Here is a 113931-nt window from a genome sequence, read left to right as displayed (position 1 = left end):
ATCGACAAATCGTTCGTCGACACGATCGCCCAGGACGCGGCGTCGAGCATCGTGGCACCGCATATCATCGACATGGCGCACGCATTGGGCGTGGAAATCGTTGCGGAAGGGATTGAGCGTACCGAGCAGGTCGAGTATCTCGTGCGGCGGGGCGTTCAGTACGGACAGGGCTGGCTGTTTGCGAAACCCATGCGCCGCTCGGAACTGATCGCGTGGCTCGAAGCGCGCCGCGCGTCGCATGCGCCGGCGCAGCCTGCGATCCAGTAGGGCGCACCCGGCAGCGCCGGGTGCGGGGCGAGGCAATTACTGTTTGATGCCTTCGGCCTGGATATTCAGCGTGGTCTTCATGTTGAAGCCGTACGCCTTGCCGAAGTCGATGCCGAAATCGTCGCGATTGAACGTCGCGGTCGATTCGGTGCCGCACACTTCACGCTTGAGCATCGGGTGCTGGATGCACTTGAACGATTCGATCTTGAGGTTGACCGGCTTTGTGATGCCGTGCATCGTCAGCGTGCCGATCACTTCGACCGGCTTGTCGCCTTCGAAACGGATCTGCGTGCCCTTGTAGACGGCGGTGGGGTACTTCGCGGTGTCGAAGAACTTGTCGCCGACCAGTTCCTCGTTGAGCTTGTCGTTGCCGATGCCGACCGAGGTCAGGTCGATCGTCGCGTCGACCGTGCCGGTCTTCGCCGCGCGATCGAGCACGACGGTGCCGCTGGCTTTCTGGAACTTGCCGCGCCAGATCGACAGGCCGCCGAAGTGGTCGGCCTCGAAGCTCGGCGACGTGTGTGTCGGATCGAGCTGGTAGGTTTCGGCGGCGGCCATCGCGTTGAACGACAATGCAGCGGCGAGCGCGCCGGCGGCGAACAGGAAGGATTTCTTCAAGGTGGACTCCAGAGGTCTAAGGGTAATGCGGTGCCGTGGCGTTGTAGGTTATTTCTTCGCCGCGACCAGATGAAATTTGATGACGACTTCGTCGGCAACCACCGACGTGTCTTTCCATTCGCCGGTGCCGACGTCGAACTGCGTGCGCTTGATCGGCAGCGAGCCGTCGAAGGTTTGCGTAGCGCCCTGGCTCGCGATCGAGACCGGCACGACGACCGTTTGCGATTTGCCCTTGATCGTCAGCTTGCCGGTCACCTTGTACTGGTTGCCGCCGGCCGGCGCGATCGAGCTCGATACGAAGGTCGCGCTCGGGAAGGCGCCGCTGTCGAACCATTCCTTGCCTTGCGCCTGTTTGTTGTAGTCGTCGGCGCCGAGGTCGTAGCTCGCGGTGTCGATCGAGACGCTCGCGTTGCCCGCGGCCGGCTTCGCCGGATCGAAATTCAGTTGCGCGGAGAACTTCCTGAACTTGCCGTCGACGGGCACGTTCATCTGTTTGGTCGTGGCGATGACGCTGCTCTTCGCGAGGTCGACATCGGCGTGCGCGAAGTTCGCACCGAACAGCGCAAGCGCCGTGAAGGAGGCGAGCGTCGCGCGGCGAGCGGAGTGATAAATGGGTGTCTTCATGATGGTACGCATCCTATCCGAGCCGCACGGTGTGATTGCAAACCGCGAGGAATTTGATTGCCAACAAGTTGTAGCCAATCGACAAGGGCTGTGGCTTTCATCATGCCGTCATGTCGTTATGCGCGGGCCTTCAGAAACGGCACCATGCGCGCGAGCAATCCGTCGCGATCGACGAACTGATGCTTGAGCGCCGCGAGCACATGCATGATCACGAGCGCAAGCAGCGTGTAATTGAGCAGCACGTGCACCGTGCGCAGCGTGGCCTTCAGTGCCGAATCGGGACCGATGATCGTCGGCAGCGGCACGATGCCCAGATACACGACCTGAATGCCGGCCGCCGAGCTATAGAAGTAGCCGGAGAGCGGAATCGCGAGCATCAGCAGATACAGCAGGCCATGCACCAGATGCGCGGCGGCCTTCTGCCACGCGGGCGTCGCGGCATCGAGCGCGGGCGCGCGGTGCGTGGCGCGCCACAGCACGCGCAGCAGCGCGAGCGCGAACACGGTCACGCCGATCCACTTGTGCCACGAGAAGTACTTGAGCTTCGTCGGCGTGAAGCCGGGGATGTCGGTCATGATCCAGCCGATATAGACGCCGCAGATCATCAGTGCCGCAATCAGCCAGTGCAGGGCGATTGCCGCGCCGTGATAGCGCGCGGGAGCTGAAGCATGTATTTGCATGTGTTCTATCCGTTGCTCGCGAGAAGCCGCGTGTGAATGCGAATAGTAGGGATGTCAATTAAAGCTGACTAGGCGGGTGGACGGGAACAGATTGTTGTCGCGTTGTTGTTAATTGTGTTGAAAGACATGCGGACTGTGACGGACCGGTCGCTGTGGTAACTTGTGGCCCCGAACAACAAGCTTGCGCGCGCTTTGCGCGGCCGCCGGCATCACCCACTATCTGAACCTAAGCTGTGAATTCCGTTTTTCTTTCCTGGGGCATTGCTGCGCTCGCCACGGCCGGCGTCATCACGCGGCCGTTCAAATGGCCCGAAGCCGTGTGGGCCGTCGCCGGCGCGGTGCTGCTCGTCGCGCTCGGCCTGTTGCCGTTGCATCTTGCGATCGAAGCGATCGGCAAGGGCAGCGACGTCTATCTGTTCCTGTTCGGCATGATGCTGCTGTCCGAAGTCGGGCGCCGCGAGGGGCTGTTCGACTGGGTCGCGGTGCTCGCGGTCAATCATGCGCGCAGCTCGCCACGCAAGCTGTTCGTGCTCGTGTATCTGGTCGGCGTGGTGATCACCGCGTTTCTTTCCAATGACGCAACCGCCGTGGTACTGACACCCGCCGTGTTCGCGGCGGCGAAGAAAGCGAAAACGCCGCCGCTGCCGCTGCTGTTCGTCTGCGCGTTCGTCGCCAATGCGGCGAGCTTCGTGCTGCCGATTTCGAATCCGGCCAACATCGTGCTGTACGGCAATCACACGCCGCCGCTCGGACCCTGGATGCTGCGCTTCACGCTGCCGTCGGTGCTGTCGATCGTCGCGACCTTCGTGATGCTGCGCTGGACGCAGCGCGACGCGCTGGCCGGCGTCTGCGCGGCGAATCTCGAGGCGGTCGAGCTGTCGGAGAGCGGGCGCGTCGCGCTCGCGGGCATCACGGTAACGGCCGGCGCGTTGCTGACGGTCTCCGCCCGCCACATCCAGCTCGGCTTGCCGACCGCGATCCTCAGCACGTTGACCGCGGTCGTCGTGCTGCTCAAGGAGCGCAAATCGCCGCTGCCGATGATTCGCGAAATCTCGTGGAACGTGTTTCCACTCGTCGCCGGGCTGTTCGTGCTGGTCGAGATGCTCGATCACACCGGCGTGATCGGCACGCTCGCGGGCGCGCTGCGGCGCGCGACCGAACGCAACGAAATGACCGCGGCGGGGTGGGCCGGCGCGAGCATCGCGTTCCTCAGCAATCTGATGAACAACCTGCCGGCCGGGCTGATCGCGAGGTCGACCGTCATGCAGGCGCAGAGCCCCGAGCGCGTGATCGACGCGCTGCTGATCGGCGTCGACCTCGGGCCGAACCTGTCGATCACCGGCTCGCTCGCGACGATCCTGTGGCTCAACGCGATTCGCCGCGAAGGCGAAGACGTCAGCTTCATGAAGTTCCTGAAGGTCGGCGTGCTGGTGATGGTGCCCGCGCTCGTGCTGGCGCTTGGGGCACGGATTCTAACGGGCTGAGCGGTTGCCTGACACCGCCGTGGTCATCGCAAGCTTGCGGCGGCAGAGGCGTGAACCGTCGCGCCTGCGAGCCTGTCCAGTTGCGCGCCGAGCGAGCGCAGTCTCGCTTCGAGCCGGTCGACGCGTTCGAGTTGCGCGGGCACCATCGACAAACGGTCGAGCGCATGCAGCCGACGATGCCAGTACGACAGCGGAAAACGGTCGCGCGCGGAAAGCGCATTGAAAACCACTTCCAGGTGGGCAATTTCCTTGTCGATATCTTGGTAACTCATTACGAAGGTCCAGGAAAAGAAGAGTAGGAATGGCCGCACGAACCCCAAAAGAACAGCAAGCTCTGTTCCAACCCGCCTATATGTAGTCAATATCAGCCGTGGCGGCGCAAAGCGCCGCGTCGTGCGCGCGCCAGGCACGGTGTGCGATGGTAAGAATCGGCGGTTCGATGCAAGCCTTACGCGCGGCGCCCTACACGCCGCGGCGGCGCGCTACCTTTCAACGGGACAACGGGAATTCACCAGGCGTGCGTGCGAATCGCATGTCCTATGCTGAGTCAACGGCGCGGCAGGGCGCCGATGGCGCGCAGTCAATGCGGTGCGGCGACAATCGTCGAGGCGGCCACTGGAACGGTGAGGGGCGGTGCCGACACATACATGGGATTGATCTGCACCGGGTAGTAGACCGGCCGCGGCGGCGGCGCGTAGATCACGGCGGCCGGCAGATACACGACGACTCTCGCGTAGGCAGCGGAAGAACAGGCAAGACCGAAGGCGGTGAAAGTTGAGGCGCAGGCGGTGCGGATAGTCATTTGGGACTCCTGAGACGTTGAGAGCCGACGGATGGCAGACCGAACGATACGCAGCACACGCGCAAAGCGGAATCGCAAACTCATTTCATTCGATGTCACGATAGAGCGGCGCTGCGGGCGCCATGACATCACTCGACATGATTTCCGAATTGCGATCGCGCGGCATCTGACCAAGAATTCGGCCTGTCATCGAAACGGATCGCGGCACCCAGGCAGGCGACGCTCGATGATTCAAGCGAAGGAGTCAGTCATGAAGAAGTTGCTCGCCACCATGCTGCTGTGCTGTGCGTCCACCGTCACGTTCGCTCAGGCTGCCGCGCCGCAAGGTGTCAGCCAGCAGCGCATGGAGCGCATGGAGCAGCAGTTGCAAACGCGCTTTTCAAGCGCGAACATCACGCACGACGGCAAGCTCACCCGTGACCAGGCGGCGGCCGGCATGCCGATGGTCGCGCGTCATTTCGACGAGATCGACACACAGAAGGCCGGCTACATCACGCTGTCGCAGATCGAGGCGTTCATGCAGGAACACGCGGCGGCGCGCTGAGCGGCGCGGATATCGAGGAGCTTTCGCATGGAACGCGCGCCCAGGATCATCGTGCTCGACGACGAAGCCGAGTTGCGCAACATGCTGCTGCGTTTTCTGCGCGGTCATGGCTTCGACATGCGCGCGGCCGAGGACAGCAAGCGTCTTTACCGCTATCTGGAGCGCGAGCCGTTCGATCTGCTGATACTCGATCTGATGATCGGTGAAGAGGACGGCCTCGAAATCTGCGCGAAGCTGCGCGCGCAAGGGCACACCTTGCCGATCCTGATGCTGACCGCGAAGGGCGATCCGCTCGATCGCGTGACCGGCCTCGAAACCGGCGCCGACGACTACCTTGCGAAGCCATTCCTGCCGCGCGAGCTGGTGGCGCGGATCAATGCGCTGCTACGCCGCCAGAAGATGGCCGCGGGCGACGTCACGGTGACGTCGCAGCGCGTACGTTTCGGCGACTTCACGCTCGACGTCGGTAAGCAGGAACTGTCGCGCGCGGGCGAGACGCTCGAGATTCATTCGGCGCAGATGCTGCTGCTGGTCGCACTCGCGTCGTCGCCGAATCGCGCGGTGAGCCGCGACAACCTGCTCGCGCGTGCGCGAGGCCGCGACCATGACGCGCTCGATCGCAGCATCGACGTGCAGGTGCTGCGGCTGCGGCAGATCGTCGAGGACGATCCGGCGAAGCCGCGTTTCATCCGCACCGTGTGGGGCGTCGGCTATATGCTCGTCGCCGACGTCGAATCATGACGCGCTCGCTGTCGCGCATTCTGCTGCCGCGCACGCTGCTCGCGCGCAACATCGCACTGTTGATCGCGCTCGTGATGCTGAGCCAGATCTGCTCGATCGTCGTGCTGCTGCATTACGTGCAGCGGCCACGCGTCGAGCGCGCGGCGGCCGTGTTCGCGACTTATGTCACCACGCTGGACAACCTGCTCTCGGCGACCCCGCCCTCGGTGCGCGCCGCGCTGACTGCGCGCCTCGACGCGCGCGAGCAGTTGCCGCCGCAAGCGACCGACACGCCGCCGCAAGATCTGTTGCGCGCGTATCGCACCTATCAGCGTGACGTGTTTCTCGACAGCCTGCAGAAGCACCTGCCCGCCGACATGCCCGCGCGCTGGCAGACCGACGGCGCGCAGCGGCTGTGGATTCGCATGCATGCGCCGGCTGCGGGTTCCGATGCCGCGGCGGACTCCACGCCCGGCGCGCCATACTGGATCGCGCTGCCGATTCCCGAGGACGCGCAGGGCAGCGGCCTCGAAGCGGCGATCTTTCTGTCGTTGGGTCTCGGCGTGCTCGCGGCTCTCGCCGGCTACGCGATCCAACTGCATCTGAACGAGCCGTTGCATGAGCTCACGCAAGCAGCGCGCCGCGTGAGCGCCGGCGACATGCCGGCGCCGCTGCCGACCGACGGCCCCGCCGAAATCGCCGCGGTGGGGAGCGCTTTCAATCAGATGACGCGCGCGTTACAGGAAGCGGAGTCGACGCGCGCACTGATGCTCGCGGGTATCTCGCACGACATCCGCACGCCGCTGACGAAGCTGCGCCTGTCGATGGCGATGGCCATGCCGCAGGGGGCCGACAGCAGCTTCGTGATCGCCGCCGAGTCGTATCTGGACCAGATCGAGACGATCCTGCAGCAGTTCATGGATTACGCGGGCAGCGGCGAGCGCGAGGAGGCGCAGCCCGGCGATCTGAACGCGCTGATCGAACGGCTCGCGGGCGACTTCGCGGGGCTCGGGCACGAGTTCGAACTGTCGCTGGGCAGCTTGCCGGCCGTCCGCTATCGGCCGATCAGCATGATGCGGCTGCTGATGAACCTGATGCAGAACGCGATCGTCTACGGCGGCACCGGGCTTGCGGTGCGCACGTGGGCGACGCAAGACGCGGTGACGGTCGCGGTGTGCGATCGGGGCAAAGGGTTGACGGCGGTGGAGCTGGAGAAGCTGAAGGCGCCGTTCCAGCGCGGCCGCAATGCGCGTGCGCACAGCGGCGGAACGGGGTTGGGGCTGTCGATCGTCGAGCGGATCGCGCGGCTGCACGGCGGCGGCCTGCAGTTTCATGCCCGCGAGGGCGGCGGCCTCGAAGCGTGGGTCGTATTGCCGGTCAAGGCGGCATAACTGCGTAACGGCGCGGTGTTCTTGCCGCTCACTCCCGATCGAGCCACGCGTCGAGCCCGACGCGAAACGCGACGCCCGCGATCACCGGCACCGTCAGCATCAGGATGATGCCGAAGTTAGGGATCTCGTCGCCGTACATGTACGCGTTGTACAGCACGACGCCCGACACGATCGCGAACGTCACGACGCCCACGGCGACCATCAGGAGATTGCGCACGGAGAGGGACAGCGTCTTGCGCTTCACCTTGTCCGTCGTGCTGTGAGCGCCGGGGGCTTCGTCGTGTTGGGCAGGCATGATGGTTCTCGTGGCAAATAATGCAGCGTCGGAAGCGCTCGCGTTGGACGACGCGACCGGCATCTTACCCGCACCCGCGCGGCTCATGCAGATCGAGCCGCGCCGTTGCGGGCACCCATCCTTACCGACAATATAAGCCATTCCAGGCCGCAATTTCGGGCATCGGTCCGTCAGTTGGACAACGACAGATACTGCGACGTCAGCGGCACCGGCGGGAACGGCTGCAAGCCGGTCTGCTTGTTGAAGCTGTAGCGCACGTACACGGCCGCGAGCCACTCGCGATATTCGTAGGCATTGCCGAGCGACGCGGTTGCCCCGACCGCCAGTTGCGGCGCGAGCTGATATTCGCCGACCGCGCTGATCGAATACGACACGCCGGTCTTGCTCTGGCCGGGGTAGACCTGGTTGCTCTGGAGGCCGTCAGGAGCCGTGGTGCTGCTCGCGAATGCCGCCGCGTTGGATTGCCGGGTCGGGTCGGTCGGGAAGTAGTTCGACGGATCTTCGCGGTAATGCTGCACGCCGATCGAACCCTTCACGTCGTACGTGAACAGCTCGTAGCGGCCGGACCATTCGACCGGCAGGTTCAGGATCACGTACTGCTGCGGACTGAAGTAGCCGCCCTGGCCGTACGTGAAGTACGACAGGTTGCGGTTGTAGCCCATCAGCGTCGTGTTCACGCCGAGCGTCAGCGTCATGTCTGCGTCCTTCAACAGACGCGTGTAGACCCCGCCGCCGCCCTTGATCGCGTTGTTGCTCGGCACGTTGTAGCCCATGTAGTGCTGGTACGCCGCGTTCACGTACAGACCGCTCGTGCCGTCGTCCCACGTGAGCGCGGCGCGCGCGCCGTTCGACGTCACGCCACCCCATTCGAGCCCGGCGCTCGCATCGCGCGCGCCCGCGTACGACAGCAGGCTGTCGGTCACCGCGCGGCGCGCGATCGCCAGCGAATACGAGACCTTGTCGGTGATGCCGCCGTCGTACTCGGCGCCGCCGACGATGTTGGTCTCGCGGAACCCGATCGGCGTGACGCCGATATCGCCGTTGATGCTGCGGCTCTCGTAACCGACCGACAGCCCCACGCCACTGGCGGTCTGGCTGCCGTAGTTGTTGTTGCCGGCGGTTACGTTCGTTTGCCCCGCGAAGGTCGACACGCCCGTGCCGAAGCGCGCTAGCGTCGAGGCGCTGTTCGACGCGGTGCCGGCGTCGAGGGTGACCGGCGTCGCGGTCACGACCACATGACCGTTGCCCGCCTTGATGCGCCCCTGGATCGGCGCCTCGATGTCGGTGAGCGACGACAGGCCGTCCTCGCCCACGCGATTGCGGAAAATCAGGCCACCCGACACGGTGCTCGACTGCTCGCGGTTGACCTGCGCAAGCTCTTCGGCGACGCCGAGCGTCTGCGCATTCGCGACGTTCGCCTGCGGATTGTTCGGCGCGTTGGTGCCGGGCGGGTAGTAGGCCTGCGCGTAGCCGGCCGGCGGCTGCGGGATGTACGGCTGCTGCGCGTAGGAGCCCTGATTCGGGTACGGCTGGTAAGGCTGCTGCTGCGGCGGGTACGGCTGATAGGGCTGATACGGCTGCGCATAACCCTGCTGTTGCGGATACGGCTGCTGCTGCTGAGCATAGACCGGCGCGGCCTGGCTCGTTTTCGCGGTGCTCTTCTTCGCGCTCTTCTTGGTGGTCGTGCGTGTCGAGCCGTACGGCAGCGGCGCCGTCGATGCGGCGTTGGCCTGCGCCTCGCGCGCGGCCGGCGACATCGGCCACGGCGTCGTCGCATAACCGTCCTGCGCGCCGTACGGCTGCTGTGCATACACCGGCTGCTGCGCATAAGGCTGCTGCGGGTAGGTTTGCTGCGGATACGCTTGCTGTTGCGCATACGGCTGCTGCTGCGCATAGCCCGCGTTGTACTGCTGCTGCGGCATCGGCTGCGCTGGCGCCTGGCCTTGCCCCGGATAAGGCTGCAACGGCGCGCCCGACTGGCTCGATCCGTAGGATTCCTGCCCGTAGCCACCGAAGTTGGTGTCGGAGCGGGGGGCGCCGTAGGGCGCGGGCTGCGCTGCGGGCGCGTTATAAGGCGCCGTGGCGGGTGCCGTATAAGGCGCGACATACGGCGCGGGCTGAGGGGGCGGCGAATAGTTCGGCACGGTCTGCGTCGGCGAGGAAGACTGCGTATTCAGGAACGGAAGCGCGGGACGCGCGGCGTTGTCGGCGTCGCTCGAAGTAGCGATCGCCTTTTTGCCTTCGAATGGATTGGTGCCCGGCAGCGGCGTCGCGCCGATCTGGCTCATCGCCGTTTCCCAGCCGCGCGGCACGTTGGGGCCGGCGTTGCGGGGCGCGTTCGCTGCCAGCGGCGTATTGGCCGCGACGAGCGAGCGTTGCAGATAGGTCGCCGCGAGCGACAGCTTGCCCTGGGCGCGGTACATGCGGCCCACGGTCGCGAGCACGCCCGGATCGTTGGGCGCGAGCGCGAGGGCCTGGTTAGCGAGCGTTTCGGCGTAGCTGAACTGCTTCGAGCCTGCCGCAGCCGAAATCGCCGCCTGCAGCAGGTTCAGGTCGTCGGGGCGGCGTTGCAGCGCGACGCGGAAGCTCGTGAGCGCGTTGCGGTCGTCGCCCGCGCTCGCATACATGCGGCCGAGCGCGGCCTGCAGGTCGGGGTTGTCGGGCATCGCGGCGAGCCACGGCGCGATCACGTCGTAGGCGCTCGCGAGATCGCCGCGCTGGCGCACCGCATCGGCCTGTCTGACGACGATTCCGATGTTCAGGTTGTTGAAGTCGGTGCGCTGTTGCGGCGTCAGCTGCATGCCCTGCAACTGGCGCATCACGGCGCCGAGTTCGGCCTGCTGGCCGGCCGCCGACAGAATGCCCGCGTATTGCAGCAGCAGATCGGTGTTGCCGGGCGCCGCGCTCATCGCGCCGCGCACGAGGCCGAGCGCGCGGGTCGGGTCGCCGGCCTGCTGGTACGCGGCGGCGATCACGCCGATCAGCTCGGGGTTGTTGCCGGCCACCGGCTCGGCGGCGCGCAGGGTCGCGATGGCCTGCTGCGTCTGACCGTTGTTCGCCATGCGCGTCGCGAGGTCGGCCTGCTGATGCACCCACAGCCGATGCTGCAACGTCGTCATCGCGTCGGTACGCTGCGCCGGCGCTATGCGGTCGAGCTGCGCGAGACCGGTCGACCAGTCCTGCGTTTCCGCCGACAGCAGCGCGCTCGCGTACAGGGCATCGGTCATGTCCGGATGCGTGGCGAGCAGGCCGTCCATCATGCTGCGCGCGTTCGCGATCGCGCCCTCGCGCACGTAGATGCGCGCGAGGTCGAGGCGCAGCCAGGGGTCGTCGGGCTTGTTGAGCAGCGCGTCCTCGAACAGGCTACGCGCGGTGCCGAGGTCGCCGCGCGCTTCGGCCGCGCGCGCCTGCGCCGCCTGCGCGTCGCCGCGCAAACGGTCGATACCGCCGACCTTGGCCCGTTGCTCCGCGTTCAGCTGATTGGCGAACTGCAGCGCCTCGTCGGCGCGCCCCTGCGCGGCGAGCGCGCCGACCAGGCCGCGAATCGCGTCGGGGTTGTCGGCCTGGCGGCGCAGCGCCATCCGGTACGCCTGCTCGGCGCCGACCGGGTCGCCGTTCGCGAGCAGCATTTCACCGAGCAGCACCTGCGCGGTCACGTCCGACGGATTCAGCGCGATTGCACGCTCGAACAGCGACTTCGCCTTCGCGAACTCGCCGTTGCTGCGCGCGCCGATCGCCTCGCTCGTGTAGGTCCAGTAGGTCGCGCTGTCGAGCGCGGTTTTCCAGCGCGCCGGATTGGGGCCGCGCGAGGCGCGCTCGAGGTAGTTGCGCGCCTCGGCGAAATGCTCCTGCTTCAGTTCGGCAATGCCCATGCCGCCCAGCGCGTCGGTGTCGTTAGGACTGCTCGCAAGCACCGACGAAAACCTGGCTCGCGCGGTCACGATGTCGTCGCGGTCGAGCGCGGCGAAGCCTTCGGCGATCACGCGGCCGCGCGCGTCGGCGGCGGCGTTTTCCTGCTCGCGGGCGCGCGCCGCGCTGTCCTGCCGCACCATCGATTCGAAGCGCGCCTTCACGGCGGCGTCGTCACCGGCGGTTTGCAGGTACGACTCGTAGAGCGCGGCGTCGGACGGCCGCGCGTCGAGCCACAGCAGCGCCTGGCGCCAGCTCTTTTTCGCCGCCGCGCCGACCGAAGTGTCGCCCGCGAGCTTCTGCAGCCGTGCAATGCCGTCGCGCCGGGTCACGTCGCGATAGGTCAGGTGCTGCGCGTAGGCGAGCGCGTAACGCGGGTCGTTCGGGTTGTCGCGCGCAAGCTGTTCAAGGCCGCGTCGCGCTTCGTCCCAGCCCTGCGGCGTCGCCGACAGCGCCTGGTAGTACTCCAGCTGCAACTCAGGCGTGGCGGGCTTGCCGGCGAGTGCGTGCTGATACTCCTCGACCGCGCTCGCGCTCTGGCCGGCCTGCGCGAGCCGGCGCGCGTCGGTGATCGTCTGATCGCGCGGGCTCGTTTCGCCGAGCCGGCGGCCGAGCTCATCGAGATTCGGGTAGTTCGGCGCGGCAGCCTTCAGGCGCGCGAGGTACTGCTGCGCGCCGGCGCCGTCCTTGCGGTCGGCGAGCACCATGCCCATGCCGAAGAGGGCGTCGGGCTGCTTCGGGTCGATGCTGAGCACCTTCAGCCACGCCTGCTCCGCGAGGTCGCCGCGCTGATGCGACTGCCAGTACTTGCCCTGATCGATCAACACGGTCAGCGGATCTTTGGTCGCCTGCGCGAGCGCGTCGGGTGCGGCCGTGGCCACGCAGAAGACCGCGCCGACGGACAGCGCGATGCGCAGCGACACCGCGAGAACGTTCAATCGCATGCGCTCCTCCAGGCGGGCACGAGACGGCCGGCTTCATCGAAGTGGTAGCGGCCATCGATAAACCCCGTGCCGAACAGACCCAACACACGATCGTAGTACACCGGTTCGCGGCCGGGCACGCTCGCGTCGAGCGCGGCGAGCCGCGTGCGCGCAAGGCCGAGACCGTGCTCGTCGCCCAGCGCCTTGAAGTACGGCGCGAGCGCGCCCCAGTAGCTGAGCGGGCCTTCGCCGCTCGACGCGCCGGTGGTGGACGACACCTTCTCCGGCGGGAAGCCGTTTTGCGCGACCTTCGCGCGCATGCCGCCGAGCGCGGCGAGCCAGGGCTTGGCGAGCGGATCGGCGGGCGACGCGAGGCCGGCCCACAGATAGACGCGGATTGCGTCGTAGCTGCCCACGTCGCCGTTCTTCGGATCGACGACGAACCGGCCGTTCTGCCAGGCCGCCCAGTCGGGCGCAAAGCCTTGCGGCGAGACGGTCCTGACGAACTGCCAGGCGTTGTCGGCAAGCTTGGCCCACGGGCCGTCCGGCACGTCGTGCGCGAGCGCGCGCAGCACCGGCAGCGGCAGATAGCTCGGATTCAGGCGCGTCACGTCGCCGATCCTGAAACCCTGTGCTCCGGGCAGCAACATCGGGCCGAGGCCGGGAAGGTTCACGATTTCGTCGCGCGCGATGCGCGCGGCGAGCGCTTCGCCGAGCTGCGTGTAGGCAGTGTCGTGCCACAGGCGGCCGGCCTGCAGCAGATCGTAGGCGATCCACAGATCGGAATCCGACGCCGAATTCGCATCGAGCACGCCGTACGACCCGTCCGGCTTCCTGCCCCATTGCCATGCCGGCAGCCGCAGGTTCTGCGCGTCGAACTGATTGCCCGCGAGATTCGCGCGGGTCCAGCCGAGCAGTTTGTCGAAGGTCGCGCGGTCGTTGGCGACCAGCGCGAAAAAGAGCGCGTAGGACTGGCCTTCCGAGGTGGTCTGCTGGGTCGGCGTCGAGTAATCGATCACCCGGCCGTCGGCCTGCACGAAGCGTTCGACGAAGCTGCGCCAGGCGCTCCACTCGCCGCATGCGGCGCCGTTCTGCGCGGCCTGGGCGGCGCCGCTCAAACCCGCAAGACTCGCCGACGCCGCCATGCCGATGCCGAGCGCCAGCGCAAAAGAGGTTCTTCTGTTGATCCGAAACCGCATACGAGTCATATCCGTTCCATCAGTCCTTCAGTCGACGCGCGGCGATCGCGCGCAGCGTCCTGTAGCACAGGCCCGCGAGGATCAGCGCGGCGAGCACGCCGCCGAACAGCAGCAGCAGCGGGTGCGACGACAGCGCCCAGCGCAGATACTCCTGCGGTGACAGACGGCCGACATAGTATGCGGTGCCGTTCGACGTGATGGTGACGTCACGGCCGTGAATCACGGCCATCGCGCCTTGAATCTTCGGCAGCACGTCGGCGTCGAGCAGCGCGGCGGACAGATCCGCGTCCGACTGGCCGGCCGCGCTGACCAGCGCGACCGCGCTGCGGCCTCGCTGCAGTGGTGACTCGAACCCGGTCAGCAGCGCCGCGCCGCTCGAGCTGACCATCGTCAGATCGGCGCGCGCGGGCGTGCGCTCGACGCCGCGCTCGCCGTGCCACCAGTCCTGCAGCTTGAACACGAGGTCGGTCAGCTGGAACGTGTGCGCGGCGCCGTCGCTCGCGAACGGCATCGACTTCGACCAGCGCTGCAGCAGCGGCTGCTTGCCGGGCGCGCCGAATACCAGCAGGTCCTTGTCCGCGAAGCGATCGATGTCGGCCGCATGCGTGACGCTCACACCGGTGACCGGAAAGCCGGTCGATTCGCCCATGCGGCCCATCGTCAGCAGATACAGGCTGTAGTCGCTCGGGTCGGCGTCGTCCGGCAGCACGACGGCGGTCTCGGAGAGGTCCGCCATCCGCGTGAACGGGAAGCCGCTGTTGGCGAACGCGGCCAGATCGGGCAGCGCCATGTAGTGCGGGAACGAGGACAGGTCGATGGTCGAGTTCGGATCGATCGCGCCGACCACGTTTTGCAGCATGCGGCCCGCGCATTGGCCAGTGTTCGGGATGTCGTAGTAGAAGTGCAGGCGCAGCTGCGTGCGCGGCGTCATCAGGAGGGGCGGGATACGGATGTTGCGGCGCGCCTCAGCGGTGCCTTCGGCCGTCACGAGGTTGAAGTAGCGGCTCAGCTCGAAGATCGAGGCCGCGCGCGCCGGAATCGGCAGCGCCTGGACGAAGCCGTTGTTCACGCTGATGTTCAGCGACGAGCGGTCACGCGCCGGCCGCACCGTGTACCGGTAGCGCAGGTCGATCGGCGCGCCGCGCGTGTGCCACATGAACAGATCGGGCGGCACGCGCATGTTGATGCGCACCGCGTCGGCGTCGTAGCCGAACACGGTCAGGTCTTTCGGATCGGCGAGTTCGCCGAAGCGAACGGCGCGGTCGGTCGACAGCCAGTTCGGCGCGTCGTACGGCACGCGCGGCGTGATCTCGTTGAGCGACGTAATCGTCGCGCTCGTACCGGACAGCGTGCTATGGCCGATACCGAGCGACTTCGCGGCAGTCTTCAGCTCGGCTTCATCGCGGCCGAGCACGAGCAGCAGCTTGCCGCGCGCGCTCGCGTCGCGCTCGACCACGGCGATGGTCGGGCCGGTGATCTCGGGAATCGTCACGCCGGCCGGATGCTGGTCGCTCGTCGCGAACACGACCGCGTTGCCCGTTAGCGGCGCGTTGTCGAGCTGCACGGGAAACACCGCGCCGCGATAGCCGGCGAGCGAGCCGAACCACGACGCGACGATGCCGGCCGCTTCCAGCGTGCCGTTGCCCGGCTTCTGCGCGAACACGAACGGCAGTTCGAGGCGGCGCACGTCGCGGCGGTCGAAGAACGGCTGCGGCAGCGCGGCCAGATCCGCCTTCGTCGCGAGCGCCGAGTAGGTCAGGTCGAGCGAGCTCGCGTTGCTGATCGTCGCCCACAGCGACGAGTTCGCGGGGTCTTCGCAGGCGGTCGTGTAATGGCCGATCAGCTGCAGGTTCAGGTGATTGAAGTCGGTGATGAAGCGCGGATCGATCGAGATTTCGCGCGCGACCAGCATGCCGGCCTGCTCGTGCGGCAGCGGCAGTGTCGCCGCGACTTCGCCGTTGACCAGCACCTTCAGCTGCGACAGGTTCGCCAGCAGCGCGGGCGAGTAGCTGTAGATCAGATGCAGCGTCGCACCGGTCACGACCTCGTCGCCGCGCACCGAGAACGCGATGCCGTTCTGGGCGTCGACGCCGCGCAATTGCAGTGGATCGAGCGCGCCGAAGTCGGCGAACGTCAGCGTCTGCCGGCGCCCGCCCGGCACCAGCAAGCCAGGCTCGGCGGTGGTCGGGGTGCGCACCCCGAGCTCCTTCACCGATGCCGCCGCGAGCGCGGGCGTCGGCGTGGCGAGCGCGCCCTGGGCGATCGCGTTCGGATCGAACGGCACGGCGGGGCTCGGCGCGGGCACGTTGCCGACGCCGGTCGCGACTTGCGCGGTCTGCGCCGCGCCAGCGGTTGCCGCCGCGTCCGAAGCAGGCTTGGCCGCCGGGGTGGCCGCCGGGGTGGCCGCTTCAGCCAGCGGTGCGAACGACGTCAGTGCGGTCTGCAGCGCGAGCCAGCAGGCGACGCCACGCATGACTCGCCCCGAGCGCGCGGAGCCCTGGCGGGCAAAAAAGCGCGATTGGGATCCAGTGCCGTTGCGCCCGTGAGCCGGGCGTTCGAGATTGTCCTTCGCCATCCTGTTGCCCATAGATCAGTCTTTGGTTTTTAGCTTCTTGACGTCCGCTGGACGGCTTTTGATCGAACTGCGCAAGTCGTCAGACAGATGCTCGAACAGACCCGCGATGCCGCGCACGCCGACCCGCAGCACGTGCGACAGACCGCGCAGCGGCGTGTCGGTCTCGCGACCTTCGGCCCAGCCGGTCCACGCATCCGCGCGGGCGAAGGTGGTCTTCACGAACTCGTACTCCTGCTCGCGCGACATCGACGAAAAGCGCAGCCCCACGCGTCCCGGCTCGGTAAAGCTGACGGTGGCGGGGAACGCGTACTCCTCGTCGCCGCGGAACAGCGACACGCTCACGCGCTCCTGCATCGGCACTTCGATGCTGCTGGGCAGCGCGACGCCGACGCCGCCTTCCGAGTAGTCGATCGTTTCGCACGCGAGCGTGCGGCCGGTCGAGAACTTCAGCATCACGGGCATCTTCATCGCGACGCGGGGCACTGCGCGGATCTGGCGGCGCTCGCTCGCGGCGGCCACGCTCGCGCCGAGGATCAGCATGTTGTAGCTGGTCCACGCGAGATTGAGCAGTGTGGTCTCGACGATGCTGCGCACGTGCCAGTTCATGTAGATGTGCACGAGGCCCGCGAGGAAGCCGAGCAGGTTCAGCAGCAGCAGGAACAGATACGGCCGCGAGATCGACCAGTCGAAGTAGCTCTTCTCGATCACGCCGCCCTTGGCCGTCACGTTGAACTTGCCGAGCTTCGGGTTGATCAGCGCGAGCAGCGTCGGCGCGGTGATATACGACGCGAGCACCGACTCATACACCTCGGCCCAGAACGAATGGCGGAACAGGCGCTGCATGCGCGAGTTCGTGATGCTCGCATGCATCATGTGCGGCAGCGCGTAGATCGCGATCGTGCTGGCGGCCGCTTCGATCACATGCGCGCCGAAGAACAGATACGACAGCGGCGCGGTCAGGAACACGAGACGCGGCACCCCGTAGAAGAAGTGCATCATCGCGTTCAGGTAACAAAGCCGCTGGCCGATCTTGAGCCCCTTGCCGGTCAGCGGATTGTCGATGCGAAAGATTTGCGTCATGCCGCGCGCCCAGCGGATGCGCTGGCCGATATGGCCCGACAGGCTTTCGGTCGCGAGGCCGGCGGCCTGCGGAATCGCCAGATACGCGGTGGTGTAGCCGAGGCGGTGCAGCTTCAGCGCGGTGTGCGCGTCCTCGGTGACGGTCTCCACCGCGATGCCGCCGATCTCTTCGACCATGCTCCGGCGCAGCAGCGCGCACGAGCCGCAGAAGAACGTCGCGTTCCACAGGTCGTTGCCGTCCTGCACGAGGCCGTAGAACAGCTCGCCTTCGTTCGGCACCTTGCGGAAAGTGCCGAGGTTGCGCTCGAACGGGTCGGCGGAGAAAAAGTGGTGTGGTGTCTGCAGCATCGACAGCAGCTTGTCGCGCAGGAACCAGCCGAGGCCGATCTGCAGGAACGAGCGGGTCGGGATGTGATCGCAGTCGAAGATCGCGAGGTACTCGCCGCTTGTGATCTTCATGGCCTCGTTGATGTTGCCGGCCTTCGCGTGGCGATTGTTCGTGCGGATCGTCCAGTTCACGCCGACTTCCTCGCAGAACGCCCTGAATTCGGGGCGCCGGCCGTCGTCGAGCACGTGGATCGACATCTTGTCAGCCGGGTAGTCGAGCGCGAGCGCCGCATAGATGGTCGGCTTCACGACGCTGAGCGGTTCGTTGTAGGTCGGGATGAACACGTCGACGCTCGGCCACTCGTCGCGATTGGCGGGCAGCGGCAGCGGCTTGCGCTTGAGCGGCCATGCGGTCTGGAAGTAGCCGAGCATCAGCACGAGCGTCGAGTAGAGCTCGGCGGACACGAGCAGCAGACCCCAGACGGCGTCGAGCGGATGTTCCCAGTACGTCGTTTCGGTCAGGCGCCAGTACATGTAGCGGCCCGACGCGACGATCGACAGCATGATCATCACCATCGTCGCGTAGCGGCCGGGCAGACGGCGAAACAGCAGCGCGAGCACGAAGCAGAGGGTCGCGAAGGTCAGCTGTTGATAGAACTCGAGCGGCACCGTGAACACGAAGTACAGCATGTACAGCGCGACCAGCGTGACGAGCCCGGTTACGATGCGGCTGTTCCAGAAGCCCGCTTCGATGAAGCGCTCGAACCGCGACGGCTCGCCGCCCTCGGGCTCGCGCGAGGAGGCTGGGAAGCTCAAGCGACGCTCCTTGGCTGGGCGGTGATTGCGTCGAGCGCCGCCGTGAGCCATTCGCCGCACGCGCGGAAATCGGCGGCGGCCTGGCTCAGTGGATCGTAATGGATCAGCGTGGTGTCGCAGGCGAGCGCTTCACTGACGCCTTCGTCGAGATGGATCACGCCGGGGAACACCTTGCCGGCGAGCATCTGGCGCAGCACCTTCAGGACGTCTTTCGTCAACTGGCGGGACTGGTCGATCTGGTTGACCACGTAGCCGACGCCGCCGAAGTCCGCGCGCGGCGCCGCGTAGGTTTCGATGAGCCGCTCCATCAGCGGAATGGCCGCGTACGACGCGGCATCGGCGAGCACGACGTTCAGCGCGAAGGTGGCCGCGCTCAGCGCGGCGCGCACGTAGGTCGACGAGCCGGGCGGCGTGTCGACGATCACGATGTCGGACGGGTCGAGCCGCAGGTTCTGCAGCGACTGCGCGAGCCACTGCGGATGCTGGTCGATAAGCGCCTCGAAGCGGCGGCGGTCGTCCTCGAGCAGGGCGCCGTACGGCAGCACGGTCACGCCGTCGATGCCGTCGTACATCGCCGTTTGCCACGGGTTGCCGGAGAGCGTCGCGCGCGACAGGCCGTCGATGCTGTCGAGCGGCACGCCGAAGTGCAGACGCAGCGCGTTCTGCGGATCGAGATCGAGCGCGATCACGCGCCGGCCGCTGCTGGCGAGCACGGAGGCGAGATTGGCGGCCAGGGTGGTCTTGCCGACCCCGCCTTTGGCGGACACCACGGCGACGATTTTCATGAGCGACGCGGACCGTTGGTGAGCCACGAGCCGAAGCCGCCGCGCGCGGCGCCGGCGGGTGCCTGGGCGCCCTGGGCCGGCGTGCCGCGCAGACGGTCGAAGACCGACTCGAGCGACGCGGTTGCCGGGGCGGGCGCGGCCGTTTGCGGCGACGCGGACGGGGACTGCGCCGCAAACATCTTGCCGAGGATCGACGGCGCCTCGGCCGGTTGCGCGGGCGGGGCGCGGAACTGAAATGCGGAAGAAGGGCTCACGGGCTGCACGGCAGGCGGGATCGGTGCCGACGCAGCAGCAGCCGGCGCAACCGGAAGACCCAGACCAGCCGGGTCTGAAGATGTCCCGCCCGCCGGCGCGCGCGCAGTCGCCGCGTCGGGCTCCTGGCCCGTGCCGAAGCGCGACGCGCCGCTCGGCGTCGCCGGCTGGGCGGCGGTCACCGGCACCGGCACCGGCGGAATGTCGCGCCGGTGCTGGCGCGTGAACAACGGCGCCTTGGCGCGTGTCACCGATGCCAGATCCTTCGGCGTCGTGTCCTCCTGGAGGGCGGCCCGCGGCGCCACGCTCATCGGCGGCTGCGCTTTCGCTTCGCGAAGCTGGCCGATTGCCGGTATGGCCGGTTGCGTCAGGTCGAGCGTCACGAGCAGCGGCCAACGGGTTCGCGCGCTGCGCGCGTCGTTTTCGCGGCCGATCTCCTGGTACGCGTTGGCGTCGCCGCCAAATTGCTCGAACAGCTTTTCGATGTCGCTCGATGAACTCATGATGCCGTCGTCTCTTCCAAACCCTGCATTGCCCCGAACCGACTTCTCGGGGTGCTATCTGCTTGAACTACCTTCCCCGACTCCGCGCGGCGAGCGCGGCGCCGCCGCTCAGGCGGGAAGTCGGCCGAGACGGAATTCGAGCGAGCTGTCCTCGCCGAACGCGCTCGTCTGCACGACCTTCAAACCCTGCGCACCCAATGCGCTCAACCACGTCTGATAGACGCCTTCGAGAAACGCCGGCGTCCAGGCGAGCGCCGATTCGCCGAACGCGGGCAGCGGCGCGCAAAAGTGAGTGATCCGCAGCGACTCAGTCTCGTCTGCGAGTGCGACGTAACCCCAATCCATCTGACGCCAGCAAGCATTCAACACCTGCTCGAGCTCGGCCGTCGACGCACAGGCGGGCAGCGGATGCGCGAGCGCGAAACGGCTGCCGACGCGATGCATCAGCTCACGCAGCTCGGCGCGTCCGATTTGCGCTTCGAACTCGCTCGCTAGTGCGCTCAGCATGCCGCGCCATTGCGGCGAGATTTGGCGTTCCAGCAGATAGTCGAGAATGGGGACCATGTTTTCCGGAAGGGGGCGCTGCCCGTTGCAGATCGGCAAACGTGGCAGTCATTGAATATCGGAGTGGTTCGGCAATCGCGCGCCGGCTATGGCATTTTTGCCGAGTTGTCTAGTGTGCCTGGCACACATCGTCATAAGTTTACTTAAGACATTAACTTTTAGCCACCTTCCATTCGTCATCCGAGACGCATATTGATGCGCATTGGAGACAAACGATTACGCAATTTTTGTTGCTTCAAAGAAATTGAAACGTTTGCCTTCGCTTGATGCCACAAAAAGCTTGCGCGGCTATAGGTCAATTAAGGGACAATTCCGGCTTGCTTTCAGCTTTATGTTTTTCATCTTGTATGCAACGGGCAGCGAATCGCGCGAAGTTTCGCGCTGCGCATTAATCGCGCGAATTGAATTGCGACAAGAACCGATGCAAAGCGCGCCGCTCGCGTGCCGTCGTTCGATTCAAACATTTTGCAATGCTCAATCCACTCACCATTCTGCTGGTCACAATTCTGGCGGATGCAATCGCGATGGCCGTGCTGTACTCGCTGAGGCGCGCGAAGATTCCGGGTGTCGGCTACTGGTTCGCCGCCAACGCGCTCGCGGTCGTCGCGCTCCTTGGCACTGCATTGCAGGGACATGCGTCGCCTTGGCTCACGCACGTCGCGGCCAACGTGCTATTCGCGCTCGCGCTGCTGCTCCTGCTCGAAGGCTGCCTGCGTTTCCTCGACCGCGAGACGCGGCCGTGGCCCGCCTATGTCGGGTTGGTGCCCGTGCTGGCCGGCATGATCTACTGGACCTTCGTCGCACCGAACTTCAATGCGCGGGTCGCGCTGGTGTCCGCGTATCACGCAAGCCTCTATGCGGCGCTCGGTCTGCTGATGCTGCGCGGACGCCCCGCCAACCGGCCGCGCTACAGCTTCTACTTTCTGGCGAGCGTGGCGCTGCTGCTGTGCGTCGGCCACTCGACGCGCGGCATCATGTACGGTTTTCACCTCCTCGAGCAGACAAACCTGACGCAGGTATCGGTGCCCAACATCGTGTTTCTGGCGCTCGGCATTCTCGCGCCGCCGTTCCTGTCGATCGGTGTCGTGATGCTCGCGCATGACCGCCTCGCGGAGCGCCTCGAGCGGCTCGCGAACGTCGACGATCTGACCGGCGCGCTGTCGCGTCGCGCGTTCCTCGAAATCGGTGGCGGGCTGCTGAATGCGTCGTTGCGCACCGGCATGCCGGTCGCGATTGCGATCGTCGACATCGATTCGTTCAAGGCCGTCAACGATACGCACGGCCACGCGGCCGGCGACGAGGTGCTCGCGCACTTCGCGGCGTTCGTCGCGCGCGAGCTTCGGATCGGCGACGTGTTCGGGCGACTCGGCGGCGAGGAGTTCGGCGTGCTGTGCCCGGCGACGACGGCCGCCGAAGCGGTCGTGCTGCTCGAGCGGTTGCGCACGCGCTTCGCGGCCGCCGCGCCGGGCGATCTGCCGCGCGGGCTGCGCTACACGTTCAGTGTCGGCGTCGATCAGCTGCGCAGCGGCGAATCGCTCGCGCAGATGATGGCGCGCGCCGACCGCGCGCTGTATGCGGCGAAAGCGGCGGGGCGCGATCGGGTGATGACCGCATAGTGGGACAAGAGCCCGTCTTTGCAGCAAGCAGGTGCCGAATTGTTACGTCACCCTGCGTTAGCCATAAATGTTTATCAAACGTTTGCCGATAACCACTGGCGGAGTGACTGGAATCCCAGCCTGATCAACCCTTTATGTCTGCTATCCCAACGCAGCACCCGTCCGAGCCGAGCTTGCGCGAGCGCTTTCACCAGCGCTCGCTCGACCATCAGCGGCCGCTTTCCGTCGTGACGATGGCCTTCACGGTGGTCACGTTCCTGTGCATGGTGGCGGCGCGCGAGCTGGTCGGCATTCCGGCCGCACCGCTCGGCTACCGGCTGCAGTGCGCGCTCGTGCTCGCGCTGCTGGTGCTGGCGATCCCGCTCGCGAAGTCGACGCGGCTGTTCGGCGCGATCGGCGTCGCGTACGAGCTGGTGCTGATTGGCGGGCTCGTGCTGAATGCGAGTGGCGTCGCGCATCCGTTGGCGTGGCTGTTGCCCGCGCTCGTCGTGATACCGATCTGCGCGGCGCCACTGTGGCTCACGCCCGTGCATTTCCTCATCGGGAACGCGCTGTTCTACGCGGCGGCCATCGCGCTGCTGCTTGGCCAAACTCATGCGCGCGAGGTCGACGCGGCCATGTGGACCTGGGTCATCGCGATCGGTGCGCCAACGGCAGCGGTGTTCCATTTCGGCTTCTACCGTTTCCGCCGCAATCACTTTCTGCTGGAGAGCCAGCTTGCGCAGCTCGCCGCGATCGAACGGCCGGACGGTCATCCGGCCGCGAGCCTGGGCGTCGCCGGGCACCGGCGCGGCGAAAGCTTCACGGCGTTGCTCGAGAGCGAGCCGCCGCTCGACGCGTTCGCGCCGCGCGCCCAGGGCGACGACTCGCGCGCGGGCGCGGCGCGTTATCGCTGGGAAGACTTCTCTCTGATCTCGCACTTCCAGCCGCTCTACAGCCTGTCGCATCGCAAGCAGGTCGGCTTCGAGGCGCTGCTGCGAGGCGAGCATGACGACGGCACGCTGGTGCCGCCAGTCGTGATGTTCGCGCCGAAGCTGTCGAGCGACGAAGGCGCGCTCGATCGCGCGAGCCATGCGGTGCATCTCGGCAATGCGCGCCGCGCGCTGCCCGGCGATGCCTGGCTGTTCCTGAACATTCTGCCGGCCACCTTCATTGCCGACGGCTATGCCGACCAGTTGACGAAGATCGTGCGCGCCGCGGGGCTCGAACCCGAGCGCGTGATTCTGGAGATTCTCGAATCGCATGGCGGCAGCGTCGACGATATGTCGCGCGCGGCGGCGCGCTATCGCCAGCACGGTTTTCTGATCGCCGTCGACGACTTCGGCGCGGGTCAATCGAATCTGGACCGGCTGCTGCGCATCCGCCCGGACCTCGTGAAGCTCGACGGCGAGCTGATTCGCGCGACTGCGCATGGCACACAGCAGCCGATCCTGCCGAAGCTCGTGTCGCTGCTGCACCAGGCGGGCATGCTGGTGGTCGTCGAAGGCGTCGAGACGGCCGAGGAGCTGATCCTCGCGGTCGAATCGAACGTCGATTTCGCACAGGGCTATCTGCTCGGCCGGCCCTCGACCGAGATCGCGCCGCCCGAGTCGGTGCACCGTCAAATCGACGAAGCGTTCGACGTGATTGCGCAGGGCCGCGCGCATCAGCATGCGCTGTTCGAATCCGAGGTGCAGCCGTACCGGCTCGCAACCCTGCACGCAGCCGACGGCTTGCGCGCCGGCACCGAGATGGACGACGCGTTCGCGCCGCTTGCCACCCTGGAGCGCTGCATCAGCTGCTTCATTCTCGACGACACGGGCCGGCAGATCGGTCACGAGGTGCGCGGGCCGGCGTGGTGCGAGGACACGGCGTCACTGCAGCCGGTCGCGAATCCGCGCGATGCGCGCTGGGATCATCGGCCGTACTTCCGCAATGCGGTGCTGCAGCCCGGCGAGGCGATCACCAGTCACCCTTATCTTTCGCTCGCGAGCGGGCGGCCCTGCATCGCTGTGACGCTGGCGCTGCAACTGGCGAGCGGGCGCTGTGTGATCGGGGTCGAGCTGGATTGGTCGGCAAGAGGGTTGCCGTGGCCGGCGGGCGAGTAGGGGAAGGGGGCGGGCATGGAGCTGATGCCTCGGCGTTTAGTCTTTTCGTTACACCACGCTATCGACGCCTTTAGGCCGAAAACGCCCTTAGCTCAGCGACAGGAACGTGCAGCGACTCGTCACGCGCAAAAACGTCGAGCAGGTATTCAACCGTTGCCCGTACACGCGGTGCCATCAATGCCCGGTGCGGGTACTGCAACACCATTTCGTAGCTCCCCGGATGGTGAACATCACCGAGGACGACCTTTAGCGTGCCGGCGCGCAGGTGCGGCCAGGCGTGGTGCACGCCGACCTGAGCGATTCCCATATCGGCGAGTGCGCCCTGAATCAATGCCTCCGGTGCGGACACAGTCAGCACCGCAGAGGCAGGTTCGACAGCGTCCAGGCTGCTGTCCGGGCCGACGAACGTCCACGGCGAAATGCGCCCGCCAAGGAACCGTCTCGCCAGCAACTGGTGACGCCCGAGGTCCGAAACGGCATGTGGCACGCCATACCGTTCGAGGTAACGCGGCGAAGCGACCAGGGCCATGTTCAGGCGGCACACCGGCCGCGAGACCAACGCGGAATCGGGAATCTGTCCTCCGCGCAGCGCAAGGTCATAGCCTTCCTGCACCAGGTCGATGCGTCGATCGTCGAAATCCACTTCGAACGAAAGCGCGGGATGGCGCGCCATCAGACCCGGCAGAGCAGGCATCAGCTGGTCGCGTCCGAAAGCCGCGCTCGTCGAGATGCGGACGCGCCCGCCCGGCTCCACGCGACGCGCCATCACTGTGTCCACAGCCGCATCGAGGGCGACCAGCGCAGCGCGCGCCTGAATAAGGAACGCTGCGCCTTCGGAGGTGAGCGTAAGCGTTCGCGTGGTGCGGTTCATCAACCGCACGCCGAGCGCGCGCTCGAGGCTCGCCACGTTCTTGCTGACCGCCGCGGACGATACCCCCAGCATTCTTGCGGCGGCCGCGAAGCTGCCGAGATCGGCAGCCCGGACGAACGAAAGGATGGCGCGAACGCGGTCTGCGGATTCCATGGCGGCGAGATACGGCAGTAAGGGAGGATCGACTTTCCGCTAGGCCTTTACCGGCCGATTATCAACCTGAAGTTATCAGTATAACGACCCGACTGGTGGTTCCGCAGGGGAATGGTCACGTCGATAATGGTTGCAGATTAACGAATGCGAAGAAACCAAATGCTCATTTCTATCGTCTACGACAGCGGATATGGCCACACGGCCAGACAGGCCGAAGCTGTGTCCGAGGGTGTCCGTAAAGTGCCAGGGGCGGCGGCGAATCTGATCGCCGTCGCCGATCGGCCGATTCCGTGGGACGCGCTGGAGCACAGCGACGCCATTATCTTCGGCTCACCGACTTACAACGGCACGCTCAGCGCAAAGCTCAAGCAGTTCTTCGAGGACGCGAACGGCCCGGCATGGAACGAACTGAAGTGGCGAAACAAGATCGCCGCGGGGTTCACGAACTCCGGAGCACAGAACGGCGACAAGCTCAACACGCTGATGTCGATGGCGTTGTTTGCCGCCCAGCACGCGATGATCTGGGTGGGACTCGACCTCAAGCCCGGCAACAGCCGGAGCACGAGCAGCCCGGATGAACTCAATCAGCTCGGCAGTTGGATTGGCGCCATGGCGCAGTCAAACGTGGATGAGGGCCCTGAAGTCGCGCCACGCGACAGCGATCTGAGAACGGCGGCGCGGCTAGGCGAGCGCGTGGCCGAGGTCGCGCGGCAGTTCGCGCCCCGATAGGGATTGCTCGCCGTTTCGTGCGCTCTCGCCGCCGGCCCTGCGGGCTGTGCCTGTATCTCCGCCCCAACCTGGAGGCAAACTCATGTCCGGTCACAATCTATCCGTTTCTGCCGTCACGCCCGAAGATGTCAGCGCGGTTTCGCCCGCACTCGCGGCGTATACGCAGGCTGCAATCGTCGATGATCTCTGGGCCCGTCCGCAACTGTCGAGGCGGGATCGCAGCGTCGTCACACTCGCAGCGTTGATCGCCCGCAACCAGACGATCGGCATCCAGCACTACGCGAACCAGGCGCTCGACCATGGCGTGAAGCCGGCCGAGGTTTCCGAGCTCATCACGCACCTCGCGTTCTACTCCGGATGGCCGAACGCGTTTGCGGCCATCATGGTAGTCAAGGGCGTTTTCGCCCAGCGTGGCATCGCAGCCGACGCGTTGCCCGCGGTCTCCCCCATGCTCTTGCCCCTCGATGAAGCCGCCGAGGCGACGCGCGCGGCGCACGTCGCGGCACAGTTCGGCGCGGTGTTCCCCGGCATGGTTCGCTATACGACGGAACTGCTGTTCCGCGAGCTGTGGCTGCGTCCGGATCTGACTGCGCGGGACCGGAGCCTCGTGACCGTCAGTGCACTGATCGCAGCGGGCCAGGTGGCGCAGGTTCCCTATCACCTGAACCGTGCAATGGACAATGGACTGACACAGGAGCAGGCCGCGGAAGTCGTCACGCATCTCGCGTTCTATGCCGGCTGGCCAAGTGTCTTCTCGGCCATGCCGGTCGTGAAGGACGTGTTTGAAAAGCGCTCCACCGTTGAGGACTGTCCTTCGCGGTAGGGGAGCATACGCCGCCGCGCATGCGGGGCATGACTGTGACTGCAGGAGGTTCAACGCTATGGGTATCTGGTCAATGAGCGAACTCGAGCGCATCGCCGCTTCGGATGACCTGCACGTTGCTCCGTTCCGGGAGGACGGTAAAACGTACGGCACACTGACGTGGATCTGGTCGGTGGTGCTGGACGGTGAACTCTACGCGCGCGCGTACAACGGGCCGAATTCCCGTTGGTATCAGGCGGCCATGCGACAGGGGGCTGGCCGCGTCACGGTGGCCGGCATGACCAGGGACGTGGCGTTTGAAGCGGTCGAGGGGGAGATCAGCGATCAGATCGACGAAGCCTACCGCAGCAGATACAGCAAGAGCTCGTACCTTGTGCCGATGATTAGCGAAGGTGCGCGTGCGGCGACAGTCAGGATTGCCCCGAAGGGTTGAGGAGGGTCTATGCAAAGGCGCACGCTGGGTCAGGGTTTCGAGGTCTCCGCACTTTCGCTGGGCTGCATGGGATATGGCAAAGCGAGAGATATTCCCGATCGGCCACAGATGATCGACCTGCTGCGCAAGGCGGTCGATCTGGGCATGGACTTCTTCGATACCGCCGAAGTTTACGGTCCGTGGACGAATGAAGAAATGGTCGGCGAAGCCTTCGCCGGCATACGGCAGAAGGTCAGAATTGCCACCAAATTCGGCTGGGACATCGACCAGGAAACGGGAGCACACCGCGGTGGAGTCAACAGCCAGCCAGCACAGATTCGCCGCGCCGTCGAGGGTAGTCTCAAGCGGCTCGGCACCGACTACATCGACCTGCTTTACCAGCATCGGGTCGATCCGCAGGTGCCGATGGAGGATGTTGCCGGCGTCGTGAAGGACCTGATCCAGGAAGGCAAGGTTCTGCACTTCGGCTTGTCGGAAGCCGGAGCGGATTCCATCCGGCGCGCCCATGCGGTGCAACCCGTGACGGCACTGCAGAGCGAATATTCGCTGTGGACGCGCGAGCCGGAGGTGGACATTGTTCCGACGCTGGAAGCGCTCGGCATTGGTCTGGTTGCGTTCAGCCCATTGGGAAAGGGATTCCTCACCGGAAAGATCGACGCAGCAACGACTTTTCGCAGCGATGACTTTCGCGGCCAGATTCCCAGGTTCGCGCCGCGGGCGCGCGAGGCCAATCGGGCACTCGTCGATCTGATACGCAGGGTTGGAGAACGCCACGGCGCAACGCCGGCGCAGGTTGCCCTCGCGTGGCTGCTTGCGCAAAAGCCGTGGATCGTCCCGTTGTTCGGTACGCGACAGCTTGAACGGTTTAGCGAGAACGTAGGCGCTCTGGACGTAACGGTTTCGGAGAGTGACCTCGTGGAAATTGAAGCCAGCGCGGCGGCAATCAGGATCGAAGGGGCGCGCTATCCCGAAGCTATGTTGAGACGTTCTGGACTTTGACAGGCTTCTAATTTGTTGGGCGAAGATATGTCGTTCGAATGTTCGAACTAACGGCTGTTCTGGAAGCTAAAGCGGATGCATAAACGGCAGCCCGCGGCGGCGAATGAACGGCACATTCTGGCCGAGATGATGGCATGGAGGCGCCACTTTCCCGCGGCCCCTGAACTGGTGCGCGGCTGGAATGCCGGGCTAGGTCTTCTGAAGAAGTGGACGTAGCCCTCGCAGATCGTTGAGTTTTTCAAGCCTCATTAGCTTGTCGATCAAGGTAGTGCTATTTGCTTTGCCCAGAACGGGTTCAATGAGGTCAGTCGCCTTCCGCGCCACCTCGCCCCGGTCCATGGGGTTGTCGGCCGTGCCGCGGACATGTGCTACGTGGTCCGTTAGCACCGTTCCATCGTTCAGTGCAATTTCGACGATCGCGTGCCTGGCCGGTTCAAGAGCCTCCAACTCATCGCTAGGAATAAGCTCGACCTTGGTGCGGACCCGCAAGACGTCGGGATCGCTCATCCGGGCCTTATCGTGCGCGGCCTGGAAGGAGACGGTCTTATCGAGCAGCATGATCGCTACGATGTGCTGTAAGCAGATATCGGGGATTTCGCGGTTGTCCACGATGCGAGCCTCGGTGTGCGCAACGCGTACGACGATAGATCTGACGCTCGCCGGGTCGACGTCACGCTTCCTGAAGATGTTATCCATTGCATCCAGTGGCGCCTGGATAGGGGAGCCGACCGACCACTTCTTTATGTTGGTTCTGGTAATTTCGTAGCGATTGCCGAGATCCTTGATCAGTTCGTCCTGGTTGGCGTTCGGCGCATAGGCAAGGAAGTAATTGTCGGTGCCGGAAAAGATGTCGTCGATTCCGGTAAAGCCGGAATGGACAAGAAGCGCCGACAGCACTCCGTTCTTCGCCGGCATTCCGGCGAAGACGAATGCTTTTTCCATGTGTTGGGTGTCGCGCGTCCAGGCCCCGATGCCGGCGGATTGCTGAGCCGTGTAATCGAGCAGCCATCGCATCTGCTGCGCGCCAAGTCCAGCAATGCAACCCGCTGCGGCGGCCGAGCCGAATATTTCGGCAATGGCATGCGTGCTCTTGTGGCTTTTGTTCCGAAAATCGAGTGCGCCGAAACTTATCGTCACGCGCGGACCGATGTCGTAGCCCAGCGTCACAGCCCGCAGGAAGCGATTGCCATCGCTACCGAACTGCTCGGCCATGGCAAATGCCGCCGGTACGATGGCGCAGCCAGGATGGGATTGCGAAAACTCATTGGAATCGTCGGTTTCATCCGACTGAGCGAGCATGGCGTTCACGAATGCCGCCTCGACCGGGCTGGCGGTAAGTGTCGAAGCAACGATGGTCGCCGCTCCTCTTCCTCCACCGGCGCGCGCGTATTGCAACGCGGCGCTTCCCGGAGCCAACAGCGAACCGGAAACCATCGCTGCGAAAGTGTCGAGAATGTGGTGTTTCGCTTTTTCGACCACATCGTCGGGAAGGGGGCGATTCCCCGCTTCTGCCAGATAAGCGCTGAGTTGGAGCATAACGGAAGAAGGCGCGTTGGCGGCTCGGACACCCTTCCGGATGGCGGCGGCGGCGAGGGCAATCCCTGCTTGCGCCACAAGCATCCGTCTCCCGATCGAGAAATTGCTATCGGCCGCCATCTGACAACTCCGCAATGATTGTGACTGCAGCATCGGCGCCCGCATTAGGGCTCTCCGCGGCTTGCGCATCCCATTTACGATCACTTGCAACTAGAGATTAACGTATGGGAGTTCGCGCGGCCAGAGCAGCCGGTGTCTGCTTCGGGGCCGACCTTTGCCTGATGCGATCAGCTCAGTTCGACCCGAAGTGGCCCTCCAATACGTCGTCAAGACGGTCTGTTTTCGGACGCCCGACAGACAGAGACAGGCTCGCGGCGCAAGGAAAGCATTCGCTTATCTCGACGATGCGATAATCCGGCGCAGTTTGAGTACTGCTTCGTGCCCAACAACCGTATCGCTTTGGTGCCTGTCAGTCGTTTGGAAGATAAATGGACAAATTCGACGCAATGCGCGTGTTTGTGCGCGTGGTGGAATCGGGAACCTTTACGAAAGCCTCCGAGACCCTCAACCTCCAGAAGGCGACCGTCACGCGGCTGGTTAAGATGCTGGAAGACGATCTAGCCACGAAACTGCTCAATCGCACGACCCGGCGCGTCACCGTGACGCCCGACGGCTCGGCCTATTACGACCGGGCTGTGCGCCTGCTGGCCGACCTCGAGGAACTGGAAAACTCCATGACCGGCGCCAGGTCCAATCCAAAAGGCCGACTGCGCATCAATCTTCCGCGTCCGCTGGCCCATTCGGTGGTCGTGCCTGCACTGCCCGATTTTCTCGCGAGATACCCGGATATCGACCTGGAGATCGGTGCCAGCGACACGCCCGTCGACCTGTTCGCGGACAACGTGGATTGCGCAATCCGCATCGGAACCGTAACCGATCAATCGCTGGTGGCGAGACGGATTGCTCTCAGCCATTTCGAACTCTGCGCATCGCCGGATTACTGGAAAAAGCACGGCAAGCCGCAGCACCCGAGCGAGATCGATCTTCACCATACGGTGATCCACATGATCTCGGCGAGAACGGCCAGACCATTCCCGATCATAGCCAGTCGCGGCAGCGAAACCGTCGATATTCAGGGCAGGAAAGCCTTCCTCTGCGACGATGTGTCGACCTGCACCGACCTTGCCAGAACCGGACTGGGCATCATCAGTGGCGGAACGTTCATGACCGCACCGCTGATTGCCTCGGGCGAACTGGAGAGCTGCCTCGCGCTTTGGCAGCTTCCGCCAATGCCGGTATCGATCGTCTATCCGCCGAATCGGCATATCAGCAACAAAGTGCGTGTTTTCGCGGACTGGGTCATCGAGCTATTTGCCCGGCATCCATCGCAGAAGTCGTCGTAATTCCGGTTCGATTCAGGGGGGTATTCGACAACAATCTTTTGATAAAGCAGGAGTTTCTCAGACGGGTCCAGGTTTTTAGACTGCTTTCGACGACGGGGCAACGCTCCGGTGTCCACATCCCACCCAGTTTTATGCGGAAGCAGATCATGAAAACGACAGACACAATGCCGGATCTACAATCGATGCGGCCGGCGAATTCGCAAATCCGTTTCACCCCCGCGCTGACCCGGGGCACGACCGCCGGCGTGGCCGCCGGCGTTATCGTGCTGGTCCCGGTTTTAATCCTGCAGCTGGCGCGAGGCATCGGCGTCATTCCGGAAATGCAGCTGGCGGCCAGCAGCCTGATTGGCATGGCCGCCTACGGAGGCACCACCGGCCTTATTCTGGGTACCCTGCTTCACTTCTTTGTATCGATCGTTCCGGCAATCGCCTACGCTCTGGTCGCGTCGCGCCTGCCGGTCGTGAACCGCCTGGCGTGGCTCGGCGGCCCGCTACTCGGCCTCATCGTATTTTTTTTCATGGGCTTCGTCGTGTTGCCGCACAGCGCGTTCATCACACCTCCATCGGTATCGCCGATGCCCTTCCTGCCCGCCCTGCTCATCCATATGTTCGGCCTCGGTCTGCCGATCGCACTGATCGTACGGCGCGGATGATTTCCGCCTGAATCGGGAAACGTCAAGCCTCCCATTCCATATCAGATAAGTAGCAATACCGAATTTATTCAACATCACTTTCGAGCGAGAAGGAAATACAAAATGATCGCCATTACTGGGGCCAATGGAAATCTTGGCCGACTGGTTGTCAAAGGTCTTCTGCAATCCGTCCCTGCCAGCCAGGTCGTCGCGGCAGTCCGGAGCCCTGAAAAGGCCGATGACTTGCGCGCCCTCGGCGCCCAGATACGCGAGGCAGACTACGATCGTCCCGAGACGCTGGTCGAGGCGTTCAAGGGTGTGGAGAAGCTGTTGCTTATCTCGGCGGTGCAGCCAGGGGAAAGATTCCGGCAACATCGGGCTGTGATCGACGCCGCCAGGCAAACGGGCGTCAAGCTGATTGCCTATACCAGCCTGCTACGCGCCGACACGTCCAATCTGATTCTTGCCGACGAGCACAACCGGACCGAAGCGTATTTGAAGACCACGGGCGTGAACTTCGTGGTGTTACGCAATGGTTGGTACCTCGAGAACCACACCAGCGGACTTGCCGCGGCGCTCGCCAATTCGGCAATCACCGGCAGCGCGGGGCAAGGCCGATTTGCCTCTGCATCTCGCGCCGATTATGCAGATGCGGCGGTGACGGTCCTCACTCAACCCGGTCATGCCAACCAGACTTATGAATTGGCGGGGGACGAGGCCTATTCGCTGGCGGAACTGGCCGAGGAAGTATCGAAGCAGGCGGGCCGAGCGATCGTGTATAACCACCTGTCCGCCGCCGATTATGAGGCCGCGCTGCTGGGCTTCGGTCTGCCGAAGATGATTGCCGATGTCGTCGTCGACGCTGACCTGAAGGCATCGGCAGGCGAACTGGATAGCGCCTCTCGCGATCTTTCCGGGCTTCTCAGACGGAGCACGACGACGCTGGCCCAGGCGGTAAAGGTGGCATTGAGGGGCTGATCTGGTACCGACGCCCGGCTGGAAAACAAAGTGCCCCGACAAGCGAATTGCCCCCACGAAGTTGGACACCGATCCAACTTTTGGGATTCCGTTCAAATGCGGGGTATTTTGTTTGATACCTGATAGTGCGCGCCGTGGTCGAATCGGCCCATTCCTAGGGTTACCTTGCGTGCCAATTCGGGCAGCCACTGACGGTGCATCCGACTCGCCAGCACGGCAGCGCGAGAGCGGCACCGCTCACGCGCCGGGCCCAGGATTGTCGGTAACACGTTGATTTCCCGTCAGTGGCACCTGAATGACGAGTGGCCGAAACTGCCAGGACCGCGCCCGATTGCTATCCGGCCGCCTGCTGCTCAGACTTCGTTCTGTTCGGCCATCTCCAATGCGCAATGAGGCCATTGGTGCCTGGGGGAGCCAGTGTGGTTCCGATTCGCCGCCGACTACCTCGGATATGTAGTTCTCGTTCGACGCCTAAACGCGCAGGGATCACGTCGAGTGACGTTGTGGCGCACGCACCAAGGCGAACGATGCCACGCTAGAGGTCTTCGCGAAATTGGGGACGCTCACGCGAGAGACGGATGCCCCCATGCGATCGCTCGGCGAAGGTCCTCCGCATACCGCTCCGGCTGCTCCCACGCTGCGAAGTGGCCGCCGTTCTCGTGCTCGATGAATTCCTGAACGTTGACGAACCGCGAAGCGAACTCGCGCGGTGCGAGCTTGATGTCGTGCGCAAACGCGCTGAGCACGGTGGGCGTCTGCACGTACGGCGCCGGCGGCACGAACTCGATATACGGCGCGAATGATGTCCCGATCGTGCCCGTAAACCAGTAGACGCTGATCCAGGTCAGAAGATCGTCCTCGGAAAATGAACCGTCCGACCAGCTCCGCAGCTTCTCGACGAGCCACGCGGCAAGACCCGCCGGTGAATCCATGAGTCCAGGCGCGACTGTATGGGGTTTCGTCGACTGCTGCGCGATGTATCCACCTTCTTTCCGGTTCCAGACCGCCACTGTCTCGAGGTAGCAGAGCTCGTCCGGGTCGAGTGTCGAGCGGTCCGCGAACACCGCGTGCAGCGGTGAGATGTTCGTCAGATGCAGGGCCGCAATCCGGTCCGGATGCATCACCGCGAGCTGTTCGGCGACGTCTGCCCCGAAGTCGCCGGCCGAGACGACGTACCGGTCGTGCCCGAGCGCTTGCATCGCGTTGGCAACGAGCGATGCCATGACAACGCTAGTCATTCCCGGCTTCGTCAGCTCGAATGCGAACGGGAAGCCAGGAAGAGCCGGTACGACGACATGCACGTCATCAAGCAGATGCAGCACGCGCTCAAACCGAAGCACCGAGTCAGGCCACCCGTGTAGCAGGATCACGACCGGAGCGTCGGGGATGGCAGCGCGTTGGTGCACGACTCGAAGTGCTCGATCGCCGGCGCCGACTACTTCCCACGGCAGGCTTAGGATGCGGGCCTCGTGAGTTCGCCAGTCGTAGCGATGACGCCAGGTCTCGAGCAGATTGGCGAGCAGGTCAGCATCGGTCCCGCGTTCCCAACCGACACCTTGCGGGAGTCGTGGCCGTCGCGTCGCCGCGAGTCGTCTGTGCAGGTCGTCAAGATCGGAGTCGGAAATGGGGCGAAGAGGATGGGACATGTGAACGGGCACCCACATGGAAAATGTGGGCGACGATACACAGGTGTCATGTGTACCGCAATACACATTTTTCTATTCGCATGTGCCATGGCCGAAAAAGACGATATGGTGAGCATGAATACTGAAACAGGACACTAGGTCCATCTGAAGCTCGAAAGGCTGTTCGACGGCCCGCGCGAGTCAATAGGGCGCCGGATGGCCGAGAGCATCGTCACACGGTGGACTACGATGGACAGTGAGGATCCGCTCCTCGTGCTGCTCCGCGCCGCGGGCGAACGCCGCGAAGCCGCTGAGACCTTGGCGACACCGACGCATTGAAGCACTGGATCGCAGCCACTATCCAGCGACTTGTAGACGCAACGTAGAACACGGTCGCACCGGTCGACATTGGCCGACTACTGCGTGATGCGGGAGGCCGGAGCCGACTCCAAGGAGCCATCCTGATGAGGTTGACGAAGGCGCGGTCCGGATCTTGGGAGTGCCGGTTGCAGAGAACGCATCGACTTGCCAGAGTTCAACGAACCTGTGACGTCCGTTCAGTCTTCTGCAGCGTAACGCTATGGACCTGTCGGGGTTCGAGCATCGCGCCTCATCTGACTCCAGCGAGACGTTCAGCTTGTTGGCGGATGCGAGCGAACATGCGCCGCCGGATGAGACCGCTAACTGGGCGGATGATGTACCAGTAGAGGGCAAGCTTGCGGCGAGTCTCAGAGGTCGGACAGAAGACGCGTGTTTCGGTACTCAAAAGAGTTTCACCCGTCGGCGTCGACTCCACTGTAAAGGCCATCACCAGCTGATAGACGTCCAACCTCTCAACAGCTTTGAAAGCTTCCAACGTCCGAACTTCGAGCAATCCGTAGTCGGCTTGCCAGAAGGCACCTGTCAGCCCAAACGCCAGGCTGCGGTCGCCGTCGCGGCCGAGGAAAGTAAAGTCTTCGAGATCCAACGGACGGGGCCGCGACAGACCAATCAATCGTGATGGAAGCTCTCTTAACCGGATGGCCAGTTGCACAATTGGATCATCCTGCGCCCGCTGGCGAGCGACACAGTCCAGAACAATGCTTGAGGGCGCGCGAGCGGTCGTCGCGTGCAGTTCGCGGAAGTCATAACGCGGAAGAACTTCATCGATCAACATCATTCGGTGTGCGCCAGTATGAAGATCCAGCAGGGTTACGGCAGTGCGTACGCTATGCCACGCTCCGCCGAAGTGCGCGCATTGGAAGCCGCGCGTCAACGATGCACTGGGGAGAATACCCTACGGTTGTCTCGTACGTGATCGATCGCCCGTCTAACCCGAGCGTTCCTGCCTGGCCGACTACTACCTTATGCCGTTGCCCGTAGTCGACCCATACGAGTCTTTCATGGGGACCCGAAAACGGACACTCCGGTGGGGCAAAGAGTCCATTGGAGCTGTCTTATTGAACATGCGCCGACGCGACTGCAAATGCTCCCTGGGGATACGACTCCAGTGGAGCGTCGTCCGCGCAGTAGGAGAACTCGCGATTCACACGCTCGCTGTCGCCGTAGATTTTGGACATAACTTGGCACATCCTCTTCGGATGAAGACTAACCACTCCGAACGGAGGCGCTCCACTTTGCACCTGCCGTCCCATAAGCCTAATAACCGGTGCTACGTGGTCTTTTGCAGACTCACCTGAAAAAGCGATTGCCCACGACAGTTCATAAAGTCGGTCGCGAGTCGCTAGTGGAATCGGTTTGTCGTCCGGGACCGTGGCAAGAAGTTCATTCATAAGAGACTCTATCCGCGAGAGTGCACCTGGCTGTCCACCGGCCGCTGCGACTTGTGCCGCGCCAGTGCCAATCGAGTTCTCGCTGGAAATCTGCTTGAATGCTTCGGCTGCATATCGTGCCGATTCGGGTCCAAAGCCTGCCAGAACGGTCATTGCATATGGCCGAATATCGCCGTCGACTTGTCCAGCGCCGTCGTCGTCGATTGTCGGCCGTGGAGAAAACGCTACTTGCGCCACGGCATCCACGACATTAGCGGGAGGAGGTTGCAAATAGGAGGCTAGCCTCAGCTCATGGCGGTCAAACCTGCCCTTGTCGAGGGCGCTTCTCGCGAACGCCGCGGCAACACGGTCATAAATCGCTGCTGGAGTACACACCCTCGCTCTAAGCTTCCCCGGACTCCCACGATACAGGTCCTCACTGAGCGACTGTTCAGCTCCAATGGCGAGCCAGTCGGGCGAGTGTGGCGCTACATGCTCCAGAGTTGAGGCGGCGATTTCGAAGTGTTCGTTTTCTTTGATATTCGGTGGAACGCATTGGGGATTTTTCCAGATGGGCATGGCAGGCATGGCCCTTAGCTTCCGGATTTCCGACTTCTGCGCGGCTGGCCCATGATGTCCAACCCAGATGCCTGCAAGGAACGTCAGTACGAATCCAACCAGCACATATCTGCGGCCCATTTCCCCGTTGCTCCGACTGTAATTGGTTTTTCGTTTTTTGCTGTTCGGTCTAGCGCAATTTAAGTTGTGACGGAGAGCAGAACTGCTTTCTGCCCCTAGGTTAGGTCACTCGGGTGCGCGAGGTAAACGGAATTGTCAACGATTCAGGTGCTGAAGTCGAGTGACCGCTTGTAGCCGACCTCTGCCCGAGGCGGTCGGCTCTGGTCGACCCACTACGGATCCTCGACCTTCTCTATACCGGACGTTCGCAGATTGCACCCAACGCCCTCGCAAGTACGATCAGTGTCGGCTAGCCCCGCCGGTCAATTGCTGCGAGCCGACAACGAAACATCTCGTCGAACGCTATAGCTTGGTCATGAGGCCAGGATGTGAGAGTTAAACACCGTAGCCGATGCAAGTTCGAGTTTCGTAGGAGCTTCAAATTCCGCTTCCATAAAATCAAACATGGCAGGCGAAACCTCAAACGAAAACGTTTCGCCCTTTTCGGAGTTCCTTGTCATAACCCGACTGCGGCGTATGTCATGCGGTGCGGTGACATAGTGAAGCTTGCTCGAAATGCCAGCGTCCCTGGCTTGTTCGGCAAACGCCGAACGATTTCTCGCCTTCATGAAACCGAGATCCAAAACAACGCTTCCGCCGTTTTTCGCTATTTGCTCAGCGGTGCGCCAGATTTGACGCTCGCAGCGCTGCACTCGCTCCATGATCCAGCTCAAATTAATCGGATCTGGAAGGTCTGGGCCATACAACTGGGCCATCCACTCGTCAATCGAGAAGCGCGTGCCCTCGGATGCGGCCGCGAGCGTACGCGCGTAAGAAGACTTGCCCGCGCCTTGCGGCCCAAAAACAATATGTATCTCTGCCATGAACCTGCCTTCCCCGTGTTATTCGCCCAGATGGCTCATGGCATGTTATGCGATGAGCTACAGCAGTAGGCCCACTTGATTGTCGATTGTCATCAATTCAGATGCATGAGTCCAACGTCGCGTGTTGGCCGCACAGCGTCCCACGACCGAGCGCGACAATCACATCGGGCGCGCACTTCATGCAAAAGGCATAAGTCGACCCGGCTCGGCCACTGAACCCCGCGCCACCTCAACGACTGCTTTCACGGTCAAACGGCTCTTTCGCGGCGGCGACGCTCCGGGGGGCGCAGAAATCGTCCGGGGACGAGTCCATCGGGAGCGGCCGAAAACGATGCGGTGATCATCGGGAGATCGGTTGAAACCGGGCCAGACAAATGCAGCTGGCTCCGTCATCAGATTTTCAGGCGCGAAACTTTGGTGCCCGAAAGCGACACGTCGCCCATCAGGCCAGCATTGGTCAGCACTATCGCTACGACGGGCGCGGTGGCCGTTGTCGTATCGATCTGTCCGTTTGCGCCGACCTTCAGCAACGCAACCGATCCTTCGCCTCCGACCGACCACCCTTTGGAATTGCGAAAACTGTTGAGCGCATCATGCGTCATGAACAGGAAGATGACGGCCTTCGATTGCGCGCCTGCCTGCAAGCCGAATGAGCCCGACACCGTGCTGTAGTAGCCAGCCGTTTTCCCGCCTACGAGCAATGCGCCTTCGCCGTATTCGCCGCCGGCGATGAAGCCGACCTTCAGCACGGACGGGAACACGAGAACCCCGTTTGCCTTGGCGACAAGTTCCTTCGAACCCTTGACCGTCTCGAACAGCCGCGACAGGGTCGCATGGACCTTGGCATCGATTTCCTGCCGTTTCGCTGCATTGGACTCGGCGCCAAAGGCGTTACTCAGGGTCACCGTGGAGCCCCCCAATGTAAAGCCCGCGACGGCGAGCACGGCCGTACCCTTCTGTATAAAGCTTCTTCTGCGCATGGTTGTCTCCATCGTGGTTCACGGTTGAACCGTGTTGCTGCAACGGTTGAAAGGATGTATTCCACCGACAATTGCCTTGTCGCGCCGACCGGCTGCAATGCCGGGCGCCACGACACCACAGACGACGCGTTACTGCTTTCAGACTGACACATTTCGATGACGGTGCGCTTGCCGAGGCCTGGACCCATGCATGCGCATGGCGTTAGCGGATCGGCTCTGCGAGATCCTCCTCCACGAACCGCAGGATGGCTTCCGCCAGCGCCTCACGCGGGTAGGCGTTCTGTGTCACGAAGAGCGCCCCGATCGTCGGATGCGTCCGGGCAACCGGTACCGCCAGTGCCCAGTGATCCGCATTGACGTAGGCGAGCAGCGTGCTACCGGGAACAACCTGATCGTAGAAGATGACCTGACTGTCGTTTCGCGAGTCGACGCGCGAGAGCTTGTTGTAGCTCGATTTCAGGATAGACGAGATGCGTTCCGGCTGTGGGAACGTCACGATCGAGTAGTAATGCAATTCGCCCGGAAGCGGGTGCTTCGCAAGCCATGCCTTCCGGGTCGCAGGTCTCAGGCTCTGCACGGCGCCACCATCACCCGAAGTGCAGGTCGCGCCCGGAACGTATCGCAGCAGGTCGGCCTGGTACTGCTCGGCATCATTGGCGAGCGGTGATCCTCCGATCGCGCCGGCGGCACTGACCACCGCCGCCACGCGGCTTCGGATCTCCGGATAGGTGACCAACGCTTCGAGCATGTCGGGAGCGCCCTTCGAATAGCCGATCAGGACGATGCGTGGCGCACCCTCGGGCGCTGGCATCGCCATGATCGCGTCGCGAATCTGGCGCGCGTTGTTGGCAGAGCTCGACAGCGCATCGACGTCGATCAGCGTTGCGTCGAAGCCGGTCTGGCGCAGGTGCGTCACGACGGTATCGGGCGGACTCAGCCACGGCTTGAAGCAGTCGTAGCCGATTCCCGGCACGACGGCCGCAATGAGATGCCGCCGGGACGGCCCCAGATCGACGGGCTTGCCGGTGCCGGCGGGCTCGCTGCCCACGCGGGTCAGCGCGTCCTCACAGGGCCGGTAATCGGGTAGCCCCGGACCGCGCGCTGCAAGCACCGCGCAATAGATTTCCCGGAAGCGTCCCCGCTTGTCCATGACCCCGGCCTGGGATGCAGGCATGAGAACTATCGGCGGGGTATCGGCCGAGTACGGGATAAGCGGCTTCGTCGCGCACGCGCCGATCAGAACACTCAGCGTCATCGTCGCTAGCGCGCTGCAGATCCGACGCCACCCATGGACGACGGCAACCTGCCGTCTTGATGCCACGAGCGACGGCATCCGCTTCGGGTCACTGACGTGCATCGCCGGTTGCTCCAGGTTGACGGGTTTCGGGCGCCTCCAGATAGGGTACCCAGTCGAGAAACTCCACATCCGACAGGCTGCGCGGCCGGGTCGCGAAGAACACGACGGCGCGCAATCCGTCCGTATAGTAGGTCGTGCCATCGAGCGTCGTATGGGGATGGGCCGGCGATGCCGCGCCAACGCCGTTCACGTATCCGAGCTTGTCAAGGCCACCCGAGTACATCAGGTCCTGGGTCAGGAAGTTGCGTGCCTCGTCGACGTTCTCGTGCAGGATGAGGTGTGTCTCGCCGCGTGGCGCAAAGCGCCCGCCGACGGGGCGACCAACCTGCGCGACGTAGACCAGTTGCCCCTGAAAGCGGATCGGGGCGAGCCATCCCCGTATCCAGGTTGCAGGCGCACCCGCCTGCGCCTGCTTGCGCATCACGAAGTCCGGTTCCCGCCCGAAGACCCGCTGCGCGTGGTCCGACTCGCGCGCGTCACGCCGATAGTCGCGCCGCACCAGCGCCGCCCCGATGTCCGTGAGCTGGCCGATGCCAACGGCGTTCAGGGGATCGGCCTGAACCGTCCCGCTCGAGTCTGTGGCACAGCATGGCAGACGTTCGAGTGCAGCACGCAGCGATGCCAGGTCCTGATAGTCGGTGACTGCGGTTTCGGGATACGGGAAAGGTATCGACGCGATACTCGGATCGATCGTGCCGCCGGGCACCTGCAGGAAGAGTGAAAAGGGGATCAGCGTCTGGTTTCCCAACAGATCGACGTTGACGAGCTTGATGCCCTGATCGGGGTTGGTGAACAGGATGCCTGAACGTGTCCCACCTGGCGGGATCGGGTTGCTGAATCCGAGGTTGCTGAAATAGTCGTCCATGCGCGTATTCGTTGCGCCGCCAAACAGCGTATGCATGGACCACGCAACTTCGTGAGGCGAAAAGTAGTCCGGGTCGGTACCCGAGCGCAACAGCCACAGCGCCTGCAACGTCCCGTTCTGCACTTCGATCCATAGCGGCTGGACTCCCGTCCTGTTGACGTCGACGCCATACAGCCGCTTGCTGTCTTCGCTGCCGAGCACAGTTGCGCTTACGCGCACGCCGCGACTGGTGGCGCTGACCTCACGCTGACGCAGCGGCCCATCGTCGGCTTCAGGCGGGGCGTGCCATGTCGCACAGCCGGCCAACGCAAGCATGAGGCATAGTGCACGCCCTGCATGGAGCAGTGCGCGATGCCGGATCTGCGAAACGCTCATGGCTTCGCTCCAGGCGTCACGTGCATGACCCTGTGCGGCGTGATCCATGGGAAGACCTCAATGTCCGAGAGCGATCTCGGCATTCGGTCGAATACCAGCACAACACGATAGCCATCGGTGTAATACGGATCGGTCGTCAGGTTCTTGCGCGGCGCGTCTTCCTGCGCGGCACCCACGCCCATCACGAGACCGATCTTGATGAGATTCTGCGAATACGCCATGTCTTCGGTCAGCGCAGTGCGTGCCTCATCCACGTCCGGGTCGATCTTGTGTGTGGTGAACGTTGAAGAGTGCCAGGTCAGACGGATACCGATATCGCGGCTGATCTGTCCGACCCAGACGAGCTTGTCGTGGTAACGCATGTTGCTGAGCCACAGGCGCATATGGTTGCGCTGGTGGATGTCACCCCGCGCCTTTTGCAATGCGAGGTCTTGTGCGCGCCCGAAGAGGAAAAGGTCGCTCACTGGTGCGTTGACATAGGGTTCGCCGGACAGCGCAGCGCTGATCATCCGCCGGATCGCGCCGGACCACTTCTGCTCCGTGAGGCTCCAGCCCCGCCGGACGAGTGCGGGAAGGGCGTCGTCGCGACTGCCGACGATCACCAGGTTGAGCGGGTCGCCATTCTTCGAGCCGTCCTCGTTTGTCGCGCAGCATGGCAGGGCTTCGAGCGCTGCACGGAAATTTGCGTCATCCGTGTAGTTCACGGTGGGCTCTTGCGGATCGGCAGTGCGTTTGAAAAGCTGGCTCCTCTCGTAGTCACCCTCAAACCCGGGTACGACTACAAAAACGGAAAACGTCCGGGCGCGCTCTTTTGCAACGAGGTCAATCTGTACGAGCTTCGCACCTTCGTTGAGATTGGTCAGGACAAATCCTGCGACTTTCTCTCCTGGACGGATCGGGTTATGAAAGGAGAGATTACGGAAGCGGCGGTCGAGGTCGGCCCGCTGGTCGTGTGTAGCAGCGCCAGCAAACCCCTCGGCTGCCTCCGACGCAGGAAAGAAGTTCGGATCTATGCCGGGCGACAGGAGAAAGTAGTTGCGGTCCTCGCGGTTTTCGACCTCGATCCAGACCGGCTGAATATTCCTGTCGGCAAGCGGAACGCCATAGGCCGCTGCGCTTTCTTCTGGCGACAGCACGGCTGTCGAAACCTGGATGCCGCCCTCGGTGCGTGTCACGGCGCGATTTCGATATCCGGGTACGGAGGCCGTTGACGAGACTGCGGTACAGCCCGCCAGTACACAGCCGACGAAGATGACAGCCAGCATCTGCATCACGATGCGGTTCATCAAGACACCTCTTCGCGGGGATCCTGCGGTCCAGTTGTATCCATGGGACAACTCGCGCGCCTCCCGATGCTGGAGGCGAACAGGCCGTTCGCAGCACGCGCAGGGGAATGCGCGAAATGTATTGCCAGTTTAGTTGATTGGGGGCCGCACCAGCCATGTTTCGTTTGGCGTCAGGTGAGCATCATTGACAGACGAAACGCCAGCATTCTGCGGACAATGAAAGTCCAAGACTTGCGCGGAGCAGCCGCTCGAAGGTCCATATGAAGGCGGTGGCGAATGACGCTTCCTGGCCGACCGCCGCCCGACGCGACGGCCCGTCGACGACCCCACCGGGCCGAACGATCACACCGAAAGCATGCCAGTCGAGCTGGCCGGCACACCGGGCTCAGGGCGGTCGTTGGGCGAGCGTTCATAACGGTATTGGGGAGTTGCATCTACTCCATCGCCCAGTCGCAAAACTGTGGCGCCAGTCGCACTTACTCTGGCGCCCTACGCCGCGGGTGTGATTGGGTGTGTCGGCTCGCGGCTGTTTCGGTTTCTCTTTCTAATACCCGCCTTTGACCTGCGCCGCCGTTGCCGCGCTGTTCCTGTACGACGCGGCAAGGTCCGCTGCCGCGCGGCTCAGCAAACCGGTGTCGGTGCCGACCGCGACGAAGCTCGCGCCGGCGGCCAGATATTCGGTGGCCAGCGCGGGATCAGGGGCGAGCACGCCCGCTGCCTTGCCCGCGCCGCGCACGGTATCGATGCCGTGGCGAATCGCGTCGCGCACGCGCACGTCGCCTGGCTGGCCGAGCAATCCCATCGACGCGCTCAGATCCGATGGCCCGAAAAACACGCCATCGACGCCCTCGACGCACGCGATGTCAGCGAGATTGTCGAGGCTCTGCACGGTCTCCGCCTGCACGATCACGCACAGTTCGGCGGCGGCGGTGTTCAGATAGTCGGGCACGCGATTCCACCGCGACGCACGCGCGAGTGCGCTGCCCACGCCGCGAACGCCCTGCGGCGGATAGCGCGTGGCCGCGACCGCGTCGAGTGCTTGCGCAGCCGTGTCGATCATCGGCAACAGCAGCGTTTGGGCGCCGATGTCGAGTAACTGCTTGATCAGCGCGGCGTCGCTCTTCACCGGCCGCACGACCGGATGCGACGGATACGCGGCGATCGCCTGCAATTGCGACAGCGTGCTGCGCACGTCGTTCGGCGCGTGCTCGTTATCGATCAGCAGCCAGTCGAAACCGGCGGTGGCAAGCAGTTCGGTCACGTAGGCGTCGGCGAGCGCGGCCCACAGGCCGAACTGCGGCTTGCCGTCGGCGAGCGCGCGTTTGAAGGGGTTGGTCGGCAAGGACATGTCGATGCTTTCAGACGAAATTCAAACCGATGCCGCCGAGCGGACCATAGTCGACGTGGAACGTGTCGCCCGCGCGTGCGCTAATCGGGCTCGTGAAAGAACCGCTCAGGATCACGTCGTTCGCGTTCAATGATTCGTCGTACGGAGCAATTTTGTTGGCGAGCCACGCGACGCCGGTGGCAGGATGATTGAGCACGGCCGCGGCGAGTCCGCTTTCCTCGATCGCGCCGTTCCTGTATAGCAGCGCGCCGACCCAGCGCAGGTCCACATCGAGCGGACGAACCGGCCGCCCGCCGAGCACGACGCCCGCGTTCGCGGCGAAGTCGGAGATCGTGTCGTAGACCTTGCGCGGCGCGCGCGTCTCGCGATCGAACTGCTCGATGCGCGCGTCGATGATCTCGACGGCCGGCGTCACGTACGCGGTTGCGTCGAGCACGTCGAATAGCGTGACGCCGGGGCCCTTCAGCGGTTTGCTCAACACGAACGCGAGTTCCACTTCGACGCGCGGCGCGATGAAGCGATCCGCGCGGATGTCCTGACCGCTCTCGATGAACATGCTGTCGAGCAGCGGCGCGTAATCGGGTTCGTCGATCTGCGACGAGCGCTGCATCGCGCGCGAAGTGAGGCCGATCTTCCTGCCCTTGATCACGTGGCCTTCGGCGAGCTTCAGCTTGACCCACTCGCGTTGAATCGCGTACCCGTCCTGAACGGTCATCTGCGGATACTGCGCGGAAAAATGGCGCAACTGCGTGCGGGTCTTTTCCGCGTGATCGAGTTGCGCCGCGAGGTCGCGAATGGTCTGGTCGTCCAGCATGACGTCAGCCCTTGAGCCGGGCGTGCAGATTGTTGTGCTTCCAGGTGCCCGCATCGCTGAACTCGTTGATTTCGAGCGACAACGCGAGCCCCTGCCGTTCGAACTCGGCGGCGAAGCGTTGCCTGATCAGCGCGAACAGCGCGTCGCCGGTCGCTTTCCTGACGGCCTCCGGGCGGCCCGCAGCGATCTTCAGGTTCGCGTGCAGGAACGCGGCGTCGGGGCGTCCGTCGGCGATGCAGTACTGTTCGCAGCGCAGCGCGCGCACGCGAATGCCGCCGAGCGGAAAGACGCGCTCGCCGTGATCGCGCTGCGCGTCGAGGCATTGCGCGAGGTCCTTGCACAGTTCGCCGAGGCGTTGCGGGTCCGCGAGATTGGCGCTGTATTCGAGTGTCAGGTGGGGCATGGCGAGTCCTTCGTGTGTGTCAGGCGGGTAGCGGCGCGACCGGGAAGATCGCGTTGATCTGGCCGGTGCCCGAGCTGCCGAAGTAGGGCGTGACGACCTCGACCTTGCCGTCGTAACGGTCCCAGCCGAGCGCGCCGAGCAGCATCGCGGTATCGTGCATGCCGCCTTCGCCCCAGCATTTCTCGTTGTAGAGCGGCAGCATCTCGCAGAAAGTCTTCCAGTCGCCCGCTTCCCACATGCGTACCACGCTGCGATCCATCTGTTCGAGGAACGGGCTCCAGACCTTGTGCATGAACTGCTCGGCGGTGCCGTTGTTCGCGAAGTGGTGGGACAGCGAGCCACTCGCGAGAATCGCGACCGTGCCGTCGTAGCGCTCTTCGATGGCCTTGCGCACCGCAAGGCCGAAGCGCGCGCTCGTCGCGAGGTCGTGCCACATGCACCAGCCCGCCACCGACACCGTCTTGAAGCGCTGATCGCCGTTCATGTAGCGCATCGGCACCAGCGTGCCATATTCGAGCTGGAGCGTGGTCTCGCTGTGCGCGCGGCTTTTCACGCCCATTTCGTTGGCGACATCCGCGATCAGCTGGCCGAGACCGACATTTCCCGGGTAGGCGTATGGCATGTTCCTGATGAAATGTGGCAGCTCGTTGCTCGTATACACACCTTCGAACTTCGGCGCGCAATTGATGTGGTATTCGCTATTCACGAGCCAATGCACGTCGAACACGACGATCGTATCGACGCCTAGTTCGCGACAGCGTCGGCCGATTTCATGGTGCCCGTCGATCGCGGCCTGACGGCAACCCTTGTGCGGACCTTCGAGTTCGGACAGATACAACGACGGCACGTGAGTGATTTTTGCTGCCAACGCGAGTTTGCCCATCGCGGTCTCCATGGTTCGCCAGGCGTTCGGCCTGCGGTCTAGACGCCCCAGCGCGGAATGTGATGCGAGCCGAGCGACACGCAGATGTTCTTTGGTTCAAGAAACACCTCATAGCTCCACGCCCCGCCTTCACGGCCCACGCCCGACGCCTTTGTGCCACCGAACGGCTGACGCAGATCGCGCACGTTCTGACTGTTGACGAAGCACATGCCGGCTTCGACGGCGGCCGCCACGCGCAGCGCGCGGCCCGTGTTCTCAGTCCAGATATAGCTCGACAGACCATACGAAATATCATTGGCCAGACGGATCGCCTCGGCTTCGTCGTCGAACGGAATCAGGCACGCGACCGGGCCGAAGATCTCCTCCTGCGCAATGCGCATGCGGTTGTCGACGTCGACGAATACGGTCGGCGTAACGAAGTTGCCGTGACGCAACGCATCGGGCAAATCGGGCGTGTCGAGCCCGCCGCACGCAAGCGTCGCGCCTTCCTTCGGCCCGAGTTCGATATAGCTGCGGACTTTCGCTAGATGCCCCTGGCTGATCATTGGGCCGACGATCGTGCTGTCCGCAAGCGGATCGCCAACCGTCAAACGCTTCGCACGCTCGATGAAGCGCTCGGCAAACCGCGCGTAAATGGAGCGCTGCACGAGGATGCGCGATCCCGCGGTGCAGCGCTCGCCATTGTTCGAAAAGATCATGAACACCGCGGCATCGAGCGCGCGTTCGAAGTCGGCATCGTCGAAGATCACGAACGGCGACTTGCCGCCGAGTTCCATCGAGAACTTCTTCAGGCCCGCGGTCTGCACGATGCGATTGCCGGTCGCGGTCGAACCGGTGAACGACACCGCGTGCACGTCGCGATGCGCGACGAGCGGCTCGCCCGCTTCCTTGCCGTAACCATGCACGACGTTCAGCACGCCGGCCGGAATGCCTGCCTCGAGCGCGAGCTTGCCGAGCATCGATGCAGTAAGCGGCGATAGCTCGCTCATCTTCAGCACGGCCGTGTTGCCGAACGCGAGGCAGGGCGCAACCTTCCACGTAGCCGTCATGAACGGCACGTTCCACGGCGAGATCAGCGCGCACACGCCGACCGGATGAAACAGCGTGTAGTTCAGATGCGAGTCGGTCGGGTACGTGTGGCCGTCGACGCGCGTGCACATCTCGGCGAAATAGCTGAAGTTGTCGGCCGCGCGCGGCAGGAGTTGTTTGCGCGTCTGCGAGATCGTCTGGCCGGTGTCCCGGGTTTCGACCTCGGAAATTTCCGGTTCGTGCCTCGTGATCAGCTCGCCGAGCTTGCGGATCAGCTTCGCGCGTTCCGCGGCGGGCCTGGCGGCCCAGGCAGGGAAGGCCTCTTTGGCCGCCTGCACGGCCGCGTCGACTTCCTTCGCGCCGCCGCGCGCGACTTCGCCGAGCACTTCCTGCGTGGCCGGATTGACGGTTTCGAAGTAGTCACTCGAGGTGCACGCCTCGCCGTTGATCAGATGGTCGATCGGCATTGCCTTGTCCTTTCCGTGTTCGCCGGGTTTTGCTGCCCATCAGGCGCGGCCGAAGTCCGCGTCCGATGCGATCGTGTTGACGAGACGGCCGAGGCCGTCGATTTCGCAGACGACTTCGTCGCCCGCGTTGACGTTGACGACGCCTTCGGGCGTGCCGGTCAGGATCACGTCGCCGGGCGCGAGCGTCATGAAGCCGCTCAGGTATTCGATCAGTGCGGGAATGCCCGTGACGAGATCGCGCGTATTGCCGCATTGCTGACGCGTGCCGTTCACGAACGTGCGCAGCTCGAGCTGCGTGACGTCGGCGATGTCGGCGGCGTCGACGAACCAGGGACCGAGCACCGTGCCGCCATCGCGATTCTTCACGCGCAGATTTGGGCGATAGTAGTTTTCGAGGTAATCGCGAATCGCGTAGTCGTTCGCGATCATGTAGCCGGCCACGTGCTGCATGGCGTTTTCACGCTTGACGTGCTGCGCGGTTCGCCCGATCACGACCGCGAGCTCGCACTCGTAGTGCATGAACGTAACGTCGGCAGGGCGGCGCGTCACGCCGCGATGGCCGAGCACCGTGCCTGGCCCCTTCAGAAACACCAGCGGTTCTTCCTGCTTGCTGAACTGCAATTCCTTTGCATGCTCCGCGTAGTTCAGGCCTAGCGCGAAGATGGTGCCGACTTCGATCGGCGCGAGCCAGACCACTTCGTCCTCTCGACGCACGCGGCCGTCGGCGAGACGCACACCCTGTTCGTGCGGATACGCTTCGTGAATCGCTCCCGCATAGGCGACGCGGCCGCGCATCATGACTGTTCTCCGTTGTGTCGATTCGCGCTGACGAACGATACGATCAAGGGCGGCAGCGTGCCGATCGACAGCGTGGCCGTGTCGCCCGCACGCGCGACCGGCGAACCGTACCGCTCACCGAGTGTCAGCACGTCGCCCGCGTTGAGCGTCATGAAGTCGGTGACGTCGGCGAGCAGTTGCGCGACGTTGCGGACCGACGATGCGGTGCTTGCCATGAATGGTTCGGCACCGTTCAGCGAGACCGCGATGTCGAGCCGATCCGGTGCTGCGATGTGGCACGCAGCGGCGAGCGCCGGTCCGATGACGCAGAAGCCGTCGCGTGCGCGCAGTCGCACGTTCGGGCGATACACGTTGGTATGCGGCACGCTCAGATCGCCAACGAGCGTATAGCCGGCAATATGGTCCGACGCGCGCTCGACGCTGACGCGCGTCGCGGTGCGGCCGATCACGATGCCGAGCGACGCGCCCACCTCGACGCCGGGCGCGTCATCCGGCACGACCACGCGAGCCCGGTGTCCTGCAAGCGTATTGCGCGGCTTCAGGTACAGCACCGGCGCTTTCGGCGGTGCCTTGTATGGCGCCCCATGCACCGCGTCGCCCAACGCCTCCAGGGCGGCGCGATCGTTCAGCAGGGTGCCGTACACGGCGCCGCTGACCGGTGCTCGGCACGCGACGCCGCTGGCAAGCAACGCGGCTGCGGTGTGCGCGTCCACGTCGCGCGGTAGCGGGTCGCCTTCCGGATGCAGCAGATGATCGGCAAGGGCAAACATAAGCGTACGGCCTCGTGGCGAAAGTCCGGCGGAAACACTAAGATGTTAGTAGTATCATGCTTGATATTATTGACGGTCAACAGGCTGTTGGTTGATCGCGGGTTTTCCCGTAAGCTTCGACAGCTGTTTTTTTCATTCCTCGCCAACATGTCCGCCGCGTCTACCCGAGTTTTGCACCGCAATCTGCCGATGCTGCTATTGCGCGCCCGCGAAAAAATGATGGAGCGCTTCCGTCCGTTGATCACCGCGCACGGACTCACCGAGCAGCAATGGCGCGTGATTCGCGCGCTCAACGAGCACGGCCCGATGGAGCCGCGCCACATCTCCGACATCTGCACGATTTCGAGCCCGAGTATGGCCGGCGTGCTCGCGCGCATGGAGAGCATGGAACTGGTGACAAAGGAGCGTTTCGCCGAGGATCAGCGGCGCGTACTCGTGTCGCTGACGGATACGAGCATCGAACTGGTGCGCGTGATTTCGAAGGATCTCGAGGCGCACTATCGCGAACTCGAGCGCAAGGTGGGACCGGAGATCGTCGAGCGCGTGTATCGCGCGGTCGACGATCTGCTGGCGGGGTTGTCGGAAGAGGATGAGTGAGCCGCTGACTTACCAGCCGTAAAACCGCTGCCATTCGACGCTGCTGCCGTCCGGCGCAACCGCGTGATACTCGGGAAACTGAGCGCCGGTCGCGCAAGCGTGGTTCGGCAGGATGCGCAGTTTCATGCCAATGGGGAAGCGGTCGGCGATGTCGTCGGCGGGCGTATCGGTTTGTGTGTCGGCCGGAACTGCGGCAAGAATCCCATGCTCCTGGTTGGCGCCGCTCACGACATAGCCCGGCAACAACGTGCCATTGAGCAAACACGGCTGCCCATAGCCGAAATCATGCGCCTGCCGCGAGGTGCCGCGATCGCGGCTTAGCGCCATCCAGCCCGCGTCGAGAATCGCCCAGCCTTTGTCTTCCTGATGACCGATCACGGTCGTGAGTACGCTGAGCGCGATGTCGTCGAGCGTGCAGACTCCCACGTTGTGCATGACCAGATCGAACAGCACGTAGACGCCGGCCCGCACCTCGGTGACGCCTTCGAGATGCCGCGCGGCGAGCGCGGTCGGCGTCGAGCCGACGCTGACCGCCGGGCACGCGATGCCCGCTTCGCGCAAGCGCTCGGCGGCGCGCACGCAACCCGCGCGCTCCTGCTCCGCGAGCGCGGCGAGCGCTTCGGGCGTATTCAACTCGTAGCTCGAACCCGCGTGGGTCATGACGCCGCCGACCTTCACCCCGTTCTCGTGCAGAATCCGCCCGACGTCGAGCAGCGTCTGCTGTTCGGGCTGGATGCCTGAGCGATGGCCGTCCGTATCGACTTCGATCCAGACCTCGAACGTTTCGCCGTGCTGGTCGCCAAACGCGGCGATTGCCGAGGCGGCGGTCGGATTGTCGACCACGAGCTTCAGATCGCAGCCCTGGCGGCGCAGCGCCAGCGCGCGCGGCAGTTTCGACGGAACCATGCCGACCGCGTACAGGATGTCGTCGATGCCGGCAGCGAAGAACGCCTCCGCTTCCTTCAGCGTCGACACCGTGATGCCGCGCGCGCCGGCGGCGATCTGCGCGCGCACGACGTCGATGCACTTGGTGGTCTTCACATGCGGCCGGAACGCGACGCCGAGCGCATTCATTTGCCCCTGCATCCGCGCGATGTTTTTCTGCATCCGCGCGACGTCGATCAACGCGGCCGGGGTTTCGATCTGTTCGAGTTTCATGCTTGCACCTGCGGAGCAAGGTGATGTTGGAGAGTCAGTGCCGACGATTGCCGCCAAAGGCAGCGAGCCACGGCACCAGCCGGTCGAGCGAGGCCGCTTCGATCTCAGGTGCGTGCGCGCCGTCGACGAGCGGCAGGCCGATGTGGTTGTGCCAGTAGGTCCGCAAACCGACGGCCGCGGTGCCGAACATGTCGTAGCTCGAACCGGCGACGAACGCGGCGCGCCGTGGCTCGACGCCGAGCTTGTCGAGCGCGAGGCGGTACGGTTGCGGGTCCGGCTTGTAGACGCCGGCTTCCTCGGCGGTCACGATCGCGTCCCAGTGCACGGGCAACAGCGCGGCCGCCTGCGAGCCGAGCCGCGTCGAGCAGTTGGTGACGACTGCGAGCTTGCAATGTGGCGCGAGCGCGCGCAACGCGTCGAGCGAACCGGGCCACGGCGTCAGGTTCAGCCAGTCCGCTTCGAGCGCGGTCGCGGCCGATTCGGGCAGACCGACTTGCGCGGCGGCCTTGCGCACCAGCTGTTCGTAGGGAACGTAGCGGCCGCAGCCGTAGGTCAGACGCAGATACGCGGCACGCCATGCACGGCCCGCTGCGTCGGAGCCCGCCGCGCGGTTCCATGAGGTCCACGAGTCGAGCAGGGTGGTGAGCAGGTCGAACAGGACCGCGTCGGGATAGGCGGCAGCAGTCATGATCGCATCTGAGCCGGCTGTTGAAGATGAATCGATTATAAATTTTTGTGGATGTGTCATCGTTCAGGCAGATCGATTCTTAGATTCAGATAAGCTGAATCATTGCCGCCACGGTGGCACCGGCCTGAAGCGCTCTTGCAGATACTGCATGAATTGGCGCGTGCGCGCGGGCTGCCCCGCGCGCTGGTGCGTGAGCGCGATCACGTTCGCGTCCGGCGCTTTCCAGCCCGGCAGCAGGCGCACGAGTTTGCCCTTTGCGATGTCCTCGGCGACGTCCCATTCAGAGCGCAGAATCACGCCACGTCCTTCGCAGGCCCATTGGCGAATCACGTCGCCGTCGTTGCAGCTCAGATGCGCGGACACGCGCACGCTGCGGCGCGTGCGGCCCTTGCTGAACTGCCACAGCGATACATCCTCGTTGTTTTCGCGCAGCACGATGCACGGCAGCCGGCTCAATGCATCCGGCGAATCGGGTTCGCCGATTCGCCTGACGAGCGCGGGCGCCGCGCAGACGAAGCGCGCGTTCGGTGCGATCGTATAGCCGACCAGGTTCGACAGCGGCAGCTCGCCGATATGCACGACGATATCGAAGCGATCGAGCGTTTCGGTCAACGGCCGGTCGGAGAGCGTCAGCGCGACGTCGATATCGGGATTCTGCAGCTGGAACTCGCCAATCAGCGGCGCTAGGTGACGTCGCCCGAAACCGAGCGGCGCATTGATCTTCAGTGTGCCGACGAGACCGCCGCGGCGCGTTTGCAGATCGTCGAACAACGCGTCGAACTGCTCGATCAGCTCGGCGCCGCGCTCGCACAACAGCAGGCCTTCGTCGGTGAATTGCAGGCGGCGCGCGCTGCGGTTCACGAGCTGCGCGCCGAGCTTCTTCTCGAGTTGCTGCAGACGCTGCGTGACCGCCGACGGCGACAGCGCGAGCCTGCGGGCGGCGGCGATCAGGCTGCCGCTGGCGCGCAACGTGAGCAGGAAGCGGATATCGGCCGAATCGTTCATGGGTGCGAGGGGGCGATGGGGTTGCGATGCGGAAGCGCGGAATCTCGCAGCATAATGCGTCCGGAGCGTTCACAGGGTAAAGTGGCGCTTCCGGTTGATTGACTCGAACATCAGAAGAGAAGTGCCATGCCGTTGCCCCATGAATCGTCCGCGAACGAAGCGCCCAACAGTCCGCTGAAACAGTCGGTTTTTCTGCATACGGGCTGGCGCAGTGCGGGCACGTGGGTGTGGTCACGGCTGCGCGAGCTCGAGCGCGCGGACGGTTTCTACGAACCGCTCAGCAACGTGCTCGCTGATCTGAAGCTCGCCGACGTGCCCGCCTCGCGTCCGACCTTGACCTCGGGGCACCCGCCGCTCGCCGCGCCGTACTTCGACGAATACCGGCCGTTTCTGCGCGAAGACGCGCGCGGCGTGGCCGGTTACGACAGGCGCTTCAGCATCGATCGTTTTACGCCCGAACCCGATGCGACATTTCCCGCGTTGCACGCCTATCTGCGCGCGTTGAGCCAGCACACGATCGAACAGGGCCGCGTGCCCGTCTTCAAGTTTTGCCGCACGGGCGGCCGTCTGCCGTGGCTGAAGCGCGCGTGTCCGGAGGCGCTGCATGTGGGCGTGCTGCGCAATCCGGCGTCGCAGTTCGCGTCGGGTTGGCTGCTGCGGCAGCAATGGAGCAATGCATTTTTTGTCGCCGCGCCGTTTCGCGTGCTCGGTCTGAATCAGATGGACCCACTGGTGCGCGAAGCGATCGGCGTGTGCGGCGTGCGTCTGCCGCCGCTGCCGTCGATGCCCGACGACGCGTATGCGCTCGCCTGCGAGCAATTCGCGCGCACGGTGGACAGCGACAACGCGTATCGCGCGTTCATCGCGCTGTGGATCCTGTGCGCGCTGCGTATGGGCGAAGGGGTCGATCTGCTGATCGATATCGAACGGCTCGGCGAGTCGCGCGACTACGCGAGCGGTCTGCGCGCCGCATTCGACGCGCAATGCGGCTTGTCGCCCGACTTCACGGGCGCGCGCGATCTGGTCGTGGAAACGCGGCGCAGCGCGGCGCGCATGACGGGCATCGATGGCGGCGCGCTGCGCGTCGTGCACTCCGCCGCGCTGAAATTCCTGAAGGCGCAGGCGGGTATCGACGCGGCCTTCGTCGAGGTGGTCCGCCAGAAGATGGTGCTGGCCAACGAGCTGACCGAAACGTGGCGCTAGGCTGCGCGACCCGCGCTCAGGGCTAGCCTGCGGCCGACACCGCCGCGCGCAGCCCGAGCAGATAGCTGTCCACGCCGAAGCCGCAAATCTGTCCTTTGACGATCTCCGCGAACACCGACTGATGCCGGAACGCTTCGCGCGCGTGAATGTTCGACATGTGGATCTCGACCACCGGCACGGTCAGGATCGCGAGCGCATCGCGAATGCCGTAGCTGTAGTGCGTCCATGCGCCGGCGTTGATCAGCACGCCGTCGGCGTTGTCGGTGAACGCCTGGTGGATGCGCTCGCACATCGCCGCTTCGCTATTGGTCTGAAAGCTCTCGACCCGCACGCCGAGCTCGTCGCCGAGCGCGCGCAGACGTGCGTCGATTTCGTCGAGCGTGATCGTGCCGTATTGGGCGGGGTCGCGTTTGCCGAACATGTTGTGGTTGATGCCGTGCAGCATCACGAACGTTTTCATATAGTCGTCCTGAGTAATTGAATGGTTGATATCGGCGCGAGGTCAGCGTGTTTTAGTGGATGGCCCCCGCGACGGCGCGTGTCGTGTCGACGACCGTGCCGGTGCGGGCCGCTTCGACGATCGCCTCGGTAATGCGCAGATTCTTCAAGCCGTCCTGCGCACTGACGAGCGGTGGCTCCTTGCCGTGAATCACCCGCACGAAATGCTCGAGCTGCAGCTTCAGCGGATCGTCGCGCGTGAAGTCGGCGACGCTGACGTCGAACGGCTTCCACCACGAACGGTCGGCGGCTTTCGCGTAGGTCTTCAGGCGCATCGTCGGCACGGCGAGCGAGCCGAACGTGCCCGCGATCACGTAGCAGTCTTCGTCCGGATACGAGGGATAGGCCTTGTTTTCCTGCGAGGTCTGCTCCCAGCTGCGCGCGCTTGCTGCGGTATCGGACAGCATGAAGCTGCCGAGCGCGCCGTTCGCGAAACGCAGGTTGATCGCGACCGTATCCTCGACCGGAAAGCCGCGCGTCGCATGCGATGAAAAAGCCTGCACGGCGACGATGTCACCGCACAGCATGCGCAGGTTGTGCACCTCGTGAATCATGTTCAGCAGGATCGGACCGCCGCCTGGCTGGCGCCGCCAGTCCGCGTCGGCGAAGTACTCGTCAGGTTTGAAGAACACCGCGCTGCCCATCACGGCGACGAGCTTGCCGAGCCGGCCTTCGTCGATCAGTTGCCGAGCGCGCGCCATGATCGGGCTGTGCGCGCGATGATGGCCGATCAGCAGCGGCACGCCACTATGCTGCGCTTCGGCGGCGAGCGTTTCCGCTTCGTCGAGGCCCGGCGCGATCGGCTTTTCGAGCAGTGTGGGCACGCGCGCCGCGAGGCAACGCGACGCGTGTTCGACGTGCAACTGGTTCGGCGTCGCGAGAATTACGCCGTCCGGGCGATCGCGTTCGAACAGTTCGTCGAGCGTGCGGTAGAGCGGTACGCCTGCCTCGGCCGCGAGCGCGGCGGCTGCGGGCGACGGATCGACGATCGCCGACAGCGTGCACGTGCCGCTTTGCTGCGCGACCGCCATATGGGCGCGGCCGATATACCCCGCGCCGGCGACGGCGATCCGGGTGCTGTTCATGAGCGGGTTTCCTGACGGTCCTGATGAAAGTGCGTTAAGGGGCAAGCGGGCTCAAGCGGGCTCAGGCAACGGCCTTTTTCGCTTCGGCCATGCTTTGTGCGCGCATCGCGTCGTAGCTGAGTTTGTCGATCGGTTCGACGTTCTTTTCGCCGAGGTCGCTCAACCGCACGCGGAAGTTTTCACGTGCGCTCCATGCGGCGATCGCGCAGACGATCGTGATGCCGAACGTGATCGCGCCGATCGTGAGCGGCACGTTGTGCGATCCCGGCGGCGCGACGTAGGCGAACAGAGCCGGCAGTAGCGCGGTGATCATCGTGCCGATGTTCTGGCCGATCGCCATGGCGGAGACGCGCGAGCGCGTCGGGAACAGTTCCGGGTAGAAGCTCGGGAAGATCGCGTTGTAGCCTTGATAGATGACGCCCCACATCAGGATCGACATCACCATCGCGAGCGGCACGTTGTGGATGCTGATCGCGTACAGATACGCAAAAGAAAGCAGCCCGGCGCCGAGCGAGCCGACGATGATCGGCAGACGCCGCCCGATCCGGTCCGACAGATTGCCCACGTACGGAATCACGAGCACCGCGACGATGTTGCCGATCACCGGAATCCACAGATACAGGCTCTTCGAAAAACCGATGCCGTACGACGGCTGCACTGCGTACGCCGCGCCGAAAATCGTCGCGACGACCGGGATCACGTTCATCAACGAACACAGCACGACGCGCAGCATGTCGCGCCAGTTGTACTTGAACGCTTCGACGACCGGCGAGCGCGGCACGCCGCCGCTCGCGTCTTCCTTCTCGAACGCGGGTGTTTCCTCGACTTCGCGGCGGATGATGTAGCCGGCGATCAGCACGAACGCGCTGAGCAGGAACGGGACGCGCCAGCCCCACGCGTTGAACGAGGCATCGTTCATGAAATAGGCGAGAGGCAGGAATACCGCGGCGGCGAGAATCTGGCCAGCCTGCACGCCTTGCAGCGTGAAGCTCGCGTAAAATCCGCGTCGCCCGAATGGCGCGTGTTCGAGGATCATCGAGCTGGCGCCTGAAATTTCACCGGCAACCGCGAAGCCCTGGATCAGCCGCAGCACGACGAGCAGCACCGGCGCGAGAAAGCCGACCCGCTGATAGGTCGGCAGCAGACCGACCGCCATCGTCGATAGACCCATCAGGAACATGCAGACGAGCAGCACGTTCTTGCGCCCGTGCGTGTCGCCCCAGTGCCCGAGCACGACCGCGCCGATCGGCCGCGCGACGTAGCCGACGCCGTAGGTGGCGAGCGATGCGACGATCGCGATCTTTGGGTTGCCGGAAGGGAAGAACAGCTGCGGAAAGATCAGCGCGGCGGCCTGCGCGTAGATGAAGAAATCGTAGTACTCGAGTGCCGAGCCGATCCAGCCGCTGGCGGTTGCCTTGCGAGCCTGCGAGCCATGCCCGCTGCTTGCCGTTGCGTTCGTTTGCATGTCGTCTCCTGAACGGGAAATGTTTTTGTCAGCTTCTACGGCTGACTCATTGGCTCCTTTAAACGGGCGCCGCGCAAGCCAGGATTTTCCTGGTCTCGCTGCCGCGGTGCGGCATAACGGTATGGATCGACGCATCGCGCAAGCTGCCGCGGCGCACTACGGGTTAACCACTGAGCCGGGTGTCCAGGGCATGGCACTCAAACCGGCATTCAAACGACTTCCTCTTGCCCAGCCAATCCGTTGGAGCTAGGGTAATAGCGTTCTGCACCGACACAATGCGTCCAGATGCAAAATCAGAATGCGCTCACAGCCACGAATGAATCGTTCCTGCGTGATCTGCAGCTGTTCTGTCATATTGCGCGGCGCGGCAGTTTTGTCGCGGCGTCGACGGAGATGGGGCTGTCGCCGTCGCATGTGAGCAAGCGCATCGCGATGCTCGAAGCTGGTCTCGGCGTCAAGCTGTTTCAGCGCACCACGCGCCGCGTCAGTGTGACGAGCGACGGCGAAGCCGCCCTGCAGTGGGCGCAAAAAATTCTCGACGACGTGCAGGGCATGGCCGACGCGTTCGCCGATCGCCGCACCGAGCTGAGCGGTCTGCTGCGCATCAGCACGAGCTTGCGGCTCGGCCGCAAGCACGTATCGCCGATTCTCGCGATGCTGCGCGAGCGCCACCCGAACCTCGAAATCTGGCTCGAACTGCTGGATCGGCGCGCGGATGTCGTCGGCGAGAACTTCGACATCGACGTTCGCGTCGGCGACGTGCAGGAGCCGCATCTGATCGCGCACAAGATGGTCGAGAGCGCGCGCATTCTGTGTGCGTCGCCGGCTTACGTCGAACGGCGCGGCGCGCCCGTCGAACTCAACGATCTGACCGGCCACGATTGCCTGCTGTTTCGCGGCCGCGACGACCGCTTCGGCGTCTGGCGTCTCACCGGGCCGGATGGAGAAAAGACCGTGAAGGTGACGGGCACGGTCGCGTCGAATCTGAGCGACATCGTCGTGCAGTGGGCGAGGGACGGCTACGGCATCGTGATGGTGTCGATCTGGGACGTGGCCGGGAGCCTGCGTGCGGGCGAACTCGTGCGCGTGCTGCCCGACTATCAGCAGTCCGCCGACGTGTGGGCCGTGACGGCCGAGCGCTTGTCGTCGTCCGCGCGGATTCAGGTGTGCATCGAGTTTCTCAGGGAGCAGCTGACGCGCGGGCCGTATGCGCTGGTGACGCGCGGCGTGGGCGGATTCTGAGCGGCGCCTGGCTGGGTCCGGCGCTCGCTCGCGGGCACTGTCATACGCTCGAAGCCGTATCCTCTTCCGCCTCGTCCAGCTCGCCGCGCTGAACCGTTGCTGCGGAGTCCGCAATGACCGTGGTCGTGACTGGCCGTGGGTCCTCGATGCTGTAACGCAGGCGCCAGCCTTCGCGATGGAAACGCAGTTGCCGGCATCGCATCAGATAGACGAGACCGACGAGCGCCGCGCCGAAGCCCGATGCCGCGCCGACGCCTAGCGCCCAGCGCGGGCCGAAACGGTCGGCGACCCAGCCGACCACCGGCGCGCCGAGCGGTGTGCCGCCGAGCGCGATCGCCAGCAGAATCGCGATGACGCGGCCGCGCATCGCAGGCTCGGTGGTCAGTTGCACGAGGCTATTCGTCGAGGTGGTGAAAGTCTGCGTCGACACGCCGATCGCGATCAGCACGATGCCGAACAGCACATAGTTCGGCATCAGCGCGGCCGCCGTGCAGCCGACGCCGAACATCGCGCCGGCACCGAGCAGTAGCGCCATCGTGGGCCGCGCGCGGCGCGCCGCGAGCAGGGCGCCGGTGACCGAGCCGATCGCCATCGTTGAACTGAGCACGCCGTACTCGCCCGCGCCCGCACGGAACGCGGTGACGGACATCGTGGAGATGAAGATCGGGAAGTTCAGGCCGAAGGTGCCGATCAGGAACAGCATCAGGAGCGCCGCTTTCAGATCGGGGCGCGTCCAGACGTATTTGAAGCCTTCGACGAAACTGCCCCGCGAGCGCACATTGCGCGGCTTGATATGCAGCTGGTCGAGCCGCAGCATGCGCAACGCGCCGAGCACGGCGACGAACGACAACGCGTTGATCAGGAACACCCAGCCGCTGCCGACCGAGGCGATCAGGAGACCCGCGACCGCCGGCCCGAGCATGCGCGCGGCGTTGAACGACGTGGAGTTCAGCGCGACCGCATTGGCGAGATCGCGTTCGCCGACGAGGTCGGACACGAAGGTCTGGCGCGCGGGGGAATCGAACGCGGTCACGCAGCCGAGCAGCCCCGCGAACACATAGACGTGCCAGAGCTGCACAAGCCCGGTGACGGTGAGCAGACCGAGCGCGAGCGCCAGCGTGCCCATTGCCGCCTGCGTCGCGAACAGCAGCTTGCGGCGATCGAAGTGATCGGCCGTGTAGCCGGTGAGAGGCAGCAACAGCATCTGCGGCCCGAACTGCAGTGACATCACGATGCCCACTGCCGTCGCGTTGTGATGCGTGAGCCCGGTGAGCACGAGCCAGTCCTGCGCCGTTCGCTGCATCCACGTGCCGATGTTCGAGACGATCGCGCCGCTCGCCCAGACGCGGTAGTTGAAAATGCGCAGCGAACGGAACGTGGTGCTCACAACAGGGGTTTCCTCAACGCGGGGTGGGCCGCATGCGGGCAGGGGGCACGCTCGAATGCGGACTCAAGCCCTCGAGCTTTCGAGCAGATCGAGCAGTTCCTGCGTCGTGCCGGTCTCGCCGAGGCGCGGGAAGATGCGCGTGATGCTGTTGGTGTGCGCGTCGGCGTGCAGATCGGTCATCGCGTCGACGACCAGCGTGACGTTCAGGCCGAGTTCGCTCGCGAAGCGCGCGGTCGATTCGATGCCGATGCTGGTCGCGATACCGGCGAGCACCACTTGCGTGACGCCTTGCTGCTGCAGATACGCGGCGAGATCGGTGTTGGTGAAGGCGCCCCAGGTGCGCTTCGTGACCAGATGGTCCGACGCCTGCTGTTTGAGCTCGGGCAGCAGATCGGTGAAGCCGGGCGGGAAGTCGCCGGTGTGGCGGCCCTGGTCGGCGCGGCCCGGTGCGCCGCCGGCGACGTTCACGAGCACGACGGGCAGGCCGTGGCGGCGGAACGCGTCGAGCAGCCTAACCGAGCGCTCGACGACTTCGCCGGCCGGATGGGCGGTTGGCAATGCGACGATGCCGCGCTGCAGATCGATGACGACCAGTGCGGTCCGGGCGTCGAGAGTGGTGAGTGCCATGGTGTGCTCCTGCGAGTGACGAGACGCGTGCGCGCGAATTGCGGGTTACAGATCGACGAGGCGTTTCAGCAGACCGACGCCCGTCGCGAGTTGTTGCTGTTCGGTCGCCGTGAAGCGCGTTTGAATCGTGCGAAACAGCCAGTCTTCACGCGCCGCGCGGCTCGCCCTGACCTTCTTGCGAAACGAAGGCGTGAGCGACAGAACCGTCTGCCTTCCGTCGTCAGGATCGGGCGCGCCGCTGACGAGCCCAGCGGCTTTCAATACTGCGAGCGTTTCTCCCATCGATTGCGGACGCATGCCGTGCGCGCGCGCGAGCGCGGTGACCGTGGCCGGGCCTTCGCGCTCCAGCAGGTTCAGCACCTGCACCTGCGACGGCGTGAAGTCGCCGACATGCGACTCTTCACGCAGACGCCGGCGCAGCTTACCCGCCAGCACGCGCAGATCTTCGGCCAGCGAATGAAGTTCTTCCGGCGTAACCGGGGGAAGGGATTTGCTCATGGGGTGAGCCCGGCAGCGACATGATGTGAAGGTATCCTGCTAAGGTTACCTTCGTATCTTGCGCGGGTCAAGTTTGGAAACGACAGACGACCGTGCTCGGGAGCGTCACCAGGACGGCCTCACCGTGCCCGCATCCGCCGGTTGAAAAAGCGCCATATCGCGCCGCCGGCCAGCATCGCGCCACCGAGCGCGAGGCCCAGCAGCACCAGCGAACTCAGGTGCTCGCGCACCACCGGCACGTTGCCGAACAGATAGCCGGCCGCGATCAGCGACACGACCCAGAGCGCCGCGCCCGCGGTGACGAACGCGACGAAGCGCGAGGACGTCATGCGCGACACGCCCGCGGCGAACGGCGCGAAGGTGCGCACCACGGCGATGAACGGCGACAGCAGGAAGGTCAGGCGGCCGCGCGTCTCGCTGAACGCGTGTGCACGGCGCAGCGCGTCGCGGTTGAGCCAGTAGTAGTTGCGGGTATAGACCTTGTCGCCGACCGCCCGGCCGATCCCATAGCCGACGATGCTGCCGCCCACCGTCGCGACGAACAGTACGGGCGCTATGATCCACACGTTCAATGCGCCCGTGGCCGCGAGCGCGCCGCAGATGAAGATCAGCGGATCGCCGGGCAGGAAGAACAGCGGCAGGAAGCCGTATTCGACGAACACGACGACGAACAGCAGTGCGTAGATTGCCGTGCCGAATTGCACGATCAGCGCGCTCAGATGCTGGTCCAGGTGCAGCGCGATCTGCAGCACATTCATCAGGTTCATCGTGGCGCGGGGCTCGGGTGGTGTCGGGAAGTGATGAGTGTAGTCCCGCGAGCGAGCGCGCAGGGAGCATCCGCGAGTTTATGCCGGTTGTCGCTTGTCGAGGTTGCGGCCCCGATGTCAAACTCGGACGGTCCTCTTCAGACGCAAGGCCATGCCGCACGATCCCGCCATCACCTTCCGTTTTGCCGCACCGCACGAGGCCGAAACGATTCGCGCAATCGAATTCGAAGCGGGTCTGCGTTTCGTCAGCGTCGGCATGACCGGCGTTGCCGACGCGCCGCCGATGGCGCGCGAGATCGTCGAGCGCAAGATCGACGCGCGCGAGATCATCGTCGCGCTCGACCAACAGGCGACCTGTGCGGGCTTCGTGATGTTCGAGCCGCAGCCCACGCGCATCTACATTCAGGAGCTCGATGTGCTGACCTCGCACGCGGGCAGGCGCATCGGCGCGGCATTGATCGAAGAGGTCGCTCGAATCGCGCGCCTGCGCCAACTGACGCAGCTCGTGCTGTCGACGTATCTCGACGTGCCGTGGAATGCGCCGTACTACCGGCGGCTCGGGTTTCGCGACCTCGACACGTCGGAGCTCGATGCAGCGTTGCTGGCGCGGCGCGACGCGCATATCGCGCGCGGGCTCGATGAATCGAAACGGGTGTTCATGCGGCGCGATCTCGTCTAGCGCACACAAAAACGGCGGGCGTGACTGAAACTCAGTCACGCCCGCCGTTTTGCTTCGTCATTCCATACGGCGAGCATGAGCCCGCCGCAACTACCGGTTACACCGTTTCCAGCGCCGGATAATCGGTGTAGCCGACTTCGCCGCGCGCGTAGTACGTCGCCGGAACCGGCTTGTTCAGCGGCGCATCTTCTGCGAAGCGGCGCACCAGATCCGGATTCGCGATGTACAGCTGACCCCAGGCCACCGCATCCGCTTCGCCCGCGTCGAGTACCTGTTGCGCGCTTTCCTTCGTGAACTTCTCGTTTGCGATGTACGGGCCGCCGAACGCTTGCTTCAGCTGTGGGCCGAGGCGGTCGTCGCCGAGCGCTTCGCGTGCCGCGATAAACGCGATCTTGCGCTTGCCCAGTTCACGCGCGACATAGCCGAACGTCGCGGCCGGATCGGAGTCGCCCATCGTATGTGCGTCGCGGCGCGGCGCGAGATGCACGCCGACGCGGTTAGCGCCCCACACGCTGATGCACGCGTCGGTGACTTCGAGCAGCAGACGCGCGCGGTTTTCGATCGGCCCGCCGTAGGCATCGGTACGCTTGTTGGTGCTGTCCTGCAGGAACTGGTCGAGCAGATAGCCGTTCGCGCCGTGCACTTCGACGCCGTCGAAACCCGCGGCCTTCGCGTTTTCCGCGCCCTTACGGAATGCTTCGACGACACCGGCGATTTCATCGAGTTCGAGCGCGCGCGGCGTCACGAACGGGCGCTCGGGACGCACGAGGCTCACGTGACCGCCGGCCGCGATCGCGCTCGGCGCGACCGGCAGCTCGCCGTTCAGGAACACCGGGTCGGAAATGCGGCCGACGTGCCACAGTTGCAGGAAGATCTTGCCGCCCGCGTCGTGCACGGCCTGGGTGACGAGCTTCCAGCCTTCGACCTGCTCCTGCGACCAGATGCCCGGCGTGTCGGCGTAGCCGATGCCCTGGGGCGTGACCGACGTCGCTTCGCTGAGGATCAGGCCGGCGCTCGCGCGTTCGGCGTAGTAGCGCGCCATCAGCGCGTTCGGCACGCGGATTTCCTCGGCGCGCTGACGCGTGAGCGGCGCCATGATGATGCGGTTCGGCAGCGTGATATCGCCAATTTGCAGCGGATCGAAAAGAGTCGGCATAAGAGTTCACCTTTGGCGGCGGGCAGGGCCCGAGCCTCAAAAAAACTGCGTGAAAAAGGAAGCGCGGCGATGCGGATGCGGCGCTCAGAGCTTCGCGTTCATGTATTCGAGGAACGCCTGAATGACGGGCTCATTGCGTTTGAAGAACACCCATTGACCGACCCGTTTCGACGTGACGAGCCCCGCGCGCTGTAACGCGGCGAGGTGCGCCGACACGGTGGACTGCGACAGGCCGCAGCGCGCGTCGATCTTGCCCGCGCACACGCCGTGGTCGAGCGGCAGCTCCTGATCGGCAAAATGCGCGTACGGCTCGCGCAGCCAGCCGAGAATCTCCCGGCGGACCGGGTTGGCCAGCGCTTTGTGGATCGCGTCGAAATCGGGCGTCATGTGGATGGGGTCAGGGTGAATCGGCAACCGGCACGCCGGGTGGCGTGCGCGGAATTGCATCGCTACAGGACGAATCATATATCGTAATTTAACGATATTGGTGAAGGCATTACTCTAATTGTGGCGATAGGGGGGGCGACATACAAAAAGGCACAGCCGTCGTTTAGCGCCTCGTGGCGGCTGGCAGATCATGGGCCTTATGGAAGGCTTTGCTCATGGCTGAACTTTGGGCGACACGCGGTTCTTTTCGCCGCCACGGGTACCACCGCCGAGAATCGACACCAGTCCGAAAACGGTTTGCGCGCATCATACGCGTTGCACGACGAGACTTTCCATCACGTAAGGCGCGTACCGGAAGTCGCGGATGGCGACGATGCGATCTTCAGCCCAGTCGAGCACGATCACGTACGCGATATCGGCGGTGGCCACCGTCGGGTCACTGGCGAGCAGGACCGGCCGCCCCTCCGCGCAGCCCACAGCCAGCCGGCAATTGAGGTTCTGCTCGTAACGCGTGAAATAGACCGACACGTCCTTGCGCCCGGCAAGGCGGGTCCGGTTGACGAGATCGAGCCGCACTTCCTCGGAGAGCAGATCGCGAAGCGCGTCGAAGTCGCGGGCGTTGAATCGGTCGGTATAGCTGCGCAGACGCTCGCGATCGGCCTCGCTCAAGCCAGGCATCGAATAGTCCGGCGTTGCGAGGAGTTCCTGCAACCGCCCCCGGCCACGGTGCAACGCCGCCTTGACGGCGGAAAGGCTGACGCCGAGCAGGTCAGCCGTCTCGGCGAGCGAGTAGCCGAGGACATCCGTCAGGACCACGGTCGAGCGCTGGATGGTCGAGAGATGCATGAAATTCGCGAGACTGGCCGCCGCCGCAACTCTCGCATCGGCCTGCGCTCCGTGATCGACCAGATTCGAAAGCGCTTCGCCAGATTCCATCAGGCCCTCGCGCTTGCGGCGGCGCAGGGTGTCCAGCGCAGCGTTGTGAGCGATGCGCAACAACCAGCTCTCCGGATGCTGAATGTCTCCGGCGGCCGGGAAAGCCTGGATAGCACTGGTCAGCGCGTCCTGAACGACATCTTCTCCATCGAAAGCCGACCCGACCATGCGCGTGCAATAGCGGTGCAGGCGAGGGCGCAGGTCTGTCATCAAGCGTGCCAATCCGTCCGAATCCACGGCTCAAGTCTCCTTCATACAGCCAAATATCACGAGAGACGTTCAAAGCAACCCAAAGGATGCGCATGCAAAAAAATATTTCTTCCGCGCATCCTTTGCGTGGACCGCATCGTCTTTGGCGTTATCGACACGCTCCCGTGTCGAGTCCCTTGAAAGGAAAACATCATGCAACGAACTGTCTTTGTGCGTTATGTCGTCAAGCCGGAATGCGCTGCCGAAAACGAGGCGCTATCGCGCGCCGTGTTTGCCGAGCTTCGCGAAACGAAGCCCGAGAACGCCTACTATGCCGTGTTCAGAAACGGCCTTGAGTTCGTCCACATCTTCGTGAATATGGCCGCGGACGATTCCGCGGTCATCACGGAGTTGCCGAGCTTCAAGGCGTACTCCAAGGATATCGCGGCGCGCTGCGAAAAGGAGCCGGAGGTGGCGCGATTGGGCGTCGAACTGCTCGAATCGTACGGGTTTGCGGCGATTAGTTTGAACGCGAACTGACGGCCAGGAGAGTTGCCGTGCGGGTCGGGCTAACGCCGTCGCATGCCGCCGGCGCCGCGCATGCCATTGGACATTTGCATGCCCCCGAACCCGCGCGTGCCATTGGACGCTTGCATGCTGCCGAACCCGCGCATGCTGCCGCCTGGGAAAGGTCCGCGGTGAAAGCCCGCTCCCACTGGCTTGCCGAAGTGATTGTGATCCAGTTGATGGAAGTGATGGAAATGGTGGAAGTGATGGAAACGATCGATGAAGATGAAGCTCACACCCGCGCCGATGAAAATCGGCGGCCCCCACCACCACGGGTCAGGATACGGGTAGGCGGCAACCGGATACCACAACACGCTGCCATCGGAACTCTGCTCGAACTGCCATGTTCCGTCACTTTGCAGGCACGCGCGCCCGATGATCTGTTGCATCGAACCGTCGATGTCCGCCTGCCCGGCGACCGCGCGGCAATTGGCGCTGTCGGCCTCTACGGGTGAACCGTCATATGCTTGCGCGAACGCGGGGGCAGAAAGGCTGAGATAGATGAGTAATGCCCCAAAGCCAGGTAGCTTGTCCATGATGGACTCTTGCATGTATCTCCGACGTTTCGACGAGCGGAGTCGCCGGCGTCACCAGGGCACATCGGTGTGCTCCACAAATTCAAACCGCCGAGCAAAAGGCACGCGGCCGAGGACGCGGTTGCCTAACAATTAAACGATAGACCACCCTGCGTTATTCCGCGGTGAGAACCTTGGTCTGCCACGGTCAGTTCCTGGTTGCAAGGATCCGAGCGCATCCAGGCTGCATTAGACGCGTGCTCAAGACATCGCAGATCGCTCACCGTGAGCAGATTCTCGTGCTATTCGATGTGACGCTAATTGGAAGTCGCCTGGCAGGCTTGTCCTGTTTGGCGAGCGCAGGGTTTTGTGCGCAAGGCGCGTCGGCTCTCAGCGCTGCGAATCATACGTACGGACTTGAGGCCAGGAGAAATGTCGGCCGCGCATGCGGCAGGGCCGCACCCACGTGGATTTCAAGTACAGGCTTATATGTGCACTGACAAGAGGTGGCGACATACAAAAGTCGAGCGGTTGCGCGCCGTGCGGACCTGTGTATAATTGAGCGCGTACTCACTCTATATTGATTCAGATGGCACGCCCCTTGAGCCCGGAAAAACGACAGGCCCTGTTATTGTCTGCAACCCAGGCCGTAGCCGAAGTGGGGGTGCAGGCGAGCACTTCGAGCATTGCCCGGGGTGCAGGCGTGGCCGAGGGCACCTTGTTCACGTACTTCGAGAACAAGGAGGTGCTGTTCCAGGAGCTTTATCTGCATCTCAAGCGCAGTCTCGCGGAAACTGTGTTGCCGGGCTATCCGCACGATGCGGACTACAGGCAGCGCATGGAACACGTTTTCCAGCGCTACGTGAGCTGGGGGCTTGCCAATCCAGCGGGGCGGTTCGCCATCGCGCGGCTCTCGGCCTCGGGGTATGTATTGGACGAGACCAGGGTGCAGGGTATGCAGGCGTTTCTGGAAGTGTCGCGGATGATGACGGACGGGGTGCGGGATGGCGTGCTGGTGGATGCGCCGATCGCCTTTCTCTCATCGCTGATCGAGCACATTGCCGATTCGATCATTGAGTACGTGCAACAGTATCCCAAGGACGCCGAACGTCACCGGCAACTGGGATTTTGCGTGCTGTGGCGCGCCATCACGCAGTAAAAATTTTTTGTGATTATTGAGTGCGTACGCGCTCATTGCTAAAGGAGGTCGGCATCATGTCCGTCCAGAAGTGGTTCATTACTGGCGCATCCGGCGGGCTGGGACTCGCTCTCACGGAAAAGGTGCTCGCCGAGGGGCATTCCGTCGTTGCGGCGGTTCGCCGGGTCGATGCGATGCAGGCGCTCAAACAGAAATATCCAACACAACTCGTGCTGGAGGCGGTCGATTTGATGAATCGCGAGCAGATTCAGGCCGCGGCGGCGCGCCATCCTGATGTCGACGTGGTCGTCAACAACGCGGGCGGCGCGGTGATCGGCGCCATGGAGGAGATGAGCGAAGCCGATATCGAGCAGCAGATCGGACTGAATCTGCTCGCGCCTGTTCATGTCACGCGCGCCTTCCTCCCTGCGTTGAGGGCGAGGAAACGCGGCACGTTCATCTACGTCAGCAGCGTAGGCGGACGGGGCGCCTTCCCGAGTGGCTCGCTGTACCACGCCGCGAAGTTCGGCCTCGAAGGTTTCGCCGAGGCGGTGAGCCAGGAAATCGCCGAGTTTGGCATCAAGACCATCATCATTGAACCGGGCTCCATCAAGACCGGCTTCGTGGCAAATATCCGCTGGACCGAGGAACTCGATGCTTACAAGGATGGTGCAGTCGGCAAGCTGCGTCGTCAGGTCAAGGCGGTCGGCGATGAATACGCATCGGGCGACCCCGTGAAAATGGCCGACGCCATCTATACGATCAGTCAGATGTCACAGCCGCCGCTGCGCACCGTCCTCGGCGGAGATGCCTATGCGGTGCTGGAGGCCGGCTATACCCGGAGTCTCTCGGAACTGCAGGCGCAAAAGGACCTCGCCGAATCCGTGATGTTCGCGGGCAAGGCAGGATTCAATCCACTGTGAGCATGGCGACGTGTGAATTGCGCGACACGGAAGGGTTTGAGGGTCGCGCGCATCTTCGGCAAAAGTCACCGCTGACGGTGCATTTCAAAGGCTAACCATCATGTCTAAAGTCTGGTTGATTACGGGTGCGTCCCGAGGTTTGGGCCGCTCCCTTCTCGAGGCCGCATTGGCCGACGGCGCTCAGGTAATGGCGACGGCCCGCGATGCAGCGCGATTCGCAGATTTGCAGACGCGCTACGGCGAGCGCCTCGCTACGGTCGAACTGGATGTCACGAACGAACAGCAGGCGAAGGAGGCCGTTTCCGAGGCGGTGCGTCGCTTCGGCCGTCTGGACGTGCTGGTCAACAATGCGGGCTACGGCCACATTCAGCCATTCGAGTACGTACAACCCGAAGATTTTCGTGCGCAGATCGAGACCAATCTCTTTGGCGTGGTGAACCTGACTCGTGCGGCGATCCCGGTGATGCGCGCGCAGGGTGGTGGCCACATCTTTCAGATCTCATCGGCAGGCGGCCGCATCAGCACCCCGGGACTTTCGGCTTACCAGGCTGCGAAGTGGGCCGTAGGCGGATTCAGCGATGTCGTGAGCAAGGAAGTCGCGCCCTTCGGAATCCGCATCTGTACGCTCGAACCAGGCGGTATGCGCACCGAGTGGGGCCATGAGGCCCGCGCGACGCTGCAGCATCTGCCGCAAGACTACGAAGCATCGCTCGGGGACTTCAAGGCGCTCATCGATGCCTACGTCGGCCATGAAGTCGGTGATCCTGAGCGTATTGCGAAACTGATCGTGGCGCTCGCCTCGCGTGCAACGGTCCCCGCGCGCCTCGTGCTCGGCTCGGACGCCTGGCAGGTCGTCGAAGCCGAAGAACTGGCGCGCCGCGAGACGATGCAGTCATGGAAACCTGTGACCCTCGCTGCCGACTTCGGTGCGGTATCGCCTGCGTGGCCATCGGAGTGACGCTATGCGAGTAGTCCTGATCGGCGCAACGGGCATGGTTGGGCAGGGCGTATTGCGGGCGTGTCTCAAAGCCCGGGACGTCACCGAAATCATCGTGGTGGGCCGGCGCGCGCCGCCTGGCTACGAGGATCCGCGCCTAAAGGTCTTCGTCGTCCCCGACCTGAGTCGCTTCGACGCGGCAGACGATGCATTTGCCAACGTCGACGCATGCTTTTTCTGCGTCGGCGTCTCTTCTTTCCGCATGTCCGAGCCGGAATACCGCGTGGTGACCTACGACCTCACGCTTCATCTCGCGCGACAACTGCTTGCCCGCAGTCCAGGCATGACGATGGTGTATGTCTCGGGGGCCGGCGCGGACAGCAGCGAGCGGGGCAAGACGATGTGGGCCCGAATCCGTGGAGAAACGGAGAACGCGTTACAGCGGCTGCCGTTTCGGCGGGTGGCCATTTTCCGGCCCTCCGCGATCGTTCCCGAAGACGGGATCCAGTCGCGCACCGCCATTTACCGGTGGATGTATGTCGTGCTCAAGCCACTCCTGGTGCTGCTGCGGCGCCTGTCGCCCGCCAGCATACTGACCACCGGAATCATTGGCGACGCCATGCTGAATGTCGTGCGTTCAGGCGTGCCGCAACCCGTTCTCGAGTCTGCGGACATTTATCGATTGGCCGCTGCGCGTACGTGATGGACGCGTCAGGCGGCTCTACGGTTCGAGCAGGCGTAACAGTCGCATCTCTTCGAGATCGAGTTCCGACTCGATGCGATGCAGCACGTCGTCGTCCACCTTGCCGTCCTGGTGCAGATCGAGCAGCGACTCGCGCGACACGCCTACCAGTTTGAGTTCGATACGCAGAAAGCGCGCGCGGTCTTCAACCCGTTCGGCGCCCATCGCATGCGCGTTTTCGTTCGCCGTGACGCGGATGCGGTATTCGACTAGCAGGCGCTCAATCGTCGCGCGTTCGACGGCGGGTGCATGCTTGCCCATCTTCTCGAGCGCAGCGAGCGATGCCCCGAACGTCCGCGCGCGCGCTTCGTGCTCCGACATGGTCTGGCGCACGTGTGGGCGCAGATTCAGCAAACGGATGAGTGGCGCAAGACTGCCGCCCTGCACGACGAGCGTCGCGATGATGAGCAGGAAGGTGCTGAATATGATCAGGTCGCGGCCCGGAAAATTGCCTGGCAACGCAATGGCAGCCGCGAGACTTACCACGCCGCGCATGCCGGCCCATCCCAGCACGACGGCCTCGCCGGCCGACCAGGGCTGGCTGCCCAGGCGCTTCGCGAGCACGCGGCTCGGCAGCCAGATCGCGGCAAACACCCACACGAGGCGGGCGGCAATCGCAGCCGCCGTTGCGGGCAGCGCGACGTGCAAGCCAGCCATCAGGACACCGACGTCGTAGTTCACGCGAGCCATGATGCCGTTTAGCGCAAGGCCGATCAGGATGAAAACGAGCGCGTCGAGCGCGAACACGATCGCTTCCCACGCGGCCTTGGACTTGATACGCATGCCGGCGTCGAACACCCGGTGCTGACGCACGCCGAGCACGAGGCCGCACGTTACGACGGCGAGCACGCCTGAGCCGCCGATGGCGTCCGCGATGCCGTAGCTTGCCCAGGCCATCACGAAGGTCAGCACGATGCCGAGCATCGCGTCGGCGAGGCGCGGCAGCAGCCAGCAAATGGTTTGACCGCATACGAGGCCAACCGCAATGCCGATTAGCGACAGCGTGAAGAAAAGTCCCGTTCCGCTCGCGACCGTGATCGTGGCTGCGAGCGCCGCCGAAACCGCCATCTGATAGAGCAACAGGCCCGACGCGTCGTTCACGAGGCTTTCGCCTTCGAGCACGGTCACGAGCCGCGAGGGCAGCGGGTGGCGTTGCAGGATCGCCTTCGCGGCCACTGCGTCGGGAGGCGAGACGATCGCACCGAGCGTGAAGCAGGCGGCCCATGGCAGGCCCGGATTGACCGCATGCGCGACGACGCCAACCGCGACGGTCGTGAACGTCACCGCGCCGAGCACGAGCGAAGCGATCGTGCCAAGTTCGCTCCGGAAGTCCTTCCACGCCGTGTAGAACGAACTCGACATCAGCAGCGGCGGCAGCACGGCCGCGAGCAGCAGATTCGGGTCCATTTCGGGCACGCGTTTGCCGGTGGCCGCAATCACGCAGCCGCCTAGCAACAGCACGACGGCGGGTGGGATCGCAATGCGCTCCGCAACCCAGGTCAGCGCGCCCGCACCAAAGATCAACAACAGCAGGTAATGAAAGATCTCGACGTTGTTCATCCGCGTGCCGGCAGACGATGCAGCACGCAATGGCGTGAATGTCGAAGCATCACGATGCTCGCGGGTCCTTGGTGGCTGCGTCGGGAGTGTGAGCGCCCGGCAGTGAGCCGAACATATGTTGGCTGCATTTCGCTTCGCGCCAGGCCACATTCAGTTTGATGCCTGAAAACATGCGGCGCACGACGGGAAGTATCTGCTCGCCCGCCAGAATACCGAGCAGTCCCACGAGCGCAATGGTGGGCGGAGCAGGCGACTGCACACCGATTGCGTAGTAAACGACCCCGACAAGCGCACCTGCGAGGAAAGAAAAAATATACGGTTTCATGATGCGAGTCCCGTAGACGACCTGTCGGTGAGAGGCACTGCGCAGCGAATGTTTCGCAAGCGTATCGGGTTTGCCGGAATAAGGAAAGCGTCGTTAGGACAACCCGTAGATGCAAATTTGCGAATCGAATTAATTCCATTTCATGGGTGTTCTTTCGGCGGGTTTGCGTGTTAAATGGCGAGGGCTGGATGTCGCAGCCCCCGGCGCGATGAACGATGAAATCCTCCCGGTCATGCCGGTGAGGCGGGTTTCTTGTCTACCTATTAGAGGAGATGTACGTCATGAGCAATCCGAAGCTTGAAGTACTCACTCCGCAAAACAGTCAGCTCATCATCATCGATCAGCAGCCTCAAATGGCATTCGGCGTGCAGTCCATGGACCGTCAGGCGCTCAAGAACAATGTCGTCGCACTGGCCAAGGCGGCCAAGGTGTTCAAGATTCCGACCACGATCACGACCGTCGAGTCGGAGAGCTTCTCAGGGTTCACGTACCCGGAACTGCTCGACGTGTTTCCAGGCCAGAAGCTGCTCGAACGTACCTCGATGAACTCATGGGACGACCAGAAAGTCCGTGACGCGCTTGCCGCGAATGGCCGCAAGAAGGTGGTCGTGTCGGGGCTGTGGACGGAAGTCTGCAATACGACTTTCGCACTATGCGCAATGCTCGAAGGCAACTACGAGATCTACATGGTGGCCGACGCCTCGGGCGGCACGTCGAAAGACGCGCATGACTTCGCGATGCAGCGCATGGTCCAGGCGGGTGTCGTGCCGGTCACCTGGCAACAGGTCATGCTCGAATGGCAGCGCGACTGGGCACGCCGCGAAACCTACGACGAGATCATGGCGATCGCGAAGGAGCACTCGGGCGCATACGGCATGGGCATCGACTATGCGTACACGATGGTCCACAAGGCCGCGCAGCGCACGGCCACACCGCATGAGGCGCTGGCGGCCGTACCGGCGAAGTGAACGTGCGTCGTAGTGGCTGCAACGGGCGTGGCGTATTCCTGGCGAATGCGCCGCACCGGTGAGCACGCATGCGCAATGCTGACTGCCGTTTTGCAGTCAGCTCTCGGCCATCGCCCATGGGGCGTGCGCCAGATGCTCGACGAGAATTTCGAGCAACGCGGTGACGCGCGGCGTGCGTACGACGCTCGGTGGCGTAATGAGGTTGACATCGATGTCGGCGATTCTCCAGTCGCACATGACCTGCTCGAGCTCACCACGCTGCAGTGCGTCCCACACCAGGAACTCCGGTTGAAAGGCGAGACCATGTCCCGCGATCAACGATGGAAGGAGCACGTCGGCGTTATTGCTGCGCACGCGACCGCGCACGGGCACCGCATATTCGTCGTCCGAGGTCATGGAGCGGAAGCGCCAGTATTCGGGAGTCGGCAGGCTCGTGTCGGTCAAGGTCGCGTGTCGTTCGAGATCGCGCGGGTGTTCGGGGCGTCCGTGCCGCTCGAGGTAGGCGGGCGAGGCCACCAGCCGCCGGCGTACCGTGCAGATGCGGCGCGAGCTTACCGAGGAATCGCTCATGTCGGCAATGCGGATGGCCACGTCGAAGCCGCCCGAAACGATGTCAACGGGATGATCGGTGAGCACGAGGTCGACGTCGACGCTCGGGTGGTGCTCGAGAAAGGCGGGAAGCAGCGGTGCGACATGGAGCAGGCCAAACGACGTCGGGGCGTTGACGCGCACGACGCCATGGGGTTCGAGCGCGAGAGCGGATGCCTCGCTTTCGAAGACCTCGGCGTTGGCGAGCAGTTGAACCGCCCGGTTGCGCAACCGTTCGCCGGTCGGGGTGAGCGACAGCTTGCGTGTCGTGCGGTACAGCAGCATGGTGCCGAGGCGGTGTTCGAGACGGGCAATGGCTTTGGAGACGGTCGGTTGCGAGATGCCGAACAGGTCGGCGGCCTTCGCGAAGGAGCCGGTCTCCGCAACGCGCGCGAAGATGGCCCAGGCTTCAAGATCAGGAAGATTTTGCATATTGGCGCATGTTGGCAGTGGAATCGACGAGCGTCTGCAGCGCGCACTTAGTGCGCTGAGGACGACCCAATGCAACCGGGGGACGTGCGGCAGAACCCGGGGGGACGAACCGGGATGTAATCACCTGCATTCTATGCTGTCAGAGAGGGCGATCATATGAAACCGTATCTCGTGTCACTGGGGGCAGGGTTGCTGGCAGGTGTGATCTACAGCGCAATCAAGATTCGGTCGCCCGCGCCGCCGCTCGTTGCCCTTATCGGCTTGCTGGGCATGGTGATCGGCGTACAGGCCGTGCCAGCCCTCAGGCAGTTGTTCGGACTTTGATTGAACTGAACATAGTGAGCGAAGCAAGGAGCGCACATGAGCACAACCGGCAATCAACCCGACCTGATTCTTCATAACGGACGGTTCACCACGCTGGACCCAAGCAACCCCACCGCCACGGCAGCGGCGATCGCCGATGGCTGCTTCGTGGCAGTCGGCAGCGATGCTGACGTTATGCCGCTTGCGGGCCGTGCGACCCGGGTTGTCGATCTCGGCGGCCGGCCCGTGTTGCCAGGCCTGATTGACAATCATCTGCACTTGATCCGCGGCGGCCTCAACTACAACATGGAGCTGCGCTGGGACGGCGTGCCCTCGCTCGCGGTTGCCATGGAGATGCTCAAGCAGCAGGTCGCGATCACGCCCGCGCCGCAATGGGTACGGGTGGTCGGCGGCTTCACCGAGCACCAGTTCACGGAAAAGCGTCTGCCGACCATCGAGGAACTCAATGCGGCGGCGCCCGATACGCCCGTGTTCATCCTGCATTTGTATGACCGCGCGCTGCTCAACGCCGCCGCGTTGCGTGTCGTGGGCTACACGAAGGACACGCCTGAGCCGCCAGGAGGCAAGATCCTGCGCGACGACGCGGGCAATCCCACCGGGTTGCTGCTTGCCAATCCGAATGCCGCGATCCTCTACGCCACGCTCGCGAAAGGCCCGAAGCTGCCGCCCGAGTATCAGTACAACTCGACGCGCCACTTCATGCGCGAGCTCAATCGCCTCGGTGTGACCGGCGCGATTGACGCGGGCGGCGGCTTTCAGAACTTCCCAGAGGATTACGAAATTATCCGCAAGCTGCATGACGCGGGCGAGATGACCATTCGCGTCGCGTACAACCTTTTTACGCAGAAGCCGAAGGCCGAAAAAGAGGACTTCGTGAACTGGACCAGCACGGTCAAGTATCACGACGGTACAGATTACTTCCGTCACAACGGCGGGGGCGAGATGCTCGTGTTTTCGGCGGCCGACTTCGAGGACTTCCGCGTGGCGCGTCCTGAACTGCCGCCCGAAATGGAAGGCGAACTCGAAGGCGTGGTGCGCGTGCTCGCGCAGAACCGCTGGCCGTGGCGGCTGCACGCCACTTACGACGAAACCATCAGCCGCGCGCTCTACGTGTTCGAGAAGGTGAACAAGGAGATCCCGCTAAGCGGCCTGAACTGGTTCTTCGATCACGCCGAAACGGTTTCCGAGCGTTCGATGGACCGCATCGCGGCGCTGGGCGGCGGCATCGCGGTGCAGCACCGCATGGCCTATCAGGGCGAGTACTTCGTCGAGCGCTACGGCGCGCAGGCTGCGGAAGCCACGCCGCCAGTAGCGAAGATGCTCGCGAAAGGCATCAAGGTTTCGGCCGGCACCGACGCGACCCGTGTAGCGTCATACAACCCGTGGGTGTCGCTCGCGTGGCTCGTGAGCGGCAAGACGGTCGCGGGCCTGCGCATGTATCCGCAGCGCAACCTGCTCGACCGCGAAACGGCCCTACGCATGTGGACCGAGTACGTAACCTGGTTCTCGAACGAGGAGGGCAGGAAAGGCCGCATAGCGGTCGGGCAACTGGCGGATCTGATGGTGCCTGACCGCGACTTCTTCGCCTGCGCCGAGGCCGATATCGCCGCCACCACGGCCTTGCTGACGGTGGTCGGCGGCCGGATCGTCTGGGGCGCGGGCCCGTTCTCGCAGTATGACGCGCCGATCCCCCCGGCGATGCCTGACTGGTCGCCGGTGCGGCGCTACGCCGGTTACGGTGCATGGGGCGCGGCGCGGGGCGGAAGCGCTCCGCTGCAGCGTGCCGCCGCGGCCGCGGCGTGCGGCTGCGCGCGCGCGTGCAACGTGCACGGTCATGGGCACGCGGTCGCATGGGGAGGTGCGCTGCCCGCCGGTGATGCGAAGGCATTCTGGGGCGCGTTTGGTTGCTCGTGCTGGGCCATCTGAGATGACGGCGCTGAGCGGCAGCAGCAACCCGGCATGGATCCGGACGCTCCTTGCGCAGCCATGGGTGGCGCCGCTCGTGCGTCTCGCGCTCGTGTCGGCCTACCTGATAGGCGGCGTGAACAAGGCGCTGAACTTCGACAGCGCGATCGCGGAGCAGGCGCATTTCGGCCTGCATCCGCCCGCGCTCTGGGCTGCGCTCGCAGTAGCGGTGGAGATCGTTGGTTCGCTTTGCGTGGTCTTTCGGCGCTATACGTGGCTCGGTGCTGGCGGACTCGCCGTGCTGACCGTCGTCGCGATGGTGGTGGCCAACGACTTCTGGAATGAGACCGGCACCGCGCGCTTCATGGCGCTCAACAGCTTTTTCGAGCACGTGGGGCTGATCGCCGCGCTCGTGCTCGCGACCATGCTCGGCGATGTGAATCATGCGGCGGGCGGCAGCCGCGACTGATCTGATCGTTCCGAAAGGAAGCCGAAACAACAGGGAATCCCGTCATGAGAACAATTCGCTCCGCATTGCTTGGCCTGACGATCGCGGCCGCTCTCGCCGTCGCGCCCGTCTCGTTCGCGAAGCCGCCCGTCATGCCCGCCGCAACGCCGACGCTTGCCGTCGGTGCGCAATACGACACGACCCACGTATACGTCGCGCCCGAAGATTTCGACCGTTTCACCGACAGCTTCGTCGCGACGTTCGGCGGCCGCAAGTCGAAGCAGGGCGTATTCCAGGTCACGCCCACGCCGAGCCAGACGATGTCGCAGCTCGTCTTCACGCCGTCGGGCACGATTTCGGTGTTCGGCTTCAAGACGCCGATCCCCTGGCCGTTCGGCGCGGAGCGTTCCGGCTATCTCGTGACCAATATGGACACGGCCATGAAAGTAGCGCGCGACCACGGCGCGGATGTGATCGTCGACACGTTTTCCGACCCGATTGGCCGTGATGCGGTCATCCGCTGGGGAGGCGGCGTGAACATGCAGCTCTACTGGCATACCGAGGCGCCGCGCTACGACCCGTTGGAGAAGATTCCAGAGAATCGGGTCTACGTTTCGCCCGATAGCTTGCATAAGTTCGTTCACGATTTCGTCAAGTTCTCGAACGGCAGAGTGGTGTCCGACGTGGCGAACGCGCCAGGCATCGAAGTCGGACAGCCGGACGGCACCTATCGACGCGTGCGCATCGAGTCGGGCTTCGGCAAGATCACCGTGCTCGTGACGAACGGTCATCTGCCTTACCCGTACGGGCGGGAAACGACGGGCTACGAAGTGGCCGATCTCTCCGCGACGCTGGAGAAGGCGAAGGCTGCAGGCGTGAACGTGCTCGTGCCCGCGTTCACCTCGGACGGGCGCAACGCCGCGATCGTCCAGTTCCCTGGTGGTTACATCGCCGAGATCCACGCCAACGCTGCGAAATGAAGTCCGAGGACACGATTCTTTCCGCGATTGCGGGCTTCGTCGATACGCTGAGCTTCGTTGCGCTGTTCGGGCTCTTCACCGCGCACGTGACAGGCAACTTCGTGCTGATCGGCGCCGGCGTTGCGGGCTTCGGTCGCGGCGTGTTGCTCAAGCTCATCGTGTTTCCGGCATTCGTCGGCGGGGTGGTCGTGAGCAGCCTGCTGGTGCGATCGCTCTCCGAGCGGCACGCACGGCAGGGCTCGCGCCTGCTTCATACAGTGCAGGCCGTGCTCATGTTCGGCTACTGCCTGGCCGGCGTCTGGGCGACGCCCGTCACGCAACCCGAAAGCTTCGCGGTCACGGTGGCGGGTATCGTCGGCGCGTTTGCGATGGGCGTGCAGAATGCGCATCCCAAGCTCATCAAGCGCGCCAGCGTGCCGAATACCGTGATGACGGGCAACGTCACGCAAGCCATCCTCGATGCGGTCGACATGCTATCGGCCGACACGTCCGAGAGCGTGCGCGATGTCGCACGCGCACGATTCGCGACGATGCTGCCAGCTATCGTCGCTTTCGCGATCGGGGCGATTGCTGGGGCTTTGGGTTACCGCCACATGGGATTCTGGGCGCTACTCGCGCCGGCGTTCGCGCTCGTGGCGCTCGCCATGACCACCGGGGAGCACGAACGCGCGGCCACACCTGGCCACGCTTGAGGCTGCAGCTTAGGGAGAATGGCCTCGATTGCGCCCGCCGCGCGTACAAGCGGGCGCACATAAACACAAGTGGACAACGGGGAGGGACATCATGGTGTCGACTGCAAGGCGCGGGCGTCGATTCGAAAAGGCCGCGAGCGTCGCGGTCTACGCGGGTCTGCTGCTGACGTTGGCCGATGCGGCATACGCCGATGCGCCCGCACAGTCGGCCGTCCCGACGCCGACCACCGCGTGCGATGCCAAACGCCCGGTGGTGATGTTCAATCGCTGGCAGGAAGACTGGTCGGTGCTCGCGAATCCCTGCGTACCGCGCAAGCCGCTCGACAGCCTGAAGTACATACCGCTCGGCGCCGACCCTTCGTCCTATCTGTCGCTCGGGGTGAACCTGCGCGAGCGGATCGAAAGCAATAACGCAACGCTGTTCGGCATCGGCACGCAGTCGGATACGTATCTGCTCCAGCGCATCCAGGTTCACGCCGATGCACATCTCGCCGACCATTGGCAGTTCTTCGTGCAACTCGAAGATGCGCGCGCGTTCGGCAAGAACGTGGTCACGCCGGTCGACAAGAACCCGCTCGATCTCGAGCAGGCATTCGTGACCTATACGGGCGCGCTTGGCGGTGGCACGTTCAAGTTTCGCGTGGGCCGCCAGGAAATGGCATTCGACCTGCAGCGGTTCATTTCCGTGCGCGACGGCCCCAACGTGCGCCAGGCCTACGACGCGATCTGGGCCGACTACGAATACCAGAAATGGCGCTTCATCGCCTACGCGACGCAACCCGTGCAAAATCGCGACGCCACCGTGTTCGACGATGTGTCGAACCGTAACCTCACCTTCAGCGGCGTGCGATTCGAGCGCAAGGCGGTAGGGCCGGGCGATCTGTCCGGCTACTGGTCGCTCTACAGCCGCAGCAACGCGCAATACCTCGACGCGAGCGGCAGCGAGCGGCGCGATGTCTGGGATACGCGTTACTTCGGCACGTACGGTCGCTTCAATTGGGACATCGAAGGAATGCTGCAGACGGGGACGGTCGGCAACGACACGATCCTCGCGTGGGCCGTCGGCTCGATCGCGGGCTACAAGCTCGACATGCCGTGGTCGCCGCAAGTTTCAGTGCAGGTCGACGCGGCTTCGGGTGACCGTCATCCGCACGACGGCCGACTCGAGACCTTCAATCCGTTGTTTCCGAATGGCTATTACTTCACGCTCGCAGGCTATACGAGCTATGCGAACCTGATCCATATCAAGCCGTCCATCACGCTCAAGCCAACGGCCAATCTCGCCCTGCTCGGCGCACTGGGCTTTCAGTGGCGCCAAACGACTGCGGACGCCGTGTATCAGCAGCCGCTTCAACCCGTGCCACGCACCGCAGGCAAGGGCACCCTATGGACGGGCATGTATCTGCAACTTCGTGCCGACTGGACGATTGCCGCCAATCTGATCGGTTCCATCGAAGCCGTGCACTTCCAGGTGGGCGACTCGATCAGGCAGGCCGGCGGGCACAACGCGGACTACGCCGGTATCGAGCTCAAGTACGGGTGGTAGGTCCTGTTGAGGCGGGAGATCAATGCAACACTCCCGCTCTTGGTCGGCGCCTACAGAGAACTAACGTCATGTGTCAGCGCGACACGGCGAAGCCAATTCGCGCGGCCCAGCGGTGCTGGTTGTAAGCGAGAAGATCTTCTGCGTAGCCGTTGAAATAGTTGAGAAACAGATACCCGCCCCAGGCACTGCCGAACAGCTTGGCGAGCGGGTAGGTAAATTGTACGTCGACGCTTCCATAGGTCGATTTCGTGCCCTTTCTCAAGGTGGTCGCGAGCTGCCAGCCATCCGGGCTGCCGTATTTGACCAGCAGGTCGACATAGCCGCGATAGTTGGCGATATCCGAATTCGTGTCCTGCTTGTGTGTGTACCCGTAGATTTTCGGTGCAACGGTCAGGTGGTTGGCATTGAGGTCGCCGAATTCCCAAATCGGCTTCACGTACAGGATGTCGATGCCGCGCGAATCGGGACCGGCGGTCCCGTTCGACTCGTGCTCGTAGCCCGTCTCGACGCCCATCCGGGTGAACCAGCTGGTCCTCCACCCGGTGTCCTCGAGGTAGTAGAAAAGCGCGGGCATGTAGCTCGTATCGTAGAACGGGTTCATATGCCCGCGGATATCCCAGAGCGAAGTCTGCGTGTAGGCAAAATAGAGGTTGTCGAGAAAACGGCGTGAGCGCGGATCATCGGGCAAAACGAAGCGGAACTTGAAGCTGACCTGGAATTTGGCAAGACCGTTGTCCGATGAGTCCCAGCCATCGGCGAAGTACGTGGGTTGGTAGAGCGACAACCGCCCTGCGAGGAAGGTGCCGATGTCCGGCACCAGCGAATTCGTGGGCTTCACGGTCGAAGGCGGTATTTGCGTGGCGATCGATTCGTTGCCGGCCATCGGCCCTTCTGCTGGCGCGATCGCAAGCGGTGCGGATGCGGACGCAACCGCCGCCGCAGACGCGGGTGCGGCCGTTGCGGCGCTGGCCGTCGCCGCGCTCCGAGGCATGCGCGTGAGCAGGACCACCGAAGGCGATACGTCGACGCCGGGCACGTCGACGCGAAGCGCACCGCGCGCCCACTCGGGCCACGGCGCGCTATAGCTGATCGCCTTCATCTCACCGGCCGCGAGCCGCACATGCTCGGGCGCGCCGGATTCGCGCGTGAGCAGAACGGCCCTTGGCAGGGCCTCGCCGTTGGTCAGCGTTACGCTCAAGGTGCGAGGCACGTCAACCGACGTGCCGGAGGAAGCGTCGCCGGTGTAGACGATCGTCACCACGAGCGGTTCGTCGGACCTCGCTTCGCGCGGCGGCCGCAATATGGAAACCCCAGCGACGCTATACGCGGAGTAGCTGCCGAGCACCAGCGCGCTCATGCAAAGCGACAGGCTGGGGAGCAGTTTGGAAAATGAGCTGGAAAGCGGACTTGAAGATAATCGGGAAACACGCGAGCGGTAGCTGCGTATGGCGGACTGGCGGTCTTTCTTCACGCGAGATATCAATCGATTCCGCACGCGGAGCTCCTATTGATCTACGAGTTCAGGTCGCAATGAGACGATGGCTTTAAACCTTACGATTGGGTACAAAATCAGGACCGGCGTGTTTCAGAGAAAATGCGGCAATGGACGCCGGTTCCTGCTATCTGGTTTTAGTCCATTTTGCGAGTGACATACAGGGAGATGCCACTCATTCCATCGGCGAGACGAGCAGCGACACCGGCACGCCATGACAATCGACCTCTGCGAGGACCGTCGCGCCGAGCCCGGCAGCCGCCTTGGCGCGAGCGTCGAACGGGCCGGCGTCGCGGTCGATGCGCAGAATGTTCAGCGGCCAGGAAGGCCGCGTCAGTCGCTCGTGCGCGAACGCGCCGACCCACAGCGGCGCCGCGGCGGTGCCGTTGTCGACCGCGTAGCCGCTAGGCCAGAAGCGCAGCACGTAGCGTTCCTCGCGCGATTCGCCCGGCCGCGTGAAGACCAGCGACGACGGCACGCCGTTGTTCAGCTTCGGCAGCACCGGCAGCGACACGGCGGCGACATCGGGCGAGGCGAGCGACAGCAGGCTGTGCGCGGACACGTCGGTCCCCTCGACCCAGCCCTGCGCGCGCAACTGCTCGCGTAGCGAAGCGGGCTCCGAGACCCATTGCAGCGTCAGCGGCTCCTTGTGATCGCCGCCCATGTCGGAGCGAAAGCACGGCAGGCGCTTCCACCCGGAGAGCTTCCACTGCGCCTGCGTGAGTTGTACGGGCGGTGGTTGCGGCGCGCTGTCCGGCGGGGTCGGCATCGCGACCCCGAGTTGCAGGCCGACGCTGAGCGCGATGATCGCGAGCACCACGAGCGGCATGACCGGGCGCTGCGCTGGCGGCTGCGGATGCCGCCACATCGCGGTCAACGCGATCAGCGCGACCCACACATACGCGAGGGCCGCGCCGCCGATCGCGTCGGACACCCAGTAGCGGCCGAAGTAGACGCCCGCGAGCGCGACCACGATCACGACGACGATGCTCGCGCCCGCGACCAGCACGCCTTCGAGCTTGCCGACCCGGCGCGCGAGCAGGAACGCGAGAAAGCCGTAGACGATCACCGTCGCGGCGACGTGATTACTCGGAAACACGTATTGGCTCGCCATCAGCTCATTGGGTGGCGCGCGGTGCATCGCGAGTTGCAGGCCGAGAATCAGCAGCTGCGAAAACACGACCGCCGCGAGCCAGTAGCTGATCGTGCGCCAGCGCCGCTCCCACACCATCCACAGCGCGACCGTGACGACCAGCACGATCAGTGTGATACCGCTGCCGAGTGTCGCGAGCGCCGCGAGCACCGTGTCACCCCACGGCGTGCGCACCGATTGCAGGAAGTGATAGACGGACAGGTCGATGGTGGTCAGCGGATCGCCGCTGATGACATCGTCGAGGACCCCGACGAAAAGCGCGCCGGCCACCAGCACGATCAGCGACGTCAGGAGCAGGTGGGTCGCATCGGGCGTGTCGGGGTCGAGCATGCGACGCGCGGCGCGGCCAAGCGGACCCGGATGGCGGCACGCCCAATTGCCGAGATGACGGCCCGCCGCGCTCGACCACGCGTTCGCGTGCGACACCAGAAATCCCGCGCCGCGAAAGCTGAGCCACACGATGCACAAGAGCATCGCGATGATCACGACGAGCCGGAACGATACCGCGCCGGCAAGCAGCACCGATGCGCCGAACACGACGCCGGGCAGGATGTGCGCGGGCGCCCACAGCAGCGCGGAGAGCACGTTGATCGCGTAGAAGCGCAGCGGCCGCATGCCCATCATGCCCGCGACGACCGGCACGATCGCCCGTAACGGGCCGATGAAGCGGGCGAGCACGACGCCTTTCGAACCATGCTTCACAAAGAAGCGCTGACCCGCGTCGAGCACTTCGGGATGGGTGCGGAACGGCCACAGAAGGACAATGCGCTCCTTGTAGCGATCGCCAAGCCAGAAGCTGATGCCGTCGCCGGCGATCGCGCCGGCGATTGCCCACACGAACACCCAGGCAAGGCTCAGCGAGCCGGTACCGGTCACGGCGCCGGCGAGGAACATCGCAGTGCTGCCGGGGATGAAGGTGCCGATGACCGCGACGGCTTCGAGAAAAGCGGCGAGGAAAACGACCGCGAGCATCCACGACGCGTGGCCGGCGAGCAGATGCAAAAGGTGGATGTAGGCGTGCTCCATCGTGCGCGAACGGCCGTTCTGGCGTAACGATCGATCATAACGCGCACGGACACGCCGTGTGCGCGGGCGGGAGCGCGCCGCTGTGCAGCGCTCGGGCGATCGGCTCAGAATAGACGTCGTAGCTCGGCGGATCGATGCGCTGGAGGTGGGTATGGACAGGACAACAGGTGGGATGGTGCGGTCGGCGTTGCTTGCGGCGCTGTTGACCGTGGGGGCCGCGGGGGCGATCCAGGCCCAGCAACTGGGCAATTCTGGCGGTAGCGGAAGCGCGACTAATGCGGGCACCAACGCGCGCGCCAATCCGTCCGCCGCCACCGGCAATGCGGCTGCCGGCGGCGCGATGGGCATCGGTACCGGCGTCAGTCCGACTGCCATGCCGGGGCCCGGCATGTCGCCTGGCGGCACGTATGGCCTCGGCGCCGGCGGCGGGACCGGCTCGGGCCCCACGCTCAACGACATGCGCGCGAACGGCACGGCGCTCTACATGAATCCCGACCCGCGCGCGCCGAACGTGACCGGCCGCGCGGCGCCGCCGCGCTAGTGCGCCGCGTATAGAATGCAGGTCCGATCCGACCACAGGGGAAGCGAATGGCACACGGCGAGCACAAGTACCGCGTTTCGGTGCAATGGACGGGCAACCGCGGAAGCGGCACGTCCGGCTACCGCGACTACGGCCGCGATCACGTGATCTCTTCTGGCGGCAAGCCGGACATTCCGGGCTCGTCGGATCCGGCGTTTCTCGGCGACGCGACGCGCTGGAATCCCGAGGATCTGCTGGTCGCGTCGGCGAGCGCGTGTCACAAGCTGTGGTATCTGCATCTGTGCTCGGAGGCGGGTATCGTCGTGCTCGACTATCGCGACGACGCCGAAGGCACGATGCTCGATACCGCTCAGGAAGGGCGCTTCTCGCAGATCGTGCTGCGCCCGCGCGTGACGATCCGCGCGGGCGGTGACGTCGAGCTGGCCACGCATCTGCATCACGTCGCGCATCAGAAGTGCTATGTCGCGAACTCGGTCAACTTTCCGATTCTCTGCGAGCCGGTGGTGGAGACGGACGTGCGTTGAGCCGCATCTGTCGGCGCGCCGGCTGAGCGCCGGCCGTCCGCTCGCGGGCGCTCAACGATTGCCGTCGAGCAGATCGCCGAGCAGTTCGTCAAACGCGGCCTGCGCGTCTTCGAGCTCCTGCAGCGCGGCGTCGAAAGTCTGCAACGCAAATTGCGAGGGTTGGCCGTTGCCGGCCGGCGGGAATTGCGATTGCAGCGACGCGAACGCCGTCTGCACCCGCTTCGTGGCGGTCAATACGCGCTCCATTGCGGCGGTTTCTTCGGCTCGCGCCTTGTCGTGATCCATGAGAGCTCCGGGGTCGTCGGGTTGCGTCGGAACGGCTCGCGCCGCTTAAAGGGGTGACTATGCCATGTTCGCGCTCAGGAGAGCGGCAGACCGCCATACGCTTTCACTTCGCGCAACGATAACGCCGATTCCACCGAGGTCACGCCCGGCAGACTGCGCAGTTGATCGCGCATGAACGTGCCGTAGTCGTCGAGGTCGCGCGCGACGATCTGCAGGATGTAGTCGGCGCTGCCCGAGACGTTGTGGCACGACAGGATACGCGGGATCGCCTGCACCTCGCGCTCGAAGCGCGCGGACACTACGCGGTCGTGGACGGCGAAGCGCACGAGCACGAATGCGACCACGCCCAGACCGAGCGCGGCGCGCGACAGCACCGCGCGGTAGTGGTCGATATAACCATCATTCTCCAGGCGCTTCAGACGCCGCGCGCACGGCGTCTCGCTGAGGCCGACCGTCTCGGCTAGACGCGCATTCGACATGCGGCCATCGTTTTGCAGCGCGGCGAGGATCGCGCGGTCGGTTTTGTCGAGGTCGTCGGCGGACATGGTTGGGATGTGGTTTTTTCGGGTTGGGGGAAGGCGCTATCAGATGTATAAATCTTAGCGCATTCCGCTATTTTTGATGCGGTTGGGGCAGAACTTCGCCAGCAAACCCTCCGCATCCGATAGCAACATGGAGTCTCTAAAAACAAGGAGGCTCCAATGATTTCCGCTCACCTGGTGGCCGTCTATGTGGCGGCATTGGTTGTCGTTTATGCGGTGCCCGGGCCGGACATGGCGCTGGTCCTGCAAACCAGTATTGCGCGCGGCGTGCGCAGCGGCTTTGCGGCCGCCGCGGGGCTCGGCGTGTCGCGCGCGACGCATGTGACGCTGTCGGCGTGCGGGATGGCGGCGCTGCTGCGCAACGCGCCGTGGCTGTACGATGCGGTGCGCTACGTCGGCGCGGTCTATCTCGCCTGGGTTGGAATCCAGATCTTTCGTTCGCCAGGATTTGCGCTGCCCGCTGGTGCCCGTGACGGGCAGGCCGCCGACGCGCCGCGCGTGGAAACCCCTGCTTCGAGCGATGCGGGCAACGCGTCGCGGCCGTTGCGGACCGCATTCGTCAAAGGTCTGCTGACGAATCTGCTCAACCCGAAGGCGCTACTGTTCTGCTCGGTGCTGTTGCCGCAATTCGTTCGGCCCGACGCGGGGCCGGTGGCGTGGCAGATGATTGAACTCGGCGTCGTGCTGTTCGTGATCGGCGCATGCTTCGACGCGTTGTATGCAATCGGCGCCGCACGCATCGCCCACTGGATGCGCGCGCATCCGTTCGCGCAGACGGTGCAGCGGTGGACGTTTTCGGCTGCGTTGATCGGGTTTGCGCTGCGGCTTTCGCTGGATTGAGACGTGGGGTTGGCGCGAGTTGGCTGGGTCGACGACCGGCGACGCCGAGCGCGCAGTACCCGGTGATTGTGTTAATAAAGCCGATAGCGCAGCCGGCCACCACGCCGGTGCACCAGAACAGGCGGCCGCGCGCACGCGCGGCGACACAACCACCTTCCCACGTCCTTCGATGAAGACCTTTCTGCTGTATGTCGTAACCGCTGTCGCCGAGATTCTCGGCTGCTACCTGCCATGGCGCTGGCTGAAGGAGGGGGGCTCCGCGTGGCTGTTACTGCCCGGCGCGGCAAGCCTCGCACTGTTCGCCTGGCTGCTGACGCTGCACGGCACCGCCGCGGGCCGCGTGTATGCGGCCTACGGCGGCGTGTACGTGGCGGTGGCGATTGCGTGGCTGTGGATCGTGGACGAGGTGCGGCCCACGCTATGGGACGCGGCAGGCGTTGCGCTGACGCTGGCCGGCATGGCGGTGATCGCATTCCAGCCGCGCCTGCACGCATGAGCAGGGCGCCGCGCGAGCGACGACCCGCCGGCCGCCTTTATTGCTGCATTCCGCCCAGATAATCGAGCTTGCCGAGTTCGACACCGTTATGACGCAGGATGTCGTATGCAGTCGTGACGTGGAAAAAGAAGTTCGGCAGCACGAAACCGAACAGATATGACACTCCCGTGAATTCGATCGGGCCCGGCCGCAGTTTCAGCGTGATCGTGCGGCTTTCCGAACCGTCGATCTGCGCCGCGTTGAATTCCTTCAGGTAATCGATCGTTTTCTGGATACGGGCCTGCAATTCGTCGAAAGTCTGCTCGACGTCCTCGAACTTCGGCGGCTCGACGCCGGCGAGGCGCGCCGCGCAACCCTTCGCGGTGTCACTCGCGATATACACCTGGCGCAGAAGCGGCAGCATGTCCGGCGCGAGCCGGGCATTCGTGAACACCGAAGGCTCGATCTGCTTCGCGGCGGCGTGCGCCTCGGCTTTACCCAGGATGGCCTGCAGGTTCGTGAGGCCGCGGATCAGCACAGGCAGTGATGCTTGATACATCGAAATTGACATGGGTTCCTCTGATTTCTCGACCGTGCGCGCAGGCGGCGCGCGCGGCAATGAAACGGCGGGAATGCCGCTTCAGCATCATAGCGTGTCGCCTCGTCGCAGCCCATTAGCCACTCGTACGACTGCCACGCGCGCCGGAACTGTGTTCGAATGCTTGGGTCGGACGGTGGAGCGAAGGTCTTGAACAACCCCTGCCGCATATCGCGCTAAACGAGGCGCCCCGGGCAGGTGCGTGGCGTGCTTGCCCACTGCGGGGCCGCGCGGTCAGATGTGATCGTGTGCGCCGCCACGCTAACAGGAGAGTCGATACCATGGTCACCAAGCATCCATTGCCGGGCAGCGAGCGGCAGGTCGAGCAGGGCACGAAGGTCATCGGGCAATGCGATCCCGCCGAGAGGATCGAAGTCTTCGTGATGCTGCGCCGCCAGCAGCAGGCGCAGTTCGACGCGTTGATGAGCCGCATCGAAGCGGGCGACCCGAGCGTGAAGCCGCTGTCGCGTGAAACGCTCGCCAAAGACTTTGGCGCTTTGCCCGACGACATCGCGAAGGTCCGCGCGTTCGCGGCCGCGCATGGGCTCGCCGTCGTGCGCGAAGATCCGGCGGCGCGCTCGGTGGTGCTATGCGGCACGATCGCGCAATTCGAGAGCGCGTTCGAGGTCAAGCTCGAACGTTACCAGCACCACATGGCTGGCCAGTTCCGTGGCCGCACCGGCACGATCAGCGTGCCGGACGATCTGCATGGCGTCGTCGAAGCGGTGCTCGGCCTCGACAACCGGCCGCAGGCGCGGCCGCACTTCCGCATCCGTCCGCCGTTCGTGCCGGCGCGCCAACAACAGGCGTCGTACACGCCGCCGCAGCTCGCGTCGCTCTACCAGTTTCCGCAAGGCGACGGCGACGGCCAGTGCGTCGGCATCATCGAGCTCGGCGGCGGCTATAACGCGTCGGACCTGAAGACCTATTTCGCGAGCCTTGGCGTGAGCGCGCCGACCGTCACGCCGGTCGGCGTCGATCAGGCCGGCAACAAGCCGAGCGGCGACCCGAACGGGCCGGACGGCGAGGTTACGCTCGACATTGAGATCGTCGGTGCGATCGTGCCGCGCGCGGCCATTGCCGTGTACTTCACCCAGAACAGCGACGCCGGTTTCATCGACGCGGTGAGCCGCGCGGTGCACGACACGACCAACAAGCCGTCAGTGATCTCGATCAGCTGGGGTGCGCCGGAATCGGTTTGGACCAGCCAGTCGATGCAGGCCCTCAACAGCGTGCTGCAGTCGGCGGCGGCGCTCGGCGTGACGATCTGCGCGGCCTCGGGCGACAGCGGGTCGAGCGACGGGTCGGGCGGCGGCGACCAGGTCGACTTCCCGGCCTCGAGCCCGTACGTGCTCGCTTGCGGCGGCACCCACCTTACAACGTCCGGTTCGTCGATCACGAGCGAGGTCGTGTGGAACGACGGCGAGCTGGGCGGCGCGAGCGGCGGCGGCGTCAGCACCGCGTTTCCCGTGCCCGCGTGGCAGCAGGGTTTGTCGGCCACGTTGACGGGCGGCGGCAACAAGCCGCTCAGCGGGCGCGGCGTGCCGGACGTCGCAGGCGATGCATCGCCGCAGACCGGCTACGACGTGCTGGTTGACGGCGCGCAAACGGTGGTGGGCGGCACCAGCGCGGTCGCGCCGCTGTGGGCCGCGCTGATTGCGCGCATCAACGCGGCGAAGGGACAGCCGGCCGGCTTCGTCAACGCGAAGCTGTACAAGGCGCCGGGCGTGTGCAACGACATCACGCAGGGCAACAACGGCAGCTTCGCGGCGTCGCCGGGATGGGACGCCTGCACGGGACTTGGTAGTCCCAATGGCGGGAAGGTCGCGGCCGCACTATAGTCTGCAACACGGGGCACGACAAACAACAACAAGACGTAAGAACAAGGACGCACGGCACGTAAAACGAACCCTTGGAGCGATCATGACGAACACAGAATCAGCTTCCGGTAATCAGCCTTCGCCGCACAACACGCATGCCACGGCCACAGCAGGCGCGGCCACCGCCACAAGCGCGCCGAACAAGGCCGGCGACCAGCCGTTCTTCGATCCGGTAGCCTACGGCAACGGCCCTGACGATTCGGTCACCGAAACAGTCGAGACGGCCGCGATCACGCATCATTCGGTGACGATCGGCGGGCACAAGATCAACTACACGGCGACCGCGGGCCATCTGGTGATCGTCGATCCGAGCAGCTCGCAGCCGTCGGCGCGAATGTTCTACGTCGCATTCACGCAGGACAACCAGAAGGAAGATACGCGGCCGGTCACGTTCTTCTATAACGGCGGGCCGGGGTCGTCGGCGGTATTCGTGCTGCTCGGCTCGTTCGCGCCGCGCCGCATCAAGACGTCGATGCCGGGCTTCACGCCGCCCGCCCCGTATTCGCTCGAAGACAATCCGGACAGTCTGCTCGACAAAAGCGACCTCGTGTTCATCAACCCGGTCGGCACCGGCTATTCGGCGGCAATCGCGCCGAAGAAGAACCGCGACTTCTGGGGCGTCGATCAGGACGCGGATTCGATCAAGCAGTTCATCAAGCGCTTCCTGACGAAGAACAACCGCTGGAATTCGCCGAAGTATCTGTTCGGCGAGTCCTACGGCACGGCGCGCAGCTGCGTGCTCGCATACCGGCTGCACGAGGATGGGGTCGATCTGAACGGCATTACGCTGCAATCGTCGATTCTCGATTACACGCAATCGGGCAACCCGGTCGGCGCGCTGCCCACGGCGGCGGCGGACGCGTGGTATCACAAGAAGCTCGGCGTCGCACCGCGGCCGACCGATCTCGGCACGTTCGCCGAGGAGGTCGCGCAGTTCGCGCGCACCGACTACCTGGACGCGCTGCGCAAGTTTCCGACCACAGACGCCTCGACCGTCGAAAAGCTCAGCGAATACACCGGCATCGACAAAACGACGCTGCTCGCGTGGAGCCTCGACATCGCGGGCTACGACAGCCGCGGCAACTCGCTGTTCCTGACCACGTTGCTGAGGTCGCAAGGCCTCGCGCTCGGCGCCTACGACGGCCGCGTGACCGCGATCGACACCGGCATCGCCGGCAAGATCGACCCGAACTCGGGCGGCAACGATCCGACGATGACCGCGGTCACCGGGGTCTACACGACGATGTGGAACGTGTATCTGAACGAGCAGTTGAAGTACACGTCGAACTCGTCGTTCACCGACCTCAACGATCAGGCGTTCAAGTACTGGGATTTCAGCCATATCGATCCGACTGGCGCGCAGAAGGGTGTCGACTCGCAGGGCAACATCATTCTGTACACGGCCGGCGACCTTGCAGCCGTGATGGCGCTCAATCCCGACCTGAAGGTGTTGTCGGCGAACGGTTTCTTCGATTTCGTCACGCCGTTCTATCAGACCGTACTCGATCTGCAGCAGATGCCGCTCGTCAGTCAGCAGGTGCGGCAGAACCTGTCGGCGCGATTCTATCCGTCAGGGCATATGGTGTATCTCGACGGCGGTTCGCGCACCGCGCTGAAGGCCGACCTCGCGCAGATGTACCAGGAGACGGTGTCGAACGCGCAGGCGCTTGGGCGGATCCGCGCGTTGCAGGCGCGGGTTGCGAAGTAGGGCGAGCAAGCTGCGCGCGGGCGTTGCCGAATCGGTCGGCGGCCCGCGCGCCGATGCGCTCGAGATTTGCGGCGAACGTGCAAGCCGCGGACTGATTTAGCGCTTGCCGCCACCATCGATGGGAACGTTTAGTCGTTGCCCACGACACTGCGTCACAGTGTCTTCGGTGTCGAAGCGGGCTATCCTGAGAGCAAGACGAAATTCGCACAGGAGATTCGAACGATGGCCTTGTATTTGTCGTGGCTCGCTCTCAGGCAGGCCGCATGAACCTCACCGTGCGCAATATCGCCGAATCGTGCAGCGAGCAGGAAGTGCGGGAATTTCTGAAACGCGAACTCGGCCATTACGCTAAACGTGTCGAGGTCGTGGACGCCGGCAAGCCCAGCGCCTACGCGACGGTCGAACTCGACGCCAGCGTGCCGTATGTCGGCGACGTGATCGCGCGGCAGATTCACGGCAAGCATCTGGGCGGCCTGCAGCTCGAAGCGAGCGCCGATCTGTTCAGCGGCGAACCGCCGGCAGCACGGTAAGCTCCGCGGTCAAAGCGATTCGTCCGACGGCGCCGGCCAGTCGAACGGCGTATACGGCAGCGCCCGTTTGTGACGCGTCGCGTTGTAAAACTGCAGGATCACGTCACGCGCAGTATCGCTGACCGGCTTGCCTTCGAGAAAATCGTCGATCTCGTCGTACGGGATGCCGTACGCGTCTTCGTCAGGGCGAAGCGGCCGCAGCATCTCGAGGTCGGCAGTCGGCACCTTGTGCGCTAGCGCGTCGGGTGCGCCGAGCGTCTTCGCGAGCGCGCGCACGCGACGCTTGCTGAGCCCGGCGAGCGGCAGCACGTCGGCCCCGCCGTCGCCGAACTTCGTGAAAAAGCCCATCACCGATTCGGCCGCGTGGTCCGTGCCGATCACGACGCCCGAACGCGCACCCGCCACCGCGTATTGCGCAATCATCCGCTGGCGCGCCTTGATATTGCCGTGCACGAAATCCCGCTGCGATTCGTCCTTGAACGACACGCCGCTTTTATCGAGGGACTCGAGCATCGCATCGGCCGCAGGTTTGATATCGATAGCCAGATTATCGTCGGCGCGAATGAAACGTAATGCCTGTAGCGCATCCGCTTCATCGCGTTGTTTGCCGTAAGGCAGGCGGACGGCGATGAAACGCGCGTCGTAATGGTTCGCGCGCAAACGCTCGACCGCGAGTTGCGCAAGACGCCCGGCCGTCGTCGAATCGACGCCGCCGCTAATGCCGAGCACATAAGTTTTCAGGCGGCTGCTGCGCAGATAGTCCGCCAGAAAATCGACCCGGCGCTCGATTTCGCGGTTTGCATCGAATTCAGATGCGACGTGCATTTCGGCCGCGATGCCGGCCTGGCGGGCAGCTGGATCGGATTGAGCCATGATCGTCCTGTGTCCTCGTGAGAGAAAAATAGATTGAGACAGGTCAAAGCAGATTGAAAGCGGGTACAAAAAACGGTTTGAAAAGTATCGGAACGCGCCGCGCCTTGCGGTGGCGGTTTTAATCGCGTATTAATTGCCATATTGCCGATACGTCGATTGCCGAGAATAGTCAATTATTATGGAGAGATCGCGTTCTTGAGGGTATTTTCATCGACATGCCTCAATTCGCTGAGTAATATCGACCGTGGCGAACGCCGTAGGGACCGGGCGTGCAATCAATAATAATCATGTTTGCTCCAAGACGCGATGACATACCCAGATCGGCGTGGCCAGCCTGGATTGAAACACCTGAAAATTTGCGTGTGGTTTTGCGCAGGCGTCTTATCAAGTGCCGGCGCGATGGCGGCGCAGGTTCATCCGGCGGCGCCCGCTACGCCGCAGTCGCCTGCGCTGTCGGCATCGGCGGCGCGTGCAGTGAATCCAGCCAAGCCGTCAAAAGTGCGGGAGGGCGCGAGCCGGCCGTTGACCGCGCTCGACGCAGCCACCGTCGCCGCGCCTGACGCGGCCGGCGTCGTCGATCCGCGCCGTGCGTTCCTGCTGCGCGAGGTGTTTGCGCAGGACGTGACGCGCCGGCTCAGGCTGCCCGCCGCGGAGCAGCGCGCGTACGCCGACCGTCTGCAGGCGGCGCTCGATGCTAACGAGCTTGGCAGTCTGTCGGGCGAGTACGTGGTGCTCGTCGATCGCAATCCGAACGTGCAGGCGCTCCTCATCTACTTCCGCGCGGTGCCGGCCGACAGCTGGCAGATGATCGGCGCATCGCCGGTAGCCACCGGACGGCCCGGCGAGTACGACCACTTCATCACGCCGCTCGGCGTGTTCGAACATACGCCCGACAACATGGATTTCCGCTCGGAGGGCACGCAGAACGAAAACCAGATTCGCGGCTACGGCCGGCGCGACATGCGCATTTTCGACCTCGGCTGGGCGCAGGGTGAACGCGGCTGGGGCAAGGGCGGCATGTCGCAGATGCGCTTCCAGATGCACGCCACCGACCCAGATCGGCTCGAACCGCTACTCGGCATTCGCCATTCGAAGGGCTGCGTGCGGATTCCCGCGTCGCTGAACACGTTCCTCGATCACTACGGGATTCTCGACGCCGAATACGCGACGCTCATTGATTCCGGCAAATCACTGTGGGTGCTGAAAAGCGATCGGCAGATCTTGCCGTGGGCGGGGCGTTATATCGTCGTCGTCGATTCGCAGCGCAAGACTCGGCCGGCATGGTCGCCGGCGCCAGGCGCGGTTGCGCGCGCGAAAATGCCCGCGCACGCGGATACGGCCGACTGACGGGCGCTTCCCGCTGTCGCCGCCTGGTGTCCCTCACGATCTGGCCAGCAGCACTCCAGCCAACGCGAGCGCAAACCCGGCGATCTGCACCGGCAGCAGTGTCTCGCCAAACCCCAGATAGCCCTGGAGCGCGGCCAGCGGCGGTGCCAGAAACAGCAGCGCGGTCGCGCGCGCCGCGTTGCCGCGCCGGACCATCCACACGAGCAACGTCACGCTTATGCCGGACAGCATCACGACGCCCCACGCGAGCGATGCCCACAGCGTCGGTGACACGATCCAGCGATGCTCGCCGAGCGCAAGCGCCAGCCCACCCGCGACGATCGCCGCGCCGACGTTCTGCACGGCGCTTGCGCTGCGAATATCGGCCTTCGCGAGTGAGGTCTTCTGGAACAGCGTGCCCGCCGTGATCGCCGCCACCGCGACGATCGATATCAGCACGACGAGCCACGCGGGTGCGTTGCCGTGCGTGGGCGGCGTCGCGGCCGCGAGCTTGGGCGCGAGCACCAGCACGACGCCGGCCAGGCCCAGCGCCATGCCGCTCCAGCCGCGCCGCGACAAGCGCTCGCCGAACAGCGGCGCGGCGACGGCGCCCGTCGCGAGCGGCTGCAGCGCGCCAAGCAAGGCCATCACGCCGGCGCTCAGACCCTGCGCGACAGCCCAGTAGCCGGCGCTGAGATAGACGCCTTGCAGCAGCGCGCCCGCGGCCAGGTGTTTGCCGAAGTTGCGTCCAGCCGGCCAGGTCGCGCGCGTGACGAGAGCGGCCAGCGTAAAGACCAGCGCGGTGCCGCCGAAGCGGGCGAGCAGAAACAGATTGGGATCGGCGTAAGGCGTGATCGCGCGGGCGACCACGAAACCGGTCGACCACAGCACGACGAAGACGGCGGCAAGGAAGGAAGCGAGCATCGAGGCGGGCATTGAAGCGGGCGACGTGAAAAAGCCGCTATCCTGGCGGCATCGGCGGCGCGCGTCTTGTTCGAAGCTGCAACGCGCGAGCCGGACCGTCACCACGCCAGCAGCATCATCCCCGCTCCGAGGATGCCGCCACAGACGACGCACGCCCACAATAGCCAGCGCGTGCGCCGGTATTCGCGCGCGAGATCCGCGAACAGTTGCGCGCTCTGCTGCGGCGCGCCGGTGCGATCGTGCTGCTGCAGATAGCGCACGGCCAGTTGCGGCACGCGCGGCAGCATATGCGCGAGATGCGGCAGCTCGTGCGACAGACGCTTGAGCCAGCCGCGATGATCGAGGTCGCGCCGCGCAATATCGGCGAGCACGCCGCGCGTGATGTTCCATGTATCGACGCCCGGATGCAACGCCCGCGCAAGCATCTCGGCCTGCTGGAACGAACGCTGTGCGGTCGCGAGCGGACCGGAAACGTGGCCGTCGAAGGGCTGTACGCCGTGCAGCAGATGATCAAACAGCGAACCCGCCGAGCGATCCTCGGGCGCCGCCGCGAAGTGCGCTTCAGCGCGCGTGCGCAGCTCGGCTTCGAGCATCTCGGTGCGCGTGTCTTGCGGCACGTGGCCGGCATCGCGGTGCATGTCGGCGAGCCGCGCGTAGTCCTGGTCGAACAGCGCGGTCGCGCCATGCACGAAGAACTCACGCTCGCCGCTCGACAGCGTCGCCATGATCGAGAAATCCGCGAGCACGAGGCGCCCGCGCGTGTCCGGCTCGATGCTGACGCGCACGTGGCGCGCATCGAGCGTCGCGTGGAAGAAGCCATGCTCGAACGCCTGCCTGGTGACCACCTCGACGATATGCGCGGCGAGTGGCGCCAGCTTGATGCCGTGCGCTTGCAGGCCGGGCGCGTCGCTCGCGGGCAATGTGTTGACGCGCTGCATCGTCAGCGTGTGGTCGGTGCACAGCTCCCAGATCACGTCCGGCACGACGATCCGCCTGTCGCCGTCGAAATGGTGGCCGGTCTGGCTCAGATTGGCGGCTTCGGCGCGCAGGTCGAAGCGGCGCAGGATGTCGTCGGTGAAGGTCTGCGCGAGCGCGCGCAACTGCAGCTTGCGCGCGATGCGCGAGAGCTTTTCGAGCCAGCGCGCGACCCAGCGCAAGAGCGCGAGTTCGTCGCCGATCTGTTGCAACTGCTGCGCGCGCACGAGCTTGATCGCGACTTCGTGGTGACCTTTGACCGGCGTCGCGAGCCGCGCGAAATGGGTCTGCTCGGCGAAGCCGGTGCGCACCGGCACAAGGTCGACCGCGCTGAACAGCTCGGCGAGCGGGCGCCCGAACGCGCGCGTCAAAGCCAGCGCGGAGTCGTCCGGCGACAGCGGCTCTTCCATGTGATCGATCGCGTCGAGCGCGTCGTGCAGAGTGCCGCTCGCGAGCTCGGGGCGCCCGGCGAGCGTTTGCGCGAAGCGGCTCGCGAGCGGACCGAGCGCCGGCAGCAGAACATGCAACTGCTGGCCGCTGCGTTCTGACGCATGCACGCGGCCGATCAGCTCGATTATCCAGTGCAGTTTGTGGTCGGGCGGGGCGGCGAGCCAGATCAGGCGCGCGCCGTAACGCAGCGCATGGAACAGCAGCAGTAGACGGCGAAACAGTGGCGGCATCGGCGGTTCGGTTGACGGGCGAGGCGGTGTGCGCGGAACCCGGCGGCATGGCGGCGTTGCGTTCGCCGCGTAGCGGACGAGTCCAGCCGTCAAGGTTAGCAGTTCGGCGCGATGGCGGGCGTGTTCGCGTGCAAGGGCCGCCCGATTCGACTTGAGCGCCGCCGGCGCGACGGAACCGTCAACGCGCAATACGCGTAATACAATACGGCGGCCTTCCTCAATCACCGCGAAACCCAAGCGTGCCGGCTTCCGGCCTTCCCAGATGCTCGCAGAACAACGTCATCAATACATCCTCGCGCAAGTCGCAAAGAATGGCGCGCTGTCGGTCGCCGAGCTGGTGCGCGAACTGAACGTATCGCGCGAAACGATCCGCCGCGACCTCAACGCGCTGGCCGGCCGCGGCCTGCTCGTCACGACGCACGGCGGCGCGTTGTCGAGCGATCGGCGCGAGCCCGATCTCGATACGCGCGAAGCCGAGAACGCCGGCGCCAAGCGCGCGATCGGCGAGCGCGCGGCCGAGTTCGTGCCGGACGGCGCGTCGCTGATCATCGATTCGGGTAGCACCACGCAAGCGGTGGCGCGGGCGCTGCTCGACCGGCATCGGCTGACGGTCTATACGAACGACTGGCGCATCGCGCTGCTGCTCGGCCGGCGCAACGACAATCGCGTGACGCTCCTCGGCGGCGAGCTGTCCGATATCGAAGACGCGACTTTCGGGCTCGACACCGTCCAGCAGCTCACGCAGTACCACGCCGATTTCGCGTTCATCGGCGCGGGCGGGATTTCGCCCGACGGCTATCTGACCGACTACAGCCGCATGGCCGCTGAAGTGCGCAGTCGCATGATCGCCGCGGCCGACATGGTCCTGATCGTCGCCGATCATTCGAAGTTCGGACGCGTGACGCCGGTGCGCATCAACGGCATCGAGTCGGCGCGTTATCTGGTCACCGAACTGGCGCCCGAGCGTGCGCTCGGCAAGGCGATCACGGCGCACGGGCCTGAGATTCTGATTGCTTGAAGCGGCTTAGCCGAGTGGTCTCCACTGCGCTCGTAGGCCACTGACTGAAAGACCCATTCCCCACCCGCCAAAATCTCAATCAAAAAAGCCACGGGTTTCGCTGTGAGAACCGAGGCGACGAGGCGCAATCCGCGCCGTCGTCCCGACCCCGTCCGCCCCGACCCCGTCCGCCCCAACCGAGACAGGTGCCCCGAACGCCACGAACACGGCCAGTGCGCCGCCCCGGCTCCGCCTGCGCGAGCACCGTCGCCCGCGACACGCCCACCGCAATCCTCCCGACGCATCCTGCCTACATCGTCATTTTCGCCATATACGATTCACACGGGATCGGCGTGCGGCGCTTCGCTTTCGCGCGGCTCGACGAGTCCCGTCGATTGGCTTGGGTTGGCGAATTGTGTCGTTTTTTGGAATTCGGCACAATCGTCATGGCCTTGTCATCGAAACCTGTGATTCTTGCCGTGCCCGCTCAGGTGCGGCAGGCAGCGCGTGTGTCGTAGGCGGGCTGTCAGTCAGGCTGGGCGCGAAGCGGCAAAGTTGTCGGCAATCTGCAATCCACGACAGACCGGCGCGATAACCGCAGCGGGCAACACGCAAGCGGCGCGTGCCGCCGTTCAATCACTACAGGTATGGGTTATCCCGACCGTCTGGTTTTTATTGCCCTTCGGAGAGAGCGACATGAAAACGACGAATTCCCTTCACGCCGCGGCCGGTCTCGCGCGCAAACTGCTGCCGGCGCTCGTCGCCGCGGCCGCGTTCGGCGGTACCGCGATGCAGGCGCAAGCGGCCGACGCCGTCGTGTTGTACACGGCCGATGGCCTCGAAAATCTGTACAAGGACGTGCTGCCGGCCTTCGAAAAGAAGGAAGGCGTGAAGGTCAATATCGTCACGGCGGGTAGCGGCGAAGTCGTGAACCGCGCGACCATCGAGAAGGATCAGCCGAAGGCCGACGTGATCGTCACGCTGCCGCCGTTCATCCAGCAGGCCGACCAGAGCGGTCTGCTGCAGGCATACCAGAGCGCCAACTACAAGAACGTGCCGGCCATCGCGAAGGCCCCGAACGGCGCGTGGGCGACCTTCGTGAACAACTACTTCTCGTTCGCGATCAACCCCGAAGTCACCAAGACCCAGCCAAAGACGTTCGCGGACCTGCTGCATCCGGACTTCAGCGGCAAGGTCGCCTATTCGAATCCGGCGACCGCCGGCGACGGCATGGCGGTGATCATCCTGACCTCGTCGCTGATGGGCGAAGACCAGGCGTTCGACTATCTGAAGAAACTCGAGCAGAGCGCCAAGTTCCACACCAAGGGCACGGGCTATCTCGACGTGCTGCTGTCGCGTAACGAAATTGCGTTCGCCAACGGCGACCTGCAGATGGACCTCGACGACGCGGCCAACGGCGGCCTGTCGCTGAAGCCGGTGTTCCTCGCCGCCACGCCCGGCGGCCAGCCGACCACGTTCCAACTGCCGTACGCGATCGGGCTGATCAAGAACGGCCCGAACCAGGCCGAGGGCAAGAAGCTGATCGACTATCTGATGTCGACGGACGTGCAGTCGAAGGTGCCGGACATCTTCGGCATTCCGGGGCGCACCGACGTGCCGCTCGCGGGCAAGAACGGCGAAACGGTCAAGCAGTCGATTGCCGGCGTGAAGCTGATTCCGGTCGACTGGAACCACGTGATGGCGAAGAAGGCCGACTGGACCGCGCGCTGGAAGAGCGAAGTAATCGGTTCGTCGGGCAAAGAGACCGAAGTGGTCAAGCCGAAGTAAGTGGTCCAGGCAGGCAGCGTTTGACGTTGTTGATTCAGGCGGCGCTTCGCGGCTACTGCGGGGCGCCGCGTCGCATTCATTCTGTTGGAGGACGACCCCGGTGAACACGGCCAGTCTCGCTCATCCCAATGCGCCGGGCGCTTCGCTGGATGCGCTCGACGCCGCGCGTTCGGACGCGCCGGGCGGCGTGCAGATCGATCACCTGACGGTGCGCTTCGGCGCCCGCACCGTGCTCGACGATCTGTCGTTGACCATCCAGCGCGGCGAATTGCTCACCGTGCTCGGCCGCAGCGGCTGCGGCAAGACGACCTTGCTGCGCTTCATCGCGGGCTTCATCGAGGCGGACGGTCTCGCCGGCACGCTGACGGTGGCCGGCCGCGATCTGACGCACGTGCCGCCGCACAAGCGCAATCTCGGTCTGCTGTTCCAGAGCTACGCGCTGTTTCCGCATCTGACGGTGTTCGAGAACGTCGCGTTCGGTCTGCGTGCACGGCGTATCGCGGCGCGCGACGTCGCGCGCCGCGTTGCCGACGCGTTGAAGCTCGTGCAACTCGGCGACGCCGGTCACGTGATGCCCGCGCAACTGTCGGGCGGCATGCAGCAGCGCGTGGCGCTGGCCCGCGCGCTCGTGATCGAGCCCGACGTGCTATTGCTCGACGAACCGCTGTCCGCGCTCGACGCCAATCTGCGCGCCTCGGTGCGCTCCGAATTGAAGGCGCTGCATGAGCGCCTGCCTAGTCTGACGATCGTCTGCGTGACGCATGATCAGGACGACGCGCTCGTGCTGTCCGACCGCACGCTGCTGATGCGCGACGGCCACATCGCACAGCTCGGCACTCCGCAGCAGCTGTACGACACGCCGGCCGACGGCTTCGTCGCGCGTTATCTCGGCGCGGCCAATCTGCTGCCGCCGCAGGTCGCGTTTGGCATGGACGACGCGCGCTACAACGAGCGCGAGCGTGTCGCGTGTCTGCGTCCAGAGGCGCTGCGCATCGTGCCGCTCGGCGAGGGGCAACTGCATGGCGCGATCGCGTCGGTCGAATGGTATGGCGCGGCCTTGTCGGTGTCGGTCGTGCTCGATGCGCTGCCGAACGACCCCGTGCTCGTCACGATGCCGCGCGGTCCCGGCATGACGCCGGAGAAGGGTGCGCGTATTTCCCTGCGTTTCGAGGCTGGCGATGTCGTCCTTATCAAGCCCTGATACGCCCAATCCGCTCGGCCTCGGCGCCGAAGCCGAGGCACGGCGGCTCGCGAGTGCCGCGGCGCATACGGCCGCGGTGAAGCGGCGCGAGCGCATGGCGCAATGGCATCTGCTGTTCATTGCGGTCGTGGTGCTTGGACCGCTCGTCATCTATCCGCTCGTGCGGCTCGTGATGCTGAGTCTGACCGACGCGCATGGCCTCTCGGGCCACGCGTACATGACGTTCTTTGCTAATCCCGAAACGCGCGGCGTGATCGGCACGACGCTCGGCATCCTGTTCGCGAGCGCGAGCCTGGCCTCCCTGCTCGGCGTCGCGCTCGCGTCGCTGCTGTTCTTCAAGCCGTTTCCGGGCGCGCGCCTGGTCACGCGCTTTCTCGAACTGTTCGTCGCATTTCCGTCGTTTCTGGTCGCGTTCACGCTGATCTTTCTGTACGGCTCGCAGGGCTCGGTCAGCATCGCGCTGCAGCGGCTGTTCAATCTGCAGGCGCCGCCGCTCAATTTTCTGTTCGGCATCGGTGGCGTGATCCTCGCGGAAGTCGTGTTCTATACGCCGTTCGTCGTGCGTCCGACGTTGGCATCGTTCGCGCTGCTCGACCAGCGGCTGATCGAAGCCGCGCGCAGCCTCGGCGCAAACGGCCTGATGGTCGCGTTTCGCGTGATTCTGCCGCTAGCGTGGCCGGGCATCGCGGCTGGCACGATCCTGTGTTTTCTGCTGACGCTGAACGAGTTCGGCATTCTGCTGGTGCTCGGCAGCGCGCATCTGATTACGCTGCCGGTCGCGATCTACAGCGCCGCCACGGTTGATCTCGATCTGCCGACCGCCGCCGCCGGTGCGGTCGTCATGCTGCTGATGTCGTTGTCGCTGTACGCGCTGTACCGGCGCGTCAACAGCCGGAAGGTGAAGGGAGCCGGTCATGGCCGATGAACTCGATCCGACCGTGTTGCCGGTCAAGCACAAGAAGGGCCGGCCGGTGCGGCACAGCCTGGCGGTGCGTGTGTTGGGCAGTCTGTTTCTCGGCTTCGCCGCGCTGCTGAGCTTCTGGCTGTTCGTGTTGCCGGTGCTGGTGGTTGCACTGTCGAGCGTGGCATCGCACTGGTCCGGCACGATCCTGCCCGACGGTTTCAGCATGCGCTGGTTCGAGCGCCTCAGTTCGAGCGACTTCGACGCGCTGACGACCAGTCTCGAAGTCGGTATGGGCGTCGCGGTGCTCGGCACGGTCCTCGGTTTGTGGCTCGCGCTCGCGCTCGAAGGACGCGACCGGCGCGGCCTCGGCGCTGTCGTCGACACGATCGCAATGATGCCCAACGGCGTGCCGAGCGTGGTGCTCGGCCTCGCGGTGCTGATCGCGTATCACAAGCGGCCGCTCGACCTGTCGAGCTCGGCGGCGATCGTCGTGTTCGTGCAACTCGCGCTGGTGCTGCCGTTCTGCTACCGCTGCGCGGCCGCCGCGCTGCGCCCGGAGCTGACCGTGCTGCGCGAAGCGGGCGCGAGTCTCGGTGCGCCGCCGTCGATGGTGCTGCGCCGCGTCGTGCTGCCGCAACTGGTGCCGGCGATCCGCGCGAGTCTCGCGCTCGGCTTCGCGCTGTCGCTCGGCGAACTCGGCGCGACGCTGACCGTGTATCCGCCGGGCTTCGCGACGGTGCCGATCGTCGTGGTCGGGCAGGTGGAGCGCGGCTATTACCTGCCGGCCTCTGCGCTGTCGCTGATTTTGCTGCTGGTCTCGCTGGTCGCGCTGCTGATGATCGCGGCGCGCGCTCCCCGTCGACGGATCGACTGACCAGACTGACTGGCGGCCAATTTTCGTGATCTGAAGCGCGCGCGCCGACGGATAGGCATCGATGTCGATGGGGCAACATTTGTCAAAATGACCGAACATATGCACCCTGCTTCCGTCGATCCGATCGAGGTCGTGCGCCGCCATTCGCTGACGACGCTGGTGCGCGACGAGATCGAACGGCATATCGTCGACGGCACGCTGACGCCGGGCGACAAGCTCAACGAAGCCGACTGGGCGGCACGGTTGCAGGTGTCGCGCGGGCCGGTGCGCGAGGCGTTTCGCGCGCTCGAGCAGGCGGGGCTCGTGCGCACTGAAAAGAACCGCGGCGTGTTCGTGCGGACGGTATCGCTCGCGGAGGCGGATGAAATTTACGCGGTGCGCGCGGTGCTCGAAGAGGCTGCGTGCCGGATGCTTGCGGTGTGCATCGACGCCGGGAAGCTCGCGGTGCTACGCGACTGGGTCGACGCGATGCGCGCCGCGCTTGCGTCGCACGATCACGATGCGTATGCGCGCGCGAGCGTCGCGTTTCACGATGCGCTCGTCGCGGCGGCCGGCAACACTAAGTTGTACGACACGTATCGCGGGCTCGTCAGTGAGTTGAACCTGTTTCGGCGAGCGGCGCTGGTCGTGCAGGGCGACGCGATGGAGCGCTCGCTCGCCGAGCATCGCGCGATTCTGACCGCGCTCGCGTCGCGCGACGCGGAGCAGGCTGCGCAGTTGATGCGCGCGCATGTGCAGGGCAGATTGCAGCGCGCGCATGGTGCGTGCGCCGTGGCGGGCGACGCGGCGCACGCGCAGCGCGTCCCGGCAACCGAATGCGCGCCCGGCTCGCGCGCGCGGTGATGCCTTTGCAGCGACACCCCCGGCAATGGAAAACCACGCGATGACACACCCCGAGCAACGCATGATCGAAGTCAACGGCCGGAGCTACCGGCTGCCTTCGCAACCGACGGTCGTCGTCTGCGTCGACGGCTGCGAGTTTGCGTATCTGGAAGCGGCGGTCGCGGCAGGTGTCGCGCCGTTCATCGGTTCGATGCTCGAGGGCGGCGCGGCGTTTCGCGGCGACTGCGTGATCCCGTCATTTACCAATCCGAACAACCTGTCGATCGTGACTGGCGTGCTGCCGTCCGTGCACGGCATCTGCGGCAACTACTTCTGGGACCCGGACGCGAACGATGGCGCGGGCGCGGCGGTGATGATGAATGACCCCGCCTACCTGCGCGCGCCCACGCTGCTAGCGGCTGCCGCCGACGCGGGCGCCGCCGTCGCCGTCGTCACCGCGAAGGACAAGCTGCGCGGGTTGCTCGGCTGGCATCTGAAGGGGATCTGCTTCTCGGCTGAAAGAGCCGACAAGGTGACGCGCGAGGAAAACGGCATCGACGACGTGCTCGCTCTGGTTGGTCTGCCGCTGCCGGACGTGTATAGCGCGGGCTTGTCGGAATTCGTGTTTGCAGCCGGCGTTCGGCTCGCGCAGACGCGCAAGCTCGACCTCATGTATCTGTCGACGACCGACTATATCCAGCACAAATGCGCGCCCGGCACCGAAGGTGCGAACGCGTTCTACGCGATGATGGACGGCTATCTCGCGAAGTTCGACGCGCTCGGCTGGGTGATCGGCCTCACCGCCGACCACGGCATGAACGCCAAGCACGATCCGCAAACCGGCGAGCCGAACGTGATCTATCTGCAGGACGTGTTCGACGACTGGCTCGGCGCGGCGACGGCGCGCGTGATTCTGCCGATCACCGATCCGTATGTCGTGCATCACGGGGCGCTGGGTTCGTTCGCGACGGTCTATTTGCCGCGCGAGATCGACGCGGCATTCGTGGTTGCGCGGATCGGTCACCTGCCGGGAATCGAAGTCGTGCTCGATCGACGCGCCGCGTGCGTGCGCTTTGGGTTGCCCGACGATCGGATCGGCGATCTCGTCGTGATCGGCACGAAGCATGTCGTGCTCGGCACGCGACGCGACGAGCATGACCTGTCCGGGCTCACCGTGCCGTTGCGCTCGCATGGCGGGATTTCCGAGCAGGAGGTGCCGCTGCTGTTCAATCGGCACGTTCGGTTGCCGGCCACCGACGGCGGCGGCAACCCAGGCAAACGCCTGCGCAACTTCGATATCTTCGATGTCGCGCTGAATCGCGTGTCGGCATCATGAACACGGCGCTGCGGGACCATCCTGCCTTCCGCGCCGAAGCACTGCGGCTGGGCGGCGAGCGCCTGACGCGCGCGCGTACGCTCGACGTGATCGATCCTTATACCGGCATGCGCGTTGGCACGGTGCCTTTCGCCAGCGTCGACGATGTGCGCGCTGCGTTCGACTATGCGCTCGCGTATCGGCCGACGCTGTCGCGCTACGAGCGTTCGCAGATTCTCGAACGCGCGGCGGGGCTGCTGCGCGAGCGCACCGAACAGGCGTCGGATCTGATCTCGCTCGAGTCGGGACTGTCGAAGCAGGACTCGCGCGACGAGACCGGCCGCGTCGCCGACGTGTTCCGCTTCGCGTCGATCGAGGCGTTGCGCGACGACGCTCAGAGCTACTCGTGCGATCTGACGCCGCACGGCAGAAAGCGCCGCGTGTTCTTACAGCGCGAGCCGCTCGCGGGCGTGATCGTCGCGATCACGCCGTTCGATCATCCGATGAACCAGGTCGCGCATAAGGTCGCGCCGGCCATCGCGACGAATAATCGCGTCGTGCTGAAGCCGGCGGAGAAGGTGCCGCTGTCGGCGCTTTATCTGGCGGATCTGCTGCATGAGGCGGGTCTGCCTGCGCCGATGCTTCAGGTGCTGACTGGTGATCCGCGCGAAATTGCCGACGAGCTGATCACGCATGCGTCGGTCGAACTCGTCACGTTTACCGGCGGCGTCGCGATCGGCAAATACATCGCGAGCAAGGCCGGGTATCGACGTGTCGTGCTGGAGCTAAACGGCAACGATCCGCTGATCGTGCTCGACGACGCTGATCTCGAGCGCGCGGCGACGCTCGCCGTGCAGGGCTCGTACAAGAATTCCGGGCAGCGCTGCGCGGCGGTCAAGCGGATGCTCGTGCAACAGCGCGTCGCAGCGGAGTTCACGGAGCGGATCGTCGAGAAGACGCGCGCGTGGACGTACGGCGATCCGTTCGATGCGTCGAACCAGATGGGCACCGTGATCGACGCCGCCGCCGCGCAGCTGTTTGAGGCGCGGGTGAACGAGGCGGTGGCCGCGGGCGCGCGTCTGCGCATCGGCAACGAACGTAGCGGCGCGCTGTATGCGCCGACCGTGCTCGACAACGTCGATCCGTCGATGACGCTCGTGCGCGAGGAAACCTTCGGGCCGGTCCGCCGGTCATCGCGTTCGATACGATTGACGACGCGATCCGTATCAGCAACGGCACGCCGTTCGGGCTGTCGTCGGGTGTGTGTACGAACCGCCAGGACGCCATCACGCGCTGCTTCAACGAACTGCGCGTGGGCACGGTCAATGTGTGGGAAGTCCCGGGCTACCGGATCGAACTGACGCCGTTCGGCGGTATCAAGGATTCGGAGCTCGGCTACAAGGAAGGCGTTCAGGAAGCGATGAAGAGCTTTACCAATCTGAAGACGTTTTCGTTACCTTGGGAGTAACAGGTGGCACTGAGTCTGGACGATATCCGTTTGCTTTTCGAGCGACACGGCAGCCTCGCGTATAGCGGCGAGCCGGTGACGCAGCTCGAGCATGCGTTGCAGAGCGGCGCGCTGGCCGAGGCGGAGGGGGCGAGCGACGAACTGGTCGCCGCGGCGTTTTTGCATGACCTCGGGCATCTGCTGAACCTGCAGGGGGAGACGCCGACGGAGAGGGGCGTCGACGATCTGCATCAGTATTTCGCGTTGCCGTTTTTGCGGCCGGTGTTGTCGGATGCGGTGCTGGAACCGATTCGTCTGCACGTCGACGCAAAGCGCTGCCTGTGCGCGATCGATGCCTCCTATTTCGGCCAGCTTTCCGATGATTCGGTACGCAGCTTGCAATTGCAGGGTGGGATCTTTAGCGAAGAAGAGGCGCGGGCTTTTATACAGAGACCGTACGCGGAAGACGCGATGCGTTTACGCCGATGGGACGATCGCGCGAAAGAGAAGGATCGCGCGACGCCGGGTATCGACCATTATCTAGCCGTGGTCGAGCGCGCGATGCGCGCGCATGCGGCTGCGTGAGTCGAGGCGCGTTGAGTCGCGGGTAGGCTGAGCGCCGCTTGTCAAAATATCGCTTGCAAGTCCCGGTGACGGCGACTAGAATCCCGCTCTTTCGTGCACCGGATGCCGGGCACGGGGGAAGCGGGAAGCCTTGGATGGCGGGGACTTCAGCGGCGTGGGCAGGTCAGGCGAGTGATAAAAACCTGTTGACGATCTGGCGGAAGTTGTTCATAATTCCGCTTCTCTGCTGCAGACGCAGCGACGCAAACGAAGCGGTGCCGGGTAGTGCAGGTGCGGCGGGTGGTGCGACCGATCTTTAAAAACTAACAGCCGATAAGTGTGGGCGCTTGATGCGCAATGCGACGGCGGATTCTGCGGAATCTGCTGACAGCAAAAGTATCAAGAAGCCTCACACAGTAATGAAAGGAAGGTCTGGTCATCGGAAGATGGCTGGACACTTCGTCAGTACGTTGAGTGAGCGACCGGGTTCGAGAGAGCCCGAAAACAGTAACAGGTTTGAACTGAAGAGTTTGATCCTGGCTCAGATTGAACGCTGGCGGCATGCCTTACACATGCAAGTCGAACGGCAGCACGGACTTCGGTCTGGTGGCGAGTGGCGAACGGGTGAGTAATACATCGGAACGTGTCCTGGAGTGGGGGATAGCCCGGCGAAAGCCGGATTAATACCGCATACGCTCTGAGGAGGAAAGCGGGGGATCGCAAGACCTCGCGCTGCAGGGGCGGCCGATGGCAGATTAGGTAGTTGGTGGGGTAAAGGCCTACCAAGCCGACGATCTGTAGCTGGTCTGAGAGGACGACCAGCCACACTGGGACTGAGACACGGCCCAGACTCCTACGGGAGGCAGCAGTGGGGAATTTTGGACAATGGGCGCAAGCCTGATCCAGCAATGCCGCGTGTGTGAAGAAGGCCTTCGGGTTGTAAAGCACTTTTGTCCGGGAAGAAATCCCTGGTCCTAATATGGCCGGGGGATGACGGTACCGGAAGAATAAGCACCGGCTAACTACGTGCCAGCAGCCGCGGTAATACGTAGGGTGCGAGCGTTAATCGGAATTACTGGGCGTAAAGCGTGCGCAGGCGGTGATGTAAGACCGATGTGAAATCCCCGGGCTTAACCTGGGAACTGCATTGGTGACTGCATCGCTGGAGTATGGCAGAGGGGGGTAGAATTCCACGTGTAGCAGTGAAATGCGTAGAGATGTGGAGGAATACCGATGGCGAAGGCAGCCCCCTGGGTCAATACTGACGCTCATGCACGAAAGCGTGGGGAGCAAACAGGATTAGATACCCTGGTAGTCCACGCCCTAAACGATGTCAACTGGTTGTCGGGCCTTCATTGGCTTGGTAACGTAGCTAACGCGTGAAGTTGACCGCCTGGGGAGTACGGTCGCAAGATTAAAACTCAAAGGAATTGACGGGGACCCGCACAAGCGGTGGATGATGTGGATTAATTCGATGCAACGCGAAAAACCTTACCTACCCTTGACATGTATGGAACCCTGCCGAGAGGTGGGGGTGCCCGAAAGGGAGCCATAACACAGGTGCTGCATGGCTGTCGTCAGCTCGTGTCGTGAGATGTTGGGTTAAGTCCCGCAACGAGCGCAACCCTTGTCCCTAGTTGCTACGCAAGAGCACTCCAGGGAGACTGCCGGTGACAAACCGGAGGAAGGTGGGGATGACGTCAAGTCCTCATGGCCCTTATGGGTAGGGCTTCACACGTCATACAATGGTCGGAACAGAGGGTTGCCAAGCCGCGAGGTGGAGCCAATCCCAGAAAACCGATCGTAGTCCGGATCGCACTCTGCAACTCGAGTGCGTGAAGCTGGAATCGCTAGTAATCGCGGATCAGCATGCCGCGGTGAATACGTTCCCGGGTCTTGTACACACCGCCCGTCACACCATGGGAGTGGGTTTTACCAGAAGTGGCTAGTCTAACCGCAAGGAGGACGGTCACCACGGTAGGATTCATGACTGGGGTGAAGTCGTAACAAGGTAGCCGTATCGGAAGGTGCGGCTGGATCACCTCCTTTCCAGAGCTACGCATTGCTGCGCAAGTGCTCACGCTTATCGGCTGTGGTTAGAAGAAGAAACGCAGACAGACTCAGGGGTCTGTAGCTCAGTCGGTTAGAGCACCGTCTTGATAAGGCGGGGGTCGATGGTTCGAATCCATCCAGACCCACCACTGTCTTGTCTGTGGTGCTGACTGGTCCACCCCGGAGTGACAGGTAACTATCTGTGTATGACTGGGGGATTAGCTCAGCTGGGAGAGCACCTGCTTTGCAAGCAGGGGGTCGTCGGTTCGATCCCGTCATCCTCCACCAATCTTCAATGCCAAGGGTTCAGCAGGAAGTGCTGCTGAGTACTTGGCATTGGCGATTGAGCCAGTCAGAGCGGTACGGGGCAACCCGCTATCGGCTGTCGTTCTTTAACAATCAGGAAGAAGTAGTAAAGAGATTCACGAAAGCGTGCTTAGAGATGGGCGCGTGAGTAGGTGAATCAGGGTTGTGATTGTATCGATGTATTTTTAAGTGATCGAGAGATCGCTTTGGAATACGGCGCAACACGAATACTCAACCTGTAACGCAGTGCGTTTCGAGAGAGACTCACCCGTTATAGGGTCAAGCGAACAAGTGCATGTGGTGGATGCCTTGGCGATCACAGGCGATGAAGGACGCGGTAGCCTGCGAAAAGCGACGGGGAGCTGGCAAACGAGCTTTGATCCGTCGATGTCCGAATGGGGAAACCCACTCCTAATGGAGTATCCGTAGCTGAATCCATAGGCTACGCGAAGCGAACGCGGTGAACTGAAACATCTAAGTAACCGCAGGAAAAGAAATCAACCGAGATTCCCAGAGTAGTGGCGAGCGAAATGGGACCAGCCTGTACTCTTTATTTGTAGTGTTAGCCGAACGCTCTGGAAAGTGCGGCCATAGCGGGTGATAGCCCCGTAGGCGAAAACATTATGAAAGAACTGGGTGTACGACAAGTAGGGCGGGACACGTGAAATCCTGTCTGAAGATGGGGGGACCATCCTCCAAGGCTAAATACTCGTGATCGACCGATAGTGAACCAGTACCGTGAGGGAAAGGCGAAAAGAACCCCGGGAGGGGAGTGAAACAGATCCTGAAACCGCATGCATACAAACAGTCGGAGCCTCGCAAGGGGTGACGGCGTACCTTTTGTATAATGGGTCAGCGACTTACATTCAGTGGCGAGCTTAACCGATTAGGGCAGGCGTAGCGAAAGCGAGTCCGAACAGGGCGTCCAGTCGCTGGGTGTAGACCCGAAACCAGGTGATCTATCCATGGCCAGGTTGAAGGCACGGTAACACGTGCTGGAGGACCGAACCCACTAACGTTGAAAAGTTAGGGGATGAGCTGTGGATAGGGGTGAAAGGCTAAACAAACCTGGAAATAGCTGGTTCTCTCCGAAAACTATTTAGGTAGTGCCTCGTGTATCACCTTCGGGGGTAGAGCACTGTCATGGTTGTGGGGTCCATTGCGGATTACTACGCCATAGCAAACTCCGAATACCGAAGAGTGCAATCACGGGAGACAGACATCGGGTGCTAACGTCCGGTGTCAAGAGGGAAACAACCCAGACCGCCAGCTAAGGTCCCCAAATATGGCTAAGTGGGAAACGAAGTGGGAAGGCTAAAACAGTCAGGAGGTTGGCTTAGAAGCAGCCACCCTTTAAAGAAAGCGTAATAGCTCACTGATCGAGTCGTCCTGCGCGGAAGATGTAACGGGGCTAAGCCATATACCGAAGCTGCGGATGCGTGCTTTGCACGCATGGTAGGAGAGCGTTCCGTAAGCCTGCGAAGGTGCACTGGAAAGTGTGCTGGAGGTATCGGAAGTGCGAATGCTGACATGAGTAGCGATAAAGGGGGTGAAAGGCCCCCTCGCCGTAAGCCCAAGGTTTCCTACGCAACGTTCATCGGCGTAGGGTGAGTCGGCCCCTAAGGCGAGGCAGAAATGCGTAGCTGATGGGAAGCAGATTAATATTTCTGCACCATTGTGAAATGCGATGGGGGGACGGATCGCGGAAGGTTGTCCGGGTGTTGGAAGTCCCGGTCGCTGCATTGAAGAGGGTGCTTTGGCAAATCCGGGCACAGGACTCAAGGGTGTGGCGCGAGCTTCTTCGGAAGCGAAGCAACTGGAAGGGGTTCCAGGAAAAGCCTCTAAGCTTCAGTTTCACAGTGACCGTACCGCAAACCGACACAGGTGGGCGAGATGAGTATTCTAAGGCGCTTGAGAGAACTCGGGAGAAGGAACTCGGCAAATTGGTACCGTAACTTCGGGATAAGGTACGCCCTGGTAGCTTGATGCGCCTGCGCGCAGAGGGTGAAGGGGTTGCAATAAACTGGTGGCTGCGACTGTTTAATAAAAACACAGCACTCTGCAAACACGAAAGTGGACGTATAGGGTGTGACGCCTGCCCGGTGCCGGAAGATTAAATGATGGGGTGCAAGCTCCTGATTGAAGTCCCGGTAAACGGCGGCCGTAACTATAACGGTCCTAAGGTAGCGAAATTCCTTGTCGGGTAAGTTCCGACCTGCACGAATGGCGTAACGATGGCCACACTGTCTCCTCCCGAGACTCAGCGAAGTTGAAGTGTTTGTGATGATGCAATCTCCCCGCGGCTAGACGGAAAGACCCCATGAACCTTTACTGTAGCTTTGCATTGGACTTTGAACCGGTCTGTGTAGGATAGGTGGGAGGCTATGAAGCGTGGACGCCAGTCTGCGTGGAGCCGTCCTTGAAATACCACCCTGATCTGTTTGAGGTTCTAACCTTGGCCCGTGATCCGGGTCGGGGACAGTGCATGGTAGGCAGTTTGACTGGGGCGGTCTCCTCCCAAAGTGTAACGGAGGAGTACGAAGGTACGCTAGGTACGGTCGGAAATCGTGCTGATAGTGCAATGGCATAAGCGTGCTTGACTGTGAGACTGACAAGTCGAACAGGTGCGAAAGCAGGTCATAGTGATCCGGTGGTTCTGTATGGAAGGGCCATCGCTCAACGGATAAAAGGTACTCTGGGGATAACAGGCTGATACCGCCCAAGAGTTCATATCGACGGCGGTGTTTGGCACCTCGATGTCGGCTCATCTCATCCTGGGGCTGTAGCCGGTCCCAAGGGTATGGCTGTTCGCCATTTAAAGAGGTACGTGAGCTGGGTTTAAAACGTCGTGAGACAGTTTGGTCCCTATCTGCCGTGGGCGCTGGATATTTGAAGGGGGCTGCTCCTAGTACGAGAGGACCGGAGTGGACGAACCTCTGGTGTACCGGTTGTCACGCCAGTGGCATCGCCGGGTAGCTATGTTCGGAAGAGATAACCGCTGAAAGCATCTAAGCGGGAAACTCGCCTTAAGATGAGATATCCCCGGGGCTTCGAGCCCCTTGAAGGGTCGTTCAAGACCAGGACGTTGATAGGTCAGGTGTGCACGTACAGTAATGTACTGAGCTAACTGATACTAATTGCCCGTAAGGCTTGATCCTATAACCGGTGGGTTTCACCGGTTGAGATCCATGTTGTGCCAGAAACAGCACAACCCCCACACACGAATCCTTTACGCTTCTTCCCGATTGGCTGTGGCGCTCACCCGTAGCGACGCAGCAACCCGTCATGCCTGATGACCATAGCGAGTCGGTCCCACCCCTTCCCATCCCGAACAGGACCGTGAAACGACTCCACGCCGATGATAGTGCGGATTGCCCGTGTGAAAGTAGGTAATCGTCAGGCTCCTTACCCAGTCAGAAACCCCACCCCTCGCGGTGGGGTTTCTGCGTTTACGCGGCCGTCATCGAAGCAGATGACGTGTTCGACTGAACGAAAAATGTGGCCGGGAACCGGTGCCAGACACTCTCTAAAATTCACCGGATTATCGACACTTGCTTGCGCACACGACTTGCACTTAAACAAGCGTCGAGCCCCCTCCGGCCGCTACTCCGTAGCAGCCCAAAGTCCAAGGCAAGCCTCAACCGGCATTGGACTATCTACTGATCCCATTTGCCCGACCTCAGCGAGGAATGCCTCGTCGCGCGCAATGATCTTCGGCAGATGTGAGCGCAGGAATTCGACCCATGTCCGCGTCTTTGCATCGATGAACTTGCGCGGCGGATATAGCGCATAAACAGTCGTCTTCTGCAGCGTATAGTCCGGCAACACGCCCACCAGCGTGCCGTCGCGCAATCCCGAAATGGCAGCACAAAGCGGCACCATGCCGATACCCATGCCCTCGCGGATTGCCACGACCAATGATTCCGCGATGTTCACATGCACCGGCCCGTCGACTTCCATCAGCTCACGGCCGTTCGGGTCGTCGAGCGTCCATTCATGTGGCGGGAACGCCGGCATATGCAGGATCAGACATTCGTGATGCGCGAGGTCAGCCGGTTTTTCCGGCGCGCCGATCACTGCTACATCGGCACTGCCCTCGAACAGATCGGGCATGCGCTGCGATAGTGTCAACTCGATGGTCACGTCAGGATAAAGTGCGCGATAACGCGAAATGACCGGCAGAAGGGTGTGCTGGCCGATGCTCGCAAAGCTGTGCAGGCACAGCGCGCCCGTTGGTCGTTCGTACGCGCAACTGGCTTCCTCTTTCGCAATATCGACATCCCCGAGGATCTGCTGCGATCGCTTCAGTTAGCGCTCGCCGGCGGTGGTCAGCGCCAGCCGCCGCGTCGAGCGATTCAGCAGGCGTGTGCGCAGATGCGCCTCGAGTTCCGAGACCGCGCGAGACATCGCGCCGGTCGTTGATTTGAGCGATTGCGCCGCCGCTGTGAAGCTACCAGCTTCAACCACCCGCACGAACACTCGCATATTTTGTATGCGTGTCCTTCAAACCTTCTGTTTCATCAGCGAGATCATATTTTCCGCCTGTCTGAGAAACCTCTTGTTGTCCGTTCCGGAACAGATGTTCTGCACCCGTCATCTTAATGTGCGCATCCAGGGCTCCTACAATCGGCGGCTCGCCTGCTGGTGTCAGCGGCGTTGCCCGGAGGCTCTTTCAGCGACCAACCGGGGCGCACTGTTTTCAGATGAAACGCGATCATGCGATCAAGCCGTCGGTGGAGTTCTACGGTCCGAGCTTTGTCATGCGGCGACGACTCAGTCGACCGGTGCTCAATCGGGCCGTGCGCGACTGAGCCAGCAGCGACGGTCTGATCTGGCTGCATCTGCTGAAAACGGTCGCCGCGGGTTTGCGGGCGATGGGCATTGCGATGACCACTGTCTTCGTGTTGATCCAACCGTCCAGCGGCATGGTGCTCGCGAAGAGCTTCTACCGGATTCTCAGAACGGCAGTTGGGACCGTGGCCGCACTCGTGCTCGGCGGGCTGTTCGCTCAGCAGCACGAACTGTACATGCTCGGCATGATCGTTTGGGTGAGCGCCTGTATTGCAGTGGCGGTCCGGTATCGGAATTTCAGGTGGTACGACTTTGTGCTCGCGGGTTACACCGCCGCGCTGATCAACATTCCGAACGTGATCGCGCCTCAAGGGCTGTTACTCGCGGCACTCACGCGCGCGGCTGAAGTGGCGGTCGGTATCGTGTGTTCGAGCGCAATCAGCGCATTGCTGCTGCCGCAGCACTCGAGTCTTGCGCTACGACGTAACCTTCAGATCAGGTACGCGAATATAACTGCGTTCGCTGTCGACGTGCTCGCACGCGGGATCGAGCGAAATCAGTTCGAGCGACGTTTCGCGGAATTCGGCGATGAAATCGCCGGGCTCGAAGCAACGCGTACGTTCGTCACATTCGAAGACTCGGTGATGCGTTCGCGCAGTGCGCCTCTCGTGCGCCTGAACAGGGAATTCATGGATGCGTGCGCGCGTCTGCATGCGCTGCATCAGTTGCTCAAACGATTGCGCGCGGGGGTGCTGCGTCGGTACTCGCGTTCGGCGCATTCATTGCGACGCAGCGCGGCGCGGCAGGGTATGGCATCGGTTTTTCGGTGTTCTTTTGTCTGCTTGCGGGGCCGGACAACGTGGTCAGTTACGTGCCCGATCTGCTGATCAACAACGGCATCGCGCTGACTGCGGCGATGCTGCTCGCCGCCCTTGTTTTCGCGGTGGTCTTTCCCGCCGATATGAGCTGGCTCATCTGTCACACTATGGGCGACCTGCGGTCGCAGGCGAGGGCGGCATGCAAGGACGAGCTGTCTGGTCCCAATCGACGTTTCCAGTCGAGCACGCACGATCTCATTTCGCAACTGCGCGTGCTGTTGACGCACCGTTCACGACGACGGCGCGACGCACTACGCTGGATGCTCGCGACGATCGAAGTAGGTCATGCGGTGATAGATCTGCACAACGAAGTGGCGCGCGCCGACTATGCAGAGATCCTTCAACAGCGTTGGCGCAGCGTGATCGAACACAGCTGCGACGATCTCGCGCGGCTCTTCGCACGCCCTGACGCGGGTGCGCTCGACTACCTGGCTCGCCCCGGACATGCTGCAAACGGTGTATGCGGATCGCGATCGACGTCACGATCTACAGCGCATCCTGAGCTGTCTGCACTTCATTCGTTCCGCGTTGC

Annotated in this window: 102 protein-coding genes, 2 tRNA genes, 3 rRNA genes and 3 pseudogenes (1 of these 110 running past the window's edge); 54 read left to right on the top strand and 56 right to left on the bottom strand. The window is 63.8% G+C overall.

All coding sequences use genetic code 11. The features are described from left to right. Positions 1-267 carry the 3' portion of an EAL domain-containing protein gene (locus L0U81_RS23280; protein ID WP_233805907.1) on the top strand. It extends 1314 nt beyond the left edge of the window, so 267 of the gene's 1581 nt are visible here — the last part of the coding sequence; its start codon lies off the left edge, out of view; it ends in the stop codon at positions 265-267. 36 nt (positions 268-303) lie between these two features. Here L0U81_RS23280 and L0U81_RS23275 read toward each other — a convergent pair whose 3' ends face one another. The 3 genes from L0U81_RS23275 to L0U81_RS23265 form a co-directional block, all read right to left on the bottom strand. Beyond that, positions 304-885: a YceI family protein gene (locus L0U81_RS23275; RefSeq protein ID WP_233805905.1), complete on the bottom strand. Its 582-nt coding sequence runs from the start codon at positions 883-885 to the stop codon at positions 304-306. A gap of 48 nt (positions 886-933) precedes the next feature. Continuing rightward, complete coding sequence (locus L0U81_RS23270; RefSeq protein ID WP_233805903.1) at positions 934-1509, bottom strand: YceI family protein; 576 nt, start codon at positions 1507-1509, stop codon at positions 934-936. 116 nt (positions 1510-1625) lie between these two features. Continuing rightward, the gene (locus tag L0U81_RS23265) at positions 1626-2189 is read right to left on the bottom strand and encodes a cytochrome b (protein WP_233805901.1); all 564 of its coding nucleotides are present in this window, start codon (positions 2187-2189) and stop codon (positions 1626-1628) included. A 233-nt stretch (positions 2190-2422) separates the two neighbouring features. Here L0U81_RS23265 and L0U81_RS23260 point away from each other — a divergent pair, with 233 nt between their 5' ends. After that, entirely contained in the window at positions 2423-3673 is a 1251-nt protein-coding gene (locus tag L0U81_RS23260) for an arsenic transporter (protein ID WP_233805900.1), read from the top strand. Between the two features lie 23 nt (positions 3674-3696). On the opposite strand, the gene L0U81_RS23255 is transcribed toward L0U81_RS23260, so the two are convergent. Both L0U81_RS23255 and L0U81_RS23250 read right to left on the bottom strand, forming a co-directional pair. Next, positions 3697-3945: a hypothetical protein gene (locus L0U81_RS23255; RefSeq protein WP_233805898.1), complete on the bottom strand. Its 249-nt coding sequence runs from the start codon at positions 3943-3945 to the stop codon at positions 3697-3699. Between the two features lie 308 nt (positions 3946-4253). Further along, a complete protein-coding gene (locus L0U81_RS23250; RefSeq protein WP_233805896.1) occupies positions 4254-4475 on the bottom strand; it encodes a hypothetical protein in 222 nt (73 codons plus the stop codon). Between the two features lie 250 nt (positions 4476-4725). On the opposite strand from L0U81_RS23250, the gene L0U81_RS23245 reads away from it, so the two are divergent. From L0U81_RS23245 to L0U81_RS23235, 3 genes are read left to right on the top strand one after another with little or no spacing between them, the layout of a single operon-like run. After that, a complete protein-coding gene (locus L0U81_RS23245; protein ID WP_233805895.1) occupies positions 4726-5019 on the top strand; it encodes an EF-hand domain-containing protein in 294 nt (97 codons plus the stop codon). A 27-nt stretch (positions 5020-5046) separates the two neighbouring features. Continuing rightward, on the top strand, positions 5047-5760 hold the full coding sequence (locus L0U81_RS23240; protein ID WP_233805893.1) for a response regulator: 714 nt from the start codon (positions 5047-5049) through the stop codon (positions 5758-5760). Then, entirely contained in the window at positions 5757-7130 is a 1374-nt protein-coding gene (locus tag L0U81_RS23235; protein ID WP_233805891.1) for an ATP-binding protein, read from the top strand. Before L0U81_RS23240 ends, L0U81_RS23235 begins: the two co-directional genes overlap by 4 nt. A gap of 28 nt (positions 7131-7158) precedes the next feature. On the opposite strand, the gene L0U81_RS23230 is transcribed toward L0U81_RS23235, so the two are convergent. The 8 genes from L0U81_RS23230 to bcsD all read right to left on the bottom strand — a co-directional run bounded on the left by L0U81_RS23230 (position 7159) and on the right by bcsD (position 20358). Then, the gene (locus L0U81_RS23230; protein ID WP_233805889.1) at positions 7159-7425 is read right to left on the bottom strand and encodes a hypothetical protein; all 267 of its coding nucleotides are present in this window, start codon (positions 7423-7425) and stop codon (positions 7159-7161) included. A gap of 170 nt (positions 7426-7595) precedes the next feature. Then, the gene (locus tag L0U81_RS23225; RefSeq protein WP_233805887.1) at positions 7596-12278 is read right to left on the bottom strand and encodes a cellulose synthase subunit BcsC-related outer membrane protein; all 4683 of its coding nucleotides are present in this window, start codon (positions 12276-12278) and stop codon (positions 7596-7598) included. Beyond that, positions 12269-13456 carry a cellulose synthase complex periplasmic endoglucanase BcsZ gene (bcsZ, locus tag L0U81_RS23220; protein WP_233805885.1) on the bottom strand — a complete coding sequence of 396 codons (1188 nt, stop codon included), beginning with the start codon at positions 13454-13456 and terminating at the stop codon, positions 12269-12271. The genes L0U81_RS23225 and bcsZ overlap by 10 nt, the downstream gene beginning before the upstream one ends. Before the next feature lie 19 nt (positions 13457-13475). After that, entirely contained in the window at positions 13476-16043 is a 2568-nt protein-coding gene (gene bcsB / locus L0U81_RS23215; protein WP_233805882.1) for a cellulose biosynthesis cyclic di-GMP-binding regulatory protein BcsB, read from the bottom strand. 3 nt (positions 16044-16046) lie between these two features. Beyond that, the gene (bcsA, locus tag L0U81_RS23210) at positions 16047-18254 is read right to left on the bottom strand and encodes a UDP-forming cellulose synthase catalytic subunit (RefSeq protein ID WP_233805880.1); all 2208 of its coding nucleotides are present in this window, start codon (positions 18252-18254) and stop codon (positions 16047-16049) included. Next, positions 18251-19039 carry a cellulose biosynthesis protein BcsQ gene (gene bcsQ, locus L0U81_RS23205; protein ID WP_233805878.1) on the bottom strand — a complete coding sequence of 263 codons (789 nt, stop codon included), beginning with the start codon at positions 19037-19039 and terminating at the stop codon, positions 18251-18253. Before bcsQ ends, bcsA begins: the two co-directional genes overlap by 4 nt. Beyond that, complete coding sequence (gene bcsP / locus L0U81_RS23200) at positions 19036-19794, bottom strand: cellulose biosynthesis protein BcsP (protein ID WP_233805869.1); 759 nt, start codon at positions 19792-19794, stop codon at positions 19036-19038. Before bcsP ends, bcsQ begins: the two co-directional genes overlap by 4 nt. A 108-nt stretch (positions 19795-19902) precedes the next feature. After that, the gene (gene bcsD / locus L0U81_RS23195; protein WP_233805867.1) at positions 19903-20358 is read right to left on the bottom strand and encodes a cellulose biosynthesis protein BcsD; all 456 of its coding nucleotides are present in this window, start codon (positions 20356-20358) and stop codon (positions 19903-19905) included. 470 nt (positions 20359-20828) lie between these two features. On the opposite strand from bcsD, the gene L0U81_RS23190 reads away from it, so the two are divergent. Beyond that, positions 20829-21974: a GGDEF domain-containing protein gene (locus tag L0U81_RS23190; RefSeq protein ID WP_233805865.1), complete on the top strand. Its 1146-nt coding sequence runs from the start codon at positions 20829-20831 to the stop codon at positions 21972-21974. Positions 21975-22108: 134 nt separating this feature from the next. Further along, on the top strand, positions 22109-24061 hold the full coding sequence (locus tag L0U81_RS23185) for a sensor domain-containing phosphodiesterase (RefSeq protein WP_233805863.1): 1953 nt from the start codon (positions 22109-22111) through the stop codon (positions 24059-24061). 70 nt (positions 24062-24131) lie between these two features. On the opposite strand, the gene L0U81_RS23180 is transcribed toward L0U81_RS23185, so the two are convergent. Then, positions 24132-25085 carry a LysR family transcriptional regulator gene (locus L0U81_RS23180; RefSeq protein ID WP_233805861.1) on the bottom strand — a complete coding sequence of 318 codons (954 nt, stop codon included), beginning with the start codon at positions 25083-25085 and terminating at the stop codon, positions 24132-24134. A 159-nt stretch (positions 25086-25244) separates the two neighbouring features. Between L0U81_RS23180 and L0U81_RS23175 the strand changes: the two genes are divergently transcribed. From L0U81_RS23175 to L0U81_RS23160, 4 genes are all read left to right on the top strand, one after another. Beyond that, positions 25245-25814: a flavodoxin family protein gene (locus L0U81_RS23175; protein ID WP_233805859.1), complete on the top strand. Its 570-nt coding sequence runs from the start codon at positions 25245-25247 to the stop codon at positions 25812-25814. Positions 25815-25896: 82 nt separating this feature from the next. Beyond that, positions 25897-26637 carry a carboxymuconolactone decarboxylase family protein gene (locus tag L0U81_RS23170; RefSeq protein WP_233805857.1) on the top strand — a complete coding sequence of 247 codons (741 nt, stop codon included), beginning with the start codon at positions 25897-25899 and terminating at the stop codon, positions 26635-26637. A gap of 73 nt (positions 26638-26710) precedes the next feature. Further along, on the top strand, positions 26711-27070 hold the full coding sequence (locus L0U81_RS23165) for a DUF2255 family protein (RefSeq protein WP_233805855.1): 360 nt from the start codon (positions 26711-26713) through the stop codon (positions 27068-27070). A 9-nt stretch (positions 27071-27079) separates the two neighbouring features. Next, positions 27080-28069: an aldo/keto reductase gene (locus L0U81_RS23160; RefSeq protein WP_233805853.1), complete on the top strand. Its 990-nt coding sequence runs from the start codon at positions 27080-27082 to the stop codon at positions 28067-28069. 189 nt (positions 28070-28258) lie between these two features. On the opposite strand, the gene L0U81_RS23155 is transcribed toward L0U81_RS23160, so the two are convergent. After that, on the bottom strand, positions 28259-29725 hold the full coding sequence (locus L0U81_RS23155) for an MmgE/PrpD family protein (protein ID WP_233805846.1): 1467 nt from the start codon (positions 29723-29725) through the stop codon (positions 28259-28261). A gap of 368 nt (positions 29726-30093) precedes the next feature. Between L0U81_RS23155 and L0U81_RS23150 the strand changes: the two genes are divergently transcribed. From L0U81_RS23150 to L0U81_RS23140, 3 genes are all read left to right on the top strand, one after another. Beyond that, complete coding sequence (locus L0U81_RS23150; protein ID WP_233805844.1) at positions 30094-31008, top strand: LysR family transcriptional regulator; 915 nt, start codon at positions 30094-30096, stop codon at positions 31006-31008. 146 nt (positions 31009-31154) lie between these two features. Continuing rightward, on the top strand, positions 31155-31661 hold the full coding sequence (locus L0U81_RS23145; RefSeq protein WP_233805842.1) for a hypothetical protein: 507 nt from the start codon (positions 31155-31157) through the stop codon (positions 31659-31661). Between the two features lie 102 nt (positions 31662-31763). Beyond that, entirely contained in the window at positions 31764-32618 is an 855-nt protein-coding gene (locus L0U81_RS23140; protein ID WP_233805840.1) for an SDR family oxidoreductase, read from the top strand. A gap of 563 nt (positions 32619-33181) precedes the next feature. Here the strand turns inward: L0U81_RS23140 and L0U81_RS23135 are convergent. From L0U81_RS23135 to L0U81_RS23065, 15 genes are all read right to left on the bottom strand, one after another. Continuing rightward, a complete protein-coding gene (locus L0U81_RS23135) occupies positions 33182-34264 on the bottom strand; it encodes an epoxide hydrolase family protein (protein WP_233805831.1) in 1083 nt (360 codons plus the stop codon). A gap of 589 nt (positions 34265-34853) precedes the next feature. Beyond that, entirely contained in the window at positions 34854-35402 is a 549-nt protein-coding gene (locus tag L0U81_RS23130; protein WP_233805829.1) for a hypothetical protein, read from the bottom strand. Between the two features lie 277 nt (positions 35403-35679). After that, positions 35680-36693 carry a hypothetical protein gene (locus L0U81_RS23125; protein ID WP_233805827.1) on the bottom strand — a complete coding sequence of 338 codons (1014 nt, stop codon included), beginning with the start codon at positions 36691-36693 and terminating at the stop codon, positions 35680-35682. Positions 36694-37046: 353 nt separating this feature from the next. After that, on the bottom strand, positions 37047-37556 hold the full coding sequence (locus L0U81_RS23120) for an AAA family ATPase (RefSeq protein ID WP_233805813.1): 510 nt from the start codon (positions 37554-37556) through the stop codon (positions 37047-37049). A gap of 392 nt (positions 37557-37948) precedes the next feature. Further along, on the bottom strand, positions 37949-38536 hold the full coding sequence (locus L0U81_RS23115) for a BPSL1445 family SYLF domain-containing lipoprotein (RefSeq protein WP_233805811.1): 588 nt from the start codon (positions 38534-38536) through the stop codon (positions 37949-37951). A gap of 202 nt (positions 38537-38738) precedes the next feature. Beyond that, entirely contained in the window at positions 38739-39791 is a 1053-nt protein-coding gene (locus L0U81_RS23110) for a hypothetical protein (RefSeq protein ID WP_233807907.1), read from the bottom strand. Positions 39792-39879: 88 nt separating this feature from the next. Continuing rightward, on the bottom strand, positions 39880-41133 hold the full coding sequence (locus L0U81_RS23105) for an LssY C-terminal domain-containing protein (RefSeq protein ID WP_233805810.1): 1254 nt from the start codon (positions 41131-41133) through the stop codon (positions 39880-39882). Next, the gene (locus tag L0U81_RS23100) at positions 41130-42419 is read right to left on the bottom strand and encodes an LssY C-terminal domain-containing protein (protein WP_233805809.1); all 1290 of its coding nucleotides are present in this window, start codon (positions 42417-42419) and stop codon (positions 41130-41132) included. The genes L0U81_RS23105 and L0U81_RS23100 overlap by 4 nt, the downstream gene beginning before the upstream one ends. Positions 42420-42963: 544 nt before the next feature. Further along, positions 42964-43767, bottom strand: a complete 804-nt coding sequence (gene hpaI, locus L0U81_RS23095; protein ID WP_233805808.1) for a 4-hydroxy-2-oxoheptanedioate aldolase — start codon at positions 43765-43767, stop codon at positions 42964-42966. Between the two features lie 10 nt (positions 43768-43777). After that, a complete protein-coding gene (hpaH, locus tag L0U81_RS23090) occupies positions 43778-44581 on the bottom strand; it encodes a 2-oxo-hept-4-ene-1,7-dioate hydratase (protein WP_233805807.1) in 804 nt (267 codons plus the stop codon). Positions 44582-44585: 4 nt separating this feature from the next. Beyond that, positions 44586-44984: a 5-carboxymethyl-2-hydroxymuconate Delta-isomerase gene (locus L0U81_RS23085; protein ID WP_233805806.1), complete on the bottom strand. Its 399-nt coding sequence runs from the start codon at positions 44982-44984 to the stop codon at positions 44586-44588. A gap of 19 nt (positions 44985-45003) precedes the next feature. After that, positions 45004-45867 (bottom strand): 3,4-dihydroxyphenylacetate 2,3-dioxygenase, encoded by an 864-nt coding sequence (gene hpaD, locus L0U81_RS23080; protein ID WP_233805805.1) that lies wholly within the window; start codon positions 45865-45867, stop codon positions 45004-45006. A gap of 38 nt (positions 45868-45905) precedes the next feature. Beyond that, positions 45906-47363, bottom strand: coding sequence for a 5-carboxymethyl-2-hydroxymuconate semialdehyde dehydrogenase (gene hpaE / locus L0U81_RS23075; protein ID WP_233805804.1), 1458 nt, complete (start codon positions 47361-47363; stop codon positions 45906-45908). A 39-nt stretch (positions 47364-47402) separates the two neighbouring features. Then, complete coding sequence (locus L0U81_RS23070; RefSeq protein WP_233805803.1) at positions 47403-48161, bottom strand: fumarylacetoacetate hydrolase family protein; 759 nt, start codon at positions 48159-48161, stop codon at positions 47403-47405. Then, positions 48158-48931 carry a fumarylacetoacetate hydrolase family protein gene (locus L0U81_RS23065; protein ID WP_233805802.1) on the bottom strand — a complete coding sequence of 258 codons (774 nt, stop codon included), beginning with the start codon at positions 48929-48931 and terminating at the stop codon, positions 48158-48160. Before L0U81_RS23065 ends, L0U81_RS23070 begins: the two co-directional genes overlap by 4 nt. Positions 48932-49120: 189 nt before the next feature. On the opposite strand from L0U81_RS23065, the gene hpaR reads away from it, so the two are divergent. Further along, complete coding sequence (gene hpaR, locus L0U81_RS23060) at positions 49121-49528, top strand: homoprotocatechuate degradation operon regulator HpaR (protein ID WP_233805801.1); 408 nt, start codon at positions 49121-49123, stop codon at positions 49526-49528. Positions 49529-49537: 9 nt separating this feature from the next. On the opposite strand, the gene L0U81_RS23055 is transcribed toward hpaR, so the two are convergent. The 3 genes from L0U81_RS23055 to L0U81_RS23045 form a co-directional block, all read right to left on the bottom strand. After that, positions 49538-50686 (bottom strand): DSD1 family PLP-dependent enzyme, encoded by a 1149-nt coding sequence (locus L0U81_RS23055; protein ID WP_233805800.1) that lies wholly within the window; start codon positions 50684-50686, stop codon positions 49538-49540. Positions 50687-50720: 34 nt separating this feature from the next. Then, positions 50721-51374 (bottom strand): HAD family hydrolase, encoded by a 654-nt coding sequence (locus L0U81_RS23050; RefSeq protein ID WP_233805799.1) that lies wholly within the window; start codon positions 51372-51374, stop codon positions 50721-50723. A gap of 99 nt (positions 51375-51473) precedes the next feature. After that, the gene (locus L0U81_RS23045; RefSeq protein WP_233805798.1) at positions 51474-52379 is read right to left on the bottom strand and encodes a LysR family transcriptional regulator; all 906 of its coding nucleotides are present in this window, start codon (positions 52377-52379) and stop codon (positions 51474-51476) included. Between the two features lie 126 nt (positions 52380-52505). Between L0U81_RS23045 and L0U81_RS23040 the strand changes: the two genes are divergently transcribed. After that, positions 52506-53582, top strand: coding sequence for a hypothetical protein (locus L0U81_RS23040; RefSeq protein WP_233805797.1), 1077 nt, complete (start codon positions 52506-52508; stop codon positions 53580-53582). Between the two features lie 22 nt (positions 53583-53604). Here the strand turns inward: L0U81_RS23040 and aroQ are convergent, their stop codons facing one another. The 3 genes from aroQ to L0U81_RS23025 all read right to left on the bottom strand — a co-directional run bounded on the left by aroQ (position 53605) and on the right by L0U81_RS23025 (position 56630). Next, positions 53605-54042, bottom strand: a complete 438-nt coding sequence (aroQ, locus tag L0U81_RS23035; RefSeq protein WP_008921891.1) for a type II 3-dehydroquinate dehydratase — start codon at positions 54040-54042, stop codon at positions 53605-53607. 52 nt (positions 54043-54094) lie between these two features. Further along, the gene (locus L0U81_RS23030; protein ID WP_233805796.1) at positions 54095-55165 is read right to left on the bottom strand and encodes a Gfo/Idh/MocA family protein; all 1071 of its coding nucleotides are present in this window, start codon (positions 55163-55165) and stop codon (positions 54095-54097) included. Between the two features lie 61 nt (positions 55166-55226). Further along, positions 55227-56630 carry an MFS transporter gene (locus tag L0U81_RS23025; protein ID WP_233805795.1) on the bottom strand — a complete coding sequence of 468 codons (1404 nt, stop codon included), beginning with the start codon at positions 56628-56630 and terminating at the stop codon, positions 55227-55229. Between the two features lie 285 nt (positions 56631-56915). On the opposite strand from L0U81_RS23025, the gene L0U81_RS23020 reads away from it, so the two are divergent. Next, a complete protein-coding gene (locus L0U81_RS23020) occupies positions 56916-57872 on the top strand; it encodes a LysR family transcriptional regulator (RefSeq protein WP_233805794.1) in 957 nt (318 codons plus the stop codon). Between the two features lie 40 nt (positions 57873-57912). Here the strand turns inward: L0U81_RS23020 and L0U81_RS23015 are convergent, their stop codons facing one another. From L0U81_RS23015 to L0U81_RS23000, 4 genes are all read right to left on the bottom strand, one after another. After that, a complete protein-coding gene (locus L0U81_RS23015) occupies positions 57913-59259 on the bottom strand; it encodes an MFS transporter (protein WP_233805793.1) in 1347 nt (448 codons plus the stop codon). Between the two features lie 63 nt (positions 59260-59322). Further along, positions 59323-59886: an isochorismatase family protein gene (locus tag L0U81_RS23010; RefSeq protein WP_233805792.1), complete on the bottom strand. Its 564-nt coding sequence runs from the start codon at positions 59884-59886 to the stop codon at positions 59323-59325. A 45-nt stretch (positions 59887-59931) separates the two neighbouring features. Further along, positions 59932-60384 (bottom strand): MarR family winged helix-turn-helix transcriptional regulator, encoded by a 453-nt coding sequence (locus L0U81_RS23005; RefSeq protein ID WP_233805791.1) that lies wholly within the window; start codon positions 60382-60384, stop codon positions 59932-59934. Positions 60385-60503: 119 nt separating this feature from the next. Continuing rightward, the gene (locus tag L0U81_RS23000) at positions 60504-61151 is read right to left on the bottom strand and encodes a VTT domain-containing protein (protein WP_233805790.1); all 648 of its coding nucleotides are present in this window, start codon (positions 61149-61151) and stop codon (positions 60504-60506) included. A 151-nt stretch (positions 61152-61302) separates the two neighbouring features. On the opposite strand from L0U81_RS23000, the gene L0U81_RS22995 reads away from it, so the two are divergent. After that, positions 61303-61830, top strand: coding sequence for a GNAT family N-acetyltransferase (locus tag L0U81_RS22995; protein ID WP_233805789.1), 528 nt, complete (start codon positions 61303-61305; stop codon positions 61828-61830). Positions 61831-61927: 97 nt separating this feature from the next. Here the strand turns inward: L0U81_RS22995 and L0U81_RS22990 are convergent, their stop codons facing one another. The 3 genes from L0U81_RS22990 to L0U81_RS22980 form a co-directional block, all read right to left on the bottom strand. Then, positions 61928-62986, bottom strand: a complete 1059-nt coding sequence (locus L0U81_RS22990) for an alkene reductase (RefSeq protein ID WP_233805788.1) — start codon at positions 62984-62986, stop codon at positions 61928-61930. An 84-nt stretch (positions 62987-63070) separates the two neighbouring features. Next, entirely contained in the window at positions 63071-63373 is a 303-nt protein-coding gene (locus L0U81_RS22985; RefSeq protein ID WP_008921901.1) for an ArsR/SmtB family transcription factor, read from the bottom strand. Positions 63374-63679: 306 nt separating this feature from the next. After that, positions 63680-64546, bottom strand: a complete 867-nt coding sequence (locus tag L0U81_RS22980; RefSeq protein WP_233805787.1) for a sigma-70 family RNA polymerase sigma factor — start codon at positions 64544-64546, stop codon at positions 63680-63682. A 165-nt stretch (positions 64547-64711) separates the two neighbouring features. Between L0U81_RS22980 and L0U81_RS22975 the strand changes: the two genes are divergently transcribed. Then, positions 64712-65038 (top strand): hypothetical protein, encoded by a 327-nt coding sequence (locus tag L0U81_RS22975; protein WP_233805786.1) that lies wholly within the window; start codon positions 64712-64714, stop codon positions 65036-65038. 29 nt (positions 65039-65067) lie between these two features. Here L0U81_RS22975 and L0U81_RS22970 read toward each other — a convergent pair whose 3' ends face one another. Beyond that, on the bottom strand, positions 65068-65601 hold the full coding sequence (locus tag L0U81_RS22970) for a hypothetical protein (protein WP_233807905.1): 534 nt from the start codon (positions 65599-65601) through the stop codon (positions 65068-65070). A 580-nt stretch (positions 65602-66181) separates the two neighbouring features. Here L0U81_RS22970 and L0U81_RS22965 point away from each other — a divergent pair. The 4 genes from L0U81_RS22965 to L0U81_RS22950 all read left to right on the top strand — a co-directional run bounded on the left by L0U81_RS22965 (position 66182) and on the right by L0U81_RS22950 (position 69281). Continuing rightward, positions 66182-66739, top strand: coding sequence for a TetR/AcrR family transcriptional regulator (locus L0U81_RS22965; protein WP_233805785.1), 558 nt, complete (start codon positions 66182-66184; stop codon positions 66737-66739). A 56-nt stretch (positions 66740-66795) separates the two neighbouring features. After that, on the top strand, positions 66796-67641 hold the full coding sequence (locus L0U81_RS22960) for an SDR family NAD(P)-dependent oxidoreductase (RefSeq protein ID WP_233805784.1): 846 nt from the start codon (positions 66796-66798) through the stop codon (positions 67639-67641). A 100-nt stretch (positions 67642-67741) separates the two neighbouring features. After that, positions 67742-68599: an SDR family NAD(P)-dependent oxidoreductase gene (locus L0U81_RS22955; protein WP_233805783.1), complete on the top strand. Its 858-nt coding sequence runs from the start codon at positions 67742-67744 to the stop codon at positions 68597-68599. A gap of 4 nt (positions 68600-68603) precedes the next feature. After that, entirely contained in the window at positions 68604-69281 is a 678-nt protein-coding gene (locus L0U81_RS22950; protein WP_233805782.1) for an NAD-dependent epimerase/dehydratase family protein, read from the top strand. Positions 69282-69299: 18 nt separating this feature from the next. Here L0U81_RS22950 and L0U81_RS22945 read toward each other — a convergent pair whose 3' ends face one another. Next, positions 69300-70880 (bottom strand): Na+/H+ antiporter, encoded by a 1581-nt coding sequence (locus L0U81_RS22945; RefSeq protein WP_233805781.1) that lies wholly within the window; start codon positions 70878-70880, stop codon positions 69300-69302. A 49-nt stretch (positions 70881-70929) separates the two neighbouring features. Then, positions 70930-71205 (bottom strand): XapX domain-containing protein, encoded by a 276-nt coding sequence (locus L0U81_RS22940; RefSeq protein ID WP_233805780.1) that lies wholly within the window; start codon positions 71203-71205, stop codon positions 70930-70932. Between the two features lie 281 nt (positions 71206-71486). On the opposite strand from L0U81_RS22940, the gene L0U81_RS22935 reads away from it, so the two are divergent. Then, on the top strand, positions 71487-72173 hold the full coding sequence (locus tag L0U81_RS22935) for a hydrolase (protein WP_233805779.1): 687 nt from the start codon (positions 71487-71489) through the stop codon (positions 72171-72173). Between the two features lie 96 nt (positions 72174-72269). On the opposite strand, the gene L0U81_RS22930 is transcribed toward L0U81_RS22935, so the two are convergent. Further along, positions 72270-73193 carry a LysR family transcriptional regulator gene (locus L0U81_RS22930; RefSeq protein WP_233807904.1) on the bottom strand — a complete coding sequence of 308 codons (924 nt, stop codon included), beginning with the start codon at positions 73191-73193 and terminating at the stop codon, positions 72270-72272. Between the two features lie 156 nt (positions 73194-73349). On the opposite strand from L0U81_RS22930, the gene L0U81_RS22925 reads away from it, so the two are divergent. The 6 genes from L0U81_RS22925 to L0U81_RS22900 all read left to right on the top strand — a co-directional run bounded on the left by L0U81_RS22925 (position 73350) and on the right by L0U81_RS22900 (position 79088). Further along, entirely contained in the window at positions 73350-73517 is a 168-nt protein-coding gene (locus tag L0U81_RS22925) for a DUF1427 family protein (RefSeq protein WP_233805778.1), read from the top strand. A gap of 36 nt (positions 73518-73553) precedes the next feature. After that, positions 73554-75443 carry an amidohydrolase gene (locus tag L0U81_RS22920; protein WP_233805777.1) on the top strand — a complete coding sequence of 630 codons (1890 nt, stop codon included), beginning with the start codon at positions 73554-73556 and terminating at the stop codon, positions 75441-75443. A 1-nt stretch (position 75444) separates the two neighbouring features. Beyond that, positions 75445-75891, top strand: coding sequence for a DoxX family protein (locus L0U81_RS22915; RefSeq protein ID WP_233805776.1), 447 nt, complete (start codon positions 75445-75447; stop codon positions 75889-75891). Between the two features lie 44 nt (positions 75892-75935). After that, on the top strand, positions 75936-76850 hold the full coding sequence (locus L0U81_RS22910) for a glyoxalase (RefSeq protein ID WP_233805775.1): 915 nt from the start codon (positions 75936-75938) through the stop codon (positions 76848-76850). Beyond that, the gene (locus L0U81_RS22905) at positions 76847-77542 is read left to right on the top strand and encodes a YoaK family protein (protein ID WP_233805774.1); all 696 of its coding nucleotides are present in this window, start codon (positions 76847-76849) and stop codon (positions 77540-77542) included. The genes L0U81_RS22910 and L0U81_RS22905 overlap by 4 nt, the downstream gene beginning before the upstream one ends. A gap of 91 nt (positions 77543-77633) precedes the next feature. Further along, a complete protein-coding gene (locus L0U81_RS22900; RefSeq protein WP_233805773.1) occupies positions 77634-79088 on the top strand; it encodes an alginate export family protein in 1455 nt (484 codons plus the stop codon). A 73-nt stretch (positions 79089-79161) separates the two neighbouring features. Here L0U81_RS22900 and L0U81_RS22895 read toward each other — a convergent pair whose 3' ends face one another. Together L0U81_RS22895 and L0U81_RS22890 are read right to left on the bottom strand one after the other, a co-directional pair. Beyond that, positions 79162-80445: a phospholipase A gene (locus L0U81_RS22895; RefSeq protein WP_233805772.1), complete on the bottom strand. Its 1284-nt coding sequence runs from the start codon at positions 80443-80445 to the stop codon at positions 79162-79164. 310 nt (positions 80446-80755) lie between these two features. Beyond that, complete coding sequence (locus L0U81_RS22890; RefSeq protein WP_233805771.1) at positions 80756-82759, bottom strand: bifunctional DedA family/phosphatase PAP2 family protein; 2004 nt, start codon at positions 82757-82759, stop codon at positions 80756-80758. A gap of 151 nt (positions 82760-82910) precedes the next feature. On the opposite strand from L0U81_RS22890, the gene L0U81_RS22885 reads away from it, so the two are divergent. Together L0U81_RS22885 and L0U81_RS22880 are read left to right on the top strand one after the other, a co-directional pair. Beyond that, a complete protein-coding gene (locus tag L0U81_RS22885; protein WP_233805770.1) occupies positions 82911-83300 on the top strand; it encodes a hypothetical protein in 390 nt (129 codons plus the stop codon). 47 nt (positions 83301-83347) lie between these two features. Continuing rightward, entirely contained in the window at positions 83348-83824 is a 477-nt protein-coding gene (locus tag L0U81_RS22880) for an OsmC family protein (protein ID WP_233805769.1), read from the top strand. A 51-nt stretch (positions 83825-83875) separates the two neighbouring features. On the opposite strand, the gene L0U81_RS22875 is transcribed toward L0U81_RS22880, so the two are convergent. Together L0U81_RS22875 and L0U81_RS22870 are read right to left on the bottom strand one after the other, a co-directional pair. Further along, positions 83876-84109, bottom strand: coding sequence for a hypothetical protein (locus tag L0U81_RS22875; protein WP_233805768.1), 234 nt, complete (start codon positions 84107-84109; stop codon positions 83876-83878). Between the two features lie 74 nt (positions 84110-84183). After that, positions 84184-84654, bottom strand: coding sequence for an Lrp/AsnC family transcriptional regulator (locus tag L0U81_RS22870; protein WP_233805767.1), 471 nt, complete (start codon positions 84652-84654; stop codon positions 84184-84186). 156 nt (positions 84655-84810) lie between these two features. Between L0U81_RS22870 and L0U81_RS22865 the strand changes: the two genes are divergently transcribed. Together L0U81_RS22865 and L0U81_RS22860 are read left to right on the top strand one after the other, a co-directional pair. Continuing rightward, the gene (locus L0U81_RS22865; RefSeq protein ID WP_233805766.1) at positions 84811-85491 is read left to right on the top strand and encodes a LysE family translocator; all 681 of its coding nucleotides are present in this window, start codon (positions 84811-84813) and stop codon (positions 85489-85491) included. 169 nt (positions 85492-85660) lie between these two features. Beyond that, positions 85661-85987, top strand: a complete 327-nt coding sequence (locus tag L0U81_RS22860; protein ID WP_233805765.1) for a YnfA family protein — start codon at positions 85661-85663, stop codon at positions 85985-85987. A gap of 37 nt (positions 85988-86024) precedes the next feature. Here L0U81_RS22860 and L0U81_RS22855 read toward each other — a convergent pair whose 3' ends face one another. Next, on the bottom strand, positions 86025-86537 hold the full coding sequence (locus L0U81_RS22855) for a DUF1993 domain-containing protein (protein WP_008922220.1): 513 nt from the start codon (positions 86535-86537) through the stop codon (positions 86025-86027). 308 nt (positions 86538-86845) lie between these two features. Between L0U81_RS22855 and L0U81_RS22850 the strand changes: the two genes are divergently transcribed. The 3 genes from L0U81_RS22850 to L0U81_RS22840 all read left to right on the top strand — a co-directional run bounded on the left by L0U81_RS22850 (position 86846) and on the right by L0U81_RS22840 (position 90682). After that, positions 86846-88405 (top strand): S53 family peptidase, encoded by a 1560-nt coding sequence (locus L0U81_RS22850; RefSeq protein WP_233805764.1) that lies wholly within the window; start codon positions 86846-86848, stop codon positions 88403-88405. A gap of 82 nt (positions 88406-88487) precedes the next feature. Next, the gene (locus L0U81_RS22845; RefSeq protein ID WP_233805763.1) at positions 88488-90152 is read left to right on the top strand and encodes a S10 family peptidase; all 1665 of its coding nucleotides are present in this window, start codon (positions 88488-88490) and stop codon (positions 90150-90152) included. 263 nt (positions 90153-90415) lie between these two features. Beyond that, on the top strand, positions 90416-90682 hold the full coding sequence (locus L0U81_RS22840; RefSeq protein WP_233805762.1) for an RNA-binding protein: 267 nt from the start codon (positions 90416-90418) through the stop codon (positions 90680-90682). A gap of 9 nt (positions 90683-90691) precedes the next feature. On the opposite strand, the gene nadE is transcribed toward L0U81_RS22840, so the two are convergent. Continuing rightward, complete coding sequence (nadE, locus tag L0U81_RS22835) at positions 90692-91555, bottom strand: ammonia-dependent NAD(+) synthetase (protein WP_233805761.1); 864 nt, start codon at positions 91553-91555, stop codon at positions 90692-90694. A 399-nt stretch (positions 91556-91954) separates the two neighbouring features. Between nadE and L0U81_RS22830 the strand changes: the two genes are divergently transcribed. Then, entirely contained in the window at positions 91955-92902 is a 948-nt protein-coding gene (locus tag L0U81_RS22830; protein ID WP_233805760.1) for a L,D-transpeptidase, read from the top strand. 33 nt (positions 92903-92935) lie between these two features. On the opposite strand, the gene L0U81_RS22825 is transcribed toward L0U81_RS22830, so the two are convergent. After that, entirely contained in the window at positions 92936-93805 is an 870-nt protein-coding gene (locus L0U81_RS22825) for a DMT family transporter (RefSeq protein WP_233805759.1), read from the bottom strand. A gap of 98 nt (positions 93806-93903) precedes the next feature. Next, positions 93904-95460 carry an ABC1 kinase family protein gene (locus L0U81_RS22820; protein ID WP_233805758.1) on the bottom strand — a complete coding sequence of 519 codons (1557 nt, stop codon included), beginning with the start codon at positions 95458-95460 and terminating at the stop codon, positions 93904-93906. A gap of 262 nt (positions 95461-95722) precedes the next feature. Between L0U81_RS22820 and L0U81_RS22815 the strand changes: the two genes are divergently transcribed. From L0U81_RS22815 to rrf, 15 genes and pseudogenes are all read left to right on the top strand, one after another. Continuing rightward, positions 95723-96478: a DeoR/GlpR family DNA-binding transcription regulator gene (locus L0U81_RS22815; protein WP_233805757.1), complete on the top strand. Its 756-nt coding sequence runs from the start codon at positions 95723-95725 to the stop codon at positions 96476-96478. Positions 96479-96690: 212 nt separating this feature from the next. Continuing rightward, the gene (locus L0U81_RS22810; protein WP_233805756.1) at positions 96691-96975 is read left to right on the top strand and encodes a hypothetical protein; all 285 of its coding nucleotides are present in this window, start codon (positions 96691-96693) and stop codon (positions 96973-96975) included. A 178-nt stretch (positions 96976-97153) separates the two neighbouring features. Beyond that, positions 97154-98245, top strand: coding sequence for a 2-aminoethylphosphonate ABC transporter substrate-binding protein (phnS, locus tag L0U81_RS22805; protein ID WP_233805755.1), 1092 nt, complete (start codon positions 97154-97156; stop codon positions 98243-98245). A 100-nt stretch (positions 98246-98345) separates the two neighbouring features. After that, complete coding sequence (phnT, locus tag L0U81_RS22800) at positions 98346-99446, top strand: 2-aminoethylphosphonate ABC transport system ATP-binding subunit PhnT (protein WP_233805754.1); 1101 nt, start codon at positions 98346-98348, stop codon at positions 99444-99446. After that, complete coding sequence (locus L0U81_RS22795) at positions 99424-100371, top strand: 2-aminoethylphosphonate ABC transporter permease subunit (RefSeq protein ID WP_233805753.1); 948 nt, start codon at positions 99424-99426, stop codon at positions 100369-100371. The genes phnT and L0U81_RS22795 overlap by 23 nt, the downstream gene beginning before the upstream one ends. Continuing rightward, positions 100361-101224, top strand: coding sequence for a 2-aminoethylphosphonate ABC transport system, membrane component PhnV (gene phnV / locus L0U81_RS22790; protein ID WP_233805752.1), 864 nt, complete (start codon positions 100361-100363; stop codon positions 101222-101224). Before L0U81_RS22795 ends, phnV begins: the two co-directional genes overlap by 11 nt. Positions 101225-101311: 87 nt before the next feature. Continuing rightward, positions 101312-102067, top strand: a complete 756-nt coding sequence (locus L0U81_RS22785; protein WP_233805751.1) for a phosphonate utilization associated transcriptional regulator — start codon at positions 101312-101314, stop codon at positions 102065-102067. Positions 102068-102107: 40 nt separating this feature from the next. Then, positions 102108-103382, top strand: a complete 1275-nt coding sequence (gene phnA / locus L0U81_RS22780) for a phosphonoacetate hydrolase (RefSeq protein ID WP_233805750.1) — start codon at positions 102108-102110, stop codon at positions 103380-103382. Next, positions 103379-104829 (top strand): annotated as a pseudogene (phnY, locus tag L0U81_RS22775) (phosphonoacetaldehyde dehydrogenase). Before phnA ends, phnY begins: the two are co-directional and overlap by 4 nt. Positions 104830-104832: 3 nt before the next feature. Next, positions 104833-105393, top strand: a complete 561-nt coding sequence (locus L0U81_RS22770) for a phosphonate degradation HD-domain oxygenase (protein WP_233805749.1) — start codon at positions 104833-104835, stop codon at positions 105391-105393. Between the two features lie 497 nt (positions 105394-105890). After that, positions 105891-107421: ribosomal RNA gene (locus L0U81_RS22765) — 16S ribosomal RNA — on the top strand. Positions 107422-107496: 75 nt separating this feature from the next. Further along, a tRNA-Ile gene (locus L0U81_RS22760) sits at positions 107497-107573 on the top strand. Between the two features lie 63 nt (positions 107574-107636). Further along, a tRNA-Ala gene (locus L0U81_RS22755) sits at positions 107637-107712 on the top strand. Positions 107713-108007: 295 nt separating this feature from the next. Then, positions 108008-110888, top strand: a 23S ribosomal RNA gene (locus tag L0U81_RS22750). A 130-nt stretch (positions 110889-111018) separates the two neighbouring features. After that, positions 111019-111132 (top strand): 5S ribosomal RNA (gene rrf / locus L0U81_RS22745). The 16S, 23S and 5S rRNA genes sit together here with 2 tRNA genes alongside, the layout of an rRNA operon. Positions 111133-111333: 201 nt before the next feature. Here the strand turns inward: rrf and L0U81_RS22740 are convergent. Continuing rightward, positions 111334-112215 (bottom strand): annotated as a pseudogene (locus L0U81_RS22740) (LysR family transcriptional regulator). A 275-nt stretch (positions 112216-112490) separates the two neighbouring features. Between L0U81_RS22740 and L0U81_RS33850 the strand changes: the two are divergent. Beyond that, a pseudogene (locus L0U81_RS33850) lies at positions 112491-113821 on the top strand (FUSC family protein); the annotation flags it as partial. Positions 113822-113931 lie beyond the last annotated feature (110 nt).

Source organism: Paraburkholderia sp. HP33-1, from assembly GCF_021390595.1.
Classification (GTDB): domain Bacteria; phylum Pseudomonadota; class Gammaproteobacteria; order Burkholderiales; family Burkholderiaceae; genus Paraburkholderia.
Note: the sequence above shows the minus strand (reverse complement) of the source record. Positions and strands in the feature narration are given on the sequence as shown.

Excerpts from the sequence above, each read along its gene's own strand:
- L0U81_RS23270 (WP_233805903.1), bottom strand. The coding sequence starts at position 1,509 with ATGAAGACACCCATTTATCACTCCGCTCGCCGCGCGACGCTCGCCTCC.
- L0U81_RS23265 (WP_233805901.1), bottom strand. The coding sequence starts at position 2,189 with ATGCAAATACATGCTTCAGCTCCCGCGCGCTATCACGGCGCGGCAATC.
- L0U81_RS23255 (WP_233805898.1), bottom strand. The coding sequence starts at position 3,945 with ATGAGTTACCAAGATATCGACAAGGAAATTGCCCACCTGGAAGTGGTT.
- L0U81_RS23250 (WP_233805896.1), bottom strand. The coding sequence starts at position 4,475 with ATGACTATCCGCACCGCCTGCGCCTCAACTTTCACCGCCTTCGGTCTT.
- L0U81_RS23245 (WP_233805895.1), top strand. The coding sequence starts at position 4,726 with ATGAAGAAGTTGCTCGCCACCATGCTGCTGTGCTGTGCGTCCACCGTC.
- L0U81_RS23240 (WP_233805893.1), top strand. The coding sequence starts at position 5,047 with ATGGAACGCGCGCCCAGGATCATCGTGCTCGACGACGAAGCCGAGTTG.
- L0U81_RS23235 (WP_233805891.1), top strand. The coding sequence starts at position 5,757 with ATGACGCGCTCGCTGTCGCGCATTCTGCTGCCGCGCACGCTGCTCGCG.
- L0U81_RS23230 (WP_233805889.1), bottom strand. The coding sequence starts at position 7,425 with ATGCCTGCCCAACACGACGAAGCCCCCGGCGCTCACAGCACGACGGAC.
- L0U81_RS23225 (WP_233805887.1), bottom strand. The coding sequence starts at position 12,278 with ATGCGATTGAACGTTCTCGCGGTGTCGCTGCGCATCGCGCTGTCCGTC.
- bcsZ (WP_233805885.1), bottom strand. The coding sequence starts at position 13,456 with ATGCGGTTTCGGATCAACAGAAGAACCTCTTTTGCGCTGGCGCTCGGC.
- bcsB (WP_233805882.1), bottom strand. The coding sequence starts at position 16,043 with ATGGGCAACAGGATGGCGAAGGACAATCTCGAACGCCCGGCTCACGGG.
- bcsQ (WP_233805878.1), bottom strand. The coding sequence starts at position 19,039 with ATGAAAATCGTCGCCGTGGTGTCCGCCAAAGGCGGGGTCGGCAAGACC.
- bcsP (WP_233805869.1), bottom strand. The coding sequence starts at position 19,794 with ATGAGTTCATCGAGCGACATCGAAAAGCTGTTCGAGCAATTTGGCGGC.
- bcsD (WP_233805867.1), bottom strand. The coding sequence starts at position 20,358 with ATGGTCCCCATTCTCGACTATCTGCTGGAACGCCAAATCTCGCCGCAA.
- L0U81_RS23190 (WP_233805865.1), top strand. The coding sequence starts at position 20,829 with ATGCTCAATCCACTCACCATTCTGCTGGTCACAATTCTGGCGGATGCA.
- L0U81_RS23185 (WP_233805863.1), top strand. The coding sequence starts at position 22,109 with ATGTCTGCTATCCCAACGCAGCACCCGTCCGAGCCGAGCTTGCGCGAG.
- L0U81_RS23180 (WP_233805861.1), bottom strand. The coding sequence starts at position 25,085 with ATGGAATCCGCAGACCGCGTTCGCGCCATCCTTTCGTTCGTCCGGGCT.
- L0U81_RS23175 (WP_233805859.1), top strand. The coding sequence starts at position 25,245 with ATGCTCATTTCTATCGTCTACGACAGCGGATATGGCCACACGGCCAGA.
- L0U81_RS23170 (WP_233805857.1), top strand. The coding sequence starts at position 25,897 with ATGTCCGGTCACAATCTATCCGTTTCTGCCGTCACGCCCGAAGATGTC.
- L0U81_RS23165 (WP_233805855.1), top strand. The coding sequence starts at position 26,711 with ATGAGCGAACTCGAGCGCATCGCCGCTTCGGATGACCTGCACGTTGCT.
- L0U81_RS23160 (WP_233805853.1), top strand. The coding sequence starts at position 27,080 with ATGCAAAGGCGCACGCTGGGTCAGGGTTTCGAGGTCTCCGCACTTTCG.
- L0U81_RS23155 (WP_233805846.1), bottom strand. The coding sequence starts at position 29,725 with ATGGCGGCCGATAGCAATTTCTCGATCGGGAGACGGATGCTTGTGGCG.
- L0U81_RS23150 (WP_233805844.1), top strand. The coding sequence starts at position 30,094 with ATGGACAAATTCGACGCAATGCGCGTGTTTGTGCGCGTGGTGGAATCG.
- L0U81_RS23145 (WP_233805842.1), top strand. The coding sequence starts at position 31,155 with ATGAAAACGACAGACACAATGCCGGATCTACAATCGATGCGGCCGGCG.
- L0U81_RS23140 (WP_233805840.1), top strand. The coding sequence starts at position 31,764 with ATGATCGCCATTACTGGGGCCAATGGAAATCTTGGCCGACTGGTTGTC.
- L0U81_RS23135 (WP_233805831.1), bottom strand. The coding sequence starts at position 34,264 with ATGTCCCATCCTCTTCGCCCCATTTCCGACTCCGATCTTGACGACCTG.
- L0U81_RS23130 (WP_233805829.1), bottom strand. The coding sequence starts at position 35,402 with ATGATGTTGATCGATGAAGTTCTTCCGCGTTATGACTTCCGCGAACTG.
- L0U81_RS23125 (WP_233805827.1), bottom strand. The coding sequence starts at position 36,693 with ATGGGCCGCAGATATGTGCTGGTTGGATTCGTACTGACGTTCCTTGCA.
- L0U81_RS23120 (WP_233805813.1), bottom strand. The coding sequence starts at position 37,556 with ATGGCAGAGATACATATTGTTTTTGGGCCGCAAGGCGCGGGCAAGTCT.
- L0U81_RS23115 (WP_233805811.1), bottom strand. The coding sequence starts at position 38,536 with ATGCGCAGAAGAAGCTTTATACAGAAGGGTACGGCCGTGCTCGCCGTC.
- L0U81_RS23110 (WP_233807907.1), bottom strand. The coding sequence starts at position 39,791 with ATGACGCTGAGTGTTCTGATCGGCGCGTGCGCGACGAAGCCGCTTATC.
- L0U81_RS23105 (WP_233805810.1), bottom strand. The coding sequence starts at position 41,133 with ATGAGCGTTTCGCAGATCCGGCATCGCGCACTGCTCCATGCAGGGCGT.
- L0U81_RS23100 (WP_233805809.1), bottom strand. The coding sequence starts at position 42,419 with ATGAACCGCATCGTGATGCAGATGCTGGCTGTCATCTTCGTCGGCTGT.
- hpaI (WP_233805808.1), bottom strand. The coding sequence starts at position 43,767 with ATGTCCTTGCCGACCAACCCCTTCAAACGCGCGCTCGCCGACGGCAAG.
- hpaH (WP_233805807.1), bottom strand. The coding sequence starts at position 44,581 with ATGCTGGACGACCAGACCATTCGCGACCTCGCGGCGCAACTCGATCAC.
- L0U81_RS23085 (WP_233805806.1), bottom strand. The coding sequence starts at position 44,984 with ATGCCCCACCTGACACTCGAATACAGCGCCAATCTCGCGGACCCGCAA.
- hpaD (WP_233805805.1), bottom strand. The coding sequence starts at position 45,867 with ATGGGCAAACTCGCGTTGGCAGCAAAAATCACTCACGTGCCGTCGTTG.
- hpaE (WP_233805804.1), bottom strand. The coding sequence starts at position 47,363 with ATGCCGATCGACCATCTGATCAACGGCGAGGCGTGCACCTCGAGTGAC.
- L0U81_RS23070 (WP_233805803.1), bottom strand. The coding sequence starts at position 48,161 with ATGATGCGCGGCCGCGTCGCCTATGCGGGAGCGATTCACGAAGCGTAT.
- L0U81_RS23065 (WP_233805802.1), bottom strand. The coding sequence starts at position 48,931 with ATGTTTGCCCTTGCCGATCATCTGCTGCATCCGGAAGGCGACCCGCTA.
- hpaR (WP_233805801.1), top strand. The coding sequence starts at position 49,121 with ATGCTGCTATTGCGCGCCCGCGAAAAAATGATGGAGCGCTTCCGTCCG.
- L0U81_RS23055 (WP_233805800.1), bottom strand. The coding sequence starts at position 50,686 with ATGAAACTCGAACAGATCGAAACCCCGGCCGCGTTGATCGACGTCGCG.
- L0U81_RS23050 (WP_233805799.1), bottom strand. The coding sequence starts at position 51,374 with ATGACTGCTGCCGCCTATCCCGACGCGGTCCTGTTCGACCTGCTCACC.
- L0U81_RS23045 (WP_233805798.1), bottom strand. The coding sequence starts at position 52,379 with ATGAACGATTCGGCCGATATCCGCTTCCTGCTCACGTTGCGCGCCAGC.
- L0U81_RS23040 (WP_233805797.1), top strand. The coding sequence starts at position 52,506 with ATGCCGTTGCCCCATGAATCGTCCGCGAACGAAGCGCCCAACAGTCCG.
- aroQ (WP_008921891.1), bottom strand. The coding sequence starts at position 54,042 with ATGAAAACGTTCGTGATGCTGCACGGCATCAACCACAACATGTTCGGC.
- L0U81_RS23030 (WP_233805796.1), bottom strand. The coding sequence starts at position 55,165 with ATGAACAGCACCCGGATCGCCGTCGCCGGCGCGGGGTATATCGGCCGC.
- L0U81_RS23025 (WP_233805795.1), bottom strand. The coding sequence starts at position 56,630 with ATGCAAACGAACGCAACGGCAAGCAGCGGGCATGGCTCGCAGGCTCGC.
- L0U81_RS23020 (WP_233805794.1), top strand. The coding sequence starts at position 56,916 with ATGCAAAATCAGAATGCGCTCACAGCCACGAATGAATCGTTCCTGCGT.
- L0U81_RS23010 (WP_233805792.1), bottom strand. The coding sequence starts at position 59,886 with ATGGCACTCACCACTCTCGACGCCCGGACCGCACTGGTCGTCATCGAT.
- L0U81_RS23005 (WP_233805791.1), bottom strand. The coding sequence starts at position 60,384 with ATGAGCAAATCCCTTCCCCCGGTTACGCCGGAAGAACTTCATTCGCTG.
- L0U81_RS23000 (WP_233805790.1), bottom strand. The coding sequence starts at position 61,151 with ATGAACCTGATGAATGTGCTGCAGATCGCGCTGCACCTGGACCAGCAT.
- L0U81_RS22995 (WP_233805789.1), top strand. The coding sequence starts at position 61,303 with ATGCCGCACGATCCCGCCATCACCTTCCGTTTTGCCGCACCGCACGAG.
- L0U81_RS22990 (WP_233805788.1), bottom strand. The coding sequence starts at position 62,986 with ATGCCGACTCTTTTCGATCCGCTGCAAATTGGCGATATCACGCTGCCG.
- L0U81_RS22985 (WP_008921901.1), bottom strand. The coding sequence starts at position 63,373 with ATGACGCCCGATTTCGACGCGATCCACAAAGCGCTGGCCAACCCGGTC.
- L0U81_RS22975 (WP_233805786.1), top strand. The coding sequence starts at position 64,712 with ATGCAACGAACTGTCTTTGTGCGTTATGTCGTCAAGCCGGAATGCGCT.
- L0U81_RS22970 (WP_233807905.1), bottom strand. The coding sequence starts at position 65,601 with ATGGACAAGCTACCTGGCTTTGGGGCATTACTCATCTATCTCAGCCTT.
- L0U81_RS22960 (WP_233805784.1), top strand. The coding sequence starts at position 66,796 with ATGTCCGTCCAGAAGTGGTTCATTACTGGCGCATCCGGCGGGCTGGGA.
- L0U81_RS22955 (WP_233805783.1), top strand. The coding sequence starts at position 67,742 with ATGTCTAAAGTCTGGTTGATTACGGGTGCGTCCCGAGGTTTGGGCCGC.
- L0U81_RS22950 (WP_233805782.1), top strand. The coding sequence starts at position 68,604 with ATGCGAGTAGTCCTGATCGGCGCAACGGGCATGGTTGGGCAGGGCGTA.
- L0U81_RS22945 (WP_233805781.1), bottom strand. The coding sequence starts at position 70,880 with ATGAACAACGTCGAGATCTTTCATTACCTGCTGTTGTTGATCTTTGGT.
- L0U81_RS22940 (WP_233805780.1), bottom strand. The coding sequence starts at position 71,205 with ATGAAACCGTATATTTTTTCTTTCCTCGCAGGTGCGCTTGTCGGGGTC.
- L0U81_RS22935 (WP_233805779.1), top strand. The coding sequence starts at position 71,487 with ATGAGCAATCCGAAGCTTGAAGTACTCACTCCGCAAAACAGTCAGCTC.
- L0U81_RS22930 (WP_233807904.1), bottom strand. The coding sequence starts at position 73,193 with ATGCAAAATCTTCCTGATCTTGAAGCCTGGGCCATCTTCGCGCGCGTT.
- L0U81_RS22925 (WP_233805778.1), top strand. The coding sequence starts at position 73,350 with ATGAAACCGTATCTCGTGTCACTGGGGGCAGGGTTGCTGGCAGGTGTG.
- L0U81_RS22920 (WP_233805777.1), top strand. The coding sequence starts at position 73,554 with ATGAGCACAACCGGCAATCAACCCGACCTGATTCTTCATAACGGACGG.
- L0U81_RS22915 (WP_233805776.1), top strand. The coding sequence starts at position 75,445 with ATGACGGCGCTGAGCGGCAGCAGCAACCCGGCATGGATCCGGACGCTC.
- L0U81_RS22910 (WP_233805775.1), top strand. The coding sequence starts at position 75,936 with ATGAGAACAATTCGCTCCGCATTGCTTGGCCTGACGATCGCGGCCGCT.
- L0U81_RS22905 (WP_233805774.1), top strand. The coding sequence starts at position 76,847 with ATGAAGTCCGAGGACACGATTCTTTCCGCGATTGCGGGCTTCGTCGAT.
- L0U81_RS22900 (WP_233805773.1), top strand. The coding sequence starts at position 77,634 with ATGGTGTCGACTGCAAGGCGCGGGCGTCGATTCGAAAAGGCCGCGAGC.
- L0U81_RS22895 (WP_233805772.1), bottom strand. The coding sequence starts at position 80,445 with ATGAGCGCGCTGGTGCTCGGCAGCTACTCCGCGTATAGCGTCGCTGGG.
- L0U81_RS22890 (WP_233805771.1), bottom strand. The coding sequence starts at position 82,759 with ATGGAGCACGCCTACATCCACCTTTTGCATCTGCTCGCCGGCCACGCG.
- L0U81_RS22885 (WP_233805770.1), top strand. The coding sequence starts at position 82,911 with ATGGACAGGACAACAGGTGGGATGGTGCGGTCGGCGTTGCTTGCGGCG.
- L0U81_RS22880 (WP_233805769.1), top strand. The coding sequence starts at position 83,348 with ATGGCACACGGCGAGCACAAGTACCGCGTTTCGGTGCAATGGACGGGC.
- L0U81_RS22875 (WP_233805768.1), bottom strand. The coding sequence starts at position 84,109 with ATGGATCACGACAAGGCGCGAGCCGAAGAAACCGCCGCAATGGAGCGC.
- L0U81_RS22870 (WP_233805767.1), bottom strand. The coding sequence starts at position 84,654 with ATGTCCGCCGACGACCTCGACAAAACCGACCGCGCGATCCTCGCCGCG.
- L0U81_RS22865 (WP_233805766.1), top strand. The coding sequence starts at position 84,811 with ATGATTTCCGCTCACCTGGTGGCCGTCTATGTGGCGGCATTGGTTGTC.
- L0U81_RS22860 (WP_233805765.1), top strand. The coding sequence starts at position 85,661 with ATGAAGACCTTTCTGCTGTATGTCGTAACCGCTGTCGCCGAGATTCTC.
- L0U81_RS22855 (WP_008922220.1), bottom strand. The coding sequence starts at position 86,537 with ATGTCAATTTCGATGTATCAAGCATCACTGCCTGTGCTGATCCGCGGC.
- L0U81_RS22850 (WP_233805764.1), top strand. The coding sequence starts at position 86,846 with ATGGTCACCAAGCATCCATTGCCGGGCAGCGAGCGGCAGGTCGAGCAG.
- L0U81_RS22845 (WP_233805763.1), top strand. The coding sequence starts at position 88,488 with ATGACGAACACAGAATCAGCTTCCGGTAATCAGCCTTCGCCGCACAAC.
- L0U81_RS22840 (WP_233805762.1), top strand. The coding sequence starts at position 90,416 with ATGAACCTCACCGTGCGCAATATCGCCGAATCGTGCAGCGAGCAGGAA.
- nadE (WP_233805761.1), bottom strand. The coding sequence starts at position 91,555 with ATGGCTCAATCCGATCCAGCTGCCCGCCAGGCCGGCATCGCGGCCGAA.
- L0U81_RS22830 (WP_233805760.1), top strand. The coding sequence starts at position 91,955 with ATGGCGGCGCAGGTTCATCCGGCGGCGCCCGCTACGCCGCAGTCGCCT.
- L0U81_RS22825 (WP_233805759.1), bottom strand. The coding sequence starts at position 93,805 with ATGCTCGCTTCCTTCCTTGCCGCCGTCTTCGTCGTGCTGTGGTCGACC.
- L0U81_RS22820 (WP_233805758.1), bottom strand. The coding sequence starts at position 95,460 with ATGCCGCCACTGTTTCGCCGTCTACTGCTGCTGTTCCATGCGCTGCGT.
- L0U81_RS22815 (WP_233805757.1), top strand. The coding sequence starts at position 95,723 with ATGCTCGCAGAACAACGTCATCAATACATCCTCGCGCAAGTCGCAAAG.
- phnS (WP_233805755.1), top strand. The coding sequence starts at position 97,154 with ATGAAAACGACGAATTCCCTTCACGCCGCGGCCGGTCTCGCGCGCAAA.
- L0U81_RS22795 (WP_233805753.1), top strand. The coding sequence starts at position 99,424 with ATGTCGTCCTTATCAAGCCCTGATACGCCCAATCCGCTCGGCCTCGGC.
- phnV (WP_233805752.1), top strand. The coding sequence starts at position 100,361 with ATGGCCGATGAACTCGATCCGACCGTGTTGCCGGTCAAGCACAAGAAG.
- L0U81_RS22785 (WP_233805751.1), top strand. The coding sequence starts at position 101,312 with ATGACCGAACATATGCACCCTGCTTCCGTCGATCCGATCGAGGTCGTG.
- phnA (WP_233805750.1), top strand. The coding sequence starts at position 102,108 with ATGACACACCCCGAGCAACGCATGATCGAAGTCAACGGCCGGAGCTAC.